General features: G+C 71.5%; 99 protein-coding genes and 1 pseudogene (1 of these 100 only partly in view). 58 read left to right on the top strand and 42 right to left on the bottom strand.

Annotation, left to right across the window (positions count from 1 at the left end; translation table 11 throughout):
* Together ACFZDA_RS05445 and ACFZDA_RS05450 are read left to right on the top strand one after the other, a co-directional pair.
* Positions 1-162, top strand: the 3' portion of a protein-coding gene (locus tag ACFZDA_RS05445) for an FmdB family zinc ribbon protein (RefSeq protein WP_391075273.1). 66 nt of this gene lie to the left of the window's left edge; the window shows 162 of its 228 coding nt (coding positions 67-228); its start codon lies beyond the left edge, outside the window; it ends in the stop codon at positions 160-162.
* Between the two features lie 62 nt (positions 163-224).
* Positions 225-917, top strand: a complete 693-nt coding sequence (locus ACFZDA_RS05450; protein WP_391075276.1) for a VTT domain-containing protein — start codon at positions 225-227, stop codon at positions 915-917.
* Here the strand turns inward: ACFZDA_RS05450 and ACFZDA_RS05455 are convergent.
* The 3 genes from ACFZDA_RS05455 to ACFZDA_RS05465 form a co-directional block, all read right to left on the bottom strand.
* On the bottom strand, positions 914-1723 hold the full coding sequence (locus ACFZDA_RS05455) for an HAD family hydrolase (RefSeq protein WP_391075278.1): 810 nt from the start codon (positions 1721-1723) through the stop codon (positions 914-916). The genes ACFZDA_RS05450 and ACFZDA_RS05455 overlap by 4 nt on opposite strands.
* Entirely contained in the window at positions 1723-4323 is a 2601-nt protein-coding gene (locus tag ACFZDA_RS05460) for a phosphoribosyltransferase domain-containing protein (protein WP_391075281.1), read from the bottom strand. Before ACFZDA_RS05460 ends, ACFZDA_RS05455 begins: the two co-directional genes overlap by 1 nt.
* 94 nt (positions 4324-4417) lie before the next feature.
* A complete protein-coding gene (locus ACFZDA_RS05465; RefSeq protein ID WP_391075284.1) occupies positions 4418-5584 on the bottom strand; it encodes an HpcH/HpaI aldolase/citrate lyase family protein in 1167 nt (388 codons plus the stop codon).
* Positions 5585-5811: 227 nt separating this feature from the next.
* On the opposite strand from ACFZDA_RS05465, the gene ACFZDA_RS05470 reads away from it, so the two are divergent.
* Complete coding sequence (locus ACFZDA_RS05470; protein ID WP_391075287.1) at positions 5812-6735, top strand: TerD family protein; 924 nt, start codon at positions 5812-5814, stop codon at positions 6733-6735.
* 109 nt (positions 6736-6844) lie between these two features.
* Here ACFZDA_RS05470 and ACFZDA_RS05475 read toward each other — a convergent pair whose 3' ends face one another.
* From ACFZDA_RS05475 to ACFZDA_RS05500, 6 genes are all read right to left on the bottom strand, one after another.
* Positions 6845-7582 (bottom strand): Tellurium resistance, encoded by a 738-nt coding sequence (locus ACFZDA_RS05475; protein WP_391075290.1) that lies wholly within the window; start codon positions 7580-7582, stop codon positions 6845-6847.
* A 129-nt stretch (positions 7583-7711) separates the two neighbouring features.
* Complete coding sequence (locus ACFZDA_RS05480) at positions 7712-8857, bottom strand: DUF475 domain-containing protein (RefSeq protein WP_391075292.1); 1146 nt, start codon at positions 8855-8857, stop codon at positions 7712-7714.
* A 151-nt stretch (positions 8858-9008) separates the two neighbouring features.
* Positions 9009-9584, bottom strand: a complete 576-nt coding sequence (locus tag ACFZDA_RS05485; RefSeq protein WP_391075295.1) for a TerD family protein — start codon at positions 9582-9584, stop codon at positions 9009-9011.
* Between the two features lie 122 nt (positions 9585-9706).
* A complete protein-coding gene (locus ACFZDA_RS05490; protein ID WP_391075297.1) occupies positions 9707-10282 on the bottom strand; it encodes a calcium homeostasis/redox stress adaptation protein in 576 nt (191 codons plus the stop codon).
* 147 nt (positions 10283-10429) lie between these two features.
* The gene (locus ACFZDA_RS05495) at positions 10430-10888 is read right to left on the bottom strand and encodes a peroxiredoxin (RefSeq protein WP_010048511.1); all 459 of its coding nucleotides are present in this window, start codon (positions 10886-10888) and stop codon (positions 10430-10432) included.
* A gap of 132 nt (positions 10889-11020) precedes the next feature.
* Positions 11021-11458: a DUF3052 domain-containing protein gene (locus tag ACFZDA_RS05500; protein WP_010048512.1), complete on the bottom strand. Its 438-nt coding sequence runs from the start codon at positions 11456-11458 to the stop codon at positions 11021-11023.
* A gap of 448 nt (positions 11459-11906) precedes the next feature.
* Here ACFZDA_RS05500 and aceE point away from each other — a divergent pair, with 448 nt between their 5' ends.
* Positions 11907-14654: a pyruvate dehydrogenase (acetyl-transferring), homodimeric type gene (gene aceE / locus ACFZDA_RS05505; protein WP_391075301.1), complete on the top strand. Its 2748-nt coding sequence runs from the start codon at positions 11907-11909 to the stop codon at positions 14652-14654.
* 83 nt (positions 14655-14737) lie between these two features.
* Positions 14738-15466 (top strand): annotated as a pseudogene (locus tag ACFZDA_RS05510) (potassium channel family protein); the annotation flags it as partial.
* Between the two features lie 75 nt (positions 15467-15541).
* On the opposite strand, the gene ACFZDA_RS05515 reads toward ACFZDA_RS05510, so the two are convergent.
* Together ACFZDA_RS05515 and ACFZDA_RS05520 are read right to left on the bottom strand one after the other, a co-directional pair.
* Positions 15542-15853, bottom strand: a complete 312-nt coding sequence (locus ACFZDA_RS05515) for a small hydrophobic protein (protein WP_391075304.1) — start codon at positions 15851-15853, stop codon at positions 15542-15544.
* A 235-nt stretch (positions 15854-16088) separates the two neighbouring features.
* Positions 16089-17714: a DHA2 family efflux MFS transporter permease subunit gene (locus ACFZDA_RS05520; protein ID WP_391075307.1), complete on the bottom strand. Its 1626-nt coding sequence runs from the start codon at positions 17712-17714 to the stop codon at positions 16089-16091.
* Positions 17715-17838: 124 nt separating this feature from the next.
* Between ACFZDA_RS05520 and ACFZDA_RS05525 the strand changes: the two genes are divergently transcribed.
* The 3 genes from ACFZDA_RS05525 to ACFZDA_RS05535 all read left to right on the top strand — a co-directional run bounded on the left by ACFZDA_RS05525 (position 17839) and on the right by ACFZDA_RS05535 (position 20684).
* Positions 17839-18471 carry a TetR family transcriptional regulator gene (locus ACFZDA_RS05525; RefSeq protein ID WP_391075310.1) on the top strand — a complete coding sequence of 211 codons (633 nt, stop codon included), beginning with the start codon at positions 17839-17841 and terminating at the stop codon, positions 18469-18471.
* A gap of 73 nt (positions 18472-18544) precedes the next feature.
* On the top strand, positions 18545-19753 hold the full coding sequence (locus ACFZDA_RS05530) for an alpha/beta hydrolase (protein WP_391075313.1): 1209 nt from the start codon (positions 18545-18547) through the stop codon (positions 19751-19753).
* Between the two features lie 67 nt (positions 19754-19820).
* On the top strand, positions 19821-20684 hold the full coding sequence (locus ACFZDA_RS05535; RefSeq protein WP_391076756.1) for a DUF4429 domain-containing protein: 864 nt from the start codon (positions 19821-19823) through the stop codon (positions 20682-20684).
* A gap of 79 nt (positions 20685-20763) precedes the next feature.
* Here ACFZDA_RS05535 and ACFZDA_RS05540 read toward each other — a convergent pair whose 3' ends face one another.
* The gene (locus tag ACFZDA_RS05540) at positions 20764-21777 is read right to left on the bottom strand and encodes an aldo/keto reductase (RefSeq protein ID WP_391075317.1); all 1014 of its coding nucleotides are present in this window, start codon (positions 21775-21777) and stop codon (positions 20764-20766) included.
* Positions 21774-22238 carry a MerR family transcriptional regulator gene (locus ACFZDA_RS05545; protein WP_356929090.1) on the bottom strand — a complete coding sequence of 155 codons (465 nt, stop codon included), beginning with the start codon at positions 22236-22238 and terminating at the stop codon, positions 21774-21776. The genes ACFZDA_RS05540 and ACFZDA_RS05545 overlap by 4 nt, the downstream gene beginning before the upstream one ends.
* 98 nt (positions 22239-22336) lie before the next feature.
* Between ACFZDA_RS05545 and ACFZDA_RS05550 the strand changes: the two genes are divergently transcribed.
* Positions 22337-22804: a GNAT family N-acetyltransferase gene (locus tag ACFZDA_RS05550; RefSeq protein ID WP_391075320.1), complete on the top strand. Its 468-nt coding sequence runs from the start codon at positions 22337-22339 to the stop codon at positions 22802-22804.
* Positions 22805-22822: 18 nt separating this feature from the next.
* Complete coding sequence (locus tag ACFZDA_RS05555; protein WP_391075324.1) at positions 22823-23638, top strand: serine hydrolase; 816 nt, start codon at positions 22823-22825, stop codon at positions 23636-23638.
* On the opposite strand, the gene ACFZDA_RS05560 is transcribed toward ACFZDA_RS05555, so the two are convergent.
* Complete coding sequence (locus ACFZDA_RS05560) at positions 23635-24285, bottom strand: pirin family protein (RefSeq protein WP_391076759.1); 651 nt, start codon at positions 24283-24285, stop codon at positions 23635-23637. The genes ACFZDA_RS05555 and ACFZDA_RS05560 overlap by 4 nt on opposite strands.
* A 61-nt stretch (positions 24286-24346) precedes the next feature.
* On the opposite strand from ACFZDA_RS05560, the gene fasR reads away from it, so the two are divergent.
* The 5 genes from fasR to fabF all read left to right on the top strand — a co-directional run bounded on the left by fasR (position 24347) and on the right by fabF (position 29282).
* Positions 24347-25552: a fatty acid biosynthesis transcriptional regulator FasR gene (gene fasR / locus ACFZDA_RS05565; RefSeq protein ID WP_391075327.1), complete on the top strand. Its 1206-nt coding sequence runs from the start codon at positions 24347-24349 to the stop codon at positions 25550-25552.
* A gap of 89 nt (positions 25553-25641) precedes the next feature.
* Positions 25642-26577 carry an acyltransferase domain-containing protein gene (locus ACFZDA_RS05570; RefSeq protein WP_391075330.1) on the top strand — a complete coding sequence of 312 codons (936 nt, stop codon included), beginning with the start codon at positions 25642-25644 and terminating at the stop codon, positions 26575-26577.
* 15 nt (positions 26578-26592) lie between these two features.
* Complete coding sequence (locus ACFZDA_RS05575) at positions 26593-27594, top strand: beta-ketoacyl-ACP synthase 3 (RefSeq protein WP_391075333.1); 1002 nt, start codon at positions 26593-26595, stop codon at positions 27592-27594.
* Between the two features lie 81 nt (positions 27595-27675).
* Entirely contained in the window at positions 27676-27924 is a 249-nt protein-coding gene (locus ACFZDA_RS05580) for an acyl carrier protein (RefSeq protein ID WP_003989952.1), read from the top strand.
* An 86-nt stretch (positions 27925-28010) separates the two neighbouring features.
* Positions 28011-29282, top strand: a complete 1272-nt coding sequence (fabF, locus tag ACFZDA_RS05585) for a beta-ketoacyl-ACP synthase II (protein ID WP_391075337.1) — start codon at positions 28011-28013, stop codon at positions 29280-29282.
* Positions 29283-29360: 78 nt separating this feature from the next.
* Here the strand turns inward: fabF and ACFZDA_RS05590 are convergent, their stop codons facing one another.
* Positions 29361-29855, bottom strand: coding sequence for a DUF3145 family protein (locus tag ACFZDA_RS05590; protein WP_391075340.1), 495 nt, complete (start codon positions 29853-29855; stop codon positions 29361-29363).
* A gap of 259 nt (positions 29856-30114) precedes the next feature.
* On the opposite strand from ACFZDA_RS05590, the gene ACFZDA_RS05595 reads away from it, so the two are divergent.
* Both ACFZDA_RS05595 and ACFZDA_RS05600 read left to right on the top strand, forming a co-directional pair.
* Positions 30115-31002, top strand: a complete 888-nt coding sequence (locus tag ACFZDA_RS05595) for an SGNH/GDSL hydrolase family protein (RefSeq protein WP_391075343.1) — start codon at positions 30115-30117, stop codon at positions 31000-31002.
* 27 nt (positions 31003-31029) lie between these two features.
* Positions 31030-32001, top strand: a complete 972-nt coding sequence (locus ACFZDA_RS05600) for a galactose-1-epimerase (protein WP_391075346.1) — start codon at positions 31030-31032, stop codon at positions 31999-32001.
* A 77-nt stretch (positions 32002-32078) separates the two neighbouring features.
* On the opposite strand, the gene ACFZDA_RS05605 is transcribed toward ACFZDA_RS05600, so the two are convergent.
* Positions 32079-34556, bottom strand: coding sequence for a glycoside hydrolase family 3 C-terminal domain-containing protein (locus ACFZDA_RS05605; protein ID WP_391075349.1), 2478 nt, complete (start codon positions 34554-34556; stop codon positions 32079-32081).
* 64 nt (positions 34557-34620) lie between these two features.
* On the opposite strand from ACFZDA_RS05605, the gene ACFZDA_RS05610 reads away from it, so the two are divergent.
* Positions 34621-35202: a TetR family transcriptional regulator gene (locus ACFZDA_RS05610; RefSeq protein WP_391075352.1), complete on the top strand. Its 582-nt coding sequence runs from the start codon at positions 34621-34623 to the stop codon at positions 35200-35202.
* 145 nt (positions 35203-35347) lie between these two features.
* Entirely contained in the window at positions 35348-36628 is a 1281-nt protein-coding gene (locus tag ACFZDA_RS05615; protein ID WP_391075355.1) for a pyroglutamyl peptidase, read from the top strand.
* On the opposite strand, the gene ACFZDA_RS05620 is transcribed toward ACFZDA_RS05615, so the two are convergent.
* A complete protein-coding gene (locus ACFZDA_RS05620) occupies positions 36579-37406 on the bottom strand; it encodes an EI24 domain-containing protein (RefSeq protein WP_391075358.1) in 828 nt (275 codons plus the stop codon). The genes ACFZDA_RS05615 and ACFZDA_RS05620 overlap by 50 nt on opposite strands.
* A gap of 297 nt (positions 37407-37703) precedes the next feature.
* Between ACFZDA_RS05620 and ACFZDA_RS05625 the strand changes: the two genes are divergently transcribed.
* On the top strand, positions 37704-38849 hold the full coding sequence (locus ACFZDA_RS05625) for a serine hydrolase (RefSeq protein ID WP_391075361.1): 1146 nt from the start codon (positions 37704-37706) through the stop codon (positions 38847-38849).
* A gap of 88 nt (positions 38850-38937) precedes the next feature.
* Here ACFZDA_RS05625 and ACFZDA_RS05630 read toward each other — a convergent pair whose 3' ends face one another.
* A complete protein-coding gene (locus tag ACFZDA_RS05630; protein ID WP_391075364.1) occupies positions 38938-39960 on the bottom strand; it encodes a zinc-binding dehydrogenase in 1023 nt (340 codons plus the stop codon).
* Positions 39961-40073: 113 nt separating this feature from the next.
* Here ACFZDA_RS05630 and ACFZDA_RS05635 point away from each other — a divergent pair, with 113 nt between their 5' ends.
* Both ACFZDA_RS05635 and ACFZDA_RS05640 read left to right on the top strand, forming a co-directional pair.
* On the top strand, positions 40074-40520 hold the full coding sequence (locus tag ACFZDA_RS05635; protein ID WP_391075367.1) for a MarR family transcriptional regulator: 447 nt from the start codon (positions 40074-40076) through the stop codon (positions 40518-40520).
* Positions 40521-40679: 159 nt separating this feature from the next.
* The gene (locus tag ACFZDA_RS05640) at positions 40680-43040 is read left to right on the top strand and encodes an EAL domain-containing protein (protein ID WP_391075370.1); all 2361 of its coding nucleotides are present in this window, start codon (positions 40680-40682) and stop codon (positions 43038-43040) included.
* Positions 43041-43063: 23 nt separating this feature from the next.
* On the opposite strand, the gene ACFZDA_RS05645 is transcribed toward ACFZDA_RS05640, so the two are convergent.
* The gene (locus tag ACFZDA_RS05645; protein ID WP_391075373.1) at positions 43064-43861 is read right to left on the bottom strand and encodes a hypothetical protein; all 798 of its coding nucleotides are present in this window, start codon (positions 43859-43861) and stop codon (positions 43064-43066) included.
* 241 nt (positions 43862-44102) lie between these two features.
* Between ACFZDA_RS05645 and ACFZDA_RS05650 the strand changes: the two genes are divergently transcribed.
* The 8 genes from ACFZDA_RS05650 (at position 44103) to ACFZDA_RS05685 (ending at position 54675) form a co-directional block, all read left to right on the top strand.
* Positions 44103-45266, top strand: coding sequence for an enolase C-terminal domain-like protein (locus tag ACFZDA_RS05650; protein ID WP_391075375.1), 1164 nt, complete (start codon positions 44103-44105; stop codon positions 45264-45266).
* Positions 45267-45327: 61 nt separating this feature from the next.
* Positions 45328-46332, top strand: a complete 1005-nt coding sequence (locus ACFZDA_RS05655; RefSeq protein ID WP_391075378.1) for an alcohol dehydrogenase catalytic domain-containing protein — start codon at positions 45328-45330, stop codon at positions 46330-46332.
* 111 nt (positions 46333-46443) lie between these two features.
* Positions 46444-47412, top strand: coding sequence for a hypothetical protein (locus ACFZDA_RS05660; RefSeq protein ID WP_306967171.1), 969 nt, complete (start codon positions 46444-46446; stop codon positions 47410-47412).
* A gap of 142 nt (positions 47413-47554) precedes the next feature.
* The gene (gene chvE / locus ACFZDA_RS05665) at positions 47555-48667 is read left to right on the top strand and encodes a multiple monosaccharide ABC transporter substrate-binding protein (protein WP_391075381.1); all 1113 of its coding nucleotides are present in this window, start codon (positions 47555-47557) and stop codon (positions 48665-48667) included.
* Between the two features lie 45 nt (positions 48668-48712).
* Positions 48713-50263: a multiple monosaccharide ABC transporter ATP-binding protein gene (gene mmsA, locus ACFZDA_RS05670; protein WP_391075384.1), complete on the top strand. Its 1551-nt coding sequence runs from the start codon at positions 48713-48715 to the stop codon at positions 50261-50263.
* Positions 50260-51504, top strand: a complete 1245-nt coding sequence (mmsB, locus tag ACFZDA_RS05675; RefSeq protein WP_391075387.1) for a multiple monosaccharide ABC transporter permease — start codon at positions 50260-50262, stop codon at positions 51502-51504. Before mmsA ends, mmsB begins: the two co-directional genes overlap by 4 nt.
* Positions 51505-51561: 57 nt before the next feature.
* Positions 51562-52710, top strand: a complete 1149-nt coding sequence (locus ACFZDA_RS05680) for a galactose-1-epimerase (RefSeq protein WP_391075390.1) — start codon at positions 51562-51564, stop codon at positions 52708-52710.
* Between the two features lie 162 nt (positions 52711-52872).
* Positions 52873-54675: an aminotransferase class I/II-fold pyridoxal phosphate-dependent enzyme gene (locus ACFZDA_RS05685; protein ID WP_391075392.1), complete on the top strand. Its 1803-nt coding sequence runs from the start codon at positions 52873-52875 to the stop codon at positions 54673-54675.
* Between the two features lie 39 nt (positions 54676-54714).
* On the opposite strand, the gene ACFZDA_RS05690 is transcribed toward ACFZDA_RS05685, so the two are convergent.
* From ACFZDA_RS05690 to ACFZDA_RS05700, 3 genes are all read right to left on the bottom strand, one after another.
* Entirely contained in the window at positions 54715-56154 is a 1440-nt protein-coding gene (locus tag ACFZDA_RS05690) for a family 43 glycosylhydrolase (RefSeq protein ID WP_391075395.1), read from the bottom strand.
* Positions 56136-57047, bottom strand: a complete 912-nt coding sequence (locus ACFZDA_RS05695; RefSeq protein ID WP_391076762.1) for a family 43 glycosylhydrolase — start codon at positions 57045-57047, stop codon at positions 56136-56138. Before ACFZDA_RS05695 ends, ACFZDA_RS05690 begins: the two co-directional genes overlap by 19 nt.
* Positions 57048-57287: 240 nt before the next feature.
* A complete protein-coding gene (locus ACFZDA_RS05700) occupies positions 57288-58277 on the bottom strand; it encodes a WYL domain-containing protein (RefSeq protein WP_391075398.1) in 990 nt (329 codons plus the stop codon).
* Positions 58278-58370: 93 nt separating this feature from the next.
* On the opposite strand from ACFZDA_RS05700, the gene ACFZDA_RS05705 reads away from it, so the two are divergent.
* Positions 58371-58769: a VOC family protein gene (locus tag ACFZDA_RS05705; protein ID WP_391075401.1), complete on the top strand. Its 399-nt coding sequence runs from the start codon at positions 58371-58373 to the stop codon at positions 58767-58769.
* A gap of 27 nt (positions 58770-58796) precedes the next feature.
* Here ACFZDA_RS05705 and ACFZDA_RS05710 read toward each other — a convergent pair whose 3' ends face one another.
* Positions 58797-59345, bottom strand: coding sequence for a YciI family protein (locus ACFZDA_RS05710; protein WP_391075404.1), 549 nt, complete (start codon positions 59343-59345; stop codon positions 58797-58799).
* Positions 59346-59452: 107 nt separating this feature from the next.
* Between ACFZDA_RS05710 and ACFZDA_RS05715 the strand changes: the two genes are divergently transcribed.
* Entirely contained in the window at positions 59453-60181 is a 729-nt protein-coding gene (locus tag ACFZDA_RS05715; protein ID WP_391075407.1) for an alpha/beta fold hydrolase, read from the top strand.
* Between the two features lie 40 nt (positions 60182-60221).
* Here ACFZDA_RS05715 and ACFZDA_RS05720 read toward each other — a convergent pair whose 3' ends face one another.
* Both ACFZDA_RS05720 and ACFZDA_RS05725 read right to left on the bottom strand, forming a co-directional pair.
* Positions 60222-60872, bottom strand: a complete 651-nt coding sequence (locus tag ACFZDA_RS05720) for a DUF4360 domain-containing protein (protein WP_391075410.1) — start codon at positions 60870-60872, stop codon at positions 60222-60224.
* Positions 60873-61168: 296 nt separating this feature from the next.
* Positions 61169-61471, bottom strand: coding sequence for an Rrf2 family transcriptional regulator (locus ACFZDA_RS05725; RefSeq protein ID WP_391076765.1), 303 nt, complete (start codon positions 61469-61471; stop codon positions 61169-61171).
* A gap of 78 nt (positions 61472-61549) precedes the next feature.
* Between ACFZDA_RS05725 and ACFZDA_RS05730 the strand changes: the two genes are divergently transcribed.
* On the top strand, positions 61550-64516 hold the full coding sequence (locus ACFZDA_RS05730; protein ID WP_391075413.1) for a beta-galactosidase: 2967 nt from the start codon (positions 61550-61552) through the stop codon (positions 64514-64516).
* Positions 64517-64606: 90 nt separating this feature from the next.
* Positions 64607-65713, top strand: a complete 1107-nt coding sequence (locus ACFZDA_RS05735) for a hypothetical protein (RefSeq protein WP_391075416.1) — start codon at positions 64607-64609, stop codon at positions 65711-65713.
* Positions 65714-65727: 14 nt separating this feature from the next.
* On the opposite strand, the gene ACFZDA_RS05740 is transcribed toward ACFZDA_RS05735, so the two are convergent.
* The 5 genes from ACFZDA_RS05740 to ACFZDA_RS05760 form a co-directional block, all read right to left on the bottom strand.
* Positions 65728-67242 carry an alpha-L-arabinofuranosidase C-terminal domain-containing protein gene (locus tag ACFZDA_RS05740; RefSeq protein ID WP_391075419.1) on the bottom strand — a complete coding sequence of 505 codons (1515 nt, stop codon included), beginning with the start codon at positions 67240-67242 and terminating at the stop codon, positions 65728-65730.
* A 105-nt stretch (positions 67243-67347) separates the two neighbouring features.
* Positions 67348-68301, bottom strand: coding sequence for a family 43 glycosylhydrolase (locus ACFZDA_RS05745; protein ID WP_391075422.1), 954 nt, complete (start codon positions 68299-68301; stop codon positions 67348-67350).
* A 14-nt stretch (positions 68302-68315) separates the two neighbouring features.
* Positions 68316-69188 carry an ABC transporter permease subunit gene (locus tag ACFZDA_RS05750; protein ID WP_391075425.1) on the bottom strand — a complete coding sequence of 291 codons (873 nt, stop codon included), beginning with the start codon at positions 69186-69188 and terminating at the stop codon, positions 68316-68318.
* On the bottom strand, positions 69185-70123 hold the full coding sequence (locus tag ACFZDA_RS05755) for an ABC transporter permease subunit (protein ID WP_391075427.1): 939 nt from the start codon (positions 70121-70123) through the stop codon (positions 69185-69187). Before ACFZDA_RS05755 ends, ACFZDA_RS05750 begins: the two co-directional genes overlap by 4 nt.
* Complete coding sequence (locus ACFZDA_RS05760; RefSeq protein ID WP_391075430.1) at positions 70120-71469, bottom strand: extracellular solute-binding protein; 1350 nt, start codon at positions 71467-71469, stop codon at positions 70120-70122. The genes ACFZDA_RS05755 and ACFZDA_RS05760 overlap by 4 nt, the downstream gene beginning before the upstream one ends.
* A 237-nt stretch (positions 71470-71706) precedes the next feature.
* Between ACFZDA_RS05760 and ACFZDA_RS05765 the strand changes: the two genes are divergently transcribed.
* Genes ACFZDA_RS05765 through ACFZDA_RS05775 form a run of 3 tightly spaced genes read left to right on the top strand, consistent with a single transcriptional unit; the run spans position 71707 to position 74974 of the window.
* Entirely contained in the window at positions 71707-72321 is a 615-nt protein-coding gene (locus ACFZDA_RS05765) for a toxin-antitoxin system, toxin component family protein (protein WP_391075433.1), read from the top strand.
* Complete coding sequence (locus ACFZDA_RS05770; RefSeq protein ID WP_391075436.1) at positions 72318-73538, top strand: MAB_1171c family putative transporter; 1221 nt, start codon at positions 72318-72320, stop codon at positions 73536-73538. The genes ACFZDA_RS05765 and ACFZDA_RS05770 overlap by 4 nt, the downstream gene beginning before the upstream one ends.
* Complete coding sequence (locus tag ACFZDA_RS05775) at positions 73535-74974, top strand: NAD(P)/FAD-dependent oxidoreductase (RefSeq protein WP_391075439.1); 1440 nt, start codon at positions 73535-73537, stop codon at positions 74972-74974. Before ACFZDA_RS05770 ends, ACFZDA_RS05775 begins: the two co-directional genes overlap by 4 nt.
* 87 nt (positions 74975-75061) lie before the next feature.
* On the opposite strand, the gene ACFZDA_RS05780 is transcribed toward ACFZDA_RS05775, so the two are convergent.
* Positions 75062-75913 (bottom strand): SMP-30/gluconolactonase/LRE family protein, encoded by an 852-nt coding sequence (locus tag ACFZDA_RS05780; protein WP_391075442.1) that lies wholly within the window; start codon positions 75911-75913, stop codon positions 75062-75064.
* Complete coding sequence (locus ACFZDA_RS05785) at positions 75910-76683, bottom strand: IclR family transcriptional regulator C-terminal domain-containing protein (RefSeq protein ID WP_391075444.1); 774 nt, start codon at positions 76681-76683, stop codon at positions 75910-75912. Before ACFZDA_RS05785 ends, ACFZDA_RS05780 begins: the two co-directional genes overlap by 4 nt.
* Positions 76684-76922: 239 nt before the next feature.
* Here ACFZDA_RS05785 and ACFZDA_RS05790 point away from each other — a divergent pair, with 239 nt between their 5' ends.
* On the top strand, positions 76923-78935 hold the full coding sequence (locus ACFZDA_RS05790) for a TerD family protein (protein WP_391076768.1): 2013 nt from the start codon (positions 76923-76925) through the stop codon (positions 78933-78935).
* 42 nt (positions 78936-78977) lie between these two features.
* Here ACFZDA_RS05790 and ACFZDA_RS05795 read toward each other — a convergent pair whose 3' ends face one another.
* Positions 78978-80222: a helix-turn-helix domain-containing protein gene (locus tag ACFZDA_RS05795; protein WP_391075447.1), complete on the bottom strand. Its 1245-nt coding sequence runs from the start codon at positions 80220-80222 to the stop codon at positions 78978-78980.
* 2 nt (positions 80223-80224) lie between these two features.
* Positions 80225-80377, bottom strand: coding sequence for a hypothetical protein (locus ACFZDA_RS05800; RefSeq protein ID WP_167533774.1), 153 nt, complete (start codon positions 80375-80377; stop codon positions 80225-80227).
* Between the two features lie 215 nt (positions 80378-80592).
* Here ACFZDA_RS05800 and ACFZDA_RS05805 point away from each other — a divergent pair, with 215 nt between their 5' ends.
* The 10 genes from ACFZDA_RS05805 to ACFZDA_RS05850 all read left to right on the top strand — a co-directional run bounded on the left by ACFZDA_RS05805 (position 80593) and on the right by ACFZDA_RS05850 (position 92346).
* A complete protein-coding gene (locus ACFZDA_RS05805; RefSeq protein WP_391075451.1) occupies positions 80593-81588 on the top strand; it encodes a porin PorA family protein in 996 nt (331 codons plus the stop codon).
* Between the two features lie 206 nt (positions 81589-81794).
* Positions 81795-82946, top strand: coding sequence for a glycosyltransferase (locus ACFZDA_RS05810; protein ID WP_391075454.1), 1152 nt, complete (start codon positions 81795-81797; stop codon positions 82944-82946).
* The gene (locus ACFZDA_RS05815) at positions 82934-83698 is read left to right on the top strand and encodes a methyltransferase domain-containing protein (RefSeq protein ID WP_391076771.1); all 765 of its coding nucleotides are present in this window, start codon (positions 82934-82936) and stop codon (positions 83696-83698) included. Before ACFZDA_RS05810 ends, ACFZDA_RS05815 begins: the two co-directional genes overlap by 13 nt.
* Positions 83695-87834, top strand: coding sequence for an alpha-(1->3)-arabinofuranosyltransferase family protein (locus ACFZDA_RS05820; RefSeq protein WP_391075457.1), 4140 nt, complete (start codon positions 83695-83697; stop codon positions 87832-87834). The genes ACFZDA_RS05815 and ACFZDA_RS05820 overlap by 4 nt, the downstream gene beginning before the upstream one ends.
* Complete coding sequence (locus ACFZDA_RS05825) at positions 87831-89078, top strand: condensation protein (RefSeq protein WP_391075460.1); 1248 nt, start codon at positions 87831-87833, stop codon at positions 89076-89078. Before ACFZDA_RS05820 ends, ACFZDA_RS05825 begins: the two co-directional genes overlap by 4 nt.
* Positions 89075-89809, top strand: coding sequence for a methyltransferase domain-containing protein (locus ACFZDA_RS05830; RefSeq protein WP_391075463.1), 735 nt, complete (start codon positions 89075-89077; stop codon positions 89807-89809). Before ACFZDA_RS05825 ends, ACFZDA_RS05830 begins: the two co-directional genes overlap by 4 nt.
* 15 nt (positions 89810-89824) lie before the next feature.
* Positions 89825-90730, top strand: a complete 906-nt coding sequence (locus ACFZDA_RS05835; RefSeq protein WP_391076775.1) for a hypothetical protein — start codon at positions 89825-89827, stop codon at positions 90728-90730.
* Positions 90727-90948: a Trm112 family protein gene (locus tag ACFZDA_RS05840; RefSeq protein ID WP_391075465.1), complete on the top strand. Its 222-nt coding sequence runs from the start codon at positions 90727-90729 to the stop codon at positions 90946-90948. The genes ACFZDA_RS05835 and ACFZDA_RS05840 overlap by 4 nt, the downstream gene beginning before the upstream one ends.
* Positions 90945-91772, top strand: coding sequence for an FkbM family methyltransferase (locus ACFZDA_RS05845; protein WP_391075467.1), 828 nt, complete (start codon positions 90945-90947; stop codon positions 91770-91772). Before ACFZDA_RS05840 ends, ACFZDA_RS05845 begins: the two co-directional genes overlap by 4 nt.
* Positions 91738-92346, top strand: a complete 609-nt coding sequence (locus ACFZDA_RS05850) for a hypothetical protein (protein WP_391075470.1) — start codon at positions 91738-91740, stop codon at positions 92344-92346. Before ACFZDA_RS05845 ends, ACFZDA_RS05850 begins: the two co-directional genes overlap by 35 nt.
* On the opposite strand, the gene ACFZDA_RS05855 is transcribed toward ACFZDA_RS05850, so the two are convergent.
* From ACFZDA_RS05855 to ACFZDA_RS05875, 5 genes are all read right to left on the bottom strand, one after another.
* On the bottom strand, positions 92337-93083 hold the full coding sequence (locus tag ACFZDA_RS05855; protein ID WP_391075473.1) for a hypothetical protein: 747 nt from the start codon (positions 93081-93083) through the stop codon (positions 92337-92339). The two genes, ACFZDA_RS05850 and ACFZDA_RS05855, sit on opposite strands and share 10 nt — an antisense overlap.
* 20 nt (positions 93084-93103) lie before the next feature.
* A complete protein-coding gene (locus ACFZDA_RS05860) occupies positions 93104-93940 on the bottom strand; it encodes a hypothetical protein (RefSeq protein WP_391075476.1) in 837 nt (278 codons plus the stop codon).
* A gap of 584 nt (positions 93941-94524) precedes the next feature.
* Positions 94525-94998: a hypothetical protein gene (locus ACFZDA_RS05865; RefSeq protein WP_391075479.1), complete on the bottom strand. Its 474-nt coding sequence runs from the start codon at positions 94996-94998 to the stop codon at positions 94525-94527.
* Between the two features lie 101 nt (positions 94999-95099).
* Positions 95100-96020, bottom strand: coding sequence for a hypothetical protein (locus ACFZDA_RS05870; protein WP_391075482.1), 921 nt, complete (start codon positions 96018-96020; stop codon positions 95100-95102).
* A 147-nt stretch (positions 96021-96167) separates the two neighbouring features.
* On the bottom strand, positions 96168-97034 hold the full coding sequence (locus ACFZDA_RS05875) for a RimK family alpha-L-glutamate ligase (RefSeq protein ID WP_391075485.1): 867 nt from the start codon (positions 97032-97034) through the stop codon (positions 96168-96170).
* Positions 97035-97181: 147 nt separating this feature from the next.
* On the opposite strand from ACFZDA_RS05875, the gene ACFZDA_RS05880 reads away from it, so the two are divergent.
* Entirely contained in the window at positions 97182-98273 is a 1092-nt protein-coding gene (locus tag ACFZDA_RS05880; RefSeq protein ID WP_391075487.1) for a MerR family transcriptional regulator, read from the top strand.
* Here ACFZDA_RS05880 and ACFZDA_RS05885 read toward each other — a convergent pair.
* A complete protein-coding gene (locus tag ACFZDA_RS05885) occupies positions 98270-98983 on the bottom strand; it encodes an FCD domain-containing protein (protein WP_391075489.1) in 714 nt (237 codons plus the stop codon). The genes ACFZDA_RS05880 and ACFZDA_RS05885 overlap by 4 nt on opposite strands.
* Before the next feature lie 196 nt (positions 98984-99179).
* Here ACFZDA_RS05885 and ACFZDA_RS05890 point away from each other — a divergent pair, with 196 nt between their 5' ends.
* The 8 genes from ACFZDA_RS05890 (at position 99180) to ACFZDA_RS05925 (ending at position 110973) form a co-directional block, all read left to right on the top strand.
* Positions 99180-100535: an SLC13 family permease gene (locus ACFZDA_RS05890; RefSeq protein ID WP_391075492.1), complete on the top strand. Its 1356-nt coding sequence runs from the start codon at positions 99180-99182 to the stop codon at positions 100533-100535.
* A 47-nt stretch (positions 100536-100582) separates the two neighbouring features.
* A complete protein-coding gene (locus ACFZDA_RS05895) occupies positions 100583-102028 on the top strand; it encodes an AMP-binding protein (RefSeq protein ID WP_391075495.1) in 1446 nt (481 codons plus the stop codon).
* Positions 102021-103361: a carboxyl transferase domain-containing protein gene (locus ACFZDA_RS05900; protein WP_391075497.1), complete on the top strand. Its 1341-nt coding sequence runs from the start codon at positions 102021-102023 to the stop codon at positions 103359-103361. Before ACFZDA_RS05895 ends, ACFZDA_RS05900 begins: the two co-directional genes overlap by 8 nt.
* Positions 103362-103443: 82 nt before the next feature.
* A complete protein-coding gene (locus ACFZDA_RS05905) occupies positions 103444-103782 on the top strand; it encodes a CU044_2847 family protein (protein WP_391075500.1) in 339 nt (112 codons plus the stop codon).
* Positions 103779-105464 carry a trypsin-like peptidase domain-containing protein gene (locus ACFZDA_RS05910; RefSeq protein ID WP_391075501.1) on the top strand — a complete coding sequence of 562 codons (1686 nt, stop codon included), beginning with the start codon at positions 103779-103781 and terminating at the stop codon, positions 105462-105464. Before ACFZDA_RS05905 ends, ACFZDA_RS05910 begins: the two co-directional genes overlap by 4 nt.
* Before the next feature lie 70 nt (positions 105465-105534).
* Entirely contained in the window at positions 105535-106542 is a 1008-nt protein-coding gene (locus tag ACFZDA_RS05915) for an AAA family ATPase (protein ID WP_391075504.1), read from the top strand.
* On the top strand, positions 106532-109771 hold the full coding sequence (locus tag ACFZDA_RS05920) for an SAV_2336 N-terminal domain-related protein (protein WP_391075507.1): 3240 nt from the start codon (positions 106532-106534) through the stop codon (positions 109769-109771). Before ACFZDA_RS05915 ends, ACFZDA_RS05920 begins: the two co-directional genes overlap by 11 nt.
* Before the next feature lie 164 nt (positions 109772-109935).
* Entirely contained in the window at positions 109936-110973 is a 1038-nt protein-coding gene (locus ACFZDA_RS05925) for a rod shape-determining protein (RefSeq protein WP_391075509.1), read from the top strand.
* A gap of 42 nt (positions 110974-111015) precedes the next feature.
* On the opposite strand, the gene ACFZDA_RS05930 is transcribed toward ACFZDA_RS05925, so the two are convergent.
* Positions 111016-111969 carry an anti-sigma factor RsbA family regulatory protein gene (locus ACFZDA_RS05930; RefSeq protein ID WP_391075511.1) on the bottom strand — a complete coding sequence of 318 codons (954 nt, stop codon included), beginning with the start codon at positions 111967-111969 and terminating at the stop codon, positions 111016-111018.
* The gene (locus ACFZDA_RS05935; protein WP_391075514.1) at positions 111966-112322 is read right to left on the bottom strand and encodes an STAS domain-containing protein; all 357 of its coding nucleotides are present in this window, start codon (positions 112320-112322) and stop codon (positions 111966-111968) included. Before ACFZDA_RS05935 ends, ACFZDA_RS05930 begins: the two co-directional genes overlap by 4 nt.
* Positions 112323-112508: 186 nt before the next feature.
* Here ACFZDA_RS05935 and ACFZDA_RS05940 point away from each other — a divergent pair, with 186 nt between their 5' ends.
* Complete coding sequence (locus ACFZDA_RS05940) at positions 112509-113204, top strand: ANTAR domain-containing protein (protein WP_391075517.1); 696 nt, start codon at positions 112509-112511, stop codon at positions 113202-113204.
* Positions 113205-113468: the final 264 nt, after the last annotated feature.

Consider the following 113468-nt stretch of genomic DNA (forward strand, 5'->3'; position numbering starts at 1 on the left):
GAGTCCTCCGCCCCCACGGCCTGCCCCTCAGGTCATGACGACACGGTGAAGCTCCTCTCCACGGTCGCGGTCGGCGGCTCCGCCTCCGCCCCGGCAGCGGCGCCCCGCTCGACCGGCGGCGGCGGTGGGGGCGGCTGCTGCGGAGGCGGCTGCTGCGGCTGACCCTTTTCCCCGGGAGTCCTCTCCTCAGGAACCCTTCAGCTTCGGTTCCCTAGCGTGGCGGCATGACAGCCATAGCAGCGGACACCGGGCCGCAGTGGGTCAACGACCTGATGGACGCGCTGGGCGCGCCGGGTGCCGGTCTCGCCATCGCCCTGGAGAACCTGTTCCCGCCGCTGCCCAGCGAGGTCATCCTGCCCCTCGCCGGGTTCGCCGCGAGCAGCGGGCGGATGGGACTGCTCGCGGTCCTGCTGTGGACGACGGCCGGGTCGGTGATCGGCGCGCTCGCGCTGTACGGCATCGGTGCGCTGCTCGGCCGTGACCGGACGGTGGCGATAGCGGCGCGGCTGCCGCTGGTGAAGGTCTCCGACATCGAGAAGACCGAAGCCTGGTTCCTGAAGCACGGCACGAAGGCGGTGTTCTTCGGCCGGATGATCCCGATCTTCCGCAGCCTGATCTCCGTGCCGGCGGGCGTGGAGCGCATGCGCCTGCCGGTGTTCCTGGGGCTGACCACCCTGGGCAGCGCGATCTGGAACACGGTTTTCGTGCTCGCGGGCTACCTCCTGGGCGCGAACTGGCACGAGGTCACGGCCGTCGTCTCCACCTACTCGAAGGTGGTCCTGGCCCTGGCCGCCCTGGCAGTGGCGGTCTTCGCCGGGACACGGCTGCTACGACGCCCCGGAAGGGGCGCGGGGAACTGCGCGACGAGCCACACCACAGCAGCACCCGCACAGCCGCCGCACTCCCCGAGCTCCTAGGCCCCCCGAACCGTCCGCAGAAGCTCCCGCAGGATCCGCTCCCCCGCAAGCACGCCCCGCTCGGGAAGGGCCCTGATCGCGGGAGCCGTCCAGCCGGTGTCGGCCAGCTCCCCATGGCCCGGGCGCCAGCCCTGGTCCGCCGCGAGGAGCAGGTCGGCGTCGAGCAGGGAGTCGCCGGCGGCGAGGGTGAGAGCGGCGCCGGTCCTCCGGGCGATCTCGCGCATCGCCGCGCTCTTGGTGAGCGGCTTGGGCACGGCGTAGATCTTGCGGCCCTGGAGGGACACGGTCCAGCCGCGGTTCTCCGCCCAGACCGCGAGTTCCTTCACCCAGTCCTCGTCGAGCAGTTCACGCTCGACGACGAGGTAGGCGAAGAGGTCGTCGGCGACGCGGTGCTTGCGCACCCAGACCGGGTCGGCGGCCCTGAGCAGGTGTTCCTGCACCTCGGCCAGGGGCGCGCACCGGTCGGCCAGCCGCGCGGTCACCTGTGCGTGCCAGTCGGGGTCGGACACGCCGTCCACCAGGATGTGGCCGCCGTTCGCGCAGATCGCGTAGGCGGGCGCGGGGCCCGGCAGGTTGATGCGCAGGTACTGCTTGCGCGTGCGGGTCGTCGTCGGCACGAACACGGCGGCGTCACCGAGGTCGGTCAGGAGCTGGGCCGCCGTCTCCGTCATGTACGACAGCGGTCTGCTCTCGTGCACCTCCACGCACAGCAGCCGCGGCGCCCGCGCGTCCGGCATGGTCAGCGCCAGGGCGGCGGCGGAGTAGATCAGGGTGCGGTCGAGGTCGCTGGCGACGAGTACGGGCATCAGAGAGTCACCGCCTTGCCGTCGGCGCCGGTCGCGCCCCGGGTGTACCGGGGGTGGATCAGGCCGACGCAGGTGTACGGCAGCTCGGCCACCTCCTCGACGGGCACGCCGCGTTGCCCGGCCAGCAGGCGGACGTGGTCGAGGTCGCTGCCCGCCCCGCCGCGTGCCAGGACCTTCCAGGGCACGCGGCGCAGCATCACCCGGGTGGTCTCGCCGACGCCGGGCTTGACGAGGTTCACGTCGTGGATGCCGTACTCCTCGCTGATGCGCTCGACGGCGGCCCAGCCCTCCCAGGTGGGCGAGCGGTCGGCGGCGAGCAGCTCCTTGGCCTGGGCACAGGCGGCGTCGGTGACCTCGGGGAAGCGGGCGGAGACGGCGTCCAGGAAGGTCACCGAGACGTCGTTGCCCGCGAGTTCGCGGTAGAACTTGGCGCCGTGGAAGTCGTGCGGTCCGACCAGGTCCGCCCGCAGCACGGTCCGCGAGATCAGGCCGGACACGGTCGAGTTGAGGCAGGCGGAGGGGATGAGGAAGTCCTCGCGGGTGCCGTAGGTCCCTACGCAGGAGCCCGGGTCGGCCAGGACGGCGATCTCGGGGCTGAAGCCGGTGACGCCGTCGGACTGCTCGAACTCCTCCAGGGCCTGCGCCAGTTCGCGGGTGATGGCGCCCTTGCCGGTCCAGCCGTCGACGAAGACGACGTCCCGGGGGTCGTGGTGCCGGGCGAGCCAGCGCAGCGCGTTGGCGTCGATGCCGCGGCCGCGCACGATCGACACGGCGTAGTGCGGCAGGTCGAGGCCGTGCCGGTGCTGGGCCCAGCGGCGCATCAGGATGCCGATCGGGGTGCCCGCGCGGGCCAGGGAGACCAGGACCGGGCGGGGCGACCGCTCGGCCAGGACGGTCTCGGTGACCACGCCGACCGCCTGGGCGATGCGGGCCGCCGAGTCCTCCAGCGCGGCGTGGAACAGCTGCTGGTACTCCTCGCTCGGCTGGTACTCCACGGGCAGCGACTCGGCGTAGTGCGCGCCGCCGCTCTGGATGGCCTCCTCGCGCTCCTCGGTCGGCGCCTCCAGCGTCACGTCCGAGAGGTCCTGGAGCAGCCAGCCGACCTCCTCGGGGGCGTACGAGGAGAAGGCGGGGCCGCGGAGGGGCTCGGGCAGCATGGAGGGCCTTTCGGGGGCGTGCGGGGCCGTTGGGGCATACGACGGTACGACGGCGAGGAGGACCTGTGGCGTGTGTGCGGCGAGCTGCGCCAGCAGTCCGTCGGGCGCGTGCAGCGGGGGCGTGTCCGCGGCCGAGTCGACGACGGCGATCACGGCGTCGAAGCCGGCCCCCGCGACGTTGTAGGCGTACCGCTCGCCCGGCCCGTCGGCGGGGTCGTCGTGGGCGGGGAAGCGCAGGTGGGTGCGTATCGCGTAGCCGGGGTCGTCGACGGCGAGGACGGGCGAGCGGGTCGTGGTCGAGTAGCGGACCTCGATGTCGGTGATCCGCTCCAGCTCCCGGGCCAGCCTGAGCGGGGCGTACATCAGCTCCTCGAAGCCGAGTACGAGCACGCGGCGTGTGTTCCGGGGGAGCGCCTCGGAAAGCCGTGCGGCCATACCCGGCAGGACGGCCTCCAGCCGTGTCCGGTGCGCTGAGGTGAACCCGTGCCGTCCGCCGTCCGGCAGGTCGGCGGGCCAGTGCAGGTCCACGCGGGTGACGTGGGGGTCGGTGCCGTTGCCGTCCGGGTGCGGACCGGTGGGGGCTGATCGCGCAGTTCCCCGCGCCCCTGGGGCAACGTCCTCCAGGGGCGCGGGGAACTGCGCGACCGGCCACGACGCTCCCGCAGACGACCGATCACCCCTCGCGGCACTCTCCGCCTCGTACCGCGCCACCAGCTCCCGCCCCTTCTCCAGCACCCCCTCCGGCAGCCGTACCGTGCCCGAGGCCGCCGCCACGAGATCCACCCGCGCGCCGATCTCCCTCGCGAACTCCTCCAGCCGGCCCGCGTCGGCAGCCGACCGCATGTCCACCAGCGCCACCACGACATACCGCCGCCGCGGATACCGCGCATGAAGATCCCGCACGGTGTTCAGCACCGTGTTCCCCGTGGAGAACTCGTCGTCGACCAGCACCAGCGGCCCGTCGCCGGTGAGCAGCGCGGGGTCCTTTGGCAACAGCAGGTGCGAGGTCGCGTGCGAGTGGGACTCCTCGAAGCCGCCGGCCGGGTCGACACCGGCGACGGGGCGGCGGGTGGAGTGCAGGTAGGGGGCGAGGCCCAGACCGTCGGCGACGCAGTGGCCGAGGCCGGTCGCGGTCTCGGCGTAGCCGAGGACGACCGCGCGCCCCGCCTCCTCGGCACCCAGCAGGGCCCGCACGCGGCGTCCCAGCTCGAAACCGTAGCCGTAGACCACGGACGGTGACTGCGGGACGTGCTTGCCCAGCACGTTCGACACCAGCAGGTGGGCCCGCTTGGGGTTGCGGCGCAGCGCCAGTCCCAGCAGGTCGGTCAGCCGGTCGTCGCCGACGAGCTCGACGCCGAGCCGCTCGGCGACCCAGCTGCCCGACCAGACACCGTCGCCGTCGCGCACCTGGTCGTGCGGCCCCTCGTTCACTGCCTTCTCCATGAATTCCCTGCGTCGAAGTCGGTGGTCTTTCCGGCGAGCCCGCGGCCCTTGGATGCCGTGCGTTGCAGATGCCGTGCGCTCGGATGCCGTGTGTTCAGTCGAGCAGGCCGGCCGCGAGCAGCTCCACGAAGCCGATGTCCTCGTTCGCCACGCCGAAAACCTCGGCGCGCAGCAGGGTCCGCTCGGCCCAGGCCCGATGCGGCTTCACCTCGTTCATCTTGTTCGTGTACGCCGACCTCAGCACACCCCCGCCGCCGCGCTCGGGCCGCAGGATGTCCTGGGCGTCCGAGAACTCCTCGTGGCTGACGACCGACAGGGCGTGCACGGGCAGCACGTGCGAGGGGTGGATGCAGGTCTTGCCCAGCAGTCCGTTGGCCTGGTCCAGGGAGATCTCCCTGAGCAGGCCGTCCATGGCGTGCTCAATCAGCTTCTCGCGCAGCTCCGCGGCCTGCACCTCAAGGAAGGGGCTCTGCCGCAGCAGCGGCTTGAACATGCGCTCCTGGACCCGGAAGTACTCCCACACCGGCCCGGTCACCGTGAAGCCGGTCCCGTCGGCGCGGCCCAGCATGTTCACCACGTCGGCGATCACCGAGGCGACGATCTGCACGTCGTAGGCCGTCATGTCGGGGCCTCTGCGCAGCCCGTAGGAGGAGCAGAAGTCCGTCACGCCGAGGCGCAGGGCGAGGACGCGGTCGCGGTACTTGTCGACCGCCCGGGAGATGCCCTCCAGGGTCGCCACGCGCGACTCCCGGTAGAGCAGTTCCGGCGACTCCAGCACCGGCATGGCGAAGAGGCGCCGGCCGCCTTCCGCCTCGGCGCTCGCCAGTGCCTCCAGGAAGGGGATGCCGCGTTCCTCGGTGAACTTCGGCAGTACGAATCCGGACAGCATCCGGACGGCGGGTCCGAGGCGTCGTACCAGGTCGGGTATCTGCTCGGGGACGCGGACCCGGATGAAGAGCAGCGGCAGGTCCGCGCCCGGGCGGCCGGCGAGGGCCGTGAGCTGGCGGACGAGGTTCTCCTCGCCCGGGCCGACCTCCGCGTCGTCGATCGAGTCCTCCAGGCACAGGACCATGGAGACCACACCGCGACCGGCCTGCTTGAGGATGTCGTCGGCGAGGCGGGTCCGGGTGGCCGGACTGTAGAGCGTGGCGCCGAGGGCGGCCGAGAGCAGCCGGGCCGGCGAATCCGCGGTGAACGTACACGGCTCGCGGTGGAAGAGACGCTTCCGCACCTCAGGGGCGATGTGCCCGAAATGCCGCATGGAACTCCCCCGTGGTGGTGGTGCGACCTACGAATCGTCGAAAGGTGGCCGGTAATAGTACGTAGAAGTCCATGGCAGAGGTTCCCGTCGGGCATGAATTTCAGGTAACGCGGGCAAGCACAGCCGGGCCCGGACACGACGACGGTAGTCCGCGAGGGCCGTCGGCGCCGCTCGGGCACCGCGGGCCCGCGTTGTCGTGAGCAGGACCGAGAAGGCAGGATGACCGCATGACGCACGCGATGCTGAAGGGGTCGAACGTCCCGCTGGAAGCCACCACGGTGCGCGCCGTGCTGCGCTGGACACCCGGGCAGGGGGTTCCGGACGTCGACGCCTCCGCGCTGCTCCTCGGCCCCGACGGTCATGTGCGCTCCGACGAGGACTTCGTTTTCTACAACCAGCCCCGGCACCCTTCCGGGAAGGTGTGGCGGCTCGGCAAGAAGCGGGTCGCCGAAGGCCTGACCGACACGATCCAGACAGATCTCGCCGGTGTCGAGTCGGGGGTCAGCCGGATTCTGCTGGTCGCCTCGGCGGACGGCGTCACCTTCGACCGCGTACGGGCGCTGCGCATTCTGCTGTACGACGCGGCGGGCACCGGCGCGGAGGCTCTGGCGTACTTCGACGTCAAGCCGGAGACGGGCCAGGAGACCGCGCTGATCTGCGGTGAGCTGTACCGGCGCGGGGAGGGCTGGAAGTTCCGGGCGCTGGGCGAGGGTTATTCGAACGGGCTTCAGGGGCTCGCCACCGACTACGGCATCTCGGTCGACGAGTCGGAGGCGATGGAGGAGACCGCCGGGCAGCCGGCCACGGCCGACCCGGCACAGTCCACGACCTCCGCCACGACCCAGCAGCCCCCGGCCGCCGGCCGGCCCTCCCCCGAGGTGTCCCGGCCGCTGCCGCCGGAGCAGCCGACCGTGGTGCCCGCGCAGACCGGGTACGGCTATCCGCCGCCCCAGCAGCCCCCGGCGACCCAGCCGGCGTACGGCTACCCGCAGCCCACCAGCCCGCCCGCGTACGGCTACCCCCAGGCACCGGCGACCGCGGGCGTCACGGGCGCGCAGTCCGGCTACGGCTACCCGGAGCCGGTCGCGGCCGCGTCCCCCGACCCGGACTTCCGCCTTCCCCCGCAGGGCCCGCAGTTCATCGGCCGCTAGGCAGGACCGGTCCTCGGGGGTCTCCCCGGGGCCGTGTCCGCAAAGTCCCGCCTGCCCCGCGACACCTGGCCCGCCCTCCGGGCGGACGACGGGACTCTGCGGACACGGCCTAGCGCTCGACCTTCGTCTTGTAACCCCGCCCCCACTGGAGCCCCCACCCGTACAGCCGGTCCAGCTCGGCCTGGAACCCGTAGACGAACTTCACCTCGCGGCGCACGATGATCTCGTTCTTGACCTTCTCGATCATGACGACGGCGCAGGAGCGGGCCTGCGGCTGGCGTTCGTCGAGGTGGATCTCGATGCGGGGGCCGTTGCTCGGGTAGAGCGTGACGATGGCGTGGGCGCGGTCGAAGGCGGGTGTCTGGTCGTAGATGTAGACGAAGACCAGGAGCCGCTTGATGTCGTCGCGGTGGTCGAGGTTGATGTACATCGTCTCGCCGGACGCGGAGCCGAACCGGTCGTCGCCGCTGAGCTTGACGTACGGCGGGGCGTTGACGTCACCGAAGTAGCCGCCGAGGGGCTGGACGACGCCCTTGCTGCCGTCCTGGAGCTCGTACAGACAGCCCAGGTCGAGGTCGACGTTGACCACGCTCTGGCTGTGGCCGATGACCTCAGGCGGCTTCAGGGCCCTCAAGGGGTGCCGCAGCAGGCTCTCGCGCTGCGGGCCGCCGATGTCGGACGTGCGCATCCGCCAGCTCAGGTTGACCCGGAGATGGCCGGTGGCCGCGTCCTGTTTGGTGAGTGATATCTGCGCGCGCCGCTTGGTCAGTTCGATCGCGTTGGTTGCCGCGTGTCCCGAGTCGAACTGCACATCGCGTCCACGCCTCAGTCCGTCGAACAGGCCCATTCCGCCCCCACGTTCCCTTGGTGACCGCGGGTCCTCGCCGTACCCGTGGCCCTTGACGACCGACGGGGCGGCCCCGAGGAGTCACCTCGGTGGCCGCCCCGCACAGAGCGTTCCTCACCCGGAGGGGTGTCACACCCCGGACGAGACCTCAGTCTTCTCGTCCGAGCCGGCTTTTCCCTCGGCCGCGGCGATCGCCTTGTTGCGGCGGACGGAGGACCAGAAGGAGGCGGCGATCAGGACGACGCCGATGAGGCCGGTGATGATCTCGTTGATCTGGTACTGGATGGTGACGAGCAGGAGCACGGCGAGGGCGCCGATCGCGTAGTGCGCGCCGTGCTCCAGGTAGACGTAGTCGTCGAGGGTGCCCTGGCGGACCAGGTAGACCGTCAGCGACCGGACGTACATGGCGCCGATGCCGAGGCCGAGGGCCATCAGGACGATGTCGTTGGTGATGGCGAAGGCGCCGATGACGCCGTCGAAGGAGAAGGACGCGTCCAGGACCTCGAGGTAGAGGAACATGAAGAAGGCGGCCTTGCCGGCCAGCTGGACCGCCGAGCGGGGCTTGCCGGTGCGCTCGGCCTCTTCCTCCGCCTCGTGCTCGCGTTCCTCCTCCTCTTCGAGTTTGTCCTCGAAGTAGCCGGAGAGCCCGCCGACGATCATGTAGGTGATCAGACCGGCGATGCCGGCGAGCAGGACCGTCTCCGCCTTGTCGACATGGGTGCCGCCGTGCTGGTGGGCGTGGGTGGCGACGGTCATCGCCGAGATCAGCAGGACGACCAGCGCGATGCAGACCGACAGCATGTCGACCTTGCCGAGCTTGGCCAGCGGGCGCTCCAGCCAGCCGAGCCACTTGATGTCCCGGTCCTCGAAGATGAAGTCGAGGAAGATCATCAACAGGAACATGCCACCGAAGGCGGCGATCGACGGGTGAGCGTCGGTCACGAGCTGCTGGTAGCGGTCCTTGTCGTTCAAGGCGAGTTCGACGGCCTTGATCGGGCCCAGCTGGGCGCTGATCGCGACGATCACGACGGGGAAGACCAGCCGCATGCCGAAGACGGCGATCAGAATGCCGACGGTGAGGAAGATCTTCTGCCAGAAGGCATTCATCTTCTTCAGGATCCCGGCGTTGACCACCGCGTTGTCGAAGGACAGCGAGATCTCGAGGACGGAGAGGATCGCGACGATGCCGAGCGCGGTCCAACCGCCGAACAGGACCGCCGCGACCAGGCCGAGCGCGGTGACCGCGAACGACCACCCGAAGGTTTTCAGAACCACTGGCTACCCAATCGTGTGTCGGGGGTGCCCCCAGACGGAGTCTGGGGGTAGGGCTCCCCCGCGCCGTACCCGGCTTTACGAACTTTTGAAGCCGAAGTCTAGTCCTCCCCCTTTCGCACCCCACGGGGCCCGGGGTTTTGCTCATATCGCGTTACGTGACGTTGACCCCGAAGTCCAGTGCGATGCCCCGCAGCCCCGACGCGTACCCCTGCCCGACGGCCCTGAACTTCCATTCGCCCTGGTAGCGATAGACCTCGCCGAAGATCATCGCGGTCTCCGTGGAGGCGTCCTCGCTGAGGTCGTAGCGGGCGAGTTCCTGGCCGTCCGCCTGGTTCACCACGCGGATGAACGCGTTGCTGACCTGGCCGAAGGTCTGGTTCCGCTCGTCGGCCATGTGGATGGAGACCGGAAAGACGATCTTGTCGCACTGGGGCGGCACCTTGGAGAGGTCGATCAGCAGCGACTCGTCGTCGCCCTCGCCCTCACCGGTGAGGTTGTCACCGGTGTGCTCCACGGAACCGTCCGGGCTCTTGAGCTGGTTGTAGAACACGAACCACTCGTCCCCGAGCACGCGCCCGCCGCTGCACAGCAGCGCGCTGGCGTCGAGGTCGAACGGGGCTCCGGTGGTGGAGCGCGCGTCCCAGCCGAGCCCGATCATCACCTGAGTGAGGTTCGGTGCGGCCTTGGACAGGGAGACGTTGCCCCCTTTGGCGAGCGTGACGCCCATGATGCTGTCCCTCCCCGGGTGGTGTTTCTCAGGTGGTCCTGCACGTCCGGCGCCGCACGTAAACCGTGCGGCGCCGGACAGGAAGACCTGGGGGCCCTGTCGTCAGGGCCCTTCGGACGGGCTCAGACGTTCACGCCGAAGTCCTGCGCGATGCCGCGCAGGCCCGAGGCGTAGCCCTGGCCGATGGCGCGGAACTTCCACTCCGCGCCGTGCCGGTAGAGCTCACCGAAGACCATGGCGGTCTCGGTGGAGGCGTCCTCGCTCAGGTCGTAGCGGGCGATCTCGGTGCCGCCGGCCTGGTTCACGACGCGGATGAACGCGTTGCGCACCTGGCCGAAGGACTGCTGGCGGGTCTCGGCGTCGTAGATCGAGACCGGGAAGACGATCTTCTCGACGTCGGCCGGAACCGTGGCGAGGTTGACCTTGATCTGCTCGTCGTCGCCCTCGCCCTCACCGGTGAGGTTGTCGCCGGTGTGCTCGACGGAGCCGTCGGGGCTCTTGAGGTTGTTGAAGAAGACGAAGTGCTGGTCGCTGGCGACCTTGCCGGAGTTGTTCAGCAGCAGCGCGCTGGCGTCCAGGTCGAAGTCGGTGCCGGTCGTGGTGCGGACGTCCCACCCCAGACCGACGATGACCGCGGTCAGGCCCGGCGCCTCCTTGGTCAGCGATACGTTGCCGCCCTTGCTGAGGCTGACTCCCACGAGTCCTCCATTGGTGTCCGGGGGCGGGATGCCCCGTTGTGCTCGGATGTCGGATCAACGAGTCGATCCTAGTGACGGGTTCCCGCCCCACGCAGGCCCTGAAGCCGACAAATCAGCGGGTGTCGAGCGCATGACGCCCGACCGGCGTCACAGGGTGTCGAGCGCCTTCACGTAGTCGTTCAGGTCGCGCGCGTCCGGCAGGCCGTTGACGACCGTCCAGCGCACGACGCCCTCCTTGTCGATGACGAAGGTGCCGCGCACGGCGCAGCCCTTGTCCTCGTCGAAGACGCCGTAGGCGCGCGAGACGTTGCCATGCGGCCAGAAGTCCGACAGCAGCGGGTACTCCAGGCCCTCCTGCTCGGCGAAGACGCGCAGGGTGTGGATGGAGTCGTTGGAGACGGCGAGCAGCTGGGTGTCGCGGTCGGAGAACTGCGGCAGGTTGTCCCGCAGCTCGCACAGCTCGCCCGTGCACACGCCGGTGAAGGCGAAGGGGTAGAAGAGCAGCACCACGTTCTTCCGACCGCGGAAGTCGGACAGCTTCACGCTCGCGCCGTGGTTGTCCTTGAGCTCGAAGTCGGGGGCCTTCTCGCCGACCTGGATCGCCATCGTTGTGGGTGTCCCTTCGTGGGGCTTCTCGAATGGGCCCCACCCTACGCAGGGACCGGCGCAGACCGGTGGGCGGGCCGACGATGCCGGCCCGCCCCGTCCATACGGCTGACGCGCGGACGTGCCGTACGGCTAACGCTTCGACTTGGCGGCTTTGGGCGTCGCCAGCCGGCTGCCGCTCCAGTCCTTCCCGACGCTGACGCTCTTGGACGCCGTCAGACCCGCCGTGGTGGCGGCTTCCGAGATGTCGCTCGGCTCCACATAGCCCGAACGGCCGGTCTTCGGCGTGAGGAGCAGGATCGCGCCGCCCTCTTCGATGTACGTGGTGGCATCGACCAGCGCATCCGTCAGGTCGCCGTCGTCGTCACGGAACCACAGCACAACGGCGTCGGCCACGTCGTCGTAGTCCTCGTCCACCAGGTCGCCCTCGACGATGCCCTCAATGGCCTCGCGGAGTTCCTGGTCCACGTCGTCGTCGTAGCCGATCTCCTGGACCACCTGCCCGGGCTGGAACCCCAGCCTGGCGGCAGGGTTCGTCCGCTCCTCCGCGTGGTCCGCGGTCGCGCTCACGGGTTGCCTCCTGATCATTTCTTGGGATGTCGGTACCCCCTGCTCCTGTGAGCTCGGGGGAATCTCAGCCACGCGCGTGCGCGAAGCATTGGCCGTAGTCCACACGGGCGGGGCGGATCGCGCAAGTACCCGGCCGTTCAGACCGCCGAAACGGTGACGATCCTGGCGGTGTCACCGCAACTCCAGGCACACCATCATGGCCCCAGGTGACACACACCACACCTTTCTGCCCTGTTTGGGCGTTTGGGAATCGTCCGGGGGTACGAGACTCGAAGGTATTCGCCCCATACGTCACGGCGCCGGTCCCACGCCCGGGTTACCGCCGGGTAGAGATGACGTTTGCGGCCCCGAGGTGGACCATGGGGAGCGGCGCGGCCCCAGCGACCAACGCCCGGCGACGACAGCGAAACAGCGGCCCTCGCAGGCCCTCTGACAGGTAAGGAACAGCGTGGCTTCCGCATCCGATCGCAACCCGATCATCATTGGCGGCCTTCCGAGTCAGGTTCCTGACTTCGATCCGGAAGAGACGCAGGAGTGGCTCGACTCCCTCGACGCCGCCGTCGACGAGCGCGGTCGGGAGCGCGCCCGTTTTCTGATGCTGCGGCTGATCGAGCGGGCCCGCGAGAAGCGCGTGGCCGTGCCGGAGATGCGCAGCACGGACTACGTCAACACCATCCCCACCAAGAGCGAGCCCTTCTTCCCGGGCAACGAGGAGATCGAGCGGAAGATCCTCAACGCGACCCGGTGGAACGCGGCGGTGATGGTCTCCCGGGCCCAGCGCCCCGGCATCGGCGTGGGCGGCCACATCGCGACCTTCGCGTCCTCGGCCTCCCTCTACGACGTCGGCTTCAACCACTTCTTCCGCGGCAAGGACGAGGGCGACGGCGGCGACCAGGTCTTCTTCCAGGGGCACGCCTCGCCGGGCATCTACGCCCGCGCCTTCCTGCTGGACCGGCTCAGCGAGCAGCACCTGGACGGCTTCCGCCAGGAGAAGTCGAAGGCACCGTACGGCCTGTCGTCGTACCCGCACCCGCGGCTCATGCCGGACTTCTGGGAGTTCCCGACGGTGTCGATGGGCCTCGGCCCGATCGGCGCGATCTACCAGGCGCGGATGAACCGCTACATGCACGCGCGCGGGATCGCCGACACCTCGAAGTCGCACGTGTGGGCGTTCCTCGGCGACGGCGAGATGGACGAGCCGGAGTCGCTGGGCCAGCTGTCCATCGCCGCCCGCGAGGGCCTGGACAACCTCACGTTCGTCGTCAACTGCAACCTGCAGCGCCTCGACGGCCCGGTGCGCGGCAACGGCAAGATCATCCAGGAGCTGGAGTCGATCTTCCGCGGCGCCGGCTGGAACGTGATCAAGCTGGTCTGGGACCGCACCTGGGACCCGCTGCTCGCCCAGGACCGCGACGGCGTGCTGGTCAACAGGATGAACACCACGCCGGACGGACAGTTCCAGACGTACGCCACGGAGACCGGCGCGTACATCCGCGACCACTTCTTCGGCGACGACCACCGCCTGCGCGCGATGGTCGAGAACATGACCGACGACCAGATCCTGCACCTGGGGCGCGGCGGCCACGACCACCGGAAGATCTACGCGGCGTACAAGGCGGCCGTGGAGCACAAGGGCCAGCCGACGGTGATCCTCGCCAAGACGATCAAGGGCTGGACGCTGGGCCCGAACTTCGAGGGCCGCAACGCCACGCACCAGATGAAGAAGCTGACGGTCGACGACCTCAAGCGCTTCCGCGACCGCCTGCACCTGCCGATCTCCGACAAGGAGCTGGAGTCCGGCGCCCCGCCGTACTACCACCCGGGCCGGGACTCGGAGGAGATCCAGTACATGCACGACCGCCGCAAGGGCTGCGGCGGTTACGTCCCGACGCGCGTCGTACGGTCGAAGCCCCTGCCTCTTCCCGAGGACAAGACGTACGCGACCGTGAAGAAGGGCTCGGGCCAGCAGTCGATCGCCACGACGATGGCCTTTGTGCGCCTGCTCAAGGACCTCATGCGGGACAAGGAGATCGGCAAGCGGTTCGTGCTGATCGCACCGGACGAGTACCGCACGTTCGGCATGGACTCGTTCTTCCCGAGCGCGAAGATCTACAACCCGCTCGGCCAGCAGTACGAGTCGGTCGACCGTGACCTGCTGCTCGCCTACAAGGAGGCGCCGAACGGCCAGATGCTGCACGACGGCATCTCGGAGGCGGGCTGCACGGCGTCCCTGATCGCCGCCGGCTCCGCCTACGCGACCCACGGCGAGCCGCTGATCCCGGTCTACGTCTTCTACTCGATGTTCGGTTTCCAGCGCACCGGCGACCAGTTCTGGCAGATGTCCGACCAGCTGGCCCGCGGTTTCGTCCTGGGCGCGACCGCCGGCCGGACGACCCTGACCGGTGAGGGCCTCCAGCACGCCGACGGCCACTCCCAGCTGCTGGCCTCCACGAACCCCGGATGCGTGGCGTACGACCCGGCGTTCGGCTTCGAGATCGCGCACATCGTGCAGGACGGGCTGCGGAGGATGTACGGCGGCTCGCCCGAGCATCCGCACGGCGAGGACGTCTTCTACTACCTGACCGTCTACAACGAGCCGATCCAGCACCCGGCCGAGCCCGAGAACGTGGACGTGGAGGGCATCCTCAAGGGCGTCTACCGCTTCAGCGAGGGCGCGGGCGGCTCGATCCCGGCGCAGATCATGGCGTCGGGTGTCGCGGTGCCGTGGGCGGTCGAGGCGCAGAAGATCCTGGCCGAGGAGTGGAACGTCAAGGCCGACGTGTGGTCGGCGACCTCCTGGAACGAGCTGCGGCGCGAGGCCGTGGCCTGCGAGGAGCACAACCTGCTGCACCCGGAGGAGGAGCAGCGGGTGCCGTACGTGACGCGGAAGCTGGCGGGCGCGGAAGGCCCGGTCGTGGCCGTGTCCGACTGGATGCGGTCGGTTCCGGACCAGATCGCGCGCTGGGTGCCGCAGACGTACCAGTCGCTCGGCGCGGACGGTTTCGGCTTCGCGGACACGCGGGGCGCCGCCCGGCGCTTCTTCCACATCGACGCGCAGTCGATCGTGGTGGCGGTGCTGACCGAGCTGGCCCGTGAGGGCAAGGTCGACCGGTCGGTGCTCAAGCAGGCCATCGACCGGTACCAGTTGCTCGACGTGTCGGCGGCCGACCCGGGGGCCGCGGGCGGCGACGCGTAACACGCAAGGCTCTGTCAAGGGGTGGTGAGCCTCACGGGAACACCGTGGGCACACCACCCCTTCACCTTTTCTACGATGCGCCCATGCAGCAGCAATCGGCCCGACTCCGTTGGGAACAGCACACGCAGCGGCCGCTGTTCGGCCTGGCCCTGGCCTTCGCCGTCGCCTATGCGGTGCCGATCGTCCGGCCCGACGCGAGCCGGGACGTGGTGGAGGTGTGCACGGCCGTCGAGTGGGTGGTGTGGGGCGCGTTCGCGCTCGACTACGTCATACGGCTCGCGCTCGCCGAGCAGCGGCTGGCGTTCGTACGGACGCACTGGCTCGACCTGGGCGCGGTGTTGCTGCCGATGCTTCAGCCGATGCGGTTGCTGCGGCTGGTGTCGACGCTGCTGCTGCTCGGGCAGCGGGCGCGCATGGCCTCGCAGATAAAGCTCACGACGTATGTCGTGGGTGCGGTGGTCGGGCTGCTGATGTTCGGGTCGCTGGCGGTGCTGTCGGTGGAGCGGGACTCGCCGGACGGGAACATCCGGACGCTGGGTGACGCGGTGTGGTGGTCGTTCACGACGATGACGACCGTGGGGTACGGGGATCACGCGCCGACGACCGGGCTGGGGCGGATGCTGGCGGTCGGGCTGATGCTGTCCGGGATCGCCCTGCTGGGTGTGGTCACGGCGAACATCGCGGCGTGGTTCATCGCGCGGTTCGAGAAGGACGACGCGGAGGAGCGGCGGCAGACGGAGGCGATACGGGAGCTGACCGAGGAGGTTCGGGCGTTGCGGGAGGAGTTGGCGGCGCTGAAGGGAACGTCGGTGAATGACATGAGGGAGGGGCCCCGGCTCGACGCCGGAGGCCCCTCCCTCATGTCCCCGGGCAGGGACGGCATGGGGTCAGAAGAGCATGCCGTTGCCCGGGGTGGTGGCTCCGGCCAGCCAGATGATGGCCAGGAGCGTGTCGATGGCGCCCAGGACCAGGGCGACGACGGCCGTGGCCGGGCGCGAGCCCGCCCATGTGCGGCCCATGGCGAGCCAGCCACAGACGATCGCCACAGGGCCGAGGATGATCCCCAGCACGAAGAATCCGGCGACCGCGCAGATGGCTCCGATGATTCCGAGCGTCGCGCGATCCGGCCCGGTCCGTGACCACGTCCGGCCACGTGAGCGGGGGTGCCTGCGCGTACCGTGTCCGAAGCTCGCCATCATCAACTCCCGTAAACCCTCGGTCGGTTGGGGTTCGTTTCGGGTACGACATGGCGAGTACCCCCACAGCGGGTCTCAATCCCGCTGCTTGCGCGCCGCCCCCCTCCGGCAGCGCGCCGCAGCGTCCGTCCTCCATGCGCTGCGGAGGACTTGACCCACTGTGACCTGCGATGCGCCCCGGAGGGGAGTGGCCGGCGGTCTTGTTCACCCTGATAGGCGAACACCCGGAAAAAGACCGTCAGATGTGCGCCGCGCCCGCGCCGGCGCCCGCGTTCTCACCGCGCTTGGTGAGGAACGCCACCAGCACCGCCACCACGGCAACGCCGGCCGCCACGAGGGACGCCGCGCTCATGCCGGAGATGAACGTGTCGTGCGCGACGCCCGTGATCTTCGCTGCGATCGCGTCCGGCGTCCCCGGCGCCACCGGCGGGACACCGACCTGGACGGCCTCGGACGCCTGGTGCTCCTGCTCCGGCGTGAGCGGCGGGAGCCCCGCCTTCGCCCAGTTGCCCGCGAGGTCGCTGTTGACCTTGGAGGCCATCACGGCGCCCAGCACGGCCGTACCCAGGCTGCCGCCGATCTGCATGGCGGCCTGCTGCAGGCCGCCCGCGACGCCCGACAGCTCCATCGGGGCGTTGCCGACGATGACTTCGGTCGCGCCGACCATGACCGGCGCGAGGCCGAGGCCGAGCAGGGCGAACCAGAGGGACATGATGGCGCTGCCGGTGTCCGTCTCCAGCGTCGACATCCCGTACATGGCGATCGCGGTGAGCGCCATACCGCCCGCGAGCGGGATCCGCGGACCGAACTTGGTGATCATCACGCCGGCGAGCGGCGAACCGACGATCATCATGCCGGTGAGCGGCAGCAGGTGCAGGCCCGCGTCGATCGGGCTCATGCCGTGCACGTTCTGCAGGTAGAACGTCACGAAGAACAGGCCGCCCATGAAGGCGATGGCCATCAGGACCATCAGCACGACACCCGCGGACAGCGCCACGGAGCGGAACAGCGCGAGCGGGATCAGCGGCTCCTTGACCTTCGTCTCCCAGAAGGCGAACAGCGCGAAGCCCAGCACGGAGGCACCGAGGAACCCGATGGTCTTGGGATCGCCCCAGCCCCACTCGGACGGCGGGGCCTTGATGAGCGCCCACACCAGGCAGAACACGGCCGTGGACAGCAGGGCGATGCCCAGGATGTCGAAGGAGCGCGGGGCGTTCTCGGCGCGGTGGTCGAGGAGGATCAGCACACCGAGGACGACGGCGAGGACACCGACCGGCACGTTGATGAAGAACACCGACTGCCAGTTGACGTGCTCGACGAGCACGCCGCCGAGGATCGGGCCGCCGGCGGTGGACGCGCCGATGACCATGCCCCAGATGCCGATCGCCATGTTGAGCTTCTCGGCCGGGAAGGTGGCCCGCAGCAGGCCGAGCGCGGCCGGCATCAGCAGCGCGCCGAAGAGGCCTTGCAGGACGCGGAAGGTGACGACCAGCGCGATGCTGTCGGACAGACCGATGGCCCCCGAGGCGGCGGCGAAGCCGACGACGCCGATGAGGAAGGTCTGCCGGTGGCCGAAGCGGTCGCCGAGCTTGCCCGCGGTGATCAGGGAGACCGCGAGCGCGAGGAAGTATCCGTTGGTGATCCACTGGACCTGGGCGAAGGTGGCGCCGAGGTCCTTCTGTATCGCGGGGTTGGCTATGGCCACGATGGTGCCGTCGAGGGCCACCATCATGACCCCCACTGCGACGGTGATGAGGGTGAGCCAGGGGTGCCCTCGCAGCCCCTTGCCCGGCGTCGCGTCCGACGGCGTCGCCGGTGTCCCGCCCCCTGGCCCCGTCGTGTCGATGGTGGTCTGACTAGTCATACCTGGAGGCTAATGACAGCCACTGACAATTGACAAACCGATTCACAAGCCGGTAACTGACATAACACCTTCCATATAGCCTGAACTGGGCAAACACTGAAGACAGAGAAGAGAGAGGCACCTCTTGAACCTGCGCGAACGCAAGAAACGGCGCACCCGGGACGCGCTGCTGCGGGCCGCCCTGGAACTGTTCGCCACGCGCGGGTACGACGAGACGACCGTCGACGACATCGCCGCCGCCGTCGACGTCTCTCAGCGCACCTTCTTCCGCTACTTCGCGGGCAAGGAGGAGACGGCGTTCTACGTGCCGCGGCTGGCGGAGAACCAGGTCGTCCAGGCGGTACGGGCCCGTCCGCCGGGCGAGGCCCCGCTGGAGGCGCTGCGCCGGGCCGTGCTGGAGAGCTGGGACACGATCAACGAGACGATCGAGGAGATCGTGCCGGTCGAACTCCACCTGCGCGTCTACCGGGTGATCGAGTCCACGCCCGCGCTGCTCGCCGCCCATCTGCGGCGGTCGGCGGAACTGGAGGAGGAGCTCGCGCGCATCATCGCCGAGCGCGAGGGGCTCGACGTGGACGCGGATCCGCGGCCCAGAATCGTCGTGGCCCTCTTCGGCGGAGTGATTCGCGTCACCGAGCGACTGTGGTCCGCGGGGGACGACCTCACCCTCGAAGGAATGCGCCAACTCACCGCCACCTACCTGGATCAGGTGGGTCCCGCCCTGGCCGGGAACTGGCGTACAGAGCAGTCCCCTTAGCACATTCACCGAAACGTGATCCCGGTCACTTGGTTAACGCGAGACCCTCTCGTTCTCCTAGTGTGTCCTTTCAGTGACTTCCTTCGACACCACCCCGCAACTGAACGTCTGGCGCGCACTGCTCGCTCTGGCCGTCGTGTTCGTCATGCTGACGGCCACCGGCTGGACGGCCCTGCGCAACCAGCGGGGCGACACACCGCTCCAAGCCTCGCTCTCCGCCTGGGAGCACGGCCGGGTCGGCGGTCACCGGCTGCCGGACCCGCAGTCCCAGCCGGCGAAGCTGGCTCGTTTCTTCACCTCGCTCACCGAGCGGGACCGCGCGAGCCTGGTCCGCAAGTACCCGCTCGCCGTCGGCAACATGAACGGCGCCCCGGTCGAACTGCGCTACCGCGCCAATCGCGTCGCGCTCGGCCAGGCACGCGAGGTCGAGCGGGAACGCATGCACGACAGCCGTCTCACCCGGGCCGGGAAGCACGAGGCCGCCCGCCGGATGCACCGCTTCGACGACCTCATGGAGAAGGGGCGCCACATCCTCGCCTTCGATCCCGAGGGTTCGGGACGGGTGGCGGAGGTCTTCGGCGACCTGCGCGAGGCGGACCGGGTCTCGGTCGTCGTGCCCGGTGTGGACACCGACCTGCTCACCTTCCAGCGCACCCAGCGCAAGTACGCGGCGCCCGTCGGCATGGCCGAGTCCCTGTACGCGGCCGAGCGGACGGCGAGCCCGTCGACCCGTACGGCCGTGATCGCCTGGGCCGACTACACGGCACCCAGCGGACTCGGCATCGACTCGGCCACGGCGATGCGCGCAAAGGAGGGCGCCGTACGGCTGAACGCGCTGGTGCGGGCGCTGCCGGGCAGCTCGCCGGTCTCGCTGTTCTGCCACAGCTACGGCTCCGTGGTGTGCGGGGTCGCCGCGCACTCGCTGCCGGGCCGGGTGTCCGACATCGCGGTGGCCGGCAGCCCCGGCATGCGCGCGGAGCGGGCCGCCCAGCTGCACACCACCGCCCGGGTGTGGGCGATGCGGGACGCCGACGACTGGATCCAGGACGTGCCGTACCTGGAGCTCGGCGGGCTGGGCCACGGGGCCGACCCGGTGTCCACCGGGTTCGGTGCGCGGGTGCTGTCGGCGCAGGGTGCGAAGGGTCACGCCGGCTACTTCGAGCCGGGCACGGCAAGTCTGATGAATTTCGCAGAGATCGGCGTTGGCGCATACCGCTCGGTGCACTGCGCGCACGAAGACGGCGTCTGCCGGACCGGTTTGTCCGGCACGGCAGCGGCCTGACGCGCGTAGAGGCGAAAGAAACCGCGGTCTGCTCGGGAGGGGGACGGAGGAGCGCGTGCCACATACGATGAGCCGCATGGGTGACGTACTGGCCGGATTTCATGCCGCCTGGGAGTTCGAGTCCGACTCCGTGCTCATCCGTTACGAGCGGGGGATACGAACACCCAAGCTCTTCCAGGCGCTGGGGGAACGGCGTGTGCCCCTGGCCGCGATCGCCGGGGTGACACTGACCCGCGGGAAGCGCGGCACGGTGGTGCTGCGCGTCGAGCCGCGGCCCGGTGCGGATCCGTTGATGGAGGCCGCCGCCGGACAGCTCAAGGACAGCGGCGATCCCTACCGGCTGGTGCTGCCCGCCGAGCGGGAGGTCCTCGCGGAGTACTACGCCGACGAGTTGCGGTCGCTGCTGACGGAGTCGGAGTCGGGGCCGGCGGAGCGGTTCCTCGTGGAGCCGCCGAAGGGGCCGTTGTCCTTCAAGGCGTACGACGGGAAGGCCTCGTTCGACGGGCGGACGGTGGACTTCCGGTGGTTCTGGACGGGGGCGTCGTCGGCGAAGTGGAAGGCCGGGGACCAGAGCTTCCCCGTCGGGGAGCTGAACGGGGTGGAGTGGCGCTCGCCCGAGGTCTTCGAGGGCCATCTGCGGTTGTTGCGGCGGGATGTGGGGACGTCTGCGGTGCAGGCCGACCAGGATCCCGCGGCGGTGGTGTTCGGGCTGGGGTACGGGCCCGTGCACGAGTCGTTGCCGTTCGCCGCGGCTGTGCTCTCCGCGGTGCGGACGTCCAGTCCGGTGGCGGCTGTGACCGCGACCGGGCCGCGCCGGGATCCCGCGGATATCGCCGAGCGGATTCGGCATCTCGGGGAGCTGCATCAGGCCGGGTTGGTGACCGATGAGGAGTTCTCGGTCAAGAAGGCCGAGTTGCTGGCGGAGCTTTAGCGTCTGCCGAGTTGGGTGAGTCGGCGGGCGCGGGTGGTGCGTGGTTGTTCGCGCAGTTCCCCGCGCCCCTGAGTACCTCTTACTCCCGTCCGGCGGAGGTAAAGGCCATGTCCGCGTAGCGGTTGCCCGCCACCTGGGCCGCGATGCCGTCCAGCAGGTCCAGTTGTTCGTCCGTCAGGACGATCCTGGTCGCCGCCACGTTCTCCTCGACCCTCGTCGGCTTGCGGGTGCCGGGGATGGGGATGACCGGGAGGTTGTGGACAGCCGCCTGCTGCTGGACCCAGGCCAGGGCGATCTGGCCCGGGGTCGCGTCGTGGGACGAGGCGATCGTGCGGATCGGCTCCAGCAGGGCGGCGTTGCGTGCCGCGTTGTCCCCCGTGAAACGGGGCTGCTGACGGCGGAAGTCGTCGGAGGTCAGGTCCTCGGCCTTGGCGAAGGAGCCCGTGAGGAAGCCGCGGCCGAGCGGGGAGTAGGGGACCAGGGCCACGCCCAGGTCGCGGGCCGCGGGGACGACCTTCGGCTCGATGTCACGGCTGAACAGCGACCACTCCGACTGCACGGCGGCGATCGGGTGCACCGCGTGGGCGGCGCGGAGTTCGTCCGCGGTCACCTCGCTCAGGCCCAGGTGCTTGACCTTGCCCTCGCGGACCAGGTCGGCCATCGTGCCGACGCTCTCCTCGATCGGCACGTTCACATCGCGCCGGTGCATGTAGTAGAGGTCGATGACGTCGACGTCGAGGCGCTTCAGGCTCTCCTCGACGGCCCGGCGGATGTAGGGCGGGTCGTTGCGGACGATGCGGCGCGTCGGGTCGTCCGGGGGGATCGACAGGGCGAACTTGGTCGCGATGACGACCTCGTCGCGGTGTGCCTTGAAGAACGGCGACAGGAACCGCTCGTTCTCGCCGGCGCCGTACGCGTCGGCCGTGTCGTACAGGGTGACGCCCAGTTCCAGCGCCCGTTCGAGAGTGGCCCGGGACGCGTCCGCGTCCGCGGGGCCGTAGCCGAAGCTCATGCCCATGCAGCCGAGGCCCTGGACGCCCACCTCCGGGCCGTTGTCGCCGAGCTTCGCCGTGGTGATCCTGCCGTCCGTCATCGGGACCTCTCCGACGCCAGGGCCCGCCCGGCGTCCGCGTAGAAACTGATCTTCCGGTCCAGCACGGCGAGCGTGCCCCGGAGTTCGTCGATCCTGGCCAGCACGTCCTCGCGGGTCGTCTTCAGCAGCTCGAAGCGCTCGCCGTAGGTGTGGTCGCCCTCGCGCACGAGTTCCGCGTACCTGACCATGTCGGCGACCGGCATGCCCGTCAGGCGGAGCTTGCCGACGAGGTCGAGCCAGTCGAGGTCGCGGTTGGTGTAGCGGCGCTGGCCGGTGTGGGACCGGTCGATGTGCGGCATCAGGCCGATGCGCTCGTACCAGCGCAGGGTGTGCGCCGTCAGGCCCGTCAGGGCGACGACCTCACTGATCGTGTAGCGGTCCTCGCCGTCCGGACGCCGGTTCTGCTGGGGCGGGCCGGCGCAGCTGTCGGCCCTGGCACCCGTGGTCTCCATCACCGTCATGCCCCCAACGCTAGAACCTTGGAGTGCACTCCAAGCAAGCGCGGACGGTAAGAAATCGGCAGGACGCCGCTTGATCCGGCTGGTTAGCGTAGGGCGTCATGAGTGCCGTACGCCGCGCCCTGCCCGAGGACGCCGAGGAAGTCCTCCGCCTGCGCCAGATCATGATCGACTCGATGTTCGGCGACCCCTCCGCCGCCTGGCACGGGGAGTCGCTCCCCACACTGAGGGCCAAGCTGGGCGAGCCGGACGGGGACTTCACGGCGTTCGTCGTGGACCACCCCGAGCGGCCGGGAGCGCTGGCGTCGCTGGTCGCCGGGACGATCGACTACCGCATCGGGAAGTCGGGCGAACCGCGGGGCATGGTCGGCTTCGTCTTCAGTGTCGCCACCGACCCGTCCGCCCGGCGCCGTGGATACGCGCGCGCGTGCATGACGACGCTGCTGGAGTGGTTCCGCGAGCGCGGCGCCCGGCGCGTGCAGCTCACCGCCTCGCCGGAGGCCGAGCCGCTGTACGTCTCCCTCGGCTTCCGGCCCAAGCCCGACCCCTTGCTGGAGCTGACGCTCTGAGCGCATAGGCTCGAACGCATGTCGCTGAAGAGCCTCGCGTTGATCGAGAACTGGCCGGTTCCCACCGCCGCGGCGGGTGTCGTACGGGCGGACGGCACGGTGCTGGGCACCCACGGACCGGCCGGATGGCGGTTCCCGCTCGCGTCGGTGACCAAGCCGCTCGCCGCCTACGCGGTGCTCGTCGCCTACGAGGAGGGGGCCGTCGAGCTCGACGAGAGCGCCGGTCCGGCCGGGTCGACGGTCCGGCACCTGCTCGCGCACACCTCGGGCCTCGCCTTCGACGAGCACAAGGTCACGGCGCCGCCCGGGGAACGGCGGCTGTACTCCAACGCCGGCTTCGAGCAGCTCGGCGACCACGTCGCGAAGGCGACCGACATCCCGTTCGGCGAGTACCTGCGGCAGGCCGTGCTGGAGCCGCTGGGGATGACCTCGACGACCCTGGACGGCTCTCCGGCCAAGGACGGCGTGTCCACGGTCGGGGACCTGCTGCGGTTCGCGGCCGAGGTGCAGGCCCCGCGGCTGCTGGACCCCCGTACGGTCGCCGAGGCGATGACCGTGCACTACCCGGGCACGAAGGGCGTCCTGCCGGGGTACGGGCACCAGAACCCCAACGACTGGGGGCTCGGCTTCGAGATCCGCGACTCCAAGTCGCCGCACTGGACGGGCTCTTCGTCCTCGCCCCGCACGTTCGGGCATTTCGGGCAGTCGGGTACGTTCCTGTGGATCGACCCCGACGCGGGGGCCGCGTGCGTGACGCTGACGGACCGGGCGTTCGGGCCGTGGGCGATCGAGGCGTGGCCGGCGTTCACGGACGCGGTGCTGGCGGAGCTCTAGGTCATTTCCCAGACCAGCAGTTCCGCCTCCGTCACGCCCTCGGCCTCCAGGCCCTTCGCGTCGGTGATCCGGGCCGCGTCGCCGGTGCCCAGCGTCTCGCCGTCCAGGCGTACGTCCCCGCGTACGACGTGCACGTACGCACATGCCGCATCCGGTACCGCCGTCCGCTCCCCCGCCCCCAGGCGCCGGACGTGCAGCATCGCGCCGGCCTCCGGGACGGCGTACGGCGTCGAGTCGGCGATGCCGTGGACGACCTCGTAGTACGGGTCGCCGCCGGGCCGGAGCGGGGCCAGCCACATCTGGACGAAGGTGAGGGTGCCGGGGCCGTCGTTGCGCTCCACGTGCCGCACCCCGCCCGCCGAGCTGAGCCGCTGGACGTCCCCGTGGCGCACCACCGACTCGTGCCCGGTGGAGTCCCGGTGCGTCAGCTCGCCCTCGACCACCCACGTCACGATCTCGGTATGGCTGTGCGGATGCTCGTCGAAGCCGGCGCCGGGCGCCAGACGCTCCTCGTTGCAGGCGATCACCGCGCCGAAACGGAGGTTGTCCGGGTCGTAGTGCGGCCCGAAGGAGAAGGCGTGCCGGCTCTCGATTCCGGCCGCCGGGTCACCGCCCTGGTAGCGCTCTTCGGCGCGCCGAATGTCCATCACGCGGTCCACCGTAGACCCGGCGACGCACCTTCCCGTCCGGATAAGGCAGTCTTGTCCCGTGCCCGAACCCGAAACCAGCAAGAGCCAGGCCGCAGCCCATGACGCCCATCCGCATGCCGCGACGCTGAAGCGGCTGGAGAAGTCGTCCGGATCGCTCGCCGCGCAGGCCATCGCGCGGATGGACGAGACGCTGCCCTGGTACCGGGCCATGCCCCCGGAGAACCGTTCCTGGATCGGTCTGGTCGCCCAGGCGGGGATCGCCGCCTTCACCGAGTGGTTCCGGCATCCGGACGCCCCGCAGGCCATCTCCACGGACGTGTTCGGAACCGCGCCGCGCGAGCTGACCCGGGCCATCACACTGCGTCAGACCGTGGAGATGGTGCGCACCACCATCGAGGTCATGGAGTCCGCGATCGACGAGGTCGCGGCCCCCGGCGACGAGCGGGTGCTGCGCGAGGCCCTGCTCGTGTACGCCCGGGAGATCGCCTTCGCCACCGCCCAGGTGTACGCGCAGGCCGCCGAGGCGCGCGGTGCCTGGGACGCCCGCCTGGAGTCCCTGGTCGTGAACGCCGTGCTCAGCGGCGAGGCCGACGAGGGCGCCGTGTCCCGGGCCGCCGCCCTCGGGTGGAACTCGCCCGAGCACGTGTGTGTCGTGCTCGGCACCGCGCCCGACGGGGACAGCGAGCTGACCGTCGAGGCCATACGGCGCGCGGCGCGGCACGCCAAGCTCCAGGTGCTCACCGGGGTGCTCGGGGACCGGCTGGTCGTCATCGCGGGCGGCAGCGACAACCCGCTGGCCGTCGCCAAGTCGCTCATCGGCCCGTTCGCGGCCGGGCCGGTCGTGGCGGGCCCGGTGGTGCCGGACCTGCTGGCCGCGACCCGGTCCGCGCAGGCCGCGGCGGCGGGCCTCAAGGCGTGTTCCGCCTGGCAGGACGCCCCGCGCCCGGTGCTCGCGGACGACCTGCTCCCGGAGCGGGCGATGGCCGGTGACCCCTCGGCCCGGGACCAACTGGTGGAGGAGATCTACAGACCGCTGGAGGAGGCCGGGGCCGCGCTCCTGGAGACCCTCAGCGTCTATCTCGAACAGGCGAGCAGTCTCGAAGGCGCCGCCCGGATGCTGTTCGTCCATCCCAACACCGTCCGCTACCGGCTTCGACGTGTGACTGACGTCACCGGCTGGTCACCCTCCGATGTACGCTCTGCGTTCACCCTGCGGATCGCGCTGATCCTGGGGCGTCTGGTCGATGGAGATCTCCACGCCTAAGGTTTTGTCGAGGCTCGACAAAACCCCCTCGTGTTCTTCGTCCCTGTCCCCACGGGCGGCCGTGCCCGTCTCCAAGAGAGAGTGTGAGAGTGCTCGTACTCGTCGCTCCCGGCCAGGGCGCCCAGACGCCCGGCTTCCTGTCCGCATGGCTCGACTTCCCCGGTGTCCGCGGTGCCCTCGAGGCCTGGTCGGACGCCGCGGGTCTCGACCTGATCCACTACGGCACCGAGGCCGGCGCGGAGGAGATCCGCGACACCGCGGTGGCCCAGCCGCTGCTGGTCGCGGCCGGACTGGCGTCCGCGTCCATGCTGTTCGACGACCCGGCCGACCTCCCGCGCAAGGTCGGCGCCATCGCCGGTCACAGCGTCGGTGAGTTCACCGCGGCCTCGCTCGCCGGGGTGCTCCCCCACGAGGAGGCGCTCCGTCTGGTCCGCACCCGTGGTCTCGCGATGGCCGAGGCCGCCGCCGTCACCGAGACCGGCATGGCCGCGCTCCTCGGCGGCGACCCCGAGGTGACGGTTTCGCACCTGGAGAAGCTCGGCCTGACCCCGGCGAACATCAACGGCGCGGGCCAGATCGTCGCGGCCGGCACCCAGGAGCAGCTCGCCGCGCTGGAGGCCGACAAGCCCGAGGGCGTGCGCAAGGTCATCGCGCTGAAGGTGGCCGGCGCGTTCCACACGCACCACATGGCCCCCGCGGTCGAGACGCTGGCGAAGGCCGCCGCCGACGCCCGGGGCACCGGTGACCCGAAGGTCACCTACGTCTCCAACAAGGACGGGCAGGCCGTCGCCGCCGGCAGCGAGGTGCTGGAGCGTCTGGTCGGCCAGGTCGCCAACCCGGTCCGCTGGGACCTGTGCATGGAGACCTTCAAGGAGCTCGGCGTCACGGCCCTGATCGAGGTGTGCCCCGGCGGGACCCTCACCGGCCTGGCCAAGCGCGCCCTGCCCGGGGTGAGGACGCTGGCCCTGAAGTCCCCCGCCGACCTCGACGCGGCTCGCGAGCTCATCGCCGAGCAGAGTGCCTAGAAGGAGCCCGAGAGCATGGCGAAGATCAAACCCAGCAAGGGCGCCCCGTACGCGCGGATCCTCGGCGTCGGCGGCTACCGCCCGACCCGGGTCGTGCCGAACGAGGTGATCCTGGAGACGATCGAGTCGTCCGACGAGTGGATCCGCTCACGCTCCGGCATCGAGACGCGGCACTGGGCCTCCGACGAGGAGACCGTCGCCGCGATGTCGCTGGAGGCCTCCGGCAAGGCCATCGCGGACGCGGGCATCGCCGCCGAGCAGATCGGCGGCGTGATCGTCTCGACCGTCTCGCACTTCAAGCAGACCCCGGCCGTCGCCACGGAGATCGCCGACAAGCTGGGCACCGACCGGGCCGCCGCCTTCGACATCTCGGCGGGCTGCGCGGGCTTCGGCTACGGCCTCACGCTCGCCAAGGGCATGATCGTCGAGGGCTCGGCGGAGTACGTCCTGGTGATCGGCGTCGAGCGGCTGAGCGACCTGACCGACCTGGAGGACCGCGCGACGGCCTTCCTGTTCGGCGACGGCGCCGGCGCGGTGGTGGTCGGCCCGGCCCAGGAGCCCGCGATCGGCCCGACCGTGTGGGGATCGGAGGGTGACAAGTCCGACACCATCAAGCAGACCGTGCCGTGGACGGACTACCGCGACGGGACGGTCGAGAAGTTCCCCGCGATCACCCAGGAAGGCCAGGCGGTGTTCCGCTGGGCCGTGTTCGAGATGGCGAAGGTCGCCCAGCAGGCGCTGGACGCGGCCGGGATCACCGTGGACGACCTGGACGTCTTCATCCCGCACCAGGCCAACGTGCGGATCATCGACTCGATGGTGAAGACACTGAAACTGCCGGAGCACGTCACGGTGGCCCGTGACATCCGCACCACCGGCAACACCTCGGCCGCCTCGATTCCGCTCGCGATGGAGCGGCTCCTGGCGACCGGCGAGGCGAAGAGCGGCGACACCGCGCTCGTCATCGGCTTCGGGGCGGGTCTCGTCTACGCCGCGACTGTCGTTACCCTCCCCTAGGCACTCCGTGCCGGATCATGCGGTCCGGTACAGGAGAAACACCTGCCACACCCTCTGGAACATCTACGAAGGAGCGCCGACATGGCCGCCACTCAGGAAGAGATCGTCGCCGGTCTCGCCGAGATCGTGAACGAGATCGCCGGCATCCCGGTTGAGGACGTCCAGCTGGACAAGTCCTTCACCGACGACCTGGACGTCGACTCGCTGTCCATGGTCGAGGTCGTCGTCGCCGCCGAAGAGCGCTTCGACGTCAAGATCCCGGACGAGGACGTCAAGAACCTCAAGACCGTCGGCGACGCGACCGACTACATCCTCAAGCACCAGGGCTGATCGGTCGATCAGGCCTTCGGGCTGACTGCCCCGCCACCCGGCGGTGGCGCCGCTTAATCCTCGGATCCGTTGGAGAAAGAATTCCCGTGAGCTCGACCAATCGCACCGTGGTCGTCACCGGTATCGGCGCAACCACACCGCTGGGTGGCGACGTAGCCTCTACCTGGGAGGGCCTGGTCGCCGGACGTTCCGGCGTCAAGCCCCTGGAGCAGGACTGGGCCGCCGAGCAGGCGGTCCGTATCGCGGCGCCCGTCGCCGTGGAACCGACCGAGGTCATCCCGCGGCCGCAGGCCCGCCGCCTTGACCGCTCGGCGCAGTTCGCGCTGATCGCGGCCAAGGAGGCGTGGGCGGACGCCGGTTTCGAGGCGAAGGCCGGCGAGGACCCAGCCGTCGACCCGGACCGGCTCGGCGCGGTCATCGCCTCCGGCATCGGCGGCGTGACGACGCTGCTCGACCAGTACGACGTGCTCAAGGAGAAGGGCGTCCGCCGCGTCTCCCCGCACACCGTGCCCATGCTGATGCCCAACGGCCCGTCCGCCAACGTCGGCCTGGCCGTGGGAGCCCGGGCGGGCGTGCACACGCCGGTCTCCGCCTGCGCCTCGGGCGCCGAGGCCATCGGTTACGCCATCGAGATGATCCGCACCGGCCGTGCCGACGTCGTCGTCGCCGGTGGTACGGAGGCGGCGATCCACCCGCTGCCCATCGCCGCGTTCGGCAACATGATGGCGATGTCCAAGAACAACGACGACCCGCAGGGCGCGTCGCGTCCCTACGACGTGGCCCGCGACGGCTTCGTCCTCGGCGAGGGCGCCGGTGTCGTCGTCCTGGAGTCCGCCGAGCACGCCGCCCGGCGCGGGGCCCGGGTGTACGCCGAGGCGGTCGGGCAGGGCATCTCCGCCGACGGCCACGACATCGTGCAGCCGGAGCCGGAGGGGCGGGGCATCTCGCAGGCCCTGCAGAACCTGCTGGAGCGCACGGACCTGGATCCGGCGGAGATCATGCACGTCAACGCGCACGCGACGTCGACGCCGGCCGGGGACATCGCCGAGCTGAAGGCGCTGCGGAAGGTGTTCGGTGACGACACCGACCACTTCGCGGTGTCCGCGACGAAGTCGATGACCGGGCATCTGCTGGGTGGCGCGGGTGGTGTCGAGACGGTGGCGACCGTGCTCGCGCTGTACCACCGGGTGGCTCCGCCGACGATCAACGTGGAGAACCTCGACCCCGAGGCCGAGGCGAACGCGGATGTGGTGCGGGGTGAGGCCCGGAAGCTGCCGGTGGACGGGCGTATCGCCGCGTTGAACGACTCGTTCGGGTTCGGCGGGCACAACGTGGTGCTGGCGTTCCGGACGGTTTGAGAAAACCTGCTCTCCCGCCGTACGACGTGAAGGGCCCTCACCGAGCGGTGAGGGCCCTTCACGCGTGCTGAGAAGGAATCACACCACCTGGTGGAGCCAGCGGACCGGGGCGCCCTCTCCCGCGTAGCGGAAGGGTTCCAGTTCGTCGTCCCAGGGCTTGCCGAGGAGTTTGTTGAGCTCGGCCTCCAGGTCCGTCTCGCCGCGCTGGCTGCGTTGCAGGGCCGCGCGCAGGCGGTCCTCGGGGATGAGGATGTCGCCGTGGATGCCGGTGACGGCGTGGAAGATGCCCAGGTCGGGTGTGCAGCTGTAGCGTTCGCCCTCGGCGGTGGGGCAGGGTTCCGCGGTGACCTCGAAGCGGAGCAGGTGCCAGCCGCGGAGCGCGGAGGCCAGCTTGGAGGCCGTGCCGGACTGGCCCTGCCAGGAGAACTCCGAGCGCCAGGTGCCCGGGGCGGCGGGCTGACGGATCCAGTCCAGGCTGACGCGCGTACCGAGCACCCCGGCGACGGCCCACTCGACGTGCGGGCACAGCGCGCGCGGCGCCGAGTGCACGTACAGAACTCCACGTGTCGTCACCGGAACCTCCGGGCAGAGCGGGACATCTTGGAAACGGGCGGAACGGCTGTGACCGGGCGGGTCACGTTGATGGCGAGGCTACCGTGCGGTGACGCAAGGAGTGTGACGTACGGTCGGTCCCGGTGCCGGGAAACGCCCGCCATTCACCCAGGGGGACGCTTGTACGGGTGTGAGCCGTTGCACCTGATCGGCCGGGAACCCTCGTGCGTTGTTATGGGTTGGGGAGACAGACACGGCGCGGCGAGGGGATGGACCAGGGATGCGGAAGCGAAGGCACCGCCCGCGCGTCGTTCTTGCCGTCGTCGTGGCCGCCGCCCTGACTGCCGCCGGGTGCGATGCCGTCGGGGGCGACTCCCCCGCCCCGTCCGGTTCGGCCAAGCCATCGCCCAAGCCCACGCCCCTGTGGGACCGCAGCCCGAGTTCCGTCGCGGCCGTGGGCGACTCCATCACCCGGGGTTTTGACGCCTGTGACGTGCTGTCGGACTGCCCGGAGGCGTCCTGGGCGACCGGCGCGAGCCCCGAGGTCGACTCCCTCGCCGTCCGGCTGCTGGGGCGGGCGGGGGCGGAGCGGCGGAGCTGGAACTACGCCGTGACCGGGGCGCGGATGGCGGACCTGCCCGGGCAGATCGACCGGGCCGTGCGGCGCAAGCCGCAGCTGGTGACGGTGATGGTGGGGGCCAACGACGCCTGCCGGGCCACGCCCTCGGCGATGACGCCGGTCGGCGAGTTCCGCGCCGACTTCGAGGACTCGATGCGCTCGCTGCGCAAGGCGCTGCCCAAGACCCAGGTGTTCGTGGCCAGTGTGCCGAATCTGAAGCGGCTGTGGTCGCAGGGGCGCACCAGCCCGCTGGGCAAGCAGGTCTGGCAGCTGGGCATCTGCCCGTCGATGCTGGGTGACGCGGACGCGGTCGACGCGATGGCGAACCTGCGGCGGAACACGGTGCACAAGCGGGTGGAGGACTACAACAAGGTGTTGAAGGAAGTCTGCGCCAAGGACAAGCGGTGCCGCTACGACGGGGGCGCGGTGTTCGACTACCGCTTCGATACCACCCAGTTGAGCCGCTGGGACTTCTTCCACCCGAGTGTGAACGGACAGGCCCGGTTGGCGGAGATCGCCTACCGGACCGTCACGGCGGAGCGGCCCTGACCCGGGGCCTGACTTAGAGTTCCGCACATGAGCGAACTCTTCGGCACACTTTCCGACGGCACGCCGGTGCACCGCTGGACCCTGGAGCGGGCGGGCGTCCGGGTGCGGATCCTGTCGTACGGCGGAATCGTGCAGTCCGTCGAGGTGCCGGACCGGGAGGGCCGGGCGGGGAACGTGGTGCTGGGATTCCCCGGTCTCGACGGTTATCTCAGCCACCCGGAGCCGTATCTCGGCGCCCTGGTCGGGCGGTACGCCAACCGGATCGCCGGGGCCCGGTTCCCGCTGGACGGGCGGACGTACGCGCTCGAACCGAACAACGGGCCGAACGCGCTGCACGGCGGTGTGCGGGGCTTCGACAAGCGGGTGTGGGAGGGGACGCCCGTCGAGCACGGGGTGCGGCTCGCGCGGGTCAGTCCGCACGGGGAGGAGGGCTTCCCGGGGCGGCTGGAGGTCTCGGCGACGTACACGCTCCAGGAGAGCGGGGCGCTGCGGATCGCCTACGAGGCGGTGACGGACGCGCCGACCGTGGTGAACCTGACGAACCACAGCTACTTCAACCTGGCCGGTTCCGGTGACGCGGCCGGTCACGAGCTGCGGCTGGCCGCCTCCCGGTACACGCCGGTGGACGCGGATCTGATCCCGACCGGCAGCCTGGACGAGGTGACCGGCACGCGCTTCGACTTCCGCGAGACCCGCAAGGTCGGCGCCGGCTACGACCACAACTTCGTGCTGGACAAGGGCGTGACGGACGTTCCGGAACAGGTCGCGGAGCTGCACGACCCGGCGTCCGGGCGGGTGCTGACGGTGGCCACGACCGAGCCCGGGCTCCAGCTGTACACCGCCGACCATCTGGGCGAGCCCTTCGCGCCGGGCGACGGTGTGGCGCTGGAGACCCAGCACTTCCCCGACTCCCCGAACCGGCCGGAGTTCCCGGGCACGGTGCTGCGGCCGGGCGGGGTGTACCGCTCGGAGACGGTGTACGGGTTCGGGATCCGCTAGGGCCCTGGGAGATCACGAGCCCCGGTCCAGGGGTCAGGTCCCGGACCGGGGCTGCTCTGTGGGGAACTTGTCCCGGATCAGACGTTAATCGTCGCGGTGATCCTGCGGTCCGTGATCGAGCGCCCGACCTGGATCTCGTACGAACCCTTCACACACGACCACGACTTGGTCGTCTCGTCCCAGATCTCGAAGGCCCGGCGCGGCAGTTCGACGGTCGCCTCGACGCTCTCGCCGGGTCCGGCGTCGACGCCCGCGAAACCGGCCAGCCAGCGGGCCGGGCGGGCGGGGTCGGGCCGGCTCGGGGCGAGGTAGAGCTGGACGACCTCGTGGCCGGGGCGGTCGCCGGTGTTGCGCAGGCGGACCTTCGCGGTGGCGGTGTCGGCGGCGCCTTCGACCTCGACCGACTCGTAGGTCCAGTCGGTGTAGCCGAGGCCGTGGCCGAAGGGGTAGGCGGGGGTGCGGCCCTGCTTCTCCCAGGCGCGGTAGCCGATGAAGACGTCCTCGGCGTAGGGGAGTTCGCCACCTTCCGGGACGACCTGGGTGACCGGGGCGTCGGTCAGGGAGCCCCAGGTGGTGGGCAGCCGGCCGCCGGGCTCGTGGGCGCCGGTGAGCACGTCGGCGAGGGCCGCGCCGCCCTCCTGGCCGGGGAACCAGGTCAGGAGCACGGCGGCGACGTCGTCGCGCCACGGCATCTCGACCGGGGAGCCGGCGTTGACGACCACGACGGTGTCGGGGTTGGCGGCGGCGACGGCGCGGACCAGGTCGTCCTGGCGGCCGGGCAGGCGCAGGTCCGTGCGGTCGAAGCCCTCCGACTCGACGCGGTCGGTGGTGGCGACCACGACGACGGCCGTGTCGGCGGCCCGGGCGGCCGCGGCGGCCTCGGCGATCAGCTCGTCGGGGTCGCGCTGCGGGTCCTGGTGGGCGAGCGTGAAGCCGATGACCCGCATGGGGTGGTCGCCGAGCGGCGGGACGGTGTAGGTCAGGGAGATCTCGACCGGTTCGCCCGTGGTCAGGTCGACCCGGGCGTGGGGCACCGGGGAGCCGGAGAACGCCGCGAAGGGGTCGCCGTCCTCGGCGGGGCGCTGGACGTCGTCGAAGTACGTGGTGCCCGCGACGGTCAGCCGGAACGGGCCGAGGCCCTTGATGCCGAAGGTGTGCGTGCCGGTCTCGCGCGGGGTGAAGGTGCCCGTCAGCTCGACGGTCGCCAGGGTGTCGTGGGTGACGCCGTCGGGGAGGTCGTCGCCCATCCACTGGATGTGGCCGCCGGCCGCGGAGCGGGTGCCGAGGACGGTGCCCTCGCTGTCGCGGCAGACGGCGCGCAGGGCGAAGCCGCGGTCGGCGACGGGGAGTTCGGTGTTCGGGTCGGCGCCGAGGGCGTAGGTGAGGCTGCCCTCGGGGAGGGCGGCGGTGAGGCCGTCGAGCGGGGAGACGGTCCGGGCGGGGAAGACGGTGGCGGAGCCGCCGCCGAGGACGCGGGCGTCGCGGGCGGCGGCGCCGATCAGTGCGATCCTGCCGGGCTTCAGCGGCAGGGCGCCGCTGTCGTTGCGGAGGAGGACGAAGGAGCGGCGGGCGATCTCACGGGCGAGCGACTCGCCGTGGACGGGCGCGGGCAGGTCGGTGACGGCCGGTTCGGCGCCTTCCAGGATGCCGACGCGGGCGGCGAGGCGCAGCACGCGGCGCACGGCCTCGTCGACCTGGGCCTCGTCGGCCTGGCCCTCCCGCACGGCCTGGGCGAGGGCCTCGCCGTAGACGGTCTGCGGGCCGGGCATGGCGATGTCGAGGCCGCCTGCGAGGGCGCCGGTGGTGGAGCGGGCGGCGGTCCAGTCGGAGACGTTGACGCCGTCGAAGCCCCACTCGCCGCGCAGGACCTCGTTGACCAGGTAGTGGTGCTCGGTCATCGTCGTGCCGTTGACCGTGTTGTAGGCGGTCATGATGCCCCAGGGGTGGGCGTTGTCGACGATCGCCTCGAAGGGGGCCAGGTACAGCTCGCGCAGGGCGCGTTCGCCGACGAGGTTGTTCACCGTGAGGCGGTCGGTCTCGGCGTCGTTGGCGACGAAGTGCTTGACGGTGGTGCCGACGCCGCCGGACTGGACGCCCCGGACGTACGCGGCGCCGATCCGCCCGGTGAGGTACGGGTCCTCGCTGTAGGCCTCGAAGTGGCGGCCGCCGAGCGGGGAGCGGTGCAGGTTGACCGTGGGGGCGAGCAGGACGTGGACGCCCTTGCGGCGGGCCTCCTGGGCCAGCAGCACACCGGCGCGGTGGGCGAGCCCCGGGTCCCAGGTGGCGGCGAGGGCGGTCGGTGAGGGCAGGGCGACGGAGGGGTCGTCGGCGCTCCAGTGCACTCCGCGGACGCCTACGGGGCCGTCGGACATGACCAGTGAGGCCAGTCCGGCCTCCGGCAGGGCGGGCAGGCTCCACATGTCCTGGCCGGCCAGCAGCCGTGTCTTGGCGTCCAGGTCGAGCTTGCCGAGGGCGGCCTCGACCGCCGCCTCGCGCCGTACCTCTGCTGTCTGAGCCACGTCGGCACCTCCACGTCGAAAGCCGTTGGTCACCATCGTGCCCGGATCACCTGTGACACGGTAGGTTTCGTTATCTCCTCGTGATAATGACTGGTTCGACATGTCGTACGGTGACGCCATGACGGCCAGGACGAGAAGCCAGGAACGGCGCGCGGAGATCGTGCGGGCCGCTCTGGAGGTGATCGCCGAGCGCGGTTACCGGGGGGCGAGCCTGGCCGCGGTCGCCGAGCGGGTCGGGCTCACCCAGCAGGGGCTGCTGCACCACTTCCCGACGAAGGAGGCACTGCTGGTGGCGGTGCTCCAGGAGCGGGACCGCTGGGACGCGCTGCCCGCCGGGCGGCTGCGCCTGGACCTGCTGGCGTCACTCGTCGAGTACAACGCCATGCGGCCCGCCATCATCCAGACCTTCTCGGCGCTGCTCGGCGAGAGCGTCACGGAGGGGCATCCGGCGCGGGCGTACTTCACGGAGCGCTACACCGGGGTGCGCGCCGGCATGGCCGAGGTGCTGCGCGCCGAGTACGGCGACCGCCTGCCGAGCGGCCTCACCCCCGAGCGGGCGGCACCGCTCCTCGTGGCGATCCTGGACGGGCTGCAGTACCAGTGGCTGCTGGACCCGGAGTCGGTCGACATGGCGTCCGCGTTCCGGGACTTCCTGACGCTGCTGGGCGAGACCGGGGACTGACGGCGGGGGCCGTCGCCGCCCGGCTCGGTGGGACGCTCGCGCCGGCGCTCGCCCCACCCATGGCGTAGACCACTCCCGTCACGCGATACTGCGGCCTTCCGGCACCACTCAGCGCACCCCACTGCGACGGAAGGCCCGAACTCCCTTGAAAACCCCGCGTATCCGGATAGGTGTCCTCGGCCTGGCCCTGCTGACCGGCTTCAGCGCCCCGACGGCCGCGAGCGCCGCCGAGACGGCTCCCTCCCCCACCGTCGAGGAGCGGCGGCTCGACCGGGCCGTCCCGCAGGAGATCCTTCGGCGTTCCGGATTCGACACCGTCGCCCCGGGGCTCGCCCGGGCGCTCGACAAGGCCCGTTCCTACGCGCAGGCCCGCCGGGCGGTCGTACGCGAGGGAACTCGGCTGTGGCGGCGGGCCGTCGACCGGGCGCAGGGGCGGGGTCCGGCAGAGCATGAAGGGCGCGAAGCGCTTCCCTGGCAGGGTGGTGGCGGGCGAGGGGCGGGCCTGAGCCGGGACGACGACCGGCCGCTGTACTGGGCGCGGCTCGGCATGACGCGTGAACTGCGCACCTGGGAGCCGGAGTTCGGCCTGACGGACGGGCAGCGGTCCGCGCTGCTGGACGAACTGGAGCGCACCTCACGCGGCCAGACGGCCATCGGCTATCCGGTGGGCAAGGGCCTGAAGCGGATCCTCGTCACCGGCTTCGACCCGTTCACCCTGGACCGGGACATCCGTATCTCCAACCCGTCCGGCGCCACCGCGCTCGCCCTCGACGGCACGGTGATCGAGACGGCGGACGGCCCGGCCCGGATCGAGACGGCCGTGTTCCCGGTGCGCTGGCGGGACTTCACGCAGGGCACGGTGGAGCGGGCGCTGCGGCCGTATCTGCCGAAGGTCGACCTGTTCACGACGGTGAGCCAGGGCCGGGTCGGGCGGTTCGACGTGGAGCGGACCAACGGGGCCTGGCGGGGCGGCTTCGCGGACAACGACGGCATCGGCCGCAGCGAGACCGTCCCGGTCACCGACCCGGCCTCGCAGCCGCAGTGGACGACGACCACGCTGCCGTACCGGGCGATCGTCGCCGCGGACACCGGCCGTTTCCCTGTGTACGACAACACCGGCGTCACGGAGATCCCGGCGGGCGGCACCGAGCCCGTCGTCCGCCCGGACGGGCCGACGCCCGGCTCGACCGCCCGGGAAGGCGGCGGCGGTGACTACCTCTCCAACGAGATCGCCTACCGGGCGACGCTGCTGCGGGACCGGCTGGGGCTGCGCGACGTCCTGCCGGGCGGCCATGTGCACACGCCCGTGCTCCAGTTCGGCGCCCAGAACACCACCGAGGTCACCGACCCGGAGTTCGTGCGGAACCGGCTGGACATCATCGCGCAGGTGAGGACGATCCTGAGGGTGGCCGCGCAGGAGTCGTGACGGCCCCGTCGCCCTCGGCGCCGTCCTCCCGGATCTCCTCGCCCAGCAGGTCCCGCGCCATGAGGGTGGCGCCGGCGACCGCGCCCGGCATCAGGAACACCGCGACGAAGGGGACCAGGAAGGCCACGGCCAGCGGCGTGCCGAAGCCCCAGACCAGGGTCTTGCGGGAGCGGAGCAGGCCGAGGCGGGTGCGCAGTCCGACGCCGCGGCGCTGGAGGGCGACGGCGGTCAGTTCCTCCGTGAGGAAGAAGCCGGTGACGAAGAACCCGATCACCGGTACGGCGGTCTGGCCGACGACGGGGATGAACCCGCACGCGAACAGCAGTACGCCCCACAGGGCGGCCCGTACGACGATCCGCAGGCTGTCCCGGGCGGAGATCCACAGCTCCCGCCAGAGCGGCAGCCCCGACTCGGGGGCGTGGCCGTCCGGGGACACGTCCTGGTCGACCTTCTCCGAGAGGTTCTCGTAGAAGGGCTGCCCGATCAGCAGGGTCACCGCGGTGAAGGTCACGACGGCGAGGAGCAGGGCGAGGGCGAACAGCACGGCGGTCAGGAAGCCGCGAAAGAGCCCGGGCCACGGGCCCGGCCAGCCGTCGGCGAACGGGGTCGCCCAGGTGACGGCGTCCTCGCCCCACAGCGCCAGCGCAACGAGCGCCGCCGCGTACAGGACGAGGGTGATCAGGCCCGGGAGCAGCCCGAAGCCGTAACTCCTGCCGTGCCGGGCCACCCACCGCTGGCCCTTCAGCAGGTACCGGAAGCCCACCCCGAGATCGCGCATGGGAAAACCCTATCGGGGCAGGCCGGACCGCTCCCCGACAGGGCCGTACGGGTCACCGTCGGCACCGAGGCGGCCTCGCCGCCGTTGAGTCGAACCGGCACACCTCGCCGTACCGATCTCCAAAGGCCCCGGAGGAGGTACGCGTGCGCACCACGAGAACCCTTCCGGGATCAGCGGCGGCCGGACGGTCCCGTCCGACGCCGAACACTCTTCCGAGACCACCCCGAGGGGGAATTCCCGCAGGTGGCGGGGGGCATTGTTCACAGTGGCACACAGCGGTTCAGTTGAGGAGAGCGGATGACGCAGGAGATCCACGGCACGGTGGCCGACGGCTTCGAGGGGGTGCGCGAGGAGTTCGCCGCGTTCGTGGCCGGGGAGCGCCCCGACTACGAGGGCCAGCTGTGCGCCTACGTCCACGGGCGCAGGGTCGTCGACCTGTGGGCGGGGACCGACGCGGACGCCCTCTACGGCGTGTTCTCGTCCACCAAGGGCGCCGCCTACCTGGTCGTCGCGCTCCTCGTCCAGGACGGCACGCTCGAGCTGGACCGCAAAGTGACGTACTACTGGCCGGAGTTCTCGGCCGAGGGCAAGGGCGCCCTGACCCTGCGCGACCTGCTCGCGCACCGGGCGGGCGTGGTCGGCACGGACACCGGCTTCACCCTCGCCGAGCTGGCCGACGACCGACAGCTCGCCGAACGCCTCGCCGACCAGCGGCCGTTCTGGCGCCCCGGCACGGCGTTCGGCTATCACGCGATGGTCAGCGGCGCCCTGGTGGGCGAGGTCGTGCGCCGCGCCGCGGGCCGCACGCTCCAGGAGGTCTACCAGGAGCGGATCCGCACCCCGTACGCCCTGGACTTCCACCTCGGCCTGCCCGCGCCCCACGAGCCGCGCTTCCGCACCACCCAGCCGATGGCCCCGACCCCGGAGCAGCAGGCCTTCCTCGACGCCACGCCCACGGGTCCGCACACGCTCGCCTCGATCGCCTTCAACCGTCACGCCGCGGAACCGACCGACCTCACCTCGCTGCCCAACATGCCGCTGGTCCGCGCCAAGGGCCCGGCCTCGGTGGGCGCGGTGGCGTCCGCGCGGGGCCTGGCCGGGATGTACGCGGCGGCGATCAGCGAGGTGGGCGAGCAGGCGCCGCTGCTGAAGCCGGACACGGTGGCGGAGTTCGGCCAGATCCACTCGGTCGGCTACGACCTGGTGGCACGTGCCCACAGGGCGTTCGGGCTGGGCTTCCAGATCACGGCCGACGTGGCGCACCCGTTCCTCGGTGCCGGGACGATCGGGCACAGCGGCGCGGGAGGCTCGCAGGCCTTCGCCGACCCGTGGAGCGGCCTGGCGTACGGCTACACGCGCCGCCGTTTCGCCTTCCCGGGCGGCGCGGCCCCGGAGAACGACCGCCTGGCGCGGGCGGTCCACACGGCGGCGCTCGCGCTCTGAGGCCCGGGCACGGACGAAGGCCGCACCCCACGTCCAAGGGTGCGGCCTCCGCGTACGCAACGACCGGGCCGGGCCGGGGTCACGGGTGTCAGAGCTTGACGATCATCTTCCCGGTGTTGTCACCGCGCAGCACACCCAGGAAGGCTTCGAGGTTGTTCTCGATGCCCTCGACGACGGTCTCCCGGTACTTCAGCTCACCGGAGGCGACCCAGGGGGCGACCTCCCGCACGAACTGCGGCTGAAGGTCGTAGTGGTCCCCGACCAGGAAGCCCTCGATACGGCCGCGGGTCTGGATCAGGCGGGCGAGGTTCCGCGGGCCCGGGGCGGGCTCGGTGTTGTTGTACACGGAGATCATCCCGCAGACGGCGATCCGCCCGCCCTCGTTGAGGGACCCGATGGCGGCCTCCAGGTGATCACCACCGACGTTGTCGAAGTACACGTCGATCCCGTCGGGAGCCGCGGCCCGCAGCTGCTTGCCCACGGGGCCGTCCTTGTAGTTGAAGGCGGCGTCGAAGCCGTACTCGTCGACGAGCAGCTTCACCTTCTCCGCCGACCCGGCGGACCCGATGACCCGCGAGGCGCCCTTCAGCTTGGCGAGCTGCCCGACCTGGCCGCCCACGGCGCCTGCGGCACCGGAGACGAAGACGGTGTCGCCCTCCTTGAAGGCGGCGGTGCGCAGCAGCCCCGCGTAGGCGGTGAGGCCGGTCATGCCCAGCACGCCGAGGTACGTCGACAGCGGCGCGGCGTCCGGGTCCACCTTCACGGCGTTCTTCGCGGTCACGGCGGCGTACTCGCGCCAGCCGAGGAAGTGCAGCACGTGGTCGCCCACGGCCAGCCCCTCCACGTCGGAGGCCACGACCTCGCCGACCGCACCGCCCTGCATGACCTTGCCGAGCTCGAACGGGGCGACGTAGGACTTCGCGTCGCTCATCCGGCCGCGCATGTACGGGTCCACGGAGAGGTACTTGTTCCGCACGAGGACCTGCCCCTCACCCGGCTGCGGCAGCTCCGCCTCGACGAAGGCGAAGTCCTCGGGCTTCGGCCAGCCGACGGGGCGGCTGACCAGGTGCCACTCGCGGCTGACGGCGGGGAGGGCGGAGGTGTCGGACATGATGCGCCTTTCCACTGACTCGACGTGCTCGGCTCGACGGGTTGTTTCAGTACCTGAAACAACCATGCTCCTGAAAATTTCAGGTTGTCAAATAACCGGGTACCCTCGATTCCATGGCCTCCACCACATCCACCTCCCCGAACAGCCACCGCCCCGATCCGCTGACCCTCGAGGTCGTCGAGCTCATCGGGGAGGTCGTGGCGCGGTTCCACGAGGACTACGAGGAGGCGGCGGCGGAACACGCGCTGACCGGGGCGCAGGCGCGGTTGCTGAGCCTGCTGTGTCTTGAGCCGCTGCCGATGCGCAGGCTCGCGCAGCGGCTCAAGTGCGAGCCGTCGAATGTCACGGGCATCGTGGACCGGCTGGAGGCGCGGGGCCTGGTGGAGCGGCGGCCGGACCCCTCGGACCGCAGGGTGAAGGTGGCGGCGGCGACGGGTGAGGGGCGGCGGGTGGCCCGGAGTCTGCGGGAGTCGTTGCGGTTCGCCCGGGAGCCGCTGGCCGGGCTCTCCGAGGGGGAGAGGGTGGCGCTGCGGGACGCGTTGCGGGGGATGCTGGGGTGAACCAACCGCGCCGTCCCGTCGCGGTGGAACCCCTTGCCCTGCCGCTGCCGCGCCCGAGAGGCGCGGTTGCGATCTTTCCCGAGCCGCCTTTATGTGGAACGCACAGGCAGCCCCTGTGACCGACCAGGCCACCTGGACGGTTACGTCCGCGGAGGTGTCATGCAGGAGGCGCAGAGCAGGGCACTGCGCAGGCGCGGGAACGCCTGGTGGTGGTTCCTGGCCGTCGGCCTTGCGGTGATCATCCTTTACCTCGTGGTCACGGCCCCCGTACGCCACCTGTTCTCCTCGATGCTGGCGGCCGGCGCCACGGTCGCGATCCTGGTCGGCGTCCGGTGGCACCGGCCGCGCCCGAGCCGGTCCTGGTATCTGTTCGCTGCCGGCATGGGGCTGTACACGGTGGCGGACGCCATCTTCGGCGCCTTCCAGGTCGCGGGCACGCCGGTGCCGTTTCCCTCACCGGCCGACGTGCTGTATCTGGCGGCTTATCCGTGCTTCGCCGCCGGCCTGATCAGCCTGATCGCGACACGGCGCAGTGGCGGGCGATGGGGGGCCGTGCTGGATGCGGGGATCATCACCCTGGGAATGTCCACCCTGGCCTGGGCGTTCGTCGTCATGCCCTACCTGCGCGGTCATCTGTCGGCGCTGGCGCTGACGGTCTCCCTGGCCTACCCGCTGGCCGATCTGCTGCTGCTGGGCATGGCCGCCGAGCTGGTGCTCGTCGCGGGAGTCCGCCTGCCGGCCCTCGCGCTGTTCACTGTGTGGGTTGCTGCCACGCTGGTCGCCGATGCCCTGTACTACTCCACCCTGGCCGTGACCGGCGCCCCGATCGCCGCCGACGTCTCCTATGCCCTGTGGATGGCCTCCTATGCGCTGCTCGGCGCCGGCGCCCTGCACCCGTCCATGGGCAGGACGACCCAGCTGGTGCCGCGCAGCCGGGAGAGGCTGTCCCGTGTGCGCATGACCGTCCTCACCCTGCCCGCCCTCTTCGGTCCCGTCGTACTGATCGCGGACATCGGAGGCGTGCGCGGGCAGGCCACACACGCCATGGTCATCGCGAGCATCGTGTGCGCTCTGACCGTGTTGCTGGTCGTGCGCATCATGCTCCTGGCGCAGTTCGCCGAAGCCCAGGCCGACCAGGCCAGCGCCCGGGCGGGTATGGCTGAGGACGCCTTGCGCCGGCAGACCTCGCTGGAACGGCGGCTCACCCACCAGGCCTTCCACGACGACCTGACCGGCCTGGCCAACCGAGCCCTGTTCGTCCAGCAGCTGGAATACGCCCTCAGCCGCCCCACGACGCCGCGGAACACCGTCCTGCTGCTGATCGACCTCGACGGCTTCAAGGACATCAACGACAGCCTCGGCCATCCGGTGGGCGACGAGCTGCTCATCACCGTCGGCCACCGGCTCCTGGGCACGGCGCGCCGCAACGACACCGTCGCCCGCATGGGCGGGGACGAGTTCGCCATCCTGGCCCAGGACCTCAAGGAGATCCCCGCCGAGACGTACGCCCAGCGGTTCCTGGACCGCTTCAAGGAGCCCTTCGCGGTCTCCGGCCACAGCAGCGTCTTCATCAGCGCCAGCATCGGCGTCGCCACCGTGGCCGAACCGACCACGTTCAACGACGCGCTCCGCCACGCCGACATCGCCCTGTACGTGGCCAAGGAACGCGGCCGCAACCGCGCGGAACTCTTCGAGCCCACGATGAGCCTGGCACGCCAGAGCCGAGCCCGCATCGCCCAGGACCTTCGCTACGCGCTGCCCCGCAACGAACTCACCGTGCACTACCAGCCGGTCATCCACCTGCCCACCGGCCAGGTCACCGGCGTGGAGGCACTGCTGCGCTGGGAGCGGGGCGGGCGGTCCCCCACCCCGCCGGAGGTGTTCGTGCCCGTCTCCGAGGAGACGGGCCTGATTCGCCCCATCGGCACCTGGGTGCTGCGCGAAGCCTGCCGCCACGGCCGGAAACTGCGCGACACCGTCCCGAAAGCCGAGGCCTTGAGCGTGGCCGTCAACGTCTCCGGCAGACAGCTCAAGGACCACCGGTTCCCCGACACCGTGCAGCAGGTTCTGCACGAGACCGGGTTCCTCCCGGACTCCCTGGTTCTGGAGATCACCGAGAGCACCCTCGTGACCGACGCCGAGACCACGTCCCCCCACATTCGCGCACTGCGCGACCTCGGTGTACGTATCTCCATCGACGACTTCGGCACGGGATACTCTTCCCTGGCCTACCTGCGCGACCTGCCGGCCGACATCGTCAAGATCGACCAGAGTTTCGTCCTGCGAGGCGGCGACGATGTCGACACGAGCCTCATCCAGGCCATCCTCCAGCTCGGACACGCCCTCGACCTGGACGTGATCGCAGAGGGCGTGGAGACCCACCACCAGGCACAGCGGCTGGACTCACTCGGCTGCCCCTACGGCCAGGGCTTCTACTACTCCCCGCCCCTTGCCCCCGCGGCACTGGAGGCCTACCTCACGACCCAGGCGATCCTCACACCCTCCAGCTCACGCCTCTGACCACGCGACAGACCGCCCAGGCGCTACGCGCACCACCACAGGAAGCGGTTGCAGGTCTCCGAAGGGGACGGCTCCGGCACCGGGGGCGGGGGCTTCGGGTCCTGGGTTCGGCTCGGAGCCGGGGCCGGGGCCGGCCTGGCGGTCGTGGGGCCCGACGTCGGGCCGCTGGGGGGCGTGTCCGTCGACGTGGAGTCGGAGTCCTTCGGCGTCTCGTCGTCCTTCGCGTCCTTGGATCTGCCGGGCTTCGGAGACCTGGAAGCCGACGGGGAGTCAGACACGCTGGGTGAGGGGGATGATGATCCCTCACGCCCGGCCCCGGCCCCCTCGCCCTGGCCGCCCGTCTCCCCCGCCTCCGTCGACGCGTCGCCGTCCGCCGACTCATCCCCCGCCGCCGCCGGCTTCGGCGTCGACTTGGGCGCGTCCATGCCGAGCTCCGCGAGGCTCAGCCCACCCGCCGCCAGCACGAACCCCGCCGCGACGAACAGTGTCCGGCGCCGCCGGCGGCGATGCGCGGCGGCCTTCCGGTCCCGCCGGCTCGTCGCACCACCCGGGCCGTCACCGAGCGGCCCGTGCTCGCTCGCACGTCCACGCCGCCGGGCAGCCCGCCCCAACGGCTCGCCGTCGTCGCCGTGTTCACCATCGGAGCCGTTCGGCTCAGCGGATTCACCCGACCCGCCCCACACGCCCTCTCCGTCCTGGGGAAGGGCGTCGTACCCGCCGTACTCCGGCTCACGCCGGCGCAGCGCATCGGCTGAGGTGCCGCACCCCGGGCAGGCGAGCGCGCCGTTGAGGTGCCGTCGGCACGGGTCGCAGTAGTCCATGACGCGGGAAGATTAAGTTCCCCGCCGGTCACGTTCCTAGATCCATCTGTGAAGGTTCTGTAGGGACACGCCGCCCCCATGGTTTCGAAACTGTCGAAACCGTTATGCGCGCGACCCATTGACACTCCCACCGCCCCGTCTTTACTGTCACGCCAGCATTTCGAACGTGTGCCGAAATCTCGAACACACCGAACGGAATGGCTGACAGAACCGAGCCGACGAGCTGCGAGGGAAAACCGCCGTGCGCATCACCGGAATCAGCACACACGTGGTCGGGACGCCGTGGCGCAACCTGACGTACGTCCAGGTGCACACCGACGAGGGGATCACCGGAGTCGGCGAGACCCGGATGCTGGGACACACCGACGCCCTTCTCGGATACCTGAAGGAGGCTGAGGTCAATCACATTCTCGGCTCCGACCCCTTCGCTGTCGAGGACCTCGTCAAGCGGATGAAGTACGGCGACTACGGCCGCGCCGGCGAGATCGTGATGTCCGGCATCGCCGTGATCGAGATGGCCTGCTGGGACATCAAGGGCAAGGCCCTCGGCGTCCCCGTCTGGCAGCTGCTGGGCGGCAAGGTCACCGACAAGGTCAAGGCGTACGCCAACGGCTGGTACACCACCGAGCGCACCCCGGAGGCGTACCACAAGGCGGCCCAGGGGGTCATGGAGCGCGGCTACCGGGCGCTCAAGATCGACCCCTTCGGCACCGGCCACTTCGAGCTGGACCACGAGCAGACCCTCTACGCCGTCTCCCTGATCGAGGCCGTCCGGGACGCCATCGGCCCCGAGGCCGAGCTGATGCTGGAGATGCACGGCCGCTTCTCCCCCGCCACGGCCGTACGCCTGGCCAAGGAGCTCGCGCCGTTCAAGCCGGCGTGGCTGGAGGAGCCGGTCCCGCCGGAGAACCTCAAGGCCCTGGAGAAGGTCGCCGCCAAGGTCGACATGCCGGTCGCCACCGGTGAGCGGATCCACGACCGGATCGAGTTCCGCGAGCTGTTCGAGAGCCAGGCCGTGGACATCATCCAGCCGGACGTCGGCCATATCGGTGGAATCTGGGAGACCAGGAAGCTCGCGGCGACGGCCGAGACCCACTACATGCTGGTGGCCCCGCACAACGTCGGCGGCTCGGTCCTGACCGCCGCCTCCCTCCAGGTCGGCTTCACCTCCCCGAACTTCAAGATCCTTGAGCACTTCAATGACTTCGCGGACGCGGAGATCAAGAAGGTGGTCAAGGGCGCCCCGCAGGTCAACCCGGAGGACGGCTGCTTCCACCTCTCCGACGCCCCGGGTCTCGGCGTGGAGCTGGATGTCGACGCCGCCGCCGAGTTCCCGCAGCAGCAGGCCCGCTTCGACCTCTGGGCGGACGGCTGGGAGCAGCGCAAGCCCAAGGGCGCCCAGTGACCGTCCGGGCCCCGGAAACCCGCAGCGGGCGACCGAAACCTTCGAAAACCTCAGGAGCGACGTGAGCACCGCGGTAGTGATCGACGCGCCGGGCGAGCACCGCCTCGTCCCGCACGAGCCCCGGCGGCCCGAGGCCGGCGAGGCACTGGTGCGCGTCCACGCCTCCGGGATCTGCGGCAGCGACCGCGAGGTCTACCAGGGCAACCGCCCCGAGGGCTACGTGCGCTACCCGCTCACCCCGGGCCACGAGTGGTCCGGGACCGTCGAGGCCGTGGGCGCCGGTGTCCCCGAGTCCCTCGTCGGCCGCAAGGTCGTCGGTGAGGGCTTCCGCAACTGCCAGGTCTGCGACCGCTGCCACGCGGGCGACACGACCCTGTGCACGGCCGGTTACGAGGAGACCGGGTTCACCCAGCCGGGCGCGATGGCGGCCACGCTGACGCTCCCCGCCCGTCTTCTGCACGCCCTCCCGGACGACTGCGACCTCACGGCCGCGGCCCTCCTGGAGCCCGCCGCCTGTATCGCCGCTGCCGCGCTGAAGGGGAACGCACAGCCCGGCGAGCGCGTCGCCGTGGTCGGCACCGGCACGCTCGGCATGTTCGCCGTGCAGTTCCTGAAGGCGAACTCGCCCGGCGAGCTGCTGGTCGTCGGCACCCGCCGGGACCGTGAGGCGCTGTCGCGGCAGTACGGCGCGACGGACTTCCGGACGAAGGACCAGGACCTCCCGGACGACTTCGACGTGGTGATCGAGACGGCCGGGTCCGCGGACGCCGCCCGGATCTCCGCCGCCCTGCTCCGGCGCGGCGGCCGGCTGGTCCTGACCGGCATCCCGGCGCCGGGCGCCGACGGTCTCGACCCGACCGACCTCGTCGTACGGCAGCTGGAGGTGCACAGCGTCTTCGGTGCTCCGCCGGACGCCTGGGCGCACACGGTGCGGGTGTTCGCCGCCGGGTTGCTCGACCCGCTGCCGCTGGTGACACACGAGCTGCCGCTCGCCGAGTTCTCGCAGGCCATCGAGCTGGTGGGAGCGGGCGATCCGAAGGTGGGCAAGGTGCTGCTCCGCCCCTAGACGTACGCCGGTACGGGGGCAACCTGACGGCTCCCGTACCGGCGTACACCCAGCCTTGCCCTACCCAGAGCCGCGAACCTCGTCCGAAATACCGAACCGAAGGACATTCCTGTGACCGACGCTTCCGCCACGGCAGCCCGTAGGCCCGGTGAGCAGGCGCTCACCACGCTGGGCCTGAGCGCGCCCGCCCTCGACCCCGCCGACGCCTCGCCGCACTCCTTCCCCGGCGGCGGCCGCTGGCGCACCGAGATCCCCTCGTGCGAGGGTCCCGAGGCGCTGGCGGTGGTCCTGAAGGAGGCCTCGCGGCTGGACGTGCCGATCCACCGGATCAGCCAGGGCAGCGGCGTGTGGATGCTGACCGACGCCGAGATCACCGAGATGGTCGAGGCGACGGCCGAACGCGACATCGAGCTCTGCCTGTTCACCGGCCCGCGCGGCACCTGGGACATCGGCGGGTCCACGCGCACCGACTCGCGGGGGGCCGGACTGCGTGCCCGCGGCCACGACGCCGTCGCCGGGTGCGTCGAAGACGCCGTGCGCGCAACGGAGTTGGGCGTCAAGTGCCTGCTCGTCGCCGACGAGGGCGTGCTGTGGACGCTGCACCGGGCGAGAGCCGCCGGGATCATCCCGGCCGACACGACCCTCAAGGTGAGCGCGCTCATCGGGCCCGTCAACCCGGCGGCGTACGCGGTGTACGAGAAGCTGGGCGGCGACTCGATCAACGTGCCCAGTGACCTGACGCTCGATCACCTCACCGAGATCCGCCGGGTGTCGGGCGCTCCGATGGACATGTACATCGAGGCCCCGGACGACCTCGGGGGCTACGTCCGGATGTACGAGGTCGCCGAGCTCATCCGGCGCGGCGCACCGCTCTACCTGAAGTTCGGCCTGTCCAAGGCGCCCGGGATCTATCCCTACGGGCACCACATGCGGGAGCTGACCCTGGCCACGGCCAAGGAACGCGTGCGGCGCGGCCGCCTCGCCCTGGACCTGCTGGCCCGCCACGGAGCCGACGGCGACATGGCCCCGCTCGGGTCCCGGCTGCCGGGCGATCTGCAACGGTTCGAAATCCCGGCATAACGTTCCGGAAACTCGGCTTCACAAAAGAAACCACAGCCGACCACAATCCGACACATCTCTTCTCGGTCTTTCCGGCACGACCACCCGGAGCGACTTCGCGCCTCCCAGACCGAGCCCTGCACACAGATCAAGGATGATCATCATGCGTAATCGCAGAGCCGCTCTCGCCGCCATAGCCGGAGCCGCGTCCCTCGCCCTGACCCTGTCCGCCTGCGGGCAGAACAGTGAAGGCGGCAGCGAGGAGGGCAAGGGCAGCGCCAAGGGCGGGACCATCGGCATCGCGATGCCGACCAAGTCCTCCGAGCGCTGGATCCTCGACGGCGCCCACGTGGTGAAGGACCTCAAGGCCAAGGGCTACAAGACCAAGCTGGTCTACGGCGAGGACGACCCGGACCAGCAGGTCTCGCAGGTCGAGAACCTGATCACGCAGGGCGTCAAGGCGCTGATCGTCGCGGCCATCGACAACAAGTCGATGAACAACGTGCTCCAGCAGGCCAAGGACGCGAACATCCCGGTCATCTCCTACGACCGCCTGATCCTCGGCAGCCCGAACGTCGACTACTACGCGTCGTTCGACAACGAGAAGGTCGGCGAGCTCCAGGGCACCTACATCGTCGAGAAGCTCGGCCTGAAGGACGGCTCCAAGAAGGGCCCGTTCAACATCGAGCTGTTCGCCGGCTCCAACGACGACAACAACACCCGCTACTTCTTCCAGGGCGCGATGAAGGTCCTCCAGCCCTACATCGACAAGAAGCAGCTCGTCGTCCGCTCGAAGCAGACCGCCCTCAACCAGGTCACCACCCTGCGTTGGGACGGCGGCCAGGCCCAGAAGCGCATGGACGACATCCTGACCTCCGCCTACAAGACCGCCCGGGTCGACGCGGTGCTCTCGCCGTACGACGGCATCTCCATCGGCATCCTCTCCGCGCTGAAGTCGGACGACTACGGCTCCAAGAGCAAGCCGCTGCCGGTCGTCACCGGCCAGGACGCCGAGGTCGCCTCGCTGAAGTCGATCGAGGCGGGCCAGCAGACGCAGACCGTCTTCAAGGACACCCGCGAACTCGCCAAGGTCGCCTCGAACATGGTCGACGCGGTGCTGAACGGCAAGAAGCCGGAGGTCAACGACACCAAGACCTACGACAACGGCACGAAGGTCGTGCCCGCCTTCCTGCTGAAGCCGGTGAGCGTCGACAAGTCCAACTACCAGAAGGTCGTCATCGACTCGGGTTACCACACGGCCGCCGACCTCAAGTAACCGCCAGGATCGCAGGGATCAAAAACAGGATTGGAAGGCACGACCATGGCGGGACCCGTCCTGGAAATGCGCTCGATCGTCAAGACCTTTCCCGGCGTCAAGGCGCTGTCGGACGTCACTCTGACCGTCCAGCAGGGCGAGGTCCATGCCATCTGCGGGGAGAACGGCGCCGGCAAGTCGACCTTGATGAAGGTCCTCTCCGGCGTCTACCCGCACGGGACGTACGAGGGCGAGATCCTCTTCGAGGGAGAGGTCTGCGAGTTCAAGGACATCCGCGCCAGCGAGCAGCGCGGCATCGTCATCATCCACCAGGAGCTGGCGCTGGTGCCGTACCTCTCCATCGCGGAGAACATCTTCCTCGGCAACGAGCACGCCACCCGGGGGATCATCAGCTGGACCGAGACGCTCAAGCACGGCACCGAGCTGCTGCGGCGGGTCGGCCTCACCGATCACCCCGACACCCGCGTCGCCGACATCGGCGTGGGCAAGCAGCAGCTCGTGGAGATCGCCAAGGCCCTGTCGAAGAAGGTGAAGCTGCTCATCCTGGATGAGCCGACCGCCGCGCTGAACGACGAGGACAGCGGCAAACTCCTGGACCTGATCCTGGAGTTGAAGAAGCAGGGCATCACCGCGATCATCATCTCCCACAAGCTCAACGAGATCCGCAAGGTCGCCGACTCGGTGACGATCCTGCGCGACGGGCAGACCATCGAGACGCTCGACGTGAAGGCCCCGGAGACCACCGAGGACCGGATCATCAGCGGGATGGTCGGCCGCGACCTGGAGCACCGCTTCCCGGAGCGGTCGCCGCACGAGCCCGAGGAGGGCGTGGCGCCCGCCCTGGAGATCCGGGACTGGACCGTGTTCCACCCGATCGACCAGCAGCGCAAGGTCGTCGACGACGTCTCCCTCCAGGTGCGCCGCGGCGAGATCGTCGGCATCGCGGGCCTCATGGGCGCCGGCCGCACCGAACTCGCGATGAGCGTCTTCGGGCGGACGTACGGCAGGTACGCGGGCGGCACGGTCCTCAAGGACGGCAAGGAGATCCGTACGAAGTCCGTCCCCGAGGCGGTCAAGCACGGGATCGCGTACGTCACCGAGGACCGCAAGCACTACGGTCTGAACCTCATCGACACCATCAACCGGAACATCTCGCTGAGCGCCCTGGGCAAGGTCGCCAAGCGAGGGGTGATCGACGAGCACGAGGAGCGGCAGGTCGCCGAGGGCTTCCGCAAGTCCATGAACATCAAGGCGCCGACCGTCTTCGAGCCGGTGGGCAAGCTGTCCGGCGGCAACCAGCAGAAGGTCGTCCTCAGCAAGTGGATCTTCGCGGGCCCGGACGTACTGATCCTGGACGAGCCGACCCGAGGCATCGACGTCGGCGCCAAGTACGAGATCTACACGGTCATCGACCAGCTGGCCGCCCAGGGCAAGGCGGTCGTCTTCATCTCCTCCGAGCTGCCCGAACTGCTCGGCATGTGCGACCGCATCTACACGATGGCCGCCGGGCGGCTGACCGGTGAGTTCTCACGGGCGGAGGCCTCACAGGAATCGCTGATGCGTCAGATGACGAAGGACAAAGAGGTAACCCGATGAGCACGGATCTGACCGCCAAGTCGCCGGCCCCCGCGCCGCCCGGCAAGTCAGGGGCGGCGGGCGGCGACGGCCTGCTCCAGCTGATGCTGGACGGCATGCGCCGCAACATGCGGCAGTACGGCATGCTGTTCGCGCTCGGCCTGATCGTGGCGCTGTTCGCCGTGTGGACCGACGGCGACCTGCTGCTGCCGCGCAACGTCTCCAACCTGGTGCTGCAGAACAGCTACATCCTCATCCTCGCGATGGGCATGATGCTGGTGATCATCGCCGGCCATATCGACCTGTCGGTCGGCTCGTTGACGGCGTTCATCGGCTCGATGGCAGCCGTGTTCATGGTCAAGAACGACCTGCCCTGGCCGGTCGCGGTGATCCTGTGCCTGGTCGTGGGCGCCGTCGCGGGCGCGATCCAGGGGTTCTTCATCGCGTACGGCGGCATACCGTCGTTCATCGTGACCCTCGCGGGCATGCTGATCTTCCGCGGTCTGACGGAGATCTTCCTCGAGGGGCAGACCCTCGGCCCGTTCCCGACCGGGCTGCAGAAGGTCGCCAACGGCTTCATGCCCGAGGTCGGCCCGAACACGAACTACCACAACCTCACCCTGCTGCTCGGCCTGGCGCTGATCGCGTTCGTGGTCTTCCAGGAGTTCCGCGACCGCCGTCGCCAGCAGGAATTCTCCCTGGACGTCCTGCCGTTCAAGCTGTTCCTGCTGAAGCTGGTCGCGCTCGCCGCCGCCGTGCTCGTCGTCACGATGCTGCTGGCCAGCTACAAGGGCGCCCCGATCGTCCTGCTGATCCTCGGTGTGCTGCTCGTCGGCTTCGGCTACGTCATGCGCAACGCGATCGTCGGCCGTCACATCTACGCCATCGGCGGCAACCTCCCGGCGGCCAAACTGTCGGGTGTGAAGGACAAGAAGGTCACCTTCCTGGTCTTCCTGAACATGGGCATGCTCGCGGCCCTGGCGGGTCTGGTCTTCGCCGCCCGCTTCAACGCGGCCTCTCCCAAGGCCGGCCTCAACTTCGAGCTGGAGGCGATCGCCGCCTCGTTCATCGGCGGCGCGTCGATGAGCGGCGGTGTGGGCACCGTCCTCGGCGCGATCATCGGTGGCCTGGTCCTGGGCGTGCTGAACAACGGTATGAACCTCGTCGGCATCGGCACCGACTGGCAGCAGGTCATCAAGGGCCTGGTGCTCCTGGCGGCGGTCGGGTTCGACGTGTGGAACAAGCGCAAGGTCGGTTCGTAAGTCAGATCGGGGCCCCGCCGCCAAGGCGGGGCCCTCTCCTCATCGGGAGCCGCACGCATGGAACTGAACAGACGCACGGTCATCGCGGGCGCCGCGGCGGCGGGCTTAGCCGCCACCACGCTCGGCGGCACGGCGCAGGCCACGGGAGGCAGGAATCCGGTGAAGAAGCTCTTCGGCAAGCTCGCCGACGGCACCAAGGTCTACATCTGGTCGCTGGAGAACGGCGGCACCCGCCTGAAGGTCCTCTCCTACGGCGGCATCGTCCAGTCGCTGGAGATCCCCGACCGCCGCGGCCGCTACGCCAACGTCTCCGCGGGCTTCGACAACATCGAGGACTACGTCGCCAAGAGCCCGTACTTCGGCGCGCTGATCGGCCGCTACGGCAACCGCATCGGCAAGGGCAGATTCACCCTCGACGGCAAGGACTACCAGCTCTCCGTCAACGACGGCGAGCAGAGCCTGCACGGCGGTGCCAAGGGCTTCGACAAGCGCGTGTGGGACGTCGAGCCGTTCACCGAGGGCTCGGACGTCGGTCTGCACCTGTACTACACGAGTGTCGACGGCGAGATGGGCTACCCGGGCACCCTCAAGACGAAGGTGACCTACACGCTCACCCGGCACGGTGACTGGCGCATCGACTACGAGGCCACCACCGACAAGGCCACCGTCGTCAACCTCACCAGCCACGTCTACTGGAACCTGGCCGGCGCGGGCAGCGGCACGATCGAGGACCACGAGCTGCAGATCGCGGCCTCGCGCTTCACGCCCACCGACTCGGGTCTGATCCCGACGGGCGAGCTGGCGAAGGTCGCGGGCACGCCCTTCGACTTCACCCGCGCCAAGGCGATCGGCCGGGACATCCGCACCTCGCACCCCCAGCTGGTCACCGCCAAGGGCTTCGACCACAACTGGGTCCTCGACAAGGGCATCACCGCCCGGCCCGAGCACGTCGCCACCCTGCGCGACCCCGCTTCCGGCCGCCGCCTGAAGATCGCCACGAACGAGCCGGGCCTGCAGTTCTACTCCGGCAACTTCCTCGACGGCACGCTGACCGGCCCGACCGGCCGTATCTACCGGCAGGGCGACGCGCTCTGCCTGGAGACGCAGCACTTCCCGGACTCGCCGAACAAGCCGTCGTTCCCGTCGACGGTGCTGCGGCCCGGGCAGACGTACCGGACGACGACGGTCCACACGTTCGGCTGCTGACCGTCTTCACAGGTGGCACACAAATTCCTGAGGGAAACCCCAGGGGTTGAACAGTGCCACCGCAGCCTCCGTATCTAAGGGCGGCCCGCGCTCCCCCGCGCGGGCCGTCCTTAAACGTCGGGTCCGGTCGTCCCCAACGGATCCGCCCGGTACGGAGGTTCCATGGCCGACAACGTCACGTCGCTGTTCCGCAGCACCGCGGCGCACAGTCCGTCGATGGCGGCGTTGACACGTGAGGGCGGCGAAGGCGCGGGGCCCGTGGACTTCTGCATCCCCTGCAACCCGTACTTCCCCACCCCGGCCATGTTCGACGAGATGTCGGCCAGACTGCGCGACATCATCACGTACTACCCGTCCAGCGCCGACACCATCACGGCCGAGCTGTGCAGCCTGCTCCAGCTGCCGCCGCAGTGCGTGGCGATGGGCAACGGCTCCACCGAGCTGATCACCTGGATCGACCACCTGCTCGTCCGCGAGTCCCTCGCCATCCCCGTCCCCACCTTCGGCCGCTGGACCGACCAGCCCATGGAGACCGGCAAGCGGGTCGACATGTTCCCGCTCCAGGAGTCCAGCGGATTCGCCCTCGACCTCGCGCAGTACGCCGAGTTCATCCGCGCCCGGGGCACCCGCGTCGCCGTCATCTGCAATCCCAACAACCCCGACGGCGGCTTCCTGCACAAGCACGCCATCGTCCAGTTCATGGACGCCATGGCCGACCTCGACCTGGTCGTCATCGACGAGTCGTTCCTGGAGTTCGCGGACGCCGAGGCCGAGCCGAGTGTCGTGCAGGAGGCGATGCTGCGGCCCAACGTCATCGTGCTGCGCAGCCTCGGCAAGAACTTCGGCCTGCACGGCATCCGCTTCGGCTACCTGGTCGCCAACCCGGCGCTGGCCGGGCGCGTGCGCGCCATGCTGCCCAAGTGGAACCTCAACTCCTTCGCCGAGCATGTCGTCTTCATGCTGAAGGAGCACGGCGCCGAGTACGCCCAAAGCCTCCAGCAGGTCCGGCGCGACCGCCTCGACATGGCCAGCCAGCTGTCCGCCCTGCCCGGGCTGACCGTCTACCCGTCGCAGGGCAACTTCCTCTTCGTGCGCCTCCCCGTGGGCGCCGAGGGCACCGTGGTCCGGGACCGGATGCTCACCGAGCACCGGATCCTGGTCCGCGAGTGCGGCAACAAGATCGGTTCGTCCAGCCGCTTCCTGCGTCTCGTGGTGCGCCCCCAGGTGGACGTGCGTCGCCTGGTGTCCGGCCTGGAACAGGTGCTCTACGGGACGTCCAGGAGGGGAGCCGCCGTACCCGGGCTGGGCAACGGGACCAGCTACAGCTCGGGTACGGCGGCAGTGGACCGTCTGGTGAGCGAGACCAACGGATCCGGCATGCGGGGCCTTGCCGCGCAGGCCACCGGCGGCGGGGCTCCCGGGCCCGCCGCCGCACCGGCTGCCGCCGGCACCGGTATGCCGCTCCCCGCCGCCGCGTCCGCCGGGCCGGCGGGCGCCGTGCCCGCCGGGCCGGGCGGTGGGATGCCGATGCCGGCGGCGGCGCAGTTCGGGCAGGGCGGACTGACCGGGCAGGGTGGACTGACCGGGCAGACCGGGCAGGGTGTGCGGTTCGGGCAGATGGGGCAGCAGCAGATGCCGCAGCCTGTGCCGCAGTCCGTCCCGCAGGCTGTGCCGCAGCCCGCGCCCCAACCCGTGCCGCAGTCCGTGCCGCAGCCCGCGCCTCAGCCCGCGCCTCAGCCCGTGGCCGCGCCGGCGCCGCCGTTGGCGCCCGTGGCGCAGGCGCCGGTCCCGGCCCCGGCTCCCGTGCCGGCCGCCACCGGGCCCACGCCGCCGGGGGTTCCCGCGCGGGGTGGGTTGACGGCGGCGCAGGTCAGGGGGACGAACGGGTTGTCGCCTGCGCCGGCGACCGGGTGGCCGGGGGCGCAGGCATGGCCCAATGCGGCAGGGATGGGGCAGGCCGGGTAGCGCCTTCCGGTTCCCCGCGCCCCTGAGAGGCCGAAGACACTAAACCGGGTTCAGCCTCCACTGTTGGCAGGCGTTGTTGAGCCACGTCCACTGGCGTACGTCCGCGCTGTCCGCCGTCGAGCAGTTGGCGACGTCGGCCACCTTGCCGGTGGCCTTGTTGACGATGCGGACGTAGCCGCCGTCCGTGGCGACGAACTGGAAGCGCTGGCAGGTGTTGTTCAGCCAGGACCACTGGCGGAGGTCCGCTCCGTCGGCGGTCGAGCAGTCGGCCGTGTCGAGGACCTTGCCCGTGGCGGCGTTCACCAGTCGGTGGATGTCGTCGCCGAGGTCCTCCAGGCGCCAGCGCTGGTTGGTTCCGCCGTTGCAGGTGTACTGCACGACGTTCGCGCCGTCGGCCGACGAGCTGCCCGCGACGTCCAGGCACTTGCCGCTGTTGCGGCTGGTGACCGTGTAGGTCGTGGCGGCGGACGCCGGTTCGCCGGACGGCCCGGGCTGGGACGCCCCGAGCCGGACGGGCGTGCCGAGGTTCGGGGTGCCGTCGGAGTTCCAGGTGAACTTCTGGGCCCGCGTCGTACGGCCGTTGTCGCAGCCGTCGGAGGCGGAGTCGTTCGCGTGGTAGACGATCCAGTTCTCGCGGCCGTCGGGTGAGGTGAAGAAGCCGTTGTGGCCGGGCCCGTACACCCCATTCGCGTCGCTGCGCTGGAAGACGGGCGCCGGCTTCTTCGTCCAGGAGGAGGCGGACAGCGGGTTGGAGCCGGTGAGCTCCAGTTGCCCGAGTTTGTAGTCGGGCGTCCAGCAGCCGCTCGCGGAGTAGACGAGGAAGGTCCGGCCGCCGCGTTGCAGCACCTCCGCGCCTTCGTTGACGGTGCCGCCCTGCCGCTCCCAGGCGTACGTCGGTGTCGAGATCGTCGCGTAGGAGCCGCTGACGGTGTACGGGTTCGACATCGGCGCGATGACGAGGTTCTGCGTCCCGCCGGTGGTGATCGCGCTGCCGAGCATGTACAGCCGGCCGCCCACGTTCATCAGGCTCGGGTCCAGCATCCAGGCGGAGTTGAGCTGCCCCTTGTAGGTGTAGGGGCCCATGGGGTCGGACCCGGCGCTCTCCAGCACATGGCTGCGCTGCGTCGGGTTGTAGTCGGACACGTTCTGCCCGGCGACGTAGTACAGGTACCAGCGGCCTCCCGCGAAGTGCAGCTCGGGTGCCCAGATGTTGCAGCACCGGGAGGCGGCGTCGCCCTTCCACACCTGCACGCTGGGCGCGGTGGAGAGCCCGGCGAGGGTGGCGGACTTGCGGATGGTGATGACGTCGGTCCAACTGGTCGTCACCAGGTAGTAGTTGCCGTCGTGGTAGGAGATCCAGGGATCGGCGCCCTTGACGGACTTGACCGGGTTGGCGAACGAGGCGGCGCTCGCGGCGGGCTGGCCGAGGGTGAGGGCGAGCAGCAGGACGGCCAGCAGGGTCAGTAGGCGACGGGCCATCCGCTGCTCCAGTTCAGGAGGTTGATGCCGAGCTTCGGCGTGCCGCCCGCGTTGCCGTCGTAGTAGTGGTAGACGATCAGGTCGCCGTCGGCGTCCTTCAGGATCGACTGTCCGCCCGGGCCGATGACGCTGCCGTGCGACTCCAGGACGGGCGTCCCGCCGTTGTTCATCAGGTCGACGCCGTTCTTGTCGCGGTACGGCCCGGTGATGCCGGCCGCGCGCCCGACCTTGACCTTGTACGTCGAGCTGGTGCCGTTGCAGCAGGTGTCGTAGGAGGCGAAGAGGTAGTAGTACCCGCCCCGCTTGACGATGAAGGGCGCCTCGACGGCCTTGGTCCCGGTGGGGCGGGAGGCGAGCGAGTAGCGGGTGGTGTTGGAGGAGAGCTGCTTACCGGTGGCCGGGTTGATCTGGATCATCTTGATCCCGGTCCACCAACTGCCGAAGGACAGCCACCACTTGCCGTCGTCGTTCACGAAGAGGTTCGGGTCGATGGCGTTGAAGTCGCTTGCGGAGTTCGACGTGTAGACCGTGCCCTGGTCGGTCCAGCTGCCCGGCTGGCCGGTGCTGGAGGTCGCGAGGCCGATGGCGGAGGTGTTCGAGCCGAACTTCGAGACGGAGTAGTACATCAGGTACTTGCCGCCGTGGTACGAGATGTCCGGCGCCCAGGCCTCCGGCACGGAGGAGTAGTTCCGCCACCAGCCGGGCCGGCTGGAGAACGCGTCGGCGCCGTTGCGGAAGGCCGTGCGATCACCGGACGTCTTGCTCGCGATGCCGCCTCCGGTCGCGTACAGCAGGTACTGACCGGAGGAGGTGCGGACCATCGAGGGGTCGTGGGTGACGATGTCACCGGTGACCCGTCCGGGGTTGGGGTACGCGGACGCCGCGCTCGGCATCAGGGCGAGCAGGGCGGCGGTGGGCAGGGCGAACAGGGCGGTTCTCTTGCGCAGAGTGGAGCGGCTCACAAGGTCCTCCTTGCGGTGGGGGCACAGCTGACCGACATTTCGAACAGCGATCGCAAGTTCGAACGGACCGTAGAATCGAACCTGTTGCGCGTCAATGGTCCGCGCAGCAACAACTGTGTGTGAGCCGGTGCTCCGCGCGGAGTCGGCTCCAGCGCCCTTGGTTCCTCGCGGTCAGGCTCGGCGGGCGCAGGACGCAAGGCGATCGGCGAGCGCGGTGACGAGGTCGCGCAGTTCAGCGGGGCGCTCGATGACGAACGGCCGGTCGAGTGAGGCGAGTACCGGAGGCAGCCAGTCGAGCCGCTCCGCCCGCAGCTCGACGCGCAGCCAGCGCTCGGTCGCCCGGCCCTGGCCTGCCGCGGGCTCGTGCTCCTCCAGGCACGCGATGGCGGCGGGCAGGTGCGCGCGGATCTGCTCAACCGTCCCGTGGATCCGCAAGGTCACCTCATGCCGGTACGCGGCCGTGGCCAGCGCTGACAACACGCGCTGTGCCGGACCGGGGCCCACGGGCGCTTCGAATGAGCCGGGCAGGGTCCGCGCGTCTGCGATGCGATCGAGCCGGAAGGTTCGGTCCTCGCCGATCCGGGCGTCCTTGCCCGTGGCGTACCACCGGCCCGCATGCGCGACGATCCCGTACGCGTGCAGGGTGCGTTCGCTGCGCCGTCCGTCGCGGTCGGTGTAGCGGATGGAGACCGGTCGGCGGTGGCGCACCGCATCGGCGATGGTGAGCAGGACCCCGGCGTCCGGGGTGCCGGGCTCTCCGGGCTGTTCCGTGAAGGCGAGGGATTCCAGGAGTGTGTCGAGCCGGCGGGCGATGTGCTTGGGCAGCACCCGCCGGATCTTCGCCGACGCCGTCTCGTTCGCCGTGTGCTGCGCCGCCGTCAGCCCTGACCGTCGGCCGGCGAGCAGGCCGAGCAGCACGGCCAGCGCCTCGTCGTCGCTGAGCATGAGCGGAGGCAGACGGTACCCGGGGGCGAGCCGGTACCCGCCGTAGCGGCCGCGCACCGATTCCACGGGCACGTCCAGGTCGATGAGCTGGCCCACATACCGCCGCACGGTGCGCCCTTCGACGCCGAGCCGGTCGGCGAGTTCGGCCACCGTGCGGGTGCCGCCCGACTGCAGCAGCTCCAGGAGTGTCAGCACGCGACCGGTGGGGCGAGGCATGTTCGCAGCCTAACGCGTATACAGGACCGATTCTGTCCCCTATTTCTCCTAGCCTGCGACGTGCACGCCTCCAGCACAGCCAAGGAGATCCCCATGGAGTTCGTCTCGATCCGCATCATCACCAGCGACGTAGCGCGCCTCGTCGAGTTCTACGAGCGAGCCACAGGGGCGCGGGCGACGTGGGCCACCGAAGACTTCGCCGAACTCAGGACCGCAGGCGCCACCCTCGCGATCGGCAGCGCCCGCACCGTCCCGCTGTTCGCCCCGGGCTCTGCCCGCCCGGCGGACAACCACAGCGTGATCACCGAGTTCCTCGTCGACGACGTGGACCGCGTTCACCAGAACCTGACCGGCTTCGTCACCGACTTCGTCAACGAGCCCACCACGATGCCCTGGGGCAACCGGTCGCTGCTGTTCCGTGATCCCGACGGCAACCTCGTCAACTTCTTCACCCCCGTCACCCCGGCGGCCATAGCGAAGTTCGCACGCTGACGCCACGCACGGCCCCGTCCCCGCCCCTCACCGCCGCCCCCCGAACTCCCACCCATGCACCTCGACACCGGCATACCGCCCCCGCCCCAGGACGCCACGTGCCGTTTCCCCGTCCGGGGCCCGGACCAGCGCCACCGTGCCCAGCCAGGCGGAGCCGTCGTCGGAGAGCAGGGGGCCGTAGGCGATCAGGTCGTCCGAGTCGGGTGGTGTGCCGAGGTCCGGCGACTGGGCCGGGCCCAGGCCGATGACGAGGTGGCGCTTGCCGGTCGTCGGGCCGCCCGGGAAGTCCCACATGGTGCGGCCCAGGAGGTTGCGCCAGCGGCGCAGCATCACGTCCCGGTACGCGCCTGCCTGGTAGTTGGGCTCGTCGAAGGCGAAGGCGCGGGCGGCGGCGGGGTCCGGCAGGTCGAGGATGTGGACGCTGCCCGTGAGGGTTTCTCCGTCATCGGCGAAGGTCGGGCCACGGGCGATCATCTCGGTGGCGTACTGGTCCATGTAGGACCAGTGTTGCTCCCCTAGCTCCTGGCGCAGCGGCAGCGAGCCGGGGCGATCGCGGTGGAAACAGAAGAACTCCATGGGCACAGACCCTTGCCCATGGAAGGGCGGCGGCTCAAGCGGCTTTCGGGGTGGGTGTCGGCGTAGAGTCGGTCCGGCATTCAGCGCCGGTTCGATTCGGGGGGATCATGACGGCAGTCGGCGGGCCGCCCATCGTCTTTGTGCACGGGACGCGGTTCAGCGCGGGACAGTGGAGTCCGCAACTCGCCGCGCTCCGCGGAGAGTTCCCCATCGCCGCGGTCGATCTGCCGGGGCACGGGTCCCGCTCCGCCGAGGCCTGGAGTCTGAAGGCGGCCGTGGAGGTCATCGGCGGTGCCGTGGAGTCGCTGGGGTGTGGACCGGCCCTGGTGGTGGGGCACTCGCTCGGGGGGTACGCCTCGCTGGAGTTCGCGCGGCTTCGCCCGGAGCGGTTGCGCGGGCTGGTGCTCGCGGGGGCCAGCGCCTCGACTCGCGGGGCGTGGGCGGTGCCTTACCGGTGGGTCGCCGGGCTCGTTCCGCGGCTGCCCGCGGATCGGCTGGCCCGGTGGAACGACCGGTTGCTGCGCAGGATGTATCCCGACGAGGTGGTCGGGGCCACGATCCGGTCCGGTTACGCCTTCCACACCCTGCCCGCCGCCTGGGGCGAGGTGCTGGGGCGTTTCGACGCGGGCTCGATGCGTCATGTGGCGGCTGAGGTGCTCATCCTGAACGGCGAGAAGGACACCGTCTTCCGGTCCGGTGAGGCGGAGTTCGCCCGGGCGCATCCGCACGCCCGCGTCGAGCTGGTCCCGGGAGCCGGACATCTCGCGAACTTCGACGATCCGGACGCCTTCAGCGATGCGGTTCGCCGCTTCGCCCGGCAGTTGATCAGTGCCTGACCGGGGCGGCCCACCTGCCCGGTGGCCCGCCCCTCACCCGTCAGGAGTCCGGGCACTCCTTCCACGCCATGTGGTACACCGTGCTGATGTCCCCGTCCGTCGAGTCCATGGTCATGAAGCTGACCTTGTCGGCGGACTGCGTACCGGCGTTGACCCGGAGTTCGGTGTTGATGTTGAAGTTGCGCTGGACTCCGCAGGGTGCGTAGACCAGTTGGGCCCAGTCCGTCTCGTCGGTGGCCTGCCAGTTGTCGTCGTAGGGGCCGTTGAAGGGGTGGTTCTTGGCCACCGTGCTGGGCGAGCCCTGGAAGTAGTACGAGGCCCGCTGGGAGCCGCTCGCGCCGCGCTGGAGTGAGGCGAAGCCCCGGTAGTCGGCGCTGGCGATGGCGTACGTGAAGCCCTGGGGCACGTGGACGATCAGGCTGAGCTGGCAGTTCCTGCGGAACGCGGTCGGGTCGGAGCCTCCGCCGGCCTGGGCGAGGTAGTCGCTGTAGGTGACCGTGAACGCCGTGTTGTCCTCGGAGACGGCGACCGCTGCCGTGCCCCTCGGACAGCCGGAGCCGTTCACCGTGGCGACCTTGATGACGATCTTGTCCGGGGGCGGGTCGACGAACCCGGAAGACGGGGATGGTGCGGGGAGTGCGCTGGTGAGGAGCGCGGCGATCGCGCCGCTCAGGAGCAGGCCACCGGCCATGGTTCTCCCATCCGTTCGTGGGGGGGTGGAACATGGAGGAGGCATGAGCATGTCAAGACGACAGCACATGCGCGCCCGGTCTGTGACCATTCCATGGAGGAGATGTGAAGGCCGGGAGCGGTCGCATCGTACGCAGGATCGAGGGAGTCGGCCAGAGCGGTCTCCGGCCATTCACAGGGGCAGGAATTCACACGGGATGCCGGCAGGCGCATAAGGTGCGTTCCAGTGCGTCAGCCCCAGGACACCCCGAGGACGCGATGAGGATCACCCACCGGCTCCCCCGCGGACGCGGCCCGTCACGGGTTCTCCCAGGCCGCCGGTTCCGCCGCCGGCCGCTCCACCGGCTCGGCCGTGCCGGAGTGGGCGAGGCCGGTCGGGCGCTCGCCGCGCACCGAGACGATCGGTCCGTCGAGGGCCCGGATCACGTCCGCGACCGTGATCTCCCCGGCCTCCCGGGCCAGCCGGAAGCCGCCGCCCCCGCCGCGCCGGCTGGCGACGACACCGCCGCGCCGCAGATCGCCGAGCGGCCCTTCGCCCTGCCGGACGGCCAGTTCCACGACCGCTCGTACCGCGTGGTCCGCACGTGCCGAGATCCTCAGACGACCAGTGTCGCGGTCCCGTAGACAATGACCCACCAGCACCACGTACGGCACGGCAGCACAACAGGAGGCGCTCCCTTGGAGCTCAGCAGGCGTACCTTCCACGCTCTCGCCGGCACGGCGGCGCTCGGCTTCGCGCTGACCGGCAGCGGGTCGCCGACCTCCGCCAACCCGGCACGGACGGTGCCCACGGGCCCGCCGCCCCCGGTGCCGAGCGCGGACGGCCGGCGGCACGAGGTCGGCTTCGACCGGTACTCGCTGCTGGTCGACGGCCGGCGCCTCGTCCTCTGGTCGGGCGAGCTGCACCCCTTCCGGCTGCCGAGCCCGGCCCTGTGGCGGGACCTGCTGCAGAAGATGCGTGCCCACGGCTACAACGCCGTCAGCGTGTACGCCGCCTGGAACTACCACTCCCCCGCCCCCGGCCGGTACGACTTCACCGGAGTGCGTGACCTGGACCTGTTCCTGCGCATCGCCGCCGAGACCGGTCTGTACGTGATCCTGCGGCCCGGGCCCTACATCAACGCCGAGGTCGACGCCGGCGGCTTCCCCGGCTGGCTGACCGCGACCGAGGGCACGGCCCGCACCTCCGACCCGACGTATCTGCGGTACGTCGACGAGTGGCTGACCGCCGTCAACGCCGTCGTCGCCAAGCGCCTGTTCACGCGGGGCACGGGCACGGTGCTGCTGTACCAGATCGAGAACGAGTACGACGCGCACGTCGACGAGCCGACCGGGCGCGCCTACATGTCGTACCTGTACGAGAAGGTCCGCGCCGACGGCATCGACGTGCCGCTGTTCCACAACGACAAGGGCCGCAACGGGGACTGGACCCCGGGCTCGTTCCCCACCGGCGGGGAGAAGGGGCGCTGGCTGTACGGGTTCGACGGGTACCCGGAGCCGGACGAAGTGCCGCCCGACTGGGGGCACTTCGGGCCCGGCGGGACGAAGGGCGGGGCCACGGCCAGTCCGCGCACGCCCGGGTTCGTGCCCGAGTCCGGCGGGGGCTGGTTCGACCCGTGGGGCGGGTCCTGGTTCGACGGGAAGGGCTACGCCGAGGCCCGCCGCACCCGGGACGCTGCCTTCGAGCGGCGCTTCTACCTCACCAACCTCGCCAACGGCGTCACGCTGCACAACGTCTACATGACGTACGGCGGCACCTCGTGGGGCTGGCTGCCCGCGCCGGTCGTCTACACCTCGTACGACTACGGGGCCGCGTTCGACGAGGCCCGCAACGCCACCCCGAAGCTCGCCCCGATGCACCAGATCGGGCAGTTGCTGCGGTACGTGCCGGACCTCGCCAGACTGAACCGGGCGAAGCCCGTACGCGCCGCCGACGAGCGGATCAAGGTCTACCACCTGGCCAACCCGGACACCGGCGCCCACTTCTACGTCCTGCGCAACGACTCCGGCGAGGCGGTGTCCTCGACGCTGCCGGACGCCGGGATCGACGTGCCGGTGACGGTCCCGGCGCGGGACGCCAAGCTGATCGCCACCGGGCTGAGGCTCGGGCAGCGGACGCTGGTGCACGCCACCGTGCAGCCCATGCTGAGCCTGGCCGCCGGGCGGCAGGAGATCGCGGTGTTCGCGGGCCGGCGGGGCGATCTGGCACAGGTCGTACTGGACTGCGCGGACGAACCGACGCCCATGCGGCTGGACGCGGAGCCGGCGTGGTCCTGGAACCTCGGCAAGCTCAACGTCACCGCTCCGCTCGGCGCCGGCGGGCTGAGCCGGGTGCGGGTCGAGGGCGACGGCGTGGACACGCCGATGCTGCTGCTGTTCGCCGACGACGCGACGGCCCTCAGGCTGTGGCCGTACGAGACGCCGTCCGGAGCGCTCCTCGTCTACGGCCCGGCGCTGCTGCGCTCGGCCGAGCTGCGCGGCTCCACGGTCCACCTCACCGGCGACACCACCGCCCAGACCGGCCTGGAGGTGTGGGGGCCGCGCGGGATCACCCATGTCACGTGGAACGGGCGCCCGGTGCCCACCCGGATCAGCGCCTCCGGCAGTCTGCTGGCGCTGCGCCCGCTGCCCGGTGTGACCCGGCCGGCCCTGCCCGCCCTCGACGGCTGGCGGCGGCGGACCGAGAACCCGGAGGCCGAGCCCGGCTTCGACGACTCCGGCTGGACGGCGGCCGACCGGACGACGTCGTTCAGCACGACGCCCGTGCCCGACGGGCAGCCCGTCCTGTTCGCCGACGACTACGGCTTCCACTACGGCGACGTCTGGTACCGGGGCGAGTGGACCGGGGGAGGCGGCCTGGAGTCCGTGTCCCTCGACTACAGCACGGGCACGCAGGGCCTGCTGATGGCCTGGCTGGACGGCGAACCGCTGGGCACGCACCGGATGCCGGTGCCGGACAAGGACCGGGCGCGGCAGGGCACGTGGACGGCGAAGGCCACCTTCGCCCTGCCGGAGAAGTTCCGTGAGGACCAGGTCAAGCGTCGTGACCGGCATGTGCTGTCCGTGCTCGTCCGGCGGATGCAGCACGACATGGACAGCACGGCGCGCGACACGCACAAGGCGGCGCGCGGCCTGACCGCCGTCACCTTCGAGGGCGCCGCCCCGAAGGTGACCTGGCGGATCCAGGGCGCGTCGGCGCCCGATCCCGTGCGCGGGCCGATGAACAACGGCGGGCTGTACGGGGAGCGCGAGGGCTGGCATCTGCCGGAGTACGACGACGGGGACTGGAAGGACGCCGAACTGCCGCGTGCGGACCGGCGGCAGGGCGTCACCTGGTACCGGACGGACTTCCGGCTGGATGTCGACCCGGGCGTGGACGCCTCCATCGGGCTCGTCCTCGGCGACGACCCGAAGCGGGCCTACCGCGTCCAACTCTTCCTCAACGGCTGGAACATGGGTCAGTACATCAACGACGTAGGTCCGCAGCATACGTTCGTGCTGCCGAACGGGATCCTCCGCACACGTGGTGCCAACACACTGGCGTTGGCGGTGTTGTCCGACGGGACCACACCGTCGGGTCCGGGGGAGGTACGGCTGACGCTGCTGGGCGCGGCGGCGGGAGGAGTGCCGGTCACGCCGGTGTGACCGGATCGAGCCGTCCGTGTGCCTTGCCTTCTCCGGCAGGCTGGTTCACCGTGGTGGCCTTTCACGGCTGCCGGCAGGGAGGGGAACCTCGTGCGAAGACGGCGTTTCATCGGTGGATCAGCCGGACTGATCGGGGCCGGGCTCGGGCTCGCCCCGCTGCGTGGCGGTACGGCCTGGGCGGCTCCCGGCCTCCTGGGCGAGGCGCGCGAGTGGCAGGCCGTCCCCGGTCCGGAGAACGCCCCGGCCGCGCAGTTGCTCGACGTTGCGGCCGCGGGTGCGGGCCTGGCGTGGGCGGTGGGCGAGGAGGGCCGTACCGGCAGTGTCCGGGGGACGGCGCTGGCCCTCGTGTGGGACGGCACCGCCTGGCAGCGCACCGGCCCCGGCTTCGGCGGCCATCTGGGCTCCGTCGCCGCCGCGTCCGACGGCAGCGCCTGGGCCGTCGGCACCGACACCTCCGGCACCGCCCGGCTGCTCGCCTGGGACGGGTCGGCCTGGCAGGAGGCCGACTTCCCCGGACGCGGGGCGACCGGGACCTCCCTCACCGGCGTCGCGACCGGGCCCCGCCGGCACGTCTGGGTCTCCGGCCGCAACAGCGACGGCTCGGTGCTGCTGCACGGCCACCGGGGCACCTGGAACTGGCTTCCGGCACCCCCTGCCCCGACCACCACCGCGCCCTCCGGCGTCCACCGCGCGCACTGCGGTGACATCTGGGTCTACGGCGGTGAACTCGTCGCCCGCTGGGACTCGGAGGCCTGGACGGTGCTGCCGGCTCCCGGCGGCATCCGGGCCGGCTTCACCGGGCTGCTCGCCGTCGCCCGCGACGACATCTGGCTGACGGGCTACGACTACGGCATCGGCGGCCCGCCCGGCAAGCCCCCGGGCGTCCGGCTGCTGCACGGCGACGGCGGCGCCTGGGAGTACGTCACGGCACCGTTCGGCGTGGGAGCGCTGACCGGCATCGTGGGCGACGCCCAGGGGCGTCCCGACCGTATCTCCGGCTGGGACTTCTGGGACCAGACCCGGGCCCACTACCTGCGCTGGGACGGCACGGCCTGGGTGAGCGAGCGGGGGCCGGTGGCCACGACCCCCGTCGTCATGAACTCCCTTGTCACCGTGCCGGGTTCGGGCGGGTACTGGGCGGTCGGCACGACGTCCACGGCGCCGTCCTCGTCCGCCCGGGTGCGGATCGAACGCTGACCGTCCGGTCTGTTTCAGGCCAGCCGGATCACGTTCCAGGACAGCGGCTCCAGGACGGTGCTCAGCGTGCCCTCCGCCAGTGCCGTGCCCTCGCCCGGGTGGGGGGCGACCCGCTCGGGGTCGTCGAGGGTGTTGCGGGCGTCGGGGTCGGCGTCCGCGAGGACGCTGTGCTCGACGACCCGGGTGAGGTCGAGGCCGTTCAGGGCGACGTCGAGCGGGAGCGCCTCGGTGCGGCTGCGGTTCACCGCGAAGACCGTGACCGTGCCGTCGTCGGCGCGTACGGCGGTGGCGTGCAGCAGGTCCGTCTCGCCGTACTTCTTCGTCTCGTACGTCGGCGACTCCACGCGGACGTCGAGGACCTGGCCGCGGCCGTACCGGCTGGCCTGCGCGAACGGGAAGAACGTCGTCTGCCGCCAGGCCGGGCCGCCCGGCTCGGTCATGATCGGCGCGATGACGTTGACGAGCTGGGCGAGGCAGGCGACCGTGACGCGGTCGGCGTGCCGGAGCAGGGCGATCAGGAGCGAGCCGAAGACGACCGCGTCCAGGACGCTGTAGTTGTCCTCCAGCAGGCGAGGGGCCTCGGGCCAGTCGCCCTGTTCGATGGCGCGGGCGTGCTCCTCCCACTCGCGCAGGTACCAGACGTTCCACTCGTCGAAGGAGAGGTTGATCCGCTTCTTCGACTTGAGCTTCGCACCGACGTGGTCGGCGGTCGCGACGACGTTGTCGATGAAGGACTCCATGTCGACGGCGGAGGCCAGGAAGGAGTCGATGTCGCCGTTCTCGGGCCAGTAGTAGGCGTGCAGCGAGATGTAGTCGACGAGGTCGTACGTCTCCTCCAGGACGGTCGCCTCCCACTCGGCGAACGTCGGCATGGACTGGCTGGAGGAGCCGCAGGCGACGAGTTCGACGCCGGGGTCCATCTGGCGCATGGCCCGGGCCGTCTCGGCGGCGACACGGCCGTACTCGCGGGCCGTCTTGTGGCCGGTCTGCCAGGGGCCGTCCATCTCGTTGCCGAGGCACCACAGCTTGATGCCGAAGGGGTCCTTGTCGCCGTGGCCGACGCGGAGGTCGGACAGGGCGGTGCCCTGGGCGTGGTTGGCGTACTCCTGGAGTTCGAGGGCTTCCGCCACGCCCCGGGTGCCGAGGTTGACGGCCATCATGGGCTCGGCCTGCGGGCCGACCTTGCGGAGGAAGTCGATGTACTCGGAGAGGCCGAAGCGGTTCGACTCCGTCGAGTGCCAGGCGAGGTCGAGGCGGCGGGGGCGGTCCTCGGCCGGGCCGACCGAGTCCTCCCACTTGTAGCCCGAGACGAAGTTGCCGCCGGGGTAACGGATGGCTGTCGCGCCGAGTTCGCGGACCAGGTCGAGGACGTCTGTGCGCAGGCCCTTGTCGTCGGCCGTGGGGTGGTCGGGTTCGAAGATGCCGGTGTAGACGCAGCGGCCGAGGTGTTCCACGAAGCTGCCGAAGAGGCGGGGGTTGACCTCGCCGATCGTGAAGGCGGGGTCGAGGGTGAAGCGGGCGGTGTGCATGTTCGCCTTTCCAAAGGGGTGGTTCTTGTTCGTTGGCGGCTGCGGGTGCGTGGGGGCTTGTCGCGCCCACGCGGCGGAGCCGCACATGGACACAGCCCCGCGCCCCTAACGGACGTCGGGCCAACCGTCGGCCGTCCAGTGGAGTTGGTTCAGGCCCAGCTTGGGGGTGCCTTCGTCCTCTGCGTCGTAGTAGTGGTACGCCAGCCAATCGTGGCCCTTGGCTCGGAAGACCGACTCGCCGCCTGTGCCTACGTAGCGGCCGTGGCCCTCCAGGAGCAGGTCGCCGCCGCCCTCCAGCAGGGGTTTGCCCGTGCTGTCGGTGTACGGGCCCGTCACCTTCGTCGACCGGCCGACTCTGATCTTGTACGTCGAGTTCACGCCCGCGCAACACTGGTCGTAGGAGGCGAAGAGGTAGTAGTAGCGGCCGTGCTTGACGATGTACGGGCCCTCGACCGCGTACGGGGCGTCCGGGCGGGTCGCCAGGTGGTGGACCGTGGCGCCGGGCAGGGCCTTCCCCGTGGCGTGGTCCAGCTCGACCATGCGGATGCCCGTCCAGTACGAGCCGAACGTCATCCACAGGCGGCCGTCGGTCCTGATGACCGCCGGGTCGATGGCGTTCCAGGTGTCGGTCTTCTCCGAGGTGAAGGCCTTGCCGTGGTCCGTCCACGTGCCGGGGCGGCCGGTCGGGGAGGTGGCCACGCCGATCGCGGAGTGATTGGTGCCCCAGGAGGAGACGGCGTAGTAGAGCCAGTACCGGCCGTCTCGGTAGGAGATGTCGGGGGCCCAGGGGTCGCCGGTGTCGTTGTACTCGTACCACCAGCTCGGCGGCTCGGCGAAGGCGTTGCCCGCGTCGTCCCAGTGCTTGAGGTCCTTCGAGAGGCGGGAGCCGATGACGCCGCCGGTGGAGTAGGCGACGTAGCCGCCGGACTTGAGGCGGATGACGCTCGGGTCGTGGATGATCTGCTGGCCGGTGATGGGCTGTGGGTCGGGGTAACTCTCCGCCGCCTGCGCCGTGTTGGGGAGGAAGGCCAGGAAGGCCGCCGCGAGGACGGCTGTCACAGCTCTGCGAATCCTCACTGTCCCGCCAATCCCGTGTGGGCGACGCCCGCCACGATCTGCCGCTGGAAGAAGACGAAGACGATGATCAGCGGCAGGCCCGCCATGAGGCCGCCGGCCATGAGCTGGGCCCACTGGATGCCGTAGGAGTTCATGACGGTCGCGATGCCGTTCGGCATGGTCATCAGGTCGGGGTTGTTGGTCACCATGTACGGCCAGAGGAAGTTGTTCCACGAGGCGATGAAGGTGAAGATGCCGACCGCGGCGAGGGAGGGCCGGGAGAGCGGAAGGACGATGGTGAAGAAGACGCGCCAGCGGCCCGCGCCGTCGATGAAGGCGGCCTCCTCCAGCTCGCGCGGGACGCCCTGGAAGAACTTGTAGAGGATGTAGACCATCGCGGCGGGTGCGCACTGCGGAAGGATCATGCCCCAGTAGGTGTCGACCATGCCCAACTGCTGGACGGTGGTGAAGAGGGGGACGCCGAGGACCGCGGGGGAGATCATCAGGCCCGACATGACGATGCCCATGAGCACGGTCTTGCCGCGGAACTCGGTACGGGCGAAGCCGTATCCGGCGAGGGCGCTGACCACCAGCACGACGGAGGTGACGCAGACCGACACGACCAGGGAATTGACGAACCAGTTGGTGACGTTGCCGGTCTCCCACAGCGACTTCCACGCCTGGCCCGTCCAGACCTTCGGCACCCAGTGCGGCGGGATCTCGGCCGCCTCCGCCTCGGACTTGAACGAGGTGAGCGCGGCCGCGGCGATCGGCGCCACGAAGACGGCGGAGACGGCGACGCCGATCAGCGTGAGGATGATCTGGCTCGGCGTCCAGGGCTTGCGGGGTGTGGTGCGTGCGGTGCGTACAGTCGACTCGGCGGTGGTCATCGGCCGCCCTCCTCACGGTTGCGCAGCAGCCACATCCGCGTCAGGGCGACGACTGCGATGATCACGAAGAAGATGATGGACATCGCGGAGGCGTAGCCCACGCGGTAGCTGGTGAAGCCCTGTTCGAGGGTGTACTGGACGAAGGAGCGGGTGCTGAGCTCCGGTCCCGGCGAGAAGTCCATCATCACGACGGCCTGGTCGAAGAGCTGGAGCGAGGCGAGGATCTGGAGCGCGACCACCAGGCCGGTGATGTTGCGCAGCATCGGCAGGGTGATGTGGACCATGCGGTGCCAGGCATTGGCGCCGTCCAGTTTCGCGGCTTCGTACAGATGGCCGGGAATCCCCTGGAGGGCGGCGAGGTAGAGCAGGAAGCTGAAGCCGACCGTCCACCACAGGGTCTCGATGACGATGGCGAGCATCGCGTAGGACTTGTCGGTCAGCCAGGGCGTGTCGATCCCGAAGGTCTGGTTGATCAGGCCGATGCCCTGGGTGAACAGCCACTGGAACATGTTGGCCGCGACCGTCGAGGGCAGCAGGAACGGCACGAAGAAGCACAGCCGCCACAGCCACTTGCCGCGCTCGATGTGGTGGGCGAGCATCGCGAGCAGGAAGGCGAGGACCGTGATGCACGGGACGACCAGCAGCGTGAAGTACGCGCTGTGCCCGAGCGCGTCCCACATCTCCGAGTCGTTCAGGGCCTCGCGGTAGTTGTCGAGGCCGACGAAGCTCGCGCCTTCGCCGGAGATGTTGGCGTCCGTGAAGCTGAGGTAGACGCCGCGCAGCAGCGGCCAGATCACGAACAGCACGAAGAGCGCCAGGAACGGGGCGACGAACCAGCCCCCGTGCTGGAAGCCCTGCTTGCGGCGGACGGTCGCGGTTGCGGTCGCGGCCCTGGCGGGGGCCGGTGCGACGACGGTCTGAGCGCTGGTCGTCATGCGACCGCACCTCCCTGCGCGGCGGTTCTGCCGTCCATCGGGTTCTTCGAGGCGAGGAGCTTGGTGAGCCGGCTCTTCATCCGCTGCGCGACCGCGGCCGGTTTGGCGGAGCCCATGGTCGAGGAGACGACGACCGGGCCGAGGTCCTGGGCGAGGACGCCGGTGGAGCCCGCGAACCACACCTTCGGCTCGGTGGCCTGGTGATCCATGGCGCTCACGTACTCGTTCTGCGGGGTGAGTTTTCTGTACGCGTCCGTGGAGAGCGTCGGCGTGTAGGCGGGGATGTGACCGCCGGCCGCCCACTGGAGGGCGTGCCTGACGACGTAGGCGGCGAGCCGGTGCGCGCCCGCGTTGGTGTCGCCGCCGCGTCCGGACTGGTGGGGCAGGACGAACGCGTGCGACTCGGCGTGCGTGGCCTGCTTGCCGAAGACGGGCGGCAGCGGCGTCGCACCGTAGTCCAGCTTGGCGCCGGAGAAGACCGGCACGGACCAGTTGCCCTCCCAGGTGAAGGGAGCGCCGTTGACGAACTGTTCACCGGTGGGGGCGCCGGGGATGACGTACCCGTCGGTGACGTGCTTGCGGAGGAACTCCAGGACCTGGGTGGCCTTGTCGGCGTCGAAGAGGACCTGAGTGTTGTCGTCGTTGAACCACCGGCCGCCGAGCTGGGTGTAGAAGGCGACGAAGAACCACCACTGGAAGTTCTGGTCGTTGGTCCACAGACCGATCGTCTGGAGTCCCTTCTTCTGGACGGCCTTGGCCTTCTTCAGGACGTCGAACCACTCGTCGGTGGAGGTGACGGGGATCATCCTGCCGTCGTCGCCGAGCAGGTCGGCCTTCTTCAGCACGTCCTTGCGGTAGAAGCAGAGCTGGACGTGGATGTCGAGCGGGAGGGCGTAGAGCTTGCCGTCGATGACGCCGCGCCGCCACAGCTTGGGGTTGAAGTCCTGTTCCCGGATGCCGTACTCGGCGAGCAGGTCGACGTCCCAGGGGTCGAGGAGGCGGCCCGGCGAGAAGCCGGTGACCCGGCCCATGTGCATGACGCCGAGGTCCGGTGCGCGATTGCCCGCGGCCGCCATGGCGAGCTTGGTGTAGAAGGGGTTGCCCCACTGGAGGGTGGAGTCCTTGACCGCGATGTCCGGGTTGTCCTTACGGAAGGCGTTCAGCATCGTGATCATGTTGGCGCCGTCGCCGCCGCTGAAGAGGTTCCAGTACCGCACGCGGGTGCTCGCATCGGAGGCGAGTGCGTCGGCTCCGGTGCCGAGTGCGGCGAAGCCGAAACTGCTCGCGACCGCGAGGCCACCCGCCGCGGCCAGGAGTTGCCTGCGGTTCAGGTCAGGTCGTCCCATGCCCTGCCCTATCTGTTCGAAGCTCAGTGGTTCCAAGCGCGTTCGATATCTCGAAAGTCGCTCGTGAAGTCGAACGGACCGTACGATTGCAGCGCTGCAACGTCAATGGGTCGAGCTGAAGTTCGCGAAATCCGGGTCGTTGATGTGTGAACCAACGGTCGTGAGATCGCATGACGGGGGCAGTTCCCGACGCGTACCCTCGAACAGGCTGCAAGGGGGCGGAGCGAAGGGGGTTCGATGGATCTCGCGGGCGGGCGGAGGACCACGGCACGCCTCGCCTCGGCTCTACGGCGCTCACGCGCCCGCTCCGCCATGCGCGCACTGTCGGCCGAGCTGGCGGACGCGCTGCGGGCCAGGCCCCGGCCCCCCTGCGGCGTACGGGACGTGTGCCGGGCCCTGTGCGAGGAGATGAGCGCGCGGCGGGGCGGGCGTCCGGTCGAGCTGCGTTTCGAGCGGTTCCCCGACGAGATCGAAGTGACCGGGCTGTGGGTGGAGTTCCAGGACTTCGACCTGGTCATCGTCGAGGAACGGGCCGAGGCGGTGCAGCAACTGGTCATCCTCGGGCATGAGTTGTGGCACCTGCACGCCGGACACGGCCACCACCACGCCGCCGGTACGGCGGCGGCCCGGGCCCTGGACCGCGAGCCCGGCTGGAAGTCCGCGGTGCTGGCGGTGGCGGCCCGGGACGGCTCGCGCGAGCGGGACGAGGCCGACGCCGACGCCTTCGGGCACCGGCTGGCCGCCGTGCTCCGCTCCTTCGCGGACGGCACCGCCGCCGATGAGCCGGACGCCGCGCTGGACCCGGTGCGGCGGTCGATGGGCTACCGGGGACGCGGAGGCGGCGCGCGATGACCGAGGCACGGGACGTCCTCGACACCTTCTCCGTCTCCTTCTGGCTGCCGATCGGCGCGCTGACCGTCGCCCTGGTCATCAAGCTGCCCAGCCTGGTGAGGATGTGGCGGGACCCGATGCTGCGGGCCGTCGGCGGGCTGCTGCTGTTCGCCTGCGCGGTGTTCGTCTTCGCGTCCCCGTCGGTCATCGGCTGGACCAACCGCGTCACCGGCGTGCCCAACATCGCGGCGCCGCTGGTGTATTCGCTGCTCACCGCGCTGTGCGCGTCCTGGCTGCTGCTGATCGTCGCCTGGCGCAACGGCCTGGCCGACCGCTCGGCCTCGACGCGCCGCGCCGCACGGTGGGTCGTCTTCGCCTACGCGGGCGTGGTCGCCACCCTGTGGATGCTGTTCTGGCTCGCGGACGTCCCCGTGGAACGCCGCCGGGACCTGGACACCTACTACGCCACCACGCCTTTCATGCGCGAGGAGATCCTGCTCTATCTCCTCGCGCACACCGTGGCCTGTTCGGTCACGGCCCGGCTGATCTGGAACTGGGTGCGCACCGACGGCCTCGACGCCTGGCTGCGCTGGGGCCTGAGGTTCCTGGGCGTCGGCTATGCGACGAACCTGCTCTTCGACATCGCCAAACTCACCGCCGTCTTCGCCCGGATGACGGGCCACGACCTGGACTGGCTGAGCACCTACCTGGCGCCCTCGGCCGCCTGCCTGTCGGCCACCATGGTCGCGATCGGCTTCATCATCCCGCACGGCGGCCAGTACCTGCACGAGCGCTGGCGCACCCGGCTCGCCCACTGGCAGTTGCGGCCCCTGTACCTGCTGCTGCGCACCGTGAACGGCGACGGCGCCCCCTTCGCCCCGCGCGCCACCGGCGAACTGCGCCTGATCCGCCGCGAGACGTACATCCGCGACGTGCTCCTCCAGCTCTCCCGGCACCTCGACGAGGACCTGCGGGAACGCTCCCACGCCGCGGCGCTGGACCTCGGGTTCGAGCCCGGCCGGGCCAAGGCCCTGGCCGCCGCCGTCACGATCCTGGACGCCGTCGCCGCGCGGGAGCGGGCCCCGCAGACCGACAGCGCCGCCTCCCCGTCCGGCCCCGACACCGCCTACCTGCTCCAGGAGATCCAGGCCGTGGCCCTGGCCCTGCGTCACCGCGACCACATCGAGGCGGTACGCTCACGCGCGGCCGCCCCCGGGAGAGAGAACGCCCGCGCATGACTGACCGTCCCACCCCCGCCAGAACCGCCGTCGTCCTGGGGGGATCCCACTCCGGCATGCTCGCGGCCCGCGCCCTGGCCGACGTCGCCGACCGGGTCGTCGTCGTGGAGCGCGACGCGCTTCCGGCCGCTCCCGGCCCCCGCAAGGGGCTGCCGCAGGCCCGGCACGCGCACATGCTCTGGTCGGGCGGCGCGCGGGCCATGGAGGAACTGCTGCCGGGGATCACCGGAGCGCTCCGGGACGCCGGGGCGAACCGGCTGCCGGTCACGACGGACTTCGTCGCCCTGGGGACGCGGGGCTGGTTCCGGCGCTGGCCCGAGTCCCACCACGTGATCCTCGCCGGCCGGGACCTGCTGGACGCGACCGTCCGGGCCTCGGTGCTGGCCGACCCGCGGATCGAGGTCGTCGAGCGGGCGGAGGCGGTGGGCCTGACCGGCACGGACGCCGCCGTCACGGGCGTCCGCGTCCGGCCCTGCGAAGGCGGCTTCGAGCGGACCCTCGCCGCCGATCTGGTCGTCGACGCCTCGGGCCGCGGCTCCCAGGCCGCCCGGTGGCTGACCGCCCTCGGCCTGCCCCCGGCGGAGCGGCGCGAGGTCGACGCGGGCCTGGCGTACGCCAGCCGCCTGTACCTCGCCCCCGCCGCGGCCCGCGACGGCTTCCCCGTCGTCAACGTCCAGCCCGACCGGCGGGAGGGCGGACCGGGCCGGGCCGGTTTCCTGCTGCCCATCGAGGAAGGCCGCTGGATCGTCACCCTGTGCGGCACCCGGGGCGGCCGGCCGTCCCCGGACAACGACGACTTCGTCCGCTTCGCCCGCGAGGACCTGCGCCACCCCGTCATCGGCGAACTGCTCGAACGGGCCGAGCCGTTGTCCGACGTGGCGTTCACCCGCACGACCGTCAACCGCCGGCACTTCTACGAGCGGATGCCGGTGTGGCCCCGGAACTTCGCCGTCCTCGGCGACGCCCTCGCCGCGTTCAACCCGGTCTACGGGCACGGCCTGGCCGTCGCCGCGCAGAGCGCCCTGCTCCTGCGGGACACGCTGCGGCGGCACGGCTGGGGGGCTCCCGGGCTGTCCCGGCTGGTCCAGAAGGCGGTGTCCCGCCCGGTCGGCGCGGCCTGGGACATGGCGATCGGGCAGGACGTCTTCTACGCGGGGGCGACGGAACAGGGCCCCACGCTGCGGGACCGGCTCGTGACGGCGTATGTGGACCGGCTGATGTACACGGCGACGGGCAACGGCCGCATCGCCCGCCGGGTGACGGACGTGACGTCGCTGGAGCGGGGGGCGGGGGTGTTGCTGACGCCGTCGGTGATGGTGGCGGCGGCGGTGGGGCCGCTGCGGCCGGCGTTGACCGGGCCGCCGCTGACGGCTGAGGAACGCAAGGCCGCCGGAGTGGCTCAGCTGCGGGCAGTCGTGCCTCCCCCAGCGCCTTGAGGGCCTGGGAGGTGCCTCCAGGGCGGCACGGGTGGCGCAGCGGCACCCCGCGGCGCCGGGCTGCGCCCCCACCCCCGGGAGCGGACCTCAGCCTTGGAACGCGGGCTGGGCAAGCCCCTTGCCCGCCCCCGGCACCACGAACAGCGACCCCGCCGGCGCCGGCGGCTCCGTCAGCCCGACCCGAGCCGTCGTGATGTACAGGTCACTCAGCCCGGCCCCGCCGAACGCACACGCCGTCACCAGCGGCACCGGCAACTCGATCACCCGGTCCAGCCGCCCCTGTGGCGTGTACCGCCGCACCGCCGACCCCTGCCACAACGCCACCCACACACACCCGTCGGCATCCACCGTCAGCCCGTCGGGAAACCCCGCGCCGTCCTCGATCTCCACGAGGGTCCGCCGCCCGGACACCCGCCCGTCCGCGTGGTCGAAGACGTCGACCCTCCGGGTCGGGGAGTCGATGTAGTACATGAGCCGGCCGTCGGGGCTCCACCCCGTGCCGTTGCTCACCGCGACGTCGTCGAGGACGACCTCGACGGACCCGTCACCGGTGATCCGGGACAGCGTGCCGCCCCCGGGCGCCTCGTCGTAGCGCATCGTGCCCGCCCACAGCGAGCCGTCCGGCGCGACGGCCGCGTCGTTGGCGCGCCGGCCGGGCACGGGCTCGCGGTGCAGCCAGCGAAAACCGCCGTCGGGGTCGAGGAGGCCGACCCCGTCGCGCAGGTTCAGCACCAGCCCTCCGCCGGCGCGCGGCTTGACCGCGCCCACGTGCTGTTCCGTCCGGCGGACCGTGCGGCGCCCGGTGGCCGGGTCGTAGGTGTGCACCCGGCAGCCGAGGATGTCGATCCACAGCAGCCGGCCGGCCTCCGCGTCCCAGGTCGGTCCCTCGCCGAGCTCGGCCTCGGCCCGCACGGCGATCTCGTACGGCGTCGTCGTCATGCCATGCTCCGGTGGCCGAGGTGCTCGGACAGCTCGGCGGCGCCCTTCGCGGCGAGCTGCTCCAGCTCGGCGCGGCGCTCCTCGCTCCAGCGGATCATGGGCACGGAGATCGACAGGGCGGCGACGACCTGGCCGGTGCGGTCGCGGACCGGTGCGGCCACGCAGCTCACGTCCGGGTTGGACTCGCGGTTCTCGACGGCGAGGCCCCGCTCACGGATCTCGGCCAGGGTCTCGCGCAGGGCGGCCGGGTCGGTGATGCTGTTGGGGGTCATCGCGACCAGCTCGGCGCCGTCGGGGATCCGCGCGGCGAGCTCGTGCTCGGGGAGGGAGGCCAGCAGCATCTTGCCGACGGACGTGCAGTGGGCGGGCAGCCTGCGCCCGGCCGCCGACACCATCCGCACGGCGTGCGTGGAGTCGACCTTGGCGATGTAGATGACGTCCGTGTCCTCGAGGATCGCCACGTGCACCGTCTCGTCGCAGGTCTCGGCGACGGACCGGGCGACGAGCTGCCCCTCGGCGGCGACGTCGAGCTGCTCGGAGTAGCGGGCGCCGAGCTGGTACGGGCGCACGCCGAGCCGGTAGCGTCCGGGCTGGCCGGGCACGGGGACGATGTACTTCCGGGCGGCGAGCGTGGTCACCAGCTCGTGCACGGTCGTGCGCGGCAGTTGGAGCTTGCGCACGATGTCGGGGGCGGAGAGCGTCCCGTCCCCGTCGAGAAAGAGCTCGAGAATGTCGAGAGCCCGGGTCACGGCTGGTACGAGGCGTCCCACGACCGGCCCCCTCCCTAAGTGTTCTGGCGCCTGTGTTCGCAATATCGACGTTCGAGATATCAACAGGCGATCGGCATGACGAACACAGGCTAGCCATAGAGGTTTGCCCGGGCAATGGGCAGAGGCCCCACAGACGGAAACCCATGAGCACACCACAGACACGTGGCGTGCACATTAAAGTGCCCTGTGTGCGGCACGTCACAGGTGTCGCGAGGGTGGGGGGAATCTCTGTGCGCGACATGACCATGGGCTCGAACGTGTCTCTGACGGCCCTGAGCGACACCATCGACTCCGCGATCGTCAGTCTGGGCTGGTCCAGCCCGACCGGTGAGGGCGACGCCGACGTGTCCGTCCTGCTGCTGGCCGGCGACGGCAAGGTCCGCAGCGACGCGGACTTCTACTTCTACAACAACCCGGTGGCCGCCGACGGCAGTGTGCAACTCCTCGGCAAGGAACCGGCGGGGGACGGCAGCGAGGACCGGATCAGCTTCGATCTCACCGCGGTACCGGCCGACGTGGAGCGGATCGTCGTGGCCGCGAGCCGGTACGAGGGGGCACGCTTCGGGGAGCTGCACGACCTGCGGGTGACACTGGCCGACGCCGTGGGCGAGAGCCTCCTCCGGTTCGTCATCGAGGACGCCGGTCCCGTGAGCGCGATCATCTTCGGTGAGCTCTACCGGCGTGGGGAGGAGTGGAAGTTCCGGGCTGTCGGGCAGGGGTACGAGAGCGGGCTGGCCGGGCTGGCGACGGACTTCGGCGTCGACATCGAGGACGACGAAGCGGAGTCCGCGGCGGCGGTCGCGGAGGAGTCATCCACCGTCATCCCTCCCGAGGCACGGCCGCAGCCCACACTGGAGGCCGTTCCGGCACCACGCCCGCCGGCCGACGAGGAGGCCGCCCCGAAGAGGCGGACGGCCCGGCCCCGGACCGCGAAGAAGAGGGTCACGCCGCCCAGGACACCCGTGAAGAGCCTGGCGGAGAACGAGACCTGGAGGCCGGCGCGGCTCTTTCCGGTCTCGGCGCTCAAGGGCGACCGGGACCGGGAGATGCGCGCCACCTCGGTCCTGTTGTCGGTGATGGCCCAGGTACCCCGGTTCGGCAGGCGGATCACCGCCCCGTTCGGTGCGCCGTCCGGCCGCATGGAGACGTTCACCGAGGTCTCCCTGCCGCACGGTGACACCCCCCGGCGCCCCGACGGAGTGATCCGCGTCGAGCGCGCCGGCAAGCTGTGGACGGCACTCGTCGAGACCAAGACCAACGGCAACGCCCTCAAGTCCGAGCAGGTCCAGGCCTACATGGACATCGCCGCGCGGCGCGGTTACGAGGCCGTGATCACGCTGTCGAACGACGTCGCGCTGGAGGGCAGCCCACTGGTCGACGTCAAGGTCGACCGGCGGCGCAAGCACCAGGTGGCGCTCTGGCACCTGTCCTGGGCCGAAGTCGCCCATCAGGCCCAGATGCTGATCCGGCACGAGGGCGTCGGCAACGCGGCCCGCACCTGGCTGCTCCAGGACCTCCTGCACTACCTCCAGCACGACAACTCCGGTTGCCACGGCTTCCAGAACATGGGCGCGGCCTGGGTGCCGGTGCGCAACGGAATCGACGACGAGACCCTCTGCCAGGGCGACCCGCGCGCCTTGGAGGTGGTGGAGAGCTGGGAGCGGCTCATCCGCCAGGTGTGCCTGCGGCTGGGCGGCGAACTCGGGCAGAAGGTGCTGCCCGCCCAGCGCACCCGGCGCGGCACCGACCCCGGGACCCGCCGCGCCCGACTGGCCGACCAGCTGTGCCTGGAGGGCAGGCTCCACGCGGAGTTGCGCGTCGAGGGTGCCCCCGGCCTGCTCACCGTCAGCGCCGACCTGCGCACCGCCAAGCTGCGTACGTCCGTGGAGATCCCGGCACCCGAGCAGGGCTATCCCCTGACCTGGGTCAAGCGCCTGGTCCGCCGGCTCTCCGAGGCGCCGGCGGACCTGCACGTCGAAACCCTGGTGGAAGGCCAGACGGGAGGCCCCCGCGGCACGCTGGAGCGGCTCCGCCCGGAACCGGGGGACCTGCTCCCCAAGGACGGCGCCACCCGGATCACCGGTTTCCGCCTGTCCCTTTTCAAGGGCATGGGAAGCGGCCGGGGCAACGCCGAGACCGGGTTCATCCGCAGTGTCGACGACGCGGTGCACCGTTTCCACAGCACGGTCATGGTCCACCTGGACCGTCCCGCCGGAGGGCGGACGTCCCCGAAGGAGCGGGCCACGGCGTGACGACGCGGCGGCGCTGAGCCCCGCCGGGTGCGTCGGCCGGGCTCACCGCCGCCCCCGCACCGCCCCCACCTCCCCCCGCAACCGCTGTGCCCGCAGGACCAGTTCCAGTTCGAAGCGGCGGTCGGGGTCGTCGATCCCGTCGCCCCACAGTTCGCGGATCTGGCGCAGGCGGTAGCGGACCGTCTGGGGGTGGACGCCGAGGCGGGCCGCGACCTCGGGGGCGCCGCCGCGGGTTTCCAGCCAGGCCAGGAGGGTTTCCGCGAGGCGGCGGCCGTGGGTGGGGCCGCAGTGGGTCAGGGGGGCCAGGCACCTGCGGGCCAGGTCGTCGATGAGCTCCTCGGGCTGGAGGAGGACCAGCGCCTCGGTGTGCTCGGTGCAGTAGAGGACCTCCCCGGAGGGGAGCAGGTCCCGTTCCATGAGGCGTACGGCGGCCTCGGCCCAGCGCAGGGACTTCGCCGCGTCGGTGAGCGGGACCGGCGGGCCGATCGCGCCGGACCAGCCGGCCAGGGCCCGGTGCAGGAGCTCGGGGCGGCCCGCCGCGTCCGGCTCGGGCACGACCATGCGGGGCTGCTCGTACTCCATGTCGAGCAGCACGCCCTGCCCGACCGCGGGGGCCATGGCCTCGCGGGCGGGGCGCAGCAGGACACCGACCGCGACCTTCCCGGGCAAGGTCCAGCCGATCCGGGCGGCCCGTTCGGTCAGCGCCTCGGCGGGGTCGCCGCGGTGGTGTTCGGCCAGCAGGAGTTCCATCAGGCGGCGCTGGAGGCGCAGGCGTTCCCCGGCCTGGCGGGCCGCGGCCTCGGCGTAGCCGCGTACGGACTGGTCGACCAGGCCGTCCAGGTACTCGTAGCCCGCGTCGACGAGTTCGTACATCGCCGGGGGCGGGATCTCCACGCGCTGGCCGATGTCGGCGAAGCGGCGCCAGGCCAGGCGTACGCCCATGCGGTAGATGGCCTGGAGGGAGTCGAGCGAGCGGCCGTTGAGGCCCTCGCCGCGGCCGAAGTCCTGGAAGACGCCGGGCGGGACGGTGGGCCGGCCCTCCGAGCGCTCCAGGTGCTGCACGAAGACCTCGATGGCACGTCGGATGCCGACCAGGGCCATGGGCTCGCCGGAGTCGTCGAGGACGACGGGCAGGTGCGGGTACTCGCGCTGTATCTCGCAGAGGATCTCCTCCGCGAGCGCGGGCGCCTCGGCCATGGCGATCGCCGCGAACCGGCGCACCTTCAAGCGCGGTACGTCGTGCCAGGCCGAGCGCGTGGTGACGGTTCCGGTGCGGGCGGCCGTCACCGTCAACTCCCCTGCCCGGTCTGCTCGTAGGTGATCAGGGGAGTGTTCGGCTGGTCGGGCGTGGCTTCGAGCAGCGCGACGACGCCCAGCGCGGCGCCCACGGCAAGGGCGGCGGCGAGCGCGACGGTCAGCGCGGCAGCGAGCAGTCTCGACATCGCAGGGTCAGCCTCTCTGTCCGGATTCGTCCGGAGATCGTCCGGAGGTTGTCCCCACCCCGGCATCCCGTCCCTGCCTGTCGCGCCCAGTCTCGACAAGCATTGACACCCCGTCAAGAGCGGCCTACGGTTCCCGGCCCAGCCGCACGCGCCGTTCCCTCCGCCGTGCCGGCCCTCCCGTACGTCGAGCCGTCCCAAGCCACTGGAGTGCCCGGATGCGCCGTACAACCTCTCCCTTTTCGCTGGTCCTGCTGGGTCTCGGCACGTTCCTGCTGGTGCTGGCGCCCCTGCTCGCCTGGTACGTCCAGCCGCGTGCCGCGGTGAACCCGATCGACATCGACACGACCGCCGTCTACACCGGCCGGGGCAGCGTCTTCGACACTGACCGGATCGAGACGGTCCCCGACCGGAAGATCACGGTGACCCAGCGGGTGCGGGGCAACGTCGAGGACAGCGAACGCAGCGGCAACGCGGTCTGGGACGTCACGACCACGGTCGACACCGACAAGTCGCTGCCGGCCGCCGACCCGCACGACGCGCTGGAGTTCACACCGCACCGCTGGGTGATGGACCGGAAGACCACCCGGCCCGTGCACTGCTGCGGCGAGAAGCCGTACATCGAGGGCGAGGCCTATCTGAAGTTCCCCTTCGACGTGCAAAAACGCTCGTACCAGTGGTGGGACAACACCCTCGGCGACACGGTCGTCCTGCGCTACCGGGGCACGGCGAAGATCCAGGGCTACACGGGCTACAGGTTCACCGGCTCCGTGCCGCCGACCAGGACCGGCACGCGGATGGTGCCCGGCAGCCTCGTCGACCAGCCGCAGCGGCCGCAGGTACTGGCCGAGGAGTGGTACTCCAACCACGGCTTCGAGCTGGTCGTCGACCAGGCCACCGGCCGTGTGATCTACGCACAGACCGGGCCCCGGCGGACCCTGCGGGCGCCGGGCGGGAAGAAGGACGCGGCGGTGCTGCTGGACAGCCGGAAGATCTCGTTCACGACCGCGACACAGCGGGAGGCCGTGCGGCAGGCGAAGCGCGACAGCGGTCAACTGCGCCTGGTGGGCACGACGTTGCCGATCGGGGCGGGTGTGGCGGGTGTGCTGCTCGCGGCGGTGGGCGGCGTGCTGGTGGCGCGTGGGCGGAAGGAGCCGGAGCAGCCCGCTCCGTCCGATACATCCGGTACGCCCCAGCCCACCCTCACGATGTGATGTGCCGTCAGCTCCAACAAAGCCCGAAATTGTCACGCCCGTGAGTAGCCGTGGAGAACGTCCGGGCGAAAACTGTCCAACCCCACCCGAGCACAACCCGTCCACACTCCCCTCCCAGGAAGGGCTCAGGCCCCCCACAGCCAGACCCCCCAGAGCCACACCCTCCCCCCGCTGAGTTCCGCACCCCGAGACGAGTTGGAGCACCCATGCCCCAGCACGTACCGTCCTCGCTGCATACCGCGTCCCCCAGCGCGGAGCAGCACCTTCCGGCGTTCCCCCCACATCCGCGCCGGATCGTCTTCCTCGCCCATCGCGATCTGGACAACCCGTCCGCCGGCGGCTCCGAACTGCTGGTCGACAAGCTCGCCGACGGCCTGACCCGGCTCGGCCACCAGGTGACCCTGCTGTGCGGGGGCCCCGCGGCCTTCCGGGAGTACCGGGTCGTGTCGGCGGGCGGCCCGTACGGGCACTATCTGCGCGCCCGGTCGGCCTTCGCCCGCCAGGTCGGCGACTGCGATCTGCTGGTCGAGGTGTGCAACGGCATGCCGTACCTGGCGCCGCTGTGGCACTCCGGGCCCACGCTGTGCCTGGTCAACCACGTCCACACCGACCTGTGGAAGATGCGCTTCGGCGGGCCGCTGGCACCGGCGGCGCGGATCGGCCGAAGACTCGAGCACTGGGCGCTCACCGGGGCGCAGCAGCGGAGTCTGCTGGTCGCGGTGTCCTCCTCCACCGCGCACGCGCTGCGGGCGATCGGCGTGGAGCGGGACCGGATCCGGGTCGTGCACAACGGGGTCGAGGAGCCGGGGCCGCGGGCCGAGCGCTCCCCCGAGCCGTTGTTCGTCGCCGTCGGCCGGCTCGTCGAGTACAAGCGGATCGATCTGCTGCTGCGGTTGTGGGAGCGGGTGCGGCCCGTCACCGGCGGGCGGCTGGTCATCGTCGGGGACGGCCCCGAGCGGGCACGGCTGGAGCAACTCGCCGGTCCGGGCGTGGAGTTCACCGGATACGTCTCGGAGGCGGAGAAACACCGGCTGCTCTGCGCGGCCTGGTTGCTGCTGCATCCCTCGGCTGTGGAGGGGTGGGGTCTGGTCGTGACGGAGGCCGCGGCGCGACAGACGCCGGCCGTGGCGTTCGACGTGCCGGGGCTCAAGGACTCCGTGGTGGATGGTGAGACCGGGGTCCTGGCGCGCGGTGAGTCGTCGTTCGCGGCGGCGTGGTGCGCGCTGGCCCTGTCCGGGCACCGGCGGGAGTTGATGGGCAAGGCGGCCCGGGAGCGGGCGGCGCGGTTTCGGTGGGACCGGACCGTGCGGCAGTTCCGTGTGGTCGCCGCGGAGGCGGTGAGGGGCTGGGGGCCGTGAGGCGGGGTGCGGTGGTCCGCCCCTATGAACGCGACCCCTCCTTTCGGCGGTCTCTCGCCCTGTTCCGTGCCTTCCTCCACGAGCGGGACGATCCCGAAAGCTGCTACTCGCTGCTCGCCCGGGACGCCGTCGATCAGGTCGAGGCGTACGACGGGCCCGTCGCCGGGCGTACCGTCGTCGACGTCGGCGGCGGCGGTGGTTACTTCACCGAGGAGTTCCGCCGGCGTGGAGCGCAGGCGTTCCTCTTCGAACCGGACCCGGCCGAACTCGGCGAGAAACCACCGGACCCGGCCGTCGTAGCCGACGGATACCTCCTGCCCCTCCGGGACGGCGTCGCGGACGTCACGTTCTCCTCCAACGTGCTGGAGCACGTCGCCGACCCGGAGACGTTCCTGAGCGAGCTGGCCCGGGTGACGCGGCCCGGCGGGCTGATCTACGTGTCGTTCACCAACTGGCTGTCGCCGTGGGGCGGGCACGAGTGGGCCCCGTGGCACTACTTCGGTGCCGAGCGGGCCCGGGCCCGCTATCGGCGGCGGACCGGCAGGCCCGCCAAGCACACGCTCGGCGAGAACCTGTTCGCGGTGCACATCGGATCCACCCTGCGGCAGGTGCGTGCCCGGGACGACGTCATGGTCGTCTCGGCGCGCTCCCGCTACTGGCCGTTCCTCGCGGAGGCCGTCGTCAAGGCGCCCGGCATCCGCGAGTTCGCCACCTGGAACCTCCTCCTCATCCTGCGGCGGTGTGCTACATGACAACCACGGTCCAGGCTCCTCCACCGGCAGCCGTCCCCACCACCGCGACCGCGGCGGGTCCGCCCGAGGGCCCGCGGTCCCGGCGCTGGCTGCTGGGGTTCTGGGCCGTGGTGTTCGTGCTGTTCCTCGCGGTGCGGCCGGGGCGGCAGACCTTCGACACCAAGCTCGGTGTGACGGTCGACCCGGGTCAGTTCCTCGCCGACCTGGGGCAGTTGTGGCACGACCGGGCCGGGTTCGGCGGGATCCAGGACCAGTACGTCGGCTATCTGTGGCCGATGCTGCCGTTCTACTGGCTGTGCGACCTCGTACAACTGCCGGTGTGGCTTGCGGAGCGGCTGTGGATGTCGGTCGTCGTGTCGGTCGCCTTCTGGGGTGCGCTGCGGCTGGCCGAGCGGCTGCGGGTGGGCAGTGGCGCTTCCCGGCTGCTGGGGGCCGTGGCGTACGCGCTGTGGCCGGTGTTCACGACCGTGATCGGGTCGACGTCGGCCGCCGCGCTGCCCGGCGCGTTCCTGCCGTGGGTGCTGCTGCCGCTGACGAACGAGCGGTACGCCGCCCGGGTCGCGGCCCTGCGGTCGGCGCTGCTGGTGCCGTTCATGGGCGGCGTGAACGCCTCGGCGACGCTGGCGTCCCTGCTGCCGGTGGGGCTGTACCTGCTGTCCCGGCCGCCCGCGCCCCGGCAGCGCAAGCTGATCGCCTGGTGGGCTCCGGCCGTGCTCGTGGTGACGGCCTGGTGGTGGGTGCCGCTGCTGCTGCTCGGCGTCTACGGGGAGAACTTCCTCCCCTATATAGAGACGGCGCGGACGACGACGGACACCATGGCGGCGGCCGAGGCGCTGCGCGGTGCCGGGAACTGGGTCGCCTATCTGCACTTCGGTGAGGCGTGGCTGCCCGCGGGGTGGGCCGTGGCCTCGTCGGTCGTCGTGATCGTGTGCTCGGCGCTCGCGGCCGGGCTCGGCCTCGCCGGGCTCGCCCGGCGGGACATGCCCGAGCGGCGGTGGCTCGTGCTGACGGTGCTGGTCGCGGCGCTGGTGCTGCTCGCCGGGTACGGCGGCGCGTTCGGGGCGCCGTTCCACGGGGTCGTGCAGGGCTGGCTGGACGGGTGGCTGTCGCCGTTCCGGAACATCTACAAGTTCCAGACGGGCCTGGCGCTGGCGTTCACGCTGGGCCTGGCCCATCTGGTGGGGGTGGCCGCCGAGCCGCGCGGGGCCCGCCCGGTGCGAGGCCGGCGCTTCGCCCCGCTGGTCGCGGCGGTGCTGATCCTGCCGGGGCTGCTGTGGCCGTACCTCAACGGCTCCATCCTCAACCCGGGTTCCTTCCAGAAGCTCCCCGCCTACTGGCAGGCCACCGCCGACTGGCTGGAGAAGTACTCGCCCGACTCGCGCGCCCTGGTCGTCCCGGCGACCGCGCACGGCATCTACACCTGGGGCTCGCCCATCGACCAGCCGCTCGACGTGCTCGCCGAGTCGCGGTGGGCGCAGCGCGACTACGTCCCCTTCGGCACGCCCGGCAACCGGCGCGCGATGGACGCCGTCGAGCAGGCGCTGATGTCCGGTGCCGAAGTGCCGGGGCTGGCCGACTACTTGAGCCGGGCGGGGCTGTTCTACGTCGTCGTACGCAACGATCTCGACCCGGACCAGATCGGCTATGTGCCGACCACGACCGTGAAGCGCACCCTCGAACAGTCGGGGTACGAGCGGGTGACGGGGCTGGGGCCGGTGATGACCGGCGGGCGGCTCGCGCACGACGCCCCGCTCCAGGTCGAGGGGCTGTACCCGCGGCAGCGGGCGGTGGAGATCTACCGGCCGGCCGGGCAGGACGTGGTCCGGCCCGGGCAGGCGGGGCTGATGCCGGTCTCCGACACGGCCGTGGTGTCCGGCGGCCCGGAGGCGCTGCTGCCGCTGGCGTCGCGGCTGCGCGGGCGGGCGACCGTCCTGACGGGCGACAACCACCCGGGGCTCGGCACCCCGGCGGTGCAGGTGGTGGGCGACGGTCTGCGGCGCGCGGACACCCGGTTCGGCCTGGTCAACGCCGGTACGTCGTACACGTACACCCGCGACGAGCGCAACGCGCCCGGGGGACAGCAGGACCCGGGCGAGAAGCCGCGCCAGATCCTGCCGAACGAGGGCACCGACCACCAGACGGTGGCCGAACTGCGCGGTGCCCGCTCGGTGACGGCCTCCTCGTACGGCAACTGGCTGTTCCATCTGCCGCAGTTCGACCCGGTGAACGCCTTCGACGGCAACCCGGACACCGCGTGGACGGAGGGCGCGCCGGACACGCCGGACGGGCAGTGGCTGCGCATCGGCTTCACCGGCTCCTACGACATGCCGTCCTCCTTCAAGGTGACGCCGCTGCCGCAGGAGAGCGTGCGGGCGGCGGCGACGAAGGTGCGGGTGGAGACGGAGAAGGGCGAGCGGACGAGCTTCCTGCGGCCGAACGGCACGGCGCAGCGCGTCAAGGCGCCCGAGGGCGGCACGCGGTGGATGAAGCTGACGATCGTGGACTCGGTGGAGCGCCGGGCCGGGCTCACGGGCGCGGGCTTCACCGAGATCGACCTGCCGGACGTGCGGGTGACGCGGCTGCTGCGGCTCCCGGCGGACGCGGCCGACGCGACCGCGGACGCCACCGTCGTCTCCCTGCACCGGGCCTCCGACCCGACCGGTCTTGCCGCGACCGGCACCGAGGCCGGCCTGCACCGCCGCTTCACGACACCGGCCACCGGGACGTACGAGGTGACGGCCAGCGCGGTGCCGGTGCCGGGCGAGGAACTCGACCGGCTGCTGTACGAGGTCGCGCCCGAGCAGCAGTCGCGGATCGTCGCCACCGCCGACTCCACGGCACGCCTCGGCGCGGGCCTCACGGCACGCAACCTCACCGACGGCGACCTGACGACGGCGTGGATCGCGGGCGGCCGGCCGACGATCCACCTGCGCTGGGACGGCAAGCAGCCGGTCGGCGAACTCGTCCTGGCCCCCGCGGGCGGCCTGTCCACCCGCGCCTCCCAGGTGCACATCAGCTCCCCGGACGGCGCGACGATCGCCGGCGTCGACGAGAACGGCTGGGTCCGCTTCCCGCCGATCACCACCGACCGGCTCGACATCACGATCACCGAGACCGCCCCGCTGACCCTGCACAACCCGGTCGCCGACGAGGACCTGAGGCTGCCCGTGGGCCTGACGGAGGCGTATCTCCCGGCCCTCGACCAGTACCGCACCCCGCAGCCGGACGGCACCCGGACGTTCTCGCTGCCGTGCGGGAAGGGCCCGGACGTGGCGCTGGACGGCGAGCTGTACCGGACGAGCGCGCAGGGCACCGTGCGTGACCTGGCGGAACGGCGGCCCGTCGAGGTGACGCTCTGTCAACAGGACAGGGAGGACGCCGAGGTGGAGCTGGCCTCGGGCGACCACCGGCTGGAGGGCGGCGACGCCGGGCCGCTCGCGCTGACGGACGTCACCCTGACCCGCGGGTCGGTCCCGGAGGCCGCCGCGGCCGGGCGTGAGCTGCGGGTCCGGGACTGGCTGGGCGACCGGCGCGAGGTGTCGGTCGGCTCGGGCGCGGCCTCGTACCTGACGACGTACGAGAACTACAACGACGGCTGGAAGGCGACCCTGAACGGCAAGGAGCTCACGCCGCTGCGGCTGGACGGCTGGCAGCAGGGCTGGCGCATCCCGGCCGGGGCGGGCGGCACGGTCAAGCTGTCGTACGAACCGGCCACCACGTACGACGCCGGGCTGATCGGCAGCGGCGCCGGCATCGCGGTGCTGCTGGGCCTGGCGCTGTGGCGCCGCCGCGCCCCCAACCCCGACGCACCGCAGCCGGCCCCGCCGCTGCCCGGCCTGTGGCTCGGCGCGGTGGCGCTGACGCTGGTCGGGGCGGTGATCGCGGGCTGGTTCGCGCTGCTGGTCCCGGCGCTGGCGCTGCTCGCGGCCCGGCGGCACGCGCTGCTGGTGCCGATCGCGTTCCTGGCGCTGGCGGGAGCGGGCGTCGCTGCGGCGTTCGGGGCCGGGGAGCCGGTGGGCGCGGGCGCGGGCGCGGGGGCGTTCGGCCGCACGGCCCAACTGCTGGCGCTGATCGGCCTGTTCGCCGGTCTGGTGAGTCTGCGTGAGCCCGCTTCGGGGAGGAACGAGTCCGTATGACGACACCGGTACGCATCCCGTTCCCGGTGGTGGACGAGGTGTCCCGGCACTGCCTCCAGGAGGAGGAACCGGAGACGGTCCACATCGAGGTCCACCTCCCCGGCCCCGTCGACCAGCCCCGCCTGCGCAAGGCGTTCACGGAGGCCCTGCACCGGCATCCGCGGATCCTGATGCGGGAGGCGAGGGGGCCGTGGTACCAGCGGCGTTACGAGTGGGAGCTGACGCCGGAGCCGGACGTGGAGGTGGTGACCTTCGCCCCGGCGGGCCCCCGAGCGCTCCAGGACGCCCGGACCCGGGCGCTGACGGAGGCACCGCCACTGTCGATGTCCCCACCGATACGACTCGAAGTGGTGGACTCGGTCCTCTTCCTGACCATCAACCACACCGCCCTCGACGGCCCGGCCTGCCTCCGCATCCTCGCCACCGCCGCGGAGCTCTACGGAGGCACGGACAATTCCCCCACAGCACCCCCCACGCGCCCCGCGGCATCCCCGCAACAAGCCCCGGACATCCCCACCACCTGGTCGCCCCCCGCACGGGTGGCGCCAGGAACCCCCGACCCCTCCCCCGGCAACGGCATGCTCGTCACCGAGCTCCCCCTCCCGCACCGCCCCAAAGGATCCCCCTACACCGTCAACGACCAGCTCATGGTCACCACGGCCCTGACCATCGCCCACTGGAACAGGGAGCACGGCGCCCTCCCCCGCCCCCTGCGCATCACCATGCCCGTGGACGACCGCCCCCGCGACACCACGATGCCCATAGGCAACGGCACCCGCCTGGTGGAGGTCCCCTTCGCCCCGGCCGAGTTGGACCACCCGGACATGTCCGCCCTCCTCCGCCGCACCGCGGAGCGGACCCGCGCGCTGAAGTCCCTGCCCCGCCCCCAACTGGGCCACGGTGCCGCCCTGCTCACCGCCCCGTGGGCCCCGGTCGCCGCCCGCGCCGCCCTCACCCGCGCCCTGCGCCGCGCCGCCGCGCCCTGGACGTCGACGACCCTGCTCAGCAACATCGGCCGGATCCCGTACCCCCTGGACTTCGGCGAGGAGACGGGCCGCGCGCACGCGGTCTGGTTCTCCGCGCCGGCCCGGATGCCGCGCGGCCTCACCGTGACCACCGCCTCCACCGCCGGCCGCCTCCACCTGGCCCTGCGCTGGTCGCGGGCCCTGCTCAGCCACGGCGACGGCGCCCACCTCCGCGACCTGTTCGAGCACTATCTGCACACCACGGAGGTGACCCCGTGACGAGCGCCCCCGCCCGGCCCTCCCAGTTGCGCGACTTCTACGAGAACCCGGCCGTCCCCGTCGCCTCCGGCACCCCGCGCAGTCTCCGCCAGGCCCGCATACTGGCCCGGGCCCTCGGCCCGGCGGGCCCGACGCCGCAGACGATCCTCGACATCGGCTGCGGCGACGGCACCGCCGCCGCCACCGCCGCCCCGCTCCTGACCGGCCACCGCGTCGTCGGCGTCGACTGGTCCCAGGACGCCCTGCGGCGCGCCCGCACCCGCCTCCCGTACACCGTCCGCGGTGAACTCACCGGCGGCGGGCTGCCGTTCGCCCCGGAGTCGGCCGACGCCGTGCTGTTCAGCGAGGTGATCGAGCATCTCGTCGACCCGGACGCGGCGCTCGACGAGATCCGCCGGATCCTGCGGCCCGGCGGGCATCTGATGCTGTCCACGCCGAACCTGGCCGCCTGGTACAACCGCGCCCTGCTGCTCGCCGGTGTCCAGCCGGTCTTCTCGGAGGTCAGTCTGCGCGGCATCCACGGCCGGCCGGGCTCGGAGGTCGTGGGCCATCTGCGCCTCTACACCGCCCGCGCGCTGCGGGAGTTCGTCGCCGCGTCCGGGTTCACCGTCGTGCGGCTCGAAGGCGCTCCCTTCCACGGCGTGCCGCGCCCGCTGCGGCCGCTGGACCGGCTGGCGTGTGCCCGGCCGCAGCTCGCGTCGATCCTGCTGCTGCACGCCAGGAGGACGTAGCCCATGTGGTGGGGAGTGGCCGCGGCGCTGCTGGCGAACACCCTGTACAGCCTGGGCTTCGTACTGGAGAAACGGGCGCTCACCGCGCTGCCCGAGGTGACGATCCGGCAGCCGGCCCGGCTGCTGCGCCTGGTCATCGGCAGCCCCCTGTGGATCGGCGGCTCCCTGGCCCTCGCCGCCGGATTCGGCGCCCAGCTCGTCGTCTACCGCACGCTCCCGATCGCCGCCGCGCAGGGCATCTTCGTCTCCGGACTGGTGCTGCTCGTGCTGCTGTCGGCCCGGCTGCTCGGGGAGGAGACGAGCGGCCGGGAGCGGTACGCGCTGGGTGCGATCCTGCTGGCGCTGCTGATGGTGGTGCTGTCGCTGCGCGAGGGCTCGGACACCGTCAGCCAGCAGGCGCCGTACCCGCTGATCCTGCTGGTGTGCGTACCGTCGCTGGCGGCCGGGCTGTGGCTGTACGGCTCCGCCGAGCGGCGGGCCCGCAACCGGCACCGGCGGCCGACGACCGGCGTCGAGTACGGAGTGGCGGTGGGCCTGCTGTACGGCGTCAGTTCGCTGGCCATCAAGGGCGTGTCGAGTCGTCTGACGACCAGCGGGATCGGCGGCGCGGTGCTGGGCCTGCTGAGCTCCCCGTATCCGTATCTGCTGCTGTTCACCGGTGTGTTCGGCCTGGTGATGTCGCAGGCGGCGCTCCAGCGCTGCCGGGCCTCGCTGATCGTGCCGGTGTGCACGACCGTGACGTCCCTGTTCACGGCGGTGCTCGGCACGCTGTCGTTCGGCGAGGCCCTGCCGGACGAGCCGCTGCGGCTCGCGCTGCGGGTGGCGGGCACGGCCCTGGCGGTGGCCGTGCTGCTGACCATGCCGAAACACGACCCCTCTCCCCAACCCACCGCACCAGCCAAGGAGTTGGCCTCTCCATGACGCCCGACGACCCGATACTGAAGATCCTGGCGTGCCCGCTCGACAAGGGCCCGCTGCACCTGCTGGCCGAGCAGGCCGGGCAGGAGGAGGCGCTGTACAACCCGCGTCTGCGCCGCCGCTATCCCATCGTCGACGGCATTCCGCAGTTGCTGCCGTCCTCGGGCGAGCAGGTCCCGGACGACGAGCACGAGGAACTTCTCCAGAGGATGACCCCATGACCAGCCTGGCCGCCCGGCTCGCTCCCGTCCTGCCCGCCCGCCTGGTGGCCGCGACGGCCCGGGCGCTCTACCCCCGGTTCGAACCGGAGCTGGCCCGGCTCGCCGAGCTGTGCCCGCCGGACTGCGGTACGGCGGTGGACGTCGGCGGCTGGTACGGGCCCTGGACGCACCGCCTGTCCGGCCGCGCCGAGCACGTCGTGACGATCGAACCGGTGCCGCATCTGGCCCGGCTGCTGACCGCCGCCGCCCCGCCGAACGTACGGGTGATCCGTGCGGCGGCCTCGGACCGCCCGGGCATCGCCCGCCTGTGGCTGCCGTCGGACGACTCGGGCGACCGGGGCGTGTCGTCGCTGGTCCGGCGGGACATCCACGGCCGGGCACTGGACGTCCCGTGCGTCACACTGGACGAGCTGGGGCTGCGGAACGTCGGCTTCATCAAGATCGACGTGGACGGCAACGAGCCGGCGGTCCTGCGGGGTGCGACGGGCCTGCTGGCCCGCGACCGCCCGGCCCTGTTCGTGGAGCTGGAGTCCCGCATCCAGCCGATCGCCCCGGTGGTGACCTACCTGGCCCTGCTGGGCTACGACGGCTGGGTCCTGCCCGGCGACAGCTGGGTGCCGCTGGCGAAGTTCCCCCTGGAGGAGCACCAGGCGCAGGCCTCCTACGTCGTCTCGCACGGCCTGCTGCGCCGTGTCCTGCCGTACGACGTCCTGCGGGGCCCCCGTTACGTCAACTCGGTGCTCTTCCTGCCGGACGGCCGCCGCCCGGGCAGCGCGCCGGTGGGCGACGATGGTTCCCATGCCCTCCGGAAAGCGCCCCGCTAGCCCCTTCACACCGCTCGACTTCCAGCTGGTGCTGCTGCGCCGCATGGCCGACCACAACCCCGGCCCGGTGGAGGACGCCCGGCGCGAGCTGGGGGCCTCCCTCGCGGACATGCGTGAGGCCAACAAGCGCTGGCAGGCGATGGTCCGCTCCCCGCGGTCCCGGGCGCCCCTGTCCCGCTACCGCTCGGTGCTGGGCGACCCCGAGTCCCGTACGCCCCGCCGGATCGGCGACCTGGACTGCGAGGCCTGGCTGTGGCCGGTTCCCCTCTGGCCCGACCTGCGCTTCGAGGTGCTGACCGCCCCGAACGGCGCGGTGTGGAACGAGTGGCTGGTCCGTGCCCCGGGCGCCGAGGGGCCCGCGCTGCGCACGCTCGACGACCTCGCGCCCTGGTCCTGCACGGTCGACGAGGCGGCCCGCGCCTTCGCCCCGGCCCGTCCTCTGGAGGGCTCGGCCCCGACCCGCTGGGGCCTGGCGTTCACCGCGCCGGACGCGCAGGGGGCGCGGTGGGAGGTCGTCGCGGAGTTCACCTGGGGGCTGTTGCAGCGGGTGGCGGTCACCGGCCGTCAGGGCTGAGGGGCCCCGACCCGGTCGAGGGCGGGGAGGAACTGGTCGTAGAAGGCGCTCTTGAGGTGCAGGGCCCGCTCCTCGGTCTCCCGGAAGGCGTCGCGGCTCTCCGGCCGGGTGAGGAGCCGGCTGATCCGGGTGGCCAGGCGGTCGGAGTGGGTGGCCGACAGCAGGGAGACGGTGGTGAGGGGGTGGGCCTTGGCGTCGTGGACGTAGTGGGGGTAGTAGAAGCGGGAGCGGTTGCGCCCGTCCTCGCCGGTCAGTGCCGGTGCCATGCGCGGCCACAGGTGCTCGTACTCGACGGAGACCAGGACCTCGCCCCAGAACCGCAGGAAGGTGAGCAGCCGCAGGTCGGCGTCGTCGCTCCCGCCCGCGTCGGCGATCAGCGCGAAGGCGTCCTCGATGGCCCGCCGGGTGGCCTTCGTCGGCCGTGAGGCGACCAGCTCCTCGCGGGTGACGCCGAGCTGGAGCAGGTCTTCCTTCATGTCCTCGCGGTGCGAGCGGGTGTGGCCGCGGCCGTCCGGGTACTCCTCGCGCAGGATGGCCCGGGCGATCCGCAGGCCCGCCTCGTCGCGCAGCAGGTCGATCGCGAGGTCGTACGAGGGCGTGAAGGCCAGGGACACGAAGCGCCGCTGGAGCAGCAGTGCGGTGAAGTCGGCGTCCGCCAGGCTCGTGGTGGCGGCCAGCACGGGGTGCTGCCGGAACCGTTCGATCAGCGCGTCCTCGAACGCGTCCAGGTCTCTCATGCGCGTACCCCTTCCACGGGTCACTGGTTGGTGTCGACCGATCTGCGCCAGTCGTCCAGGTCCACGTCACGGCCGATGCGCCACAGCGTGTCCAGCTCCTGCTGGATCTCCCGGCCCATCACGGTGCCGCTGCCCTCTATCTCCAACTGGGTGGAGTCGATGGCGAGTCGTCCGTGCAGGAAGGAGCTGACCAGGTAGTGCTCGTCGGCCTTGTACACGGCGATCGACGGCAGGGCCTGGTACACGCGCACCTGAAGCCGCGCCCGGTCGCCGTCCCGCACGCTCTGGAAGAGGGAGGCGAGGGTCGACAGGCAGCGCGCGACACCCGCCTGGACGTCCTCCTCCAGCGCGGGGTCCCGCAGGCCGCGCAGTGCCTCGTTGCGCAGGTCCGCGACCGGCGAGGACGGGTGCAGCAGCAGGACCCGCACCCGGACCCGGCGGTCGACGATGGCCTGCTTCAGCGCCGACTCGAAGCGGTGCACGTTGGGGATCCACGTCTGCAGGATGGTGACCTCGCGGTCCGCGCCGTGCAGGAAGGCCTCGAAGGTCTCCTCGGGAAACCGCCGGTGCACCCGCACCACACCGCCGTAGTGGTCGCGCTTGAGGTCGCGTGCGAGGGTGTCGATGTCCAGCTTGGACAACTGGGTGTTGATGTTGTCGAGCGCCTTCAGCCGGTCGATCTCGAACAGCAGGAACAGCGTGACCGTGCTGAGGATCAGCAGCGTGAGCTTGGGGACGGCGCCGGCCGCCGCCCCGTCGAGCAGGTCCACCTGGTCGGCCAGCGTCACCGCGATGCCGACGGTGGCGGTCAGGCCCAGCACGATGCGCTCGGCCCAGTAGCGAAAGCTGCTCCCCATGCCCACTCCAGCGTGCGGCTCGACGGCGTGCGGCTCGACGGCGTCGGCGACGACCGTACAGTGCGACTTTGGGTCAAGTGGGGGATATCGGCCAGTACTTCGTCAGGATGCGTGACTTCCGGCCTGGCCGGGGGTGTGAGGGGTCAGAGCCTCCCCTGATTGAGGGCGGTCTGGAGGGCCTTGGTGGTGGCGGTGCCCCAGCAGCGCCTTCCCAGGCGTTGAGGGGCTCTTGCAGGGCGCGCTTCGACCCGGTCCCCCAGACGCCGTCGGCGGCGGTGCCGATGACCCGCTGCGTCGCGGCGATGGTGGCGGGCCCGAAGTTCCCGTTCCAGGGGGACCACTCCCGACCGGACCGTCCCGGCGCGGCTCCCACCTCATCGATCAGTTCACGAGTCGCCGCGCCGTAGTCACCGTGGAAGTCGGGCCCAGGCTTTCCGGGCGATGAGCACACCGCCCGTCACGGTGGTGGCGGCGAAAGGGGCCCAGACCGATCTGGGCCGGATGTCGAGGGGCATCGGGAACTCCCTGGTCGAGCCCATGGCCCGTCGGCCGGGTGGTCGACGGGCCATGGGGGGCGAGGTCGGTCAGTGCATGAACGAGTCGCCGCAGGCGTCCTCCTCCACCCACCGGTGGGAGCTGATCCTGTTGTCCGCGACGTATCCGCTGGAGAACCTGTCGAATGCGTAGTTGTCCGCGCCGTCGACGAGGGTGGACGCGTACTGCTCGGACTTGGTGAGGCAGATGTGTCCGCCGTCGAAGCCGGGAAGCCTGTAGAACGCGACAGCGAGGCCGGACGTGCCCTTGTGCAGGAGCGACGTCGCGCGGTTGTCGTCGCTGCCCTGGAAGCCGCCCGTGCTGTTGCCCCAGTCGGCGTCCTGGCCGGCCGACCTGCCGAGGTATCCCTCGCAGCGGTCGTTCCAGTAGGCGTACATGTAACCGCTGGTCGCCTCGTCGTAGTTGTCGGCGCAGCCCACGGCGGCCTGGGCGGTGCCCGCGGGCACCAGCATTCCGAGCGTCGCGAGGCCCAGGGCGGCGGCGGCGGCCAGCATTTTGCGCATGGTGCATCACTCCTTGTTGTGTGCGGTGCTGTGGATGTCCCGCAGACGTGCTGCTGCGGAGTTTTCGGCGGCGCCGACGACTCGTGTGAGAGCGTGTGGCGTCAGTGCTGCGAGCCGGTGATGTCCTCGGCCCGGTCCAGCGCGGCGGCCTCCAGCAGCCGGCGCGTGGCGATGGTTTCTCGGTAGCGGCGAGGAAGCTTCTCGGCGCGGTACTCGCCTTCCAGCGCACGTGCCGTGCCGGCGAGTGACGTCCGCTTCGCGCAGGTCGCCTCGTCCACGGCCAGTTCCACTTCGACGGCGTGGGCCTCGGCGTCGCTCAGTCCGTCGGTGAGTTCTTCGAGTCCGGCGCGGACGGCCGGCGGGTCCGCATAGGTGTGACCTGCCGTGCGCATGCAGGTCGACCATGCCTTGAGCGCGGTCACGAAGCGCTTCTCGCGCTTGAGGACCGGAACGTACAGCGGCGTCAGGCTGTCGGTGGTCTTCTTGACACGGAACCAGGTCTCGTAGGAGCCGTACAGGCGCTCCGCCGCAGTGGCGCGGCAGCTGTCGGCGGGCGTCCGGACCGTACCGCCCGTGGGCATGTCGACGGACAGCATCCGGCCTGTCTCGTCGCCGTCGAGTGTCCTGTCGTAGCGGGCGCGTTCCCGGGCGGGGAGCTTTTCGAGGTACGCGAGATTCGGATCGTTGAGCCGGGCCTTCACGGCCTTCGTCTCCAGCTTTCCGCCGTACCCGTTGCGCTTCGCCCACGCGACGTCATCCAATACGTACGCGTAGGCCTTGTTCTTCTCGACGACTGCTGTGGGCGCCGCCCAGTACGTGAAGCCCTCTGCCTCCATGCACTGCTTGACGAGCAGCTCTTCCGCGCGCCGCAGCAGTGCTCGCTCGGCGTCGGTCAGCTCCCGCGCCGGGCTTGCGGCGGCCGTGTCAGGGTGCGGCCGGTCGCCCGTGTCCGTGGTGCAGCCGGCCGCGGCCAGCGTGAAGATCACCGTGGCCGTGCATGCGGAACTGATCGCTCGCTTCATGGTGGTACGCACTCCCCCGAGTCGTGGCGCGATTCCTCGCGCCCCTTCGCTCCATGAGCTTCTCTGAGGTGAGCGTGCGCATCCAGGCTCTTTCGTTCTGCCGCAAAAGCCCAGGAACAGCCGGGGGTCACATATTCCGCATCGTGCTCAGCCGGCCGCGGCCAGGACCGCCTCGACCACCCTCGGCAGGGACTTTGGGTGCAGCCAAAGGAACAGGTTCGGCTCGACCAGCTCCAGCTCCATCACGCACGGCTCCCCGCCCGGCCCGGTGACGAGGTCCACACGCGCGTACAGCAGCTCCGGCTGCCCGGGGACCGCGGCCAGCGCCCGCTCGGCGACGTCGAGTTCGGCGGCGGTCGGCTCCCAGGGCCGCAGGTCGGGGTGGGCCACCTTGTCGGCGTCGTACGGTGTGCCCGGCGCGAGGACCGCGCCCTTGCGGCTGGCGTGCAGCAGGCGTCCGCCGAAGAACTGCAGGGCCCGCTCGCCGGCGGAGTCGATGCTGCGCATGTACGGCTGCACCATCGCCGTGAAGCCCTCGGCGTGCATCCGCTTGAGCTGTCGCAGGGCCGTTTCGTGCTCGTCGTGGGTGTAGCGGGCGGCGAAACGGGCGCCGGCGCCGGAGGTGGGCTTGACGACGTACTCCTGGTGGTCGGGGAGGTCGGCGGGCTCGCCGGGCGCGATGTACCGGGTGGGGACGACGGGCACGTCGGCGGCCGCCAGGTCCCCGAGGTACCGCTTGTCCGTGTTCCACCGCACGACCGCGGGCGGGTTGGCGAGCCGCGTCAGCGCTCCGCACCGCTCCACCCACGCCACGAACTCCTTCGTCCGCCAGCTGTAGTCCCAGGTCGACCGGATCACGGCGAGGTCGAAGCCGCCCCAGTCGGCGGAGGCGTCCCACGGCACGGCGACGGCCTCGGCACCGGCATCCCTCAGCGCCCGTACCAGCAGGGGAAGGTCCTGGTCCCTGCTGGGCTCGGGACCGGAGTCGTAGGTGACGAGTGCGATACGGGGCACCAAGGGCTCCCTCTTCGTACGATCGGATGATCGACCGGCAGGCTAGCAACCGCTGCCGGAACCAGAACAGCCCGCTTGACCTTCACCTTCGGTGAGACCCCAGCATCGGTGGCGGAACCGGAGGGAGGTGGCGAGGTGCACCGGGACATGCTGACGATCGGCGCGTTCGCGAAGGCGTGCCGGCTCTCGCCCAAGGCGCTGCGCCTGTACGACGAGCTGGACCTGCTGCGGCCCGCCCGGGTGGACCCGGACACCGGATACCGGTACTACGCGGCCGGGCAGCTGGAGCAGGCCCGGCTGGTGGCGTGGCTGCGGCGGCTGGGCATGCCGCTGGCCGAGATCCGCCAGGTGTGCCGGCTCCACGACCGCGACTCCACGGCCGCCGCCCGGGAGATCCGCGCCTACTGGGCGCGTGTCGAGGCACAGACGGCGGTACGGCGGGACCTCGCCGCGTTCCTGGTCGATCACCTGACGGCGGACTCGGATGAGTCCGGAAAGGACACCGCCATGCTGGAACTGCGTTACTCCGCCCACTCGGACACCGGTCGCGTCCGTCCGGCCAACCAGGACACCGCGTACGCGGGCACCCGGCTGCTCGCCGTCGCCGACGGCTTCGGAGCGGCGGGCGCGCCCGCGAGCAGCGCCGCCGTGGAGGCACTGCGCTTCCTGGACACCGACGAGGTCCCGGCCGGCGGGGTCCTCCAACTCCTGGAGGACGCGGTGCGGGGCGCGACCCAGGCCGTCCGGGACGTGGCCGAGGGCGCCGACGACATCGGCACGACCCTGACCGCCCTGCTGTGGACGGGCTCACGGCTGGCCCTGGTGCACATCGGCGACTCCCGCGCCTATCTGCTGCGCGACGGCGAACTGTTCCTCATCACCCACGACCACACGGTCGTCCAGTCGATGATCGACGAGGGGCGGCTGACGCCCGAGGAGGCCGTCTCCCACCCCCAGCGGACCTTCCTCCTGAAGGCCCTGACGGGCGACGGGGCCGCCACGGTCCCGGACCTCCGCCTGCACGACGCACACCCGGGCGACCGCTATCTGCTGTGCTCCGACGGCCTGACCGGCGTGGTCTCCGAGGACCGGATCCACGAGCTCCTCGCCACGCCCGCCGCCCCCGACGAGACGGTTCAGGCCCTGGTCACGGCGGCGAACGAGGCCGGCGGCCCGGACAACGTCAGCTGTGTGGTGGCGGACGTGGTGGAGCGGGGAGAGTACGCGGCCTCGGCCTAGGACCCCTCGGACTCCTCCGGCTCCCAGTCCAGCAACCGCACCTTCGCCACCGTGCGCACATGCCGTCGCATGGCCGTGGCCGCCTGACGGGGCTGCTGTGCGGCGATCGCGTCGAGGATGGCCTGGTGCTGGGAGAGGGAGCGGGACGGGCGGCCGGGCTGGCGGAGGGACTCGGTGCGGCTCTCGGCGATCTGCTCGGTGATGGAGCGCATGAACTCCGCGAGCAGAGCGCTGTGGGCCGCCGCCGTCACGGCCGCGTGGAACAGCCGGTCGCCCTCCACGCCGTGACCGCCCGCCGCGATCTCCTGCGCCATGTGCGCGAGCGCCGAGCGCATCGCGGCCAGGTCCTCCTCCGAGCGCCGCTCCGCCGCCAGTTCGGCGAGCTTCGTCTCCAGCGCCTCCCGGGCCTCCAGGACGTCGGGCAGGCGCCGGCGGCGTTCCACCATCCGCTCGACCGGCTCGGTGTCGAGGCTGTCCCGCACGAGGTAGGTGCCGCCCCCGTGCCGGGCCTCCACCAGGCCCTGGACCTCCAGCACCACGATCGCCTGCTTCACCGAGGCGCGGCTCACCCCGAGCCGCTGGGCCAGATCGCGCTCGGGCGGCAGCCGGTCGCCGGCGCGCAGGCCACCCTCGGCGACATACTGCCGCAGCCGCTCCAGCACCTGTTCGTAGAGGCGCTGTTTGGTCATGGGGCGCAGGGCGTCGGTCACGGAGTCCCCCTCTCGCCGGGAGCGTAACACCGGGCACCCTTCGGTGGCCGAGTGGCTGAACCAATTCTTACCCACCCCCTTGACGGGCGCCCGGGCCGCACCCACGCTTTCAGCCAACGCACCTCAAGTGGCTCAGCCACTCGGCCACTCTTCTGGGTGCTCCCAGCCGCTCCGGGGCCCAAAGACGGGAGCCCGTATGTCCCCCGAACTCATCTCCATCCTCGTCCTCGTCGTGGTGTTCGTCATCGCCACCACCCGTTCCGTCAACATGGGCGCGCTCGCCTTCGCCGCCGCCTTCGGGGTCGGCGGGCTCGTCGCCGGTCTCGACGCGGACGGCATCTTCGCCGGCTTCCCCGGCGACCTGTTCGTCGTCCTGGTCGGCGTCACGTACCTCTTCGCGATCGCCCGCGCCAACGGCACCACCGACTGGCTGGTGCACGCCGCCGTCCGGCTCGTGCGGGGGCGGGTGGCGCTCATCCCCTGGGTGATGTTCGCCCTGACCGGCGCGCTCACCGCGATCGGCGCGGTCAGCCCGGCCGCGGTGGCGATCGTCGCCCCGATCGCCCTGAGCTTCGCCGCCCGGTACGGGATCAGCCCGCTGCTGATGGGCGCGATGGTCGTCCACGGCGCCCAGGCCGGCGGCTTCTCCCCCATCAGCATCTACGGCTCGATCGTCAACGGCATCGTGGAACGCGAGAAGCTCCCCGGCAACGAGGTCGTCCTGTTCCTGGCGTCGCTCGCGGCGAATCTCGTCATCGCGGGCGTGGTGTTCGTCGTCTGCGGCGGGCTGAAACTGTGGGCGCGGGGGGCGGTGGACGAGCCCGGCGCCGACCGCGACGGCGGTGCGGACGCGCAGGGCACCGCGGGCGGCACCGGCACGGCCCAGCCCTCCACCGGAGGCACCGCGACCGTCACCACCGTCCCGACACGGTCCACGGCTCCCGACACCACCCGCCTCACGCCGTCCCGCATCGCCACCCTCACCTCCCTCCTGGCCCTGGTCATCGCCGTCCTCGTCTTCGACCTGGACGCGGGCCTCACCGCCATCACCCTCGCCGTCGTCCTCAGCACCGCCTGGCCGGAGGACAGCCGCAAGGCGACGGGCCAGATCGCCTGGCCCACCGTCCTGCTCATCTGCGGTGTCCTCACCTACATCGGCGTCCTCGACGAGATGGGCACCATCACCTGGGCGGGCGAGGGCGTAGGAAACATCGGCATCCCCCTGCTGGCAGCCGTCCTGCTCTGCTACGTCGGCGCACTCGTCTCGGCCTTCGCCTCCTCCGTCGGCATCATGGGCGCCCTGATCCCCCTGGCCGTGCCGTTCCTGGAACGGGGTGAGATCGGCGCGATCGGCATGGTGGCCGCACTCGCCGTGTCGGCGACCGTCGTGGACGTGAGCCCGTTCTCCACGAACGGCGCACTCGTCCTGGCCGCCGCCCCGGACGTCGACCGTGAGCGTTTCTTCCGGCAGCTGATGGTGTACGGAGGGATCGTGGTGGCGGTCGTACCGGCGGCGGCGTGGCTGGTGATGGTCGTGCCCGGCTGGGGATAGCCGGCCGCCGACCGGTCCGACAGTGAACAGCTAAGGAGATGTGACGCGTGACCCCCCTCTTCCCGGCCCTGGCCGACGCCCCGTCCGACCGCCCCGCCCTCCGTTTCGGCGAGCGCTCCCTCACCTACGCGCAGCTCGCCGCCGCGGCCGGGGCGCTCACGGGCCGCGTCGGCGAGGCCACGCGGGTCGCCGTGTGGGCGACCCCCACCATGGAGACCGCCGTCGCCGTCGTCGCCGCGCTGCTGGCCGGCGTCCCCGCCGTACCGCTCAACCCGAAGTCGGGCGAGAAGGAACTCGGGCACATCCTCTCCGACAGCGCGCCCGACCTGGTGCTCACGGCGCCGGACGACCAACTCCCCGCCCCCGTGGGGGACCTGCCCCGCCTCGACATCGACGTGCGCGGCACCGGGCCGGTCCCCGAGGACCGCGCCGACGAGTCCGACCCGGCCCTGATCGTCTACACCTCCGGCACCACCGGCCCGCCCAAGGGTGCCGTCATCCCGCGCCGGGCGATCGCCTCGACCCTGGACGCGCTGGCCGACGCGTGGCAGTGGACCGGCGACGACGTCCTCGTCCACGGACTGCCGCTGTTCCATGTGCACGGCCTGGTCCTGGGCACGCTCGGCCCGCTGCGGCGCGGCGGCTCCCTGCGGCACCTGGGCCGCTTCAGCACCCAGGGCGTCGCCCGCGAGCTGAACACCGGGGCGACCATGCTGTTCGGCGTGCCGACGATGTACCACCGGATCGCGGAGGCGGTGACCGGCGACCCGGAGCTGGTGAAGGCGCTGACCGGGGCGCGGCTGCTGGTGTCCGGTTCCGCCGCGCTGCCCGTGCACGACCACGGGCGGATCGCGACGGCGACCGGGCGGCGGGTGATCGAGCGGTACGGCATGACGGAGACGCTGATGAACACCAGCGTCCGTGCCGACGGCGAGGCCCGCCCGGGCACGGTCGGTGTGCCGCTGCCGGGCGTGGAGCTGCGGCTGGTCGAGGAGGACGGCTCGCAGGTCACCGCGTACGACGGTGAGACCGTCGGCGAGATCCAGGTGCGCGGCCCGAACCTGTTCACCGAGTACCTGAACCGGCCCGACGCCACCGCCGCCGCCTTCACCGCCGACGGCTGGTTCCGCACCGGCGACATGGCGGTGCGCGACCCCGACGGCTACGTCCGGATCGTCGGCCGCAAGGCCACCGACCTGATCAAGAGCGGCGGTTACAAGATCGGGGCGGGGGAGATCGAGAACGCGCTCCTGGAGCACCCGGGGGTGCGGGAGGCCGCCGTCACCGGGGAGCCGGACGCCGACCTGGGCGAGCGGATCGTGGCGTGGATCGTCCCGGCGGAGCCCCAGTCCCCGCCGTCGCTGGAGGAGTTGGCGGATCACGTGGCGGGGCGCCTCGCCCCGCACAAGCGCCCCCGGGTCGTCCACCACCTCGACGCCCTGCCCCGCAACGACATGGGGAAGATCATGAAGCGGGCGCTGGCCCATGACTGAGCGTCTCTCCGCCCGTGCGGTCGTCGCCGCCGTCACGGACGAGTCGACCTTCGCGGAACTCCCGGCGGTGATACGGGACGCGAAGCCGGACGGCCCGCTCGGCTGGCCCGGCTACGACGCCCTGCGCGCCCGTGCCGTCGAGCGCACCGGCGAGCAGGAGTCCGTCGTCTGCGGCACCGCCCGCGTCGGCGGCATCCGGGCCGTGCTGATCGCCTTCGAGTTCGGCTTCCTCGGCGGCTCCCTCGGCGAACGCACCGGCGACCGGCTGGAGGCGGCCTACACCTACGCCCGGGAGCACCGCCTCCCGGTCGTGCCGCTGGTCGCCACCGGCGGCAGCCGGATGCAGGAGGGCATGCTCGCCCTGACCCAACTCCAGCGTGTGGCCCGGCAGTCGGCGCTCACCCGGGAGGCGGGTCTCGCGCAGGTCGCCGTGGTGCGCGATCCGACCACCGGGGGCGGCTGGGCCACCCTGGGCGCGGGCGCCGACGTGGTCCTCGCGCTGCCCGGGGCCCAGGTCGGCTTCGCCGGCTCCCGGGTGCGGCCGGCGGACGCGGACCCGGCGGCGTACACGGCCGAGGCGCAGGTCGCGGCGGGCGCGGCGGACGCGGTCGTACCGCAGGAGGAGCTGCGCGAGACGCTGGGCCGGTGGCTGCGGCTGCTGACGTGCCCGTCCGGCACGCCGGCCCCGCCGCCCGAACCGCTCGGCGACGACGCGGGCCTGCCCGCCACCGGCTGGGACGCCGTCCGGCGCGCCCGCTCGCCCCGACGGCCGCGCGCCGCCGCCTACTTGGACGCCTACTTCGGCGACCGGGTCGCGATCAGCGGCGACCGCTGCGGCGGCACCGACCCCGACGGCATGCTGTGCGGCTTCGGCACGCACGAGGGCCGTACGGTCGCGTACGCCGCGCAGACCGGCACCGCGACCCGCCCCGCCGGCTACCGCACCGCCGCCCGGCTGATACGCCTCGCGGACCGGCTGGGCATCCCGGTGCTGACCCTCGTGGACACCCCGGGCGCCGCCAACGACGCGGCGGCGGAGCGGCAGGGCGCGGGCGCCGCGATCGCGGACCTGTTCGGCGCGGTGGCCGGTGCCCGCACCCCGGTGACGACGCTGGTGATCGGCGAGGGCGGCTCCGGCGGCGCGCTGGCGCTGGCCGCGCCCGGCAACACCTGGGCCACCCCGGACAGTTACTTCTCGGTGATCGCGCCGGAGCCGGCGGCGGCCATCCTCAAGCGGCCGCCGCGCGAGGTGGAGGCGACGGCGGACCAGCTCCGCATCCGGCCGCAGGATCTGGTGGAGCTGGGGGTGATCCGGGGGACCGTGGGTCCGTGAGAGTTCGGTGGATGCCTCCCGCAACATCAAGTACCTTCCGTAACAATGGAAACGCTCAGTGCAGTGGGACGACGGGGGTGCCGTGGACGGGTTGGTCGAATTCAGGACCGGTGACGGTGCCGTGGTCGCGGTCGAGGCGGTGGAGGAGCGGTCCGGCTCCCGCCTGGTCTCCCGGGGCGACGGCACGGTCCAGGCGACCCGCACCTTCGAGGGCGCCCTGGAGGGGGTGCGCTCGGCGGCGGAGTCCGCGCTGCGGGTGTTCCGCGACGGGTCCCTGAAGCCCGACGGCGTGGAGATCGAATTCGGGGTCAAACTGTCCGCGGAGACGGGCGCCTTCATCGCCAAGGGAACCGCCGAGGGCCACCTGGTGGTCAGACTGACCTGGTCCCCGGCCGGTCCGGAGACCAGCCCCGCCTCATGAACAGCGCCGAATGGCACGCCCGGATCGAGTTACGGGGCCGGGTGGCCGGAGCCGGCTTCCTGGTCGCGCCCGGCACGGTGCTGACGTGCGCCCACGTCGTGGGGGACGGCGAGGGCCTGACCGTGACCTTCACGGAGCGGCCCGGCTCCCCACCCGTGTCCGCCCGGGTGGTCGTCCACGGCGGCTGGGCCGGCTCCAACACCGACCTCGGCGACCTCGCCGTGCTGGCCCTCGACCGGGAGGTGTCCATCGCCCCGGCCGCGCTGGCCCCGGTCGACGCCGCCCACGGCACCACGCCGCGCAAGCTCGTCGTCTACGGCTTCCCGGCCGGCTTCGACGAGGGCACCCTCGCCGAGTACCGCGTCACCGCACCCCAGTTGATCAAAGGGGAATGGCTCCAGCTGGAGGCCTGGCACCCGGGCGGCCAGCCCCTGGCCCCCGGCTTCAGCGGGGCCGCCGTCACCCTGGCCGGCACCGGCGAGGTCGTCGGCATGGTCACGGCGGCGACCGGCACCCGGGACGTGCGCACCGGCCGGATGATGCCCACCCAGGTCATGGCCCGCTACTGGCCGGCACTCCAGAGCCTGGTCCCCACCTCGGACCACACCACCGCCGACCGGGCCCGGCTGCGCGCCCTGGTCGAGAAGGCGGCCCGCGCGGGCGTGGACTGCGACCCGGTCCGGCTCTACACGGCGGCGGCCGACCCGTTCGATCCGCCGCCGCCCGAGGAGGGATTCGACTCCCTGTGGTCGGCGGCCCTGTTCGTGCTGTGCGAACTCGACGGCCCGGGGGCGGCGCGGACGGTGTCCCGGTTCGCCGACCGGCTTCAGGCCCTGCTGCACACCCCGGCCGTGGAGCCGTCGGCGCCCGACTGGTCGCCCATCCTGGTCGAACTCGGGCACAGCGGCGCGGGCGACGGCCTGGTCCGGGTCGAGGTGTCCGCGTACAGCGAGGGGCGGCGGCACCCGGTGGACTCCGGCACGGTCGAGCAGCACCGGCTGCGCGTCTACGTGCAGGACCGTATCGAGGCGGCCTTCCGGTATCTGACGCCCGGCGCCGACGAGTTGGTCGCCTTCGCGCTGCCCCGGGACTGGCTGGACTGGCCGGTCGACCGCTGGGAGAGCGCACCCGACGACGCCACCCCGCTCGGCTGCGTCTACCCGCTGGTCGTCACCGACCACGCCCGGCGCAAGGCCAGCACCCGGCATGTCCTGACCCGGGCCTGGAAGCGCCTCGACGCCTTGCCGGGCGCGCGGATGCACCGCGTGGAGTGCGGCGGCCCTGAGGAGCCCGGGCGGCTGCGGATGCGGCTGCGGCAGCCCGGCGCCTGCCTTGCCGGATTCGGCACCGCCCCGGCCGCCTCCCGCACCCGGCCGCACTTCGACACCTCGCTCACCGCGCCGGCCCCGGTGATCGTCTGGTCGCGCGACGGCTGCGGTCCGGGGCAGGAGGACTGCTCCGTAGCGGACGGCTGTACCGGCAAGGCCTTCCTCGACGCGCTCGACGCCTGCCTGAAGGCCGTACCGCCCGCCGAACTCCCGCGCAGGATCCTGGCCCTGCGTGAGGAGGCCGACGCCGAGGAGGACCACTGGGCCCGCGGCATCCAGCTGCTGTGGGACGACCCGCGCGTCTTCACCGACCCGCACGCCGTCGCCGCCCACGCCCGGACCCCGGTGGCCTGAACCGCAGCGGGCCCGGCCCGGCGCACCCGAGAACCACCAGCTCGACAACGGAGAGCGGAGAACATCCCCCATGCCGCACTGGTCCGTCTACACCGGCGAGAGAGAGCCGCACGACGGTATCGACCACCTCCCCGCCCCACCGCCCTGGCGCGCCTTCGACGGCGGGCCCGCCCTGCCGCCGCCCCGCGACGGCGACGACGCGACGGCCGTCTCCCCCGACCGCGTGCACCGGGCGAAGTCGTACGTGGCCACCCCCGAGAGCGTCCGGCTCGTCAACGCCGCGCTGTGCCTGCGCCGCCCCCTGCTCGTCACCGGCCCGCCCGGCACCGGCAAGTCCTCACTGGCGTACGCGGTGGCGCGCGAGTTGCGTCTCGGCCCGGTCCTGCGCTGGAACATCACCAGCCGCAGCACCCTCGACGACGGCCTCTACCAGTACGACCCGCTGTCCCGGCTGTACGCGGCCCGGGAGGGGACGGACAAGCCCGGCGGTGTCGAGGACCATCTGCGCCTCGGCCCGCTCGGCACGGCCCTGCTCCCCTACGACCGGCCCCGCGCCCTGCTCGTCGACGAGATCGACAAGAGCGACCTCGACCTGCCGAACGACCTGCTGAACGTGCTGGAGGAGGGCCAGTACGAGATCCCGGAACTGGTCCGGGCCGCCCGCCACAGCGGCGACGGCACGGCCGAGGTCCTCGCGGACGGCACGGACACGCCGGTCACCGTCCACCGCGGCCGGGTCCGCTGCCGCGCCTTCCCGTTCGTCGTGCTGACCAGCAACGGCGAACGCGAGTTCCCGCCCGCGTTCCTGCGCCGCTGCGTCCGGCTGAAGCTGCGCCGCCCCGACCGGGACCAGCTCACCGACATCGTCCGCGCCCACCTGGACACCCCGGACGGCCACGCGGACCGTCTGATCACCCGCTTCCTGGAGCGGGCGGGCGGCGGCGAACTCGCCACCGACCAACTGCTGAACGCCCTCTACCTCACGGGGGTCGCGGGCCTGGACGCCGAGTCCCGCGACGACCTCGCCGAGCAGCTGATGCCGTACCTCAGTGCGACGGCCGACGGCGATGGTTTCTGACCACGGCCCCGGGCCGTCCCCGGTCGCCCGGCTGGCCGCGGCCCTGTCCGCGGCCGGCGCGTCGCCGACCCCACGGGAACTGGCGGAACTGCTGTGGATGGCCGCCCTGTTGACCTCTGACCGGCAGGAGGAGGAGCCGGCGCGGGAACCCGGCGACGGCAGCGCCCCGGCCGCACACGAGGGAAGCACCCGTGCCGAGGCGGAAACCCCCGCCCCCGCGCCCCCGCAACCGAAGCCGGAGCCGGAGCCGGAGCCGGAGCCGGAGCCCGTCCACCACACCCCGGACCGTGTCCCACTGACCCTGCCCGCCCCACGCTCCCCGCACCACCGGCACGACTCCCCGGGCGGCGGATCCCCCCTCCTGGCCCCCGCACCCCCGATGCTGCCCCACCCCCTCGCGCTCCAGCGCGCCCTGCGCCCGCTGCAGCGCAAGGTGCCCTCCCCGCACGCCCGGGTGCTGGACGAGCGGGCGACAGCCGACCGCATCGCCCGGCTCGGCGCCCACCCCGACGTGTGGCTGCCGGTGCTGCGCCCGGCCCCCGACCGCTGGCTGCGCCTGAACCTCGTGCACGACACCGGCCCCACCATGCCGGTCTGGCGACCCCTGGTGAGCGAACTGCACACCGCCCTCGCCCAGTCGGGCATCTTCCGCACGGTCACCCTGCACCCGGCGACCCCGGACGGCCGGGCCCGGCACGTCCCCGTCCTCGACGACGGCCGCACCGTCACCCTCGTCGTCAGCGACTGCATGGGCGCGCAGTGGCGTCCGGGCGAGGCGGGCGAACGCTGGTACCGCACCCTGCGCCACTGGGCCCGCCGCCTGCCGCTCGCCGTGGTCCAGCCCCTGCCGGAACACCTCTGGCCCGCCACCGCGCTCCCCGCCGAGCCGGGCCTGCTCACCTCCCCCGCCACGGCGGCGCCTTCGGCGGCCCTCACCTTCACCCCCTACGAGGCCGCGCCACCCCCCGACCAGGCCCTCCCCCTTCCGGTCCTGGAACCGGGCGCCCCCTGGCTCGCCCACTGGGCGGCCCTGGTCGCCGGCCCGGGCGGGGCCCGCACCCCGGGCGCGGCTGCCTGGCTGCCGCCCGCCCCCGCCCCGCCCGCCGAACCGACCCCCGACCTCGCCTCGTCGTCCCCGGAGGAACTGGTCCTGCGCTTTCGCGCGACCGCGTCCCCGGAGGCGTTCCGCCTCGCCGGGCACCTCGCCCTGGCGGTCCCGTCGGTGCCGGTGATGCGCCTGGTCCAGCGCACCGTGGGGCGCGACCCACGCCCGCAGCACCTGGCCGAGGTGATCCTCAGCGGCATGCTCACCTCCGTCCCCGGCCCGCCCGGCTCCTACGCGTTCCGCCCCGGTGTACGGGAGTTGCTGCTGCGGTCCCTGCCCCGCACGACCCGGGCCCGCACCCGCGAGTTCCTCGAACAGGTCGGCGGCCTGATCGACGAACGGGCGGGCCGCGCGGCCGGCGAGTTCCGGGCCGAGACCAGCGGCGAACGCGACGGCGCCGGCGCGGCGTTCGCGACGGTGAGCGAGGAGACGGTACGCCGCCTCGGCCACCGCGACCGCCCCGTGATCCTCTTCGAGGCCGACGACCTCACCGGCCGCCCCGAGGCCCGCATCACCCTCGAATACGCGGTGCACGAGATGCTCTCCCGCGGCGCCCTCACCGCGTCCCGCTTCGACGTCCGGGTCCGCGGCGACGGCTACGCCGTCCACACCGAACCGGGCACCTACGTACTGCCCGTGCTGGTCGCGGTCCTGCGCGGGCTGCCCGAGGCGCTCACCGGGCCGGCGGACCCGCCGCGGCTGACCGTGACGTTCTGGGACCGGCCCACCCCGCCGCCGCAGGCACCGCACACGCCCGCCGGGATCCGGGTGGTCGTCTCCCCGGACGTGTACGAGCAGTTCGCCGGCAGCTCGGCGGCGCAGGGGCCGCAGCGCTTCCAGCCCCTCTACCGGGACGGCGCCACGGACACCCCGCCCATCGCCTGGCACTGCCCGCTGTCCCCCGCCCCGGCGGCCCCGGAACCCGAGGCCCGCGACCTGGTGCGGGGCCCCTTCATCACGCACGACCTGCGCCGGCTCGGCATACCGGCCCCCGGCCGCACGGCCGTCGTCCACACCCAGCCCGACGGCCCGCTCACCCTCCTCGACCCCGCCCGGCCACACGGCGACGGGCCACCGCGCCTCGTGACGTACTACGAGGTGGACCTCACCCCGCACCAGTCCCACCACCAGGTCTCCCTGCCCAGCTCCGGCAAGGGCGCCTTCACCGCCGCGGTGGAGCTGACCTGGCGGGTGGACGACCCGGTCGCCTTCGTGCGCGCCGAGGTCACGCGGGTGTCCGAGCCGCTCCTCGGCCATCTGCGGGAGGAGGCGGCCCGGATCACCCGCCGCCATCCGCTGCGCCGGGCGGGCGCGGCCCAGCGCGCGGTCAACGCCGGGCTGCGCGGGTGGCCGGTGCCGGGGCTGTCGGTCGCGGCGTCGGTGCGGCTGGCCCCGGAGGGCGCGGCCCTGCCCGGACCGCAGGGCCCGCTGCCTTCCGAACGCCCGCTGTCCGCTCTCCTCGGCGACGCCGAGTCCGTGCTGTTCGGCTTCGACGGCCCGCTGGCCCGGCTGTTCTCGGCGGCCGCCGCCCGCGAGGCCGCGCTCGACCTGCTCGCCCTGGTCGCCGAGCAGCGCGACTCCCGGGACACCCCGCCCGTCGCGGCGCAGGTCAGGCTCACACATCCCCTGGACGTGCTGCGGGCCTTCGCCCGGGACCGGCTCGGCCCCCTGCTCCGCGACCGCCTCGACACGATCGAACTGCGCGCGGTCCCCGACGCGCCGACGACCCACAACTCCGTGCCGCTGGTGAGGGCCCTGCACGACTCCGGCCGGCGCGTCAGCGTGGTCACCGACGTCAGCGCCCCCGCCGTCCACCACTACCTCGCCCCCTACGGCCTCCCCCTGGCCGGCATCCACGCCCGCGGCGAGGACCTCACCCTGCTGACCCCGCACCCCGACTGCCTCCTGCGCGCGCTGCACTCCTGCGGCGGCGCCGCCGCGACCGGCGTACTGATCGGCTCCACGGTCGCCGAACTCACCGCCGCCCAGCAGGCCGGAGTGCGCTTCGTCGGCCTCGCCCGCAACACCATCGCCGCCCGGCAGCTCGACGAGGCCGGCTGCGAAACCACCGTCACCTCCCTGGCACCCCTCCTGGAGGCCGCGCGCTCCCTTGAGGGCCTCTAGGCCCGAACCCCCCGTTCGGCGGCGCCCCGCCCGGCCCCCTCCGGAAGGCGCCCCCGTCCCCTCCCGCGCACGATGCGAGGGAGGCCCGCCACCCGGCGGCCCCACGTCTGCGAGGCCCGCCACCTGGCGGCCTCCCACGGTCTGTGCTCTCGGGAGGACCTGCCATGACCGCCAGTCTGGAGCAGTTGCGCCGCTGCCACTTCGCCGTCGACCTGGGGGCGGCGCGCACCCGCGTCTACGTCAAGGGCGCCGGGCTCGTCGTCGACCAGCCGTCCACCGCCGCCGTGAACACCCGCAGCGGCGCGCTGATCGCGGTCGGCGAGCTGGCGGAGAAGATGACGGGCCGCACCCCGGACTACATCCGGGTGGTACGGCCGGTCTCCGGCGGCACCGTCGTCGACATCGAGATGGCGCAGCGCATGCTGCGGCACCTGCTCGGCGACAAGATGCGCCGCAGCCTGCGCCGCAAGCCGATCCTGCGCGCCGCGGCCTGCACCCCGCACGACGCCGACCCCCTCGCCCAGCGCGCCGCCATCGAGACGCTGGTCGGGCTCGGGGCCCGCCGCGTGGAGCTGGTCGACACGCTGATCGCCGCCGCCGTCGGCTGCGGACTGCCCGTGGAGCAGCCCGAGGCCACGATGATCATGGTGTGCGGTGCCGCGGCGACGCAGGTGGCCGTGCTGTCCCTCGGCTCGATCGTCACCGCCGAGCGCATCCCGGTGGGCGGCGAGGCCGTCGACCACGCGATCGTGCAGCACCTGCGCCACGAGCACGAGCTGATCCTGCCCAGCCAGTCGGTGCGGCCGTTGCAGCTCGCCCTGTCCGGCAACGGCCTCACCTCGCAGGGCCCGGCCTCGACGGAGATCCACGGGCGGGACGTCGCCACCGGCCTCGCCCGCTCCGTCCAGGTCGACACCGCCGCCGTACGGGACGCCATCCAGACGCCGCTCACCGCCGTCCTGGACGGCATCGGCAAGGTGCTGCGCTCCTGCCCGCCCGACCTGGTCGCCGACCTCGCCGACCGGGGCATCATGATGGTCGGCGGCAGCGCGCTGCTGCCCGGCCTGGACCAGATGCTGCGTCAGGCGACCGGTATGCCCGTGCACATCGCCGAGCGCCCCGACGTGTGCGCCGTGCAGGGCCTCGGCGCGATGCTGGAGGGCAGGATCGAACCGCTGGCTCTGGATCCGCTGGGCTCCTGAACCGCCCGTGCTTTTCAGGCCGCCGGCGGACGGGGCCCGTCTTCAGCGGGCGAACCAGCAGCGCACGGTCGTCCCGCTGTCCCCCCGGTGCACCCGCACCAGGTCGGCGATGAGATTCACCAGCAGCAGCCCGCGCCCGCCGCGCTGGTCCCGGGGCACGGGCCGGCGCCCCGCCAGGACGTCCGCGAGCCGCCCTTCGTCGCGCACCTCGCAGACCACGTACCCGTCCTCGGTCCACACCCGCAGCACTCCGCAGCCGCCGCCGTGCACCACGCTGTTGGTGGTGAGCTCGGCCATGGCGAGGGCCAGGTCGTCCAGCTTGACGCCGGTGAGCCCGAGCCGCGCGCCCTCCGCGACGGCCACGTGCCGGGCCTCGGAGAGCGAGCCGGCGTCGAAGGCGAGCGTCAGCGCGTCCGGCACGGGCGGCAGCGCCTCGTTGTAGCGGTCGACGACGTCCCCGGGCGCGTACGCGTCGCTGCCCTGCTCCAGCCGGGAGCCGGAGGGGATGACCGTCGGGTGGGTGGCGCGGGCGTCGGCGAGGACGTGCTCGGGGAGCTGCTCGACGTCGTACGGACACAGGATGGTCGCCGTACGGCCCCGGAAGGCCGCGTTGATGAGCGCCTCGTGCTGGACGCAGGCGGGGTACTCCGTGTCGGAGCGCCCGGCCCAGACGGGCTCGCCGATGATCCTCACGCGGCGCCCGGGCTGCTGGGCGTCGGCGAACGCGCGGAGCACTCCGGGAATGATCCGCCCGGGGTTGCGGCCGGCCTCGCACATGTCCAGCAGCCGCACCGACTCGGCGGCCTCGCCCAGCGCGTCCCGGATCAGCGCGAGGTTCTTGCCGGGCACGGCGACGGCCACGGGGTCGCCGGCCGCCAGGCCCTCGCGGACGAAGGGCACGGTGACGTCGAGGTACTCCTCCTCGCCGCGGTAGAAGAGCGCGGGATGGACGAAGGGTTCAAGGGGTCCGAAGGGTTCGGCCACGGCAGCGGTCATGACATCGACACCTCGATCCCCGCATGGCCGGGCCACAGCAGGTCGAGCGTCCGCCGCAGTGCCCGCGGCGGCCGTCGCACCACGAACCGCCGGCCTTCCCCGAGCTGCCCCGCGGCCGTCGCGAGCGCGCCCGCGCCCGCGACGTCGACGAACGTCACGTCGGACAACTCCAGGTAGTACACGTCCTCATCCTCGTGAACGGCCTGCTCCAGTACGCCTTCCCAGATCGCACGGGTTGTCAGGACGACCTCGCCCGCCGCCCGGACACCCTGCCGCCCGGACAACGGGAACACCGCCAGGCCCGGCACGGGACCATGGGGCCCGGCCGCCGGCACCCGATACCGAGTGTTCAAGCCCTTCTCCCCCCGCTCGTGGACCACGGCGCTCGTACCCGTCCGGGAGATGCTCATTCCCCACTGTGGTGTGTAGTACGCCGTACGGCGGGCAGGCGCACCTCACACGGACGTCCACGGGGGCGAGTGACGTCGTGCGGTTCCGCGAGGAGGAACACGACCGAAGAGGACCGAGAAGGCGGTGACATGACGTCTGCGGCATCACCACGGCGCACAGAAGGGTTGAACACACTGGTCATCAGTGGCCGCGTGGACGCGGAACAGGCTGAGCTCACCCCGTGCGGTGAGCTGGTTCACGGCTGCGCGGAAACACTGGCCAGGACTCTGGCCGAGCTGCCGCCCACGATCACGCGGGTGGAGCTGGACATGAGCGGCGTGCACTTCATGGACACGGCGGGCCTGCAGTTCCTCGACGTACTGGCCGACTTCGCCGGGCAGCGCCTCGTGACGGTCACGACCACGAACTGGAACGGCCAGCCGCGCCGGATCCTGGAACTGGCGGGCCTGGACACGACCGACCCCCTGCGCCCGGCGCCCCACCCCGGCCCCGAGCCCGCCCAGCCGTCGCCCCCGGCCTCCTCCGCGGTCGCCCTGGAACGCTCGGAACGCCTGCACGTCCTCCAGGAGGAGGTCGAGCAGCTCCGCCAGGCCATCGCCTCCCGCCCGGTCATCGACCAGGCCCGGGGCATCCTCATGGCCATCCACGGCTGCACGTCGGACGAGGCCTGGCACATCCTCCGCGAGACCTCCCAGCTCGCCAACACCAAGCTCCGTGACGTGGCCGCCGCCGTGACGGCCGGCGCGAAGCCCGACGGCCCCCGCCCGTCCCCCGAGCTCCGCGAGGCCTTGCAGCGAGCCCTCACCCGCCGCGGCCGAAGCTGACCCGAGGCCCGAGGAATCCACTCCCGGGCCGCCGGGCCCCGCCCCACCGGTCTCCCCCACTCCAACCACCTGTCGCCCCGGACCGACCAGGTGCCGGTCAGGGCCGACCGACCGGCCCTCCCCCGGACCGGCTGCCGACGCGGACACGACGGCCGCTGCCGGGCAGCTCCGGCCCAGCCGGCCGCCCGCCGCCTCACGGCCGGCATGACGGCCGCCGTCGTCGCTGAACCGCCCCTCGCCGCCCTCGCCGCCCGCGCCGCCCGG

The sequence above is a fragment of the Streptomyces sp. NPDC007991 genome, assembly GCF_042958445.1.
Taxonomy (GTDB): domain Bacteria; phylum Actinomycetota; class Actinomycetes; order Streptomycetales; family Streptomycetaceae; genus Streptomyces.

What these genes read in the sequence shown, in the direction of transcription:
- ACFZDA_RS05595 (WP_391075343.1), top strand. Translation starts at nt 30,115, where the DNA reads ATGCGGAAGCGAAGGCACCGCCCGCGCGTCGTTCTTGCCGTCGTCGTG.
- ACFZDA_RS05685 (WP_391075392.1), top strand. Translation starts at nt 52,873, where the DNA reads ATGGCCGACAACGTCACGTCGCTGTTCCGCAGCACCGCGGCGCACAGT.
- mmsA (WP_391075384.1), top strand. Translation starts at nt 48,713, where the DNA reads ATGGCGGGACCCGTCCTGGAAATGCGCTCGATCGTCAAGACCTTTCCC.
- ACFZDA_RS05710 (WP_391075404.1), bottom strand. Translation starts at nt 59,345, where the DNA reads ATGGAGTTCTTCTGTTTCCACCGCGATCGCCCCGGCTCGCTGCCGCTG.
- ACFZDA_RS05850 (WP_391075470.1), top strand. Translation starts at nt 91,738, where the DNA reads ATGGTTCCCATGCCCTCCGGAAAGCGCCCCGCTAGCCCCTTCACACCG.
- ACFZDA_RS05580 (WP_003989952.1), top strand. Translation starts at nt 27,676, where the DNA reads ATGGCCGCCACTCAGGAAGAGATCGTCGCCGGTCTCGCCGAGATCGTG.
- ACFZDA_RS05870 (WP_391075482.1), bottom strand. Translation starts at nt 96,020, where the DNA reads ATGAAGCGAGCGATCAGTTCCGCATGCACGGCCACGGTGATCTTCACG.
- ACFZDA_RS05750 (WP_391075425.1), bottom strand. Translation starts at nt 69,188, where the DNA reads ATGACCACCGCCGAGTCGACTGTACGCACCGCACGCACCACACCCCGC.
- ACFZDA_RS05940 (WP_391075517.1), top strand. Translation starts at nt 112,509, where the DNA reads ATGACGTCTGCGGCATCACCACGGCGCACAGAAGGGTTGAACACACTG.
- ACFZDA_RS05535 (WP_391076756.1), top strand. Translation starts at nt 19,821, where the DNA reads ATGAGCCGCATGGGTGACGTACTGGCCGGATTTCATGCCGCCTGGGAG.
- ACFZDA_RS05605 (WP_391075349.1), bottom strand. Translation starts at nt 34,556, where the DNA reads ATGGTGACCAACGGCTTTCGACGTGGAGGTGCCGACGTGGCTCAGACA.
- ACFZDA_RS05810 (WP_391075454.1), top strand. Translation starts at nt 81,795, where the DNA reads ATGCCCCAGCACGTACCGTCCTCGCTGCATACCGCGTCCCCCAGCGCG.
- ACFZDA_RS05575 (WP_391075333.1), top strand. Translation starts at nt 26,593, where the DNA reads ATGGCGAAGATCAAACCCAGCAAGGGCGCCCCGTACGCGCGGATCCTC.
- ACFZDA_RS05920 (WP_391075507.1), top strand. Translation starts at nt 106,532, where the DNA reads ATGGTTTCTGACCACGGCCCCGGGCCGTCCCCGGTCGCCCGGCTGGCC.
- ACFZDA_RS05880 (WP_391075487.1), top strand. Translation starts at nt 97,182, where the DNA reads ATGCTGACGATCGGCGCGTTCGCGAAGGCGTGCCGGCTCTCGCCCAAG.
- ACFZDA_RS05765 (WP_391075433.1), top strand. Translation starts at nt 71,707, where the DNA reads ATGGATCTCGCGGGCGGGCGGAGGACCACGGCACGCCTCGCCTCGGCT.
- ACFZDA_RS05630 (WP_391075364.1), bottom strand. Translation starts at nt 39,960, where the DNA reads ATGTCCGACACCTCCGCCCTCCCCGCCGTCAGCCGCGAGTGGCACCTG.
- ACFZDA_RS05760 (WP_391075430.1), bottom strand. Translation starts at nt 71,469, where the DNA reads ATGGGACGACCTGACCTGAACCGCAGGCAACTCCTGGCCGCGGCGGGT.
- ACFZDA_RS05455 (WP_391075278.1), bottom strand. Translation starts at nt 1,723, where the DNA reads ATGCCCGTACTCGTCGCCAGCGACCTCGACCGCACCCTGATCTACTCC.
- ACFZDA_RS05695 (WP_391076762.1), bottom strand. Translation starts at nt 57,047, where the DNA reads ATGCCGAGCGCGGCGTCCGCGTACCCCAACCCCGGACGGGTCACCGGT.
- ACFZDA_RS05740 (WP_391075419.1), bottom strand. Translation starts at nt 67,242, where the DNA reads ATGCACACCGCCCGCTTCACCCTCGACCCCGCCTTCACGATCGGCGAG.
- ACFZDA_RS05720 (WP_391075410.1), bottom strand. Translation starts at nt 60,872, where the DNA reads ATGGCCGGTGGCCTGCTCCTGAGCGGCGCGATCGCCGCGCTCCTCACC.
- ACFZDA_RS05600 (WP_391075346.1), top strand. Translation starts at nt 31,030, where the DNA reads ATGAGCGAACTCTTCGGCACACTTTCCGACGGCACGCCGGTGCACCGC.
- ACFZDA_RS05635 (WP_391075367.1), top strand. Translation starts at nt 40,074, where the DNA reads ATGGCCTCCACCACATCCACCTCCCCGAACAGCCACCGCCCCGATCCG.
- ACFZDA_RS05825 (WP_391075460.1), top strand. Translation starts at nt 87,831, where the DNA reads ATGACGACACCGGTACGCATCCCGTTCCCGGTGGTGGACGAGGTGTCC.
- ACFZDA_RS05925 (WP_391075509.1), top strand. Translation starts at nt 109,936, where the DNA reads ATGACCGCCAGTCTGGAGCAGTTGCGCCGCTGCCACTTCGCCGTCGAC.
- ACFZDA_RS05625 (WP_391075361.1), top strand. Translation starts at nt 37,704, where the DNA reads ATGACGCAGGAGATCCACGGCACGGTGGCCGACGGCTTCGAGGGGGTG.
- ACFZDA_RS05845 (WP_391075467.1), top strand. Translation starts at nt 90,945, where the DNA reads ATGACCAGCCTGGCCGCCCGGCTCGCTCCCGTCCTGCCCGCCCGCCTG.
- chvE (WP_391075381.1), top strand. Translation starts at nt 47,555, where the DNA reads ATGCGTAATCGCAGAGCCGCTCTCGCCGCCATAGCCGGAGCCGCGTCC.
- ACFZDA_RS05910 (WP_391075501.1), top strand. Translation starts at nt 103,779, where the DNA reads ATGAACAGCGCCGAATGGCACGCCCGGATCGAGTTACGGGGCCGGGTG.
- ACFZDA_RS05855 (WP_391075473.1), bottom strand. Translation starts at nt 93,083, where the DNA reads ATGAGAGACCTGGACGCGTTCGAGGACGCGCTGATCGAACGGTTCCGG.
- ACFZDA_RS05800 (WP_167533774.1), bottom strand. Translation starts at nt 80,377, where the DNA reads ATGTCGAGACTGCTCGCTGCCGCGCTGACCGTCGCGCTCGCCGCCGCC.
- ACFZDA_RS05805 (WP_391075451.1), top strand. Translation starts at nt 80,593, where the DNA reads ATGCGCCGTACAACCTCTCCCTTTTCGCTGGTCCTGCTGGGTCTCGGC.
- ACFZDA_RS05550 (WP_391075320.1), top strand. Translation starts at nt 22,337, where the DNA reads ATGAGTGCCGTACGCCGCGCCCTGCCCGAGGACGCCGAGGAAGTCCTC.
- ACFZDA_RS05680 (WP_391075390.1), top strand. Translation starts at nt 51,562, where the DNA reads ATGGAACTGAACAGACGCACGGTCATCGCGGGCGCCGCGGCGGCGGGC.
- ACFZDA_RS05475 (WP_391075290.1), bottom strand. Translation starts at nt 7,582, where the DNA reads ATGGGCCTGTTCGACGGACTGAGGCGTGGACGCGATGTGCAGTTCGAC.
- ACFZDA_RS05555 (WP_391075324.1), top strand. Translation starts at nt 22,823, where the DNA reads ATGTCGCTGAAGAGCCTCGCGTTGATCGAGAACTGGCCGGTTCCCACC.
- ACFZDA_RS05450 (WP_391075276.1), top strand. Translation starts at nt 225, where the DNA reads ATGACAGCCATAGCAGCGGACACCGGGCCGCAGTGGGTCAACGACCTG.
- ACFZDA_RS05930 (WP_391075511.1), bottom strand. Translation starts at nt 111,969, where the DNA reads ATGACCGCTGCCGTGGCCGAACCCTTCGGACCCCTTGAACCCTTCGTC.
- ACFZDA_RS05470 (WP_391075287.1), top strand. Translation starts at nt 5,812, where the DNA reads ATGACGCACGCGATGCTGAAGGGGTCGAACGTCCCGCTGGAAGCCACC.
- ACFZDA_RS05860 (WP_391075476.1), bottom strand. Translation starts at nt 93,940, where the DNA reads ATGGGGAGCAGCTTTCGCTACTGGGCCGAGCGCATCGTGCTGGGCCTG.
- ACFZDA_RS05690 (WP_391075395.1), bottom strand. Translation starts at nt 56,154, where the DNA reads ATGGCCCGTCGCCTACTGACCCTGCTGGCCGTCCTGCTGCTCGCCCTC.
- ACFZDA_RS05890 (WP_391075492.1), top strand. Translation starts at nt 99,180, where the DNA reads ATGTCCCCCGAACTCATCTCCATCCTCGTCCTCGTCGTGGTGTTCGTC.
- ACFZDA_RS05715 (WP_391075407.1), top strand. Translation starts at nt 59,453, where the DNA reads ATGACGGCAGTCGGCGGGCCGCCCATCGTCTTTGTGCACGGGACGCGG.
- ACFZDA_RS05700 (WP_391075398.1), bottom strand. Translation starts at nt 58,277, where the DNA reads ATGCCTCGCCCCACCGGTCGCGTGCTGACACTCCTGGAGCTGCTGCAG.
- ACFZDA_RS05640 (WP_391075370.1), top strand. Translation starts at nt 40,680, where the DNA reads ATGCAGGAGGCGCAGAGCAGGGCACTGCGCAGGCGCGGGAACGCCTGG.
- ACFZDA_RS05820 (WP_391075457.1), top strand. Translation starts at nt 83,695, where the DNA reads ATGACAACCACGGTCCAGGCTCCTCCACCGGCAGCCGTCCCCACCACC.
- ACFZDA_RS05520 (WP_391075307.1), bottom strand. Translation starts at nt 17,714, where the DNA reads ATGACTAGTCAGACCACCATCGACACGACGGGGCCAGGGGGCGGGACA.
- ACFZDA_RS05485 (WP_391075295.1), bottom strand. Translation starts at nt 9,584, where the DNA reads ATGGGCGTCACGCTCGCCAAAGGGGGCAACGTCTCCCTGTCCAAGGCC.
- ACFZDA_RS05915 (WP_391075504.1), top strand. Translation starts at nt 105,535, where the DNA reads ATGCCGCACTGGTCCGTCTACACCGGCGAGAGAGAGCCGCACGACGGT.
- ACFZDA_RS05540 (WP_391075317.1), bottom strand. Translation starts at nt 21,777, where the DNA reads ATGACGGACGGCAGGATCACCACGGCGAAGCTCGGCGACAACGGCCCG.
- ACFZDA_RS05770 (WP_391075436.1), top strand. Translation starts at nt 72,318, where the DNA reads ATGACCGAGGCACGGGACGTCCTCGACACCTTCTCCGTCTCCTTCTGG.
- ACFZDA_RS05465 (WP_391075284.1), bottom strand. Translation starts at nt 5,584, where the DNA reads ATGCGGCATTTCGGGCACATCGCCCCTGAGGTGCGGAAGCGTCTCTTC.
- ACFZDA_RS05705 (WP_391075401.1), top strand. Translation starts at nt 58,371, where the DNA reads ATGGAGTTCGTCTCGATCCGCATCATCACCAGCGACGTAGCGCGCCTC.
- mmsB (WP_391075387.1), top strand. Translation starts at nt 50,260, where the DNA reads ATGAGCACGGATCTGACCGCCAAGTCGCCGGCCCCCGCGCCGCCCGGC.
- ACFZDA_RS05790 (WP_391076768.1), top strand. Translation starts at nt 76,923, where the DNA reads ATGACCATGGGCTCGAACGTGTCTCTGACGGCCCTGAGCGACACCATC.
- ACFZDA_RS05900 (WP_391075497.1), top strand. Translation starts at nt 102,021, where the DNA reads ATGACTGAGCGTCTCTCCGCCCGTGCGGTCGTCGCCGCCGTCACGGAC.
- ACFZDA_RS05495 (WP_010048511.1), bottom strand. Translation starts at nt 10,888, where the DNA reads ATGGCGATCCAGGTCGGCGAGAAGGCCCCCGACTTCGAGCTCAAGGAC.
- ACFZDA_RS05865 (WP_391075479.1), bottom strand. Translation starts at nt 94,998, where the DNA reads ATGCGCAAAATGCTGGCCGCCGCCGCCGCCCTGGGCCTCGCGACGCTC.
- ACFZDA_RS05840 (WP_391075465.1), top strand. Translation starts at nt 90,727, where the DNA reads ATGACGCCCGACGACCCGATACTGAAGATCCTGGCGTGCCCGCTCGAC.
- ACFZDA_RS05460 (WP_391075281.1), bottom strand. Translation starts at nt 4,323, where the DNA reads ATGGAGAAGGCAGTGAACGAGGGGCCGCACGACCAGGTGCGCGACGGC.
- ACFZDA_RS05645 (WP_391075373.1), bottom strand. Translation starts at nt 43,861, where the DNA reads ATGGACTACTGCGACCCGTGCCGACGGCACCTCAACGGCGCGCTCGCC.
- ACFZDA_RS05620 (WP_391075358.1), bottom strand. Translation starts at nt 37,406, where the DNA reads ATGCGCGATCTCGGGGTGGGCTTCCGGTACCTGCTGAAGGGCCAGCGG.
- ACFZDA_RS05545 (WP_356929090.1), bottom strand. Translation starts at nt 22,238, where the DNA reads ATGACGGTGATGGAGACCACGGGTGCCAGGGCCGACAGCTGCGCCGGC.
- ACFZDA_RS05780 (WP_391075442.1), bottom strand. Translation starts at nt 75,913, where the DNA reads ATGACGACGACGCCGTACGAGATCGCCGTGCGGGCCGAGGCCGAGCTC.
- ACFZDA_RS05515 (WP_391075304.1), bottom strand. Translation starts at nt 15,853, where the DNA reads ATGATGGCGAGCTTCGGACACGGTACGCGCAGGCACCCCCGCTCACGT.
- ACFZDA_RS05775 (WP_391075439.1), top strand. Translation starts at nt 73,535, where the DNA reads ATGACTGACCGTCCCACCCCCGCCAGAACCGCCGTCGTCCTGGGGGGA.
- ACFZDA_RS05755 (WP_391075427.1), bottom strand. Translation starts at nt 70,123, where the DNA reads ATGACGACCAGCGCTCAGACCGTCGTCGCACCGGCCCCCGCCAGGGCC.
- ACFZDA_RS05610 (WP_391075352.1), top strand. Translation starts at nt 34,621, where the DNA reads ATGTCGTACGGTGACGCCATGACGGCCAGGACGAGAAGCCAGGAACGG.
- ACFZDA_RS05560 (WP_391076759.1), bottom strand. Translation starts at nt 24,285, where the DNA reads ATGGACATTCGGCGCGCCGAAGAGCGCTACCAGGGCGGTGACCCGGCG.